The sequence below is a fragment of the Paraburkholderia diazotrophica genome, assembly GCF_038900755.1.
In the GTDB taxonomy this organism is placed as follows: domain Bacteria; phylum Pseudomonadota; class Gammaproteobacteria; order Burkholderiales; family Burkholderiaceae; genus Paraburkholderia; species Paraburkholderia diazotrophica_A.
The window spans coordinates 343,788-458,810 of record NZ_JBBPEN010000004.1; the positions used below are offsets into that span (position 1 = coordinate 343,788).

The following is a 115,023-nucleotide window of genomic DNA, read 5'->3' on the forward strand; positions in this document are numbered from 1 at the left end:
ACGGGGCAGATCTGGTCCGCTTCGCATCCGAATTCGGCCTCGGCTGACGCCACCCGCCCCCGTCACACCCGGCAATTTATCTTCTTGACGGATTGTATGACAGGAATATAATCCGTCAAGAAGCAGACGGTCTGCCTTCCGCCGATCCGAAAGAAGGCCCGCCAGTCGAAGAACGCCAATGTGACGGAGACAGCACCATGCAGATGGATGCCAATATCGGAGCGCGTCTGGACAGACTTCCTCTGTCTGGCTTCCATTGGCGTCTGCTGGGCCTGATCGCGGCCGGCATGTACTTCGATTCGTTCGACATCTATATCGCCGGTACGGTCCTTGCGGCGATGGTCCACAGCGGCGAGTCCACGCTGAGCCTCAACGCGACGTTCGTCTCTGTCACCTTTGTCGGCATGATGGCGGGCGCGTGGCTTTCCGGGCTGCTCGGCGATCGTTTTGGCCGCCGCTTCTGCTATCAGTTCAATCTCGGCATCTACGGCTTCGCGTCGATCGCGGCGGCGCTTGCGCCGTCCATCTACTGGCTGATTTTCTTCCGTCTCGTGATGGGCATCGGCATGGGTGCGGAAATCGTCGTCGGATACGGGACGCTCAGCGAGTTCATTCCCGCCGACTGGCGTGGCCGCTTCGGCACGATCCTCAATCTGATCATCAATACGTCGCTGTTCCTGTCGACGTTTCTCGGCTGGCTGATCGTGCCGCACTACGGCTGGCGATGGATGTTCGCGATTGCGGGATGCGGCGCGCTGATCGTGTGGTTCCTGCGCAAGTCGATGCCCGAATCGCCGCGCTGGCTCGCATCGCGCGGACGTGCCGACGAAGCGCGGCAGATCGTCGAGCGCATCGAGACGGCGTGCGGCAGCACCGCCAGCCGCACCGCGAGTGTCACGGAATCAGCCACCGAGCCGTCGATGCGCGAGTTCTATTCCAGCGACACCGGTGAAGTCAACGATACCGGCCGTCTCGGCGATCTGTTCTCGCGCCGTCTGCTGACGCGCACGATCACGGCCATCACGGTTCTCGTCGCGCTGTTCACGGTCAACTATGCGTTCGTCAGCTGGATACCGACGTTCCTCGTCAAGCAGGGGCACAGCGTATCGAACTCGCTCGGCATCACGGCGCTGATGTTCGCGGGCGGTCCTGTCGGCTCGCTGATTGCATTTGCACTCGCCGAGCACCTTGGCCGGAAGTGGGGCATCGTACTGTTTTCGCTCATCTGCGTGGGCTTCGGCATTGCGTATCCGTTCGCGCAGTCGGCGGTGGCGATCACGGTGCTCGGCTTTGCGATCACGTGCTGCATCTATGTGCTGTCGTCGTTCAGCGTCGCGACGTATGTGCCCGAGCTGTTCCCGACGCAACTGCGGCTGCGCGGCTCGGGCCTTGCGAATACGGCGGGCCGCGCCGTCAGCATCGTCGTGCCGTATGCGGTGGCGAGCGCGTTCATGCGTTTCGGCATCGCGGGCGTGCTGACGCTGATCGTCGGCACGCTGCTGCTTCAGGCGTTGATCGTCGGCGTGCTCGGCGCGGAAACCAAGCAGCGCTCGCTCGAAGCGATCGCCGCCGATGCCGGCGTCACGAGCGCGGAAGCACAGGAGGGACGCGCGGCGGCTGCAATGGAGTGAATGGCCGCGCGCGCATTTGCACACGATTACCCCATGACAAAGGACACGTGAGACATGTCATCGCCCGCTGAGAACTACCGGATCTACGCAGTCAAGTACGCGCATTTCGAACGCCGCTCTGGCGACAACTTCATCGGCGGCGACTCTCATGATGTGCCGATGCCGCTCGATTACTTCGTATGGGCCGTGGTGGGCGAATCGCGCACGTTCATCGTCGATACGGGCTTCGATCAGGCGATGGCCGACAAGCGCGGCCGCACGATCACCAACACGGTCGAGAGCGGGCTCAAGCAGATCGGCATTCGCGCGGACGCTGTCGAAGACGTGATCATCACGCACATGCACTACGACCACGCGGGCAATCACTCGCTGTTTCCGCGCGCGCGTTACCACGTTCAGGACCGCGAGATGGCCTATTGCACGGGCCGCTGCATGTGTCATCACGCGCTGAGTCATCCGTTCGAACCCGAGGACGTGAAGTCGATGGTCGGCCGTCTGTTCGAAGGGCGCGTGCAGTTTCATGAAGGCGCATCGGAGATCGCGCCGGGCTTGAGCGTGCATTGGGTCGGCGGCCATACGAACGGCCTGCAGATCGTGCGCGTGCATACGCAGCGCGGGTGGGTCGTGCTCGCATCCGATGCGTCGCATTTCTACGCGAACATGCAGGAGCATCGGCCGTTTCCCGTCGTCTACAACGTCGGCGACATGATCGAAGGCTATGAAACCGCGCATCGGCTGGCGAGTTCGCCGAACCACGTGATTCCCGGTCACGATCCCGCCGTGCTGACGCGCTATCCGTCGCACGATCGCGAGACGGAAGGCTGGATCGTGCGGCTCGATGCTCAAGAACGATAAGGCGAGACGGCACATGACGTTGAAAGGCAAGGGCGCACTCGTCACGGGTTCGTCGAACGGATTGGGGCTCGCGATGGCGCGCGCGCTCGCGGGCGCTGGCTGTGACATCGTGCTGCATGGCCTCGAAGCGCCGCAGCAGATGACGCGTACGACGGACGAGCTCGCGAACGCTTTCGATGTGAACGTCGGCTATGTGCAAGCCGATCTCGCGACGCCGGCGGGCGTCGATGTGCTGATCGGCGCGGCGCGCGAGCGCGTGAGCTCGCTCGACGTGCTGATCAACAACGCAGTCGTCCGGCATTTCGCGGGCATCGAAGCGTTTGCGCTCGAACACTGGAACAACGCGCTCGCGGTGAATCTGACGGCCGCGTTTCGCGCGATTCAACAGGTGTTGCCCGGCATGCGCGAGCGCGGCTGGGGACGCATCTTCAACATGACGTCGGTGTACGGCACGCGCGCTGTCGTCAATCGCGTCGACTACGTGACGACCAAGACGGCGTTGCTCGGCCTCACGCGCTCGGTGGCAATCGAGACGCTGAATCAGGGCATCACGTGCAACGCAATCTGTCCGGGCTCGGTGCTCACGCCGAACATCGACGGCCGCATCCATGCATTGATGGACGAGCGCGGCCTGAAACGCGGCGACGCCGTGCGCGAATTCCTGAAGGGCAAGCAGCCGACGGGCGAACTCGTCGATGCCGCGCATGTCGGCGATATGGTCGTGTTTCTGTGCGGGCCGTCAGCCAGCCAGATCACGGGCGCGACGATGCCGATAGAAGGAGGCTGGCTTGCAGGCTGATTCCAGCACCATGCGCGACGTGCGCAACGGCGCATTGACCCGCACGCTCGCGCGCTTCGTCGCCGATACGCGGTGGCAAGACCTGCCCGCCGCCGTGCGCGGCGAAGCGAAACGCGCGCTCGTCAATTACTTCGCCGTCGCGCTCGCGGGCTCGCACGACCCGACGCTCGACAAGGCCGTGTCGGTCTATCGCCGCTTTCGCGCCAATGACAATGCGACGATCGTCGGCCGCAGCGAGCGCACCGACATGCTGAACGCGGCCGCGCTCAACGCGATGAGCGCAAACGTATACGACTTCGACGACACACACATCCCGACGATCATTCATCCGACGGCGCCCGTCGCCGCCGCGCTCTTCGCGCTCGCCGAGTCGCATGCGACGAGCGGCGAAGCGCTGCTGCTCGCCTTCGTGCTCGGCGTCGAAGCGGAGTGCCGCATCGGCAATGCCGTATCGCCGGAGCACTATCAGCGCGGCTGGCACATCACGTCGACATGCGGCGTGTTCGGCGCGGCGGCCGCCGTTGCGAAAGCGCGCGGGCTCGATGAAAACGCAATCGCGTGGGCGCTCGGCAATGCATCCGCGCAAACGGGCGGTCTGGTCGAAACGCTCGGCACGATGTCGAAGAGCATCAGCGTCGGCAATGCGGCGCGCAACGGGTTGCTGTCGGCGCTGCTCGCCGAGGACGGCTTCTCCGGGCCCGATGCGCCGCTCGAAGGCGAGCGCGGCTTTCTGCGCGTGAGCGCGTCGAATCCGGACTGTCATGCGCTCACGCAAGCGCTCGGTCGCGAGTGGGCGTTGCTGAGCAACACCTACAAGCCGTATCCGTGCGGCGTCGTGCTCAATCCGGTAATCGACGCATGCCTCGACTTGCGGCGCATCATCGGCAACGACATACGCTGGTCCATCGACGATATCGAGCAGGTCGAGCTGACAGGTCATCCGTTGTTGCGCGAGCGCACCGACCGGCCAGGCGTGCGCACGGGTCGCGAATCGCAGGTCAGCGCGCAGCATGCGGTGGCCGTCGTGCTGTCGCGTGGCAAGGCCGGGCTGGAAGAGTTCAACGATGCCGCCGTCGCCGATCCATCGCTGCGCGCGCTCGCGAACCGTTTGTGTTTCGTCGATGACGCATCGTGGCCCGTGGAATCGGCGCAAGTGACGATCGTGCTGCGCTCGGGCGAACGTCTGTCGCATCGCGTGCATGCCGCGCGCGGCAGTCTTGCCGCGCCGCTCGCGAACGTCGAGCTTGCGGACAAGCTGCATCGCCTCGCGGCATTTGGACGCTCGGGCATCGATGCGCAACCGCTCGTCGATCGCTTATGGAAGTTCGAGCACGAACCCGACGCGGCCGCTGTCGTGCGTCTCACGCGCGCTCGCGGCTCGGATTGACGCAGGTTTTTTTCTTCACGAGGATTGTCATGTCGAGTAGTCAGGCATCAAGTGAGCAACGCGGACCGTTGCTCGGTTTCGTCGGTGTCGGCACGATGGGCCGGCCGATGGCGCGTCGGTTGATCGAAGCGGGTCATGCCGTTGTCGTGTACGACCGTGATGACGCGGCTGTCGCGGAACTCAAGGCGATCGGCGCACAGGCGGCCGCATCGGTGCGCGAAGTTGCCGATAGCGCGCGCATCGTGTTCACGAGTCTGCCGACGCCCGCAATCTTCAGGAACGTCGTGCTCGGCGACGGCGGTCTCATTGAGGGCAGCGCGATCAGGATCCTCGTCGATCTGTCGACGGTCGGCTCGCGCATCGAAAAGGAAGTCGCCGATGGTTTGCTCACAAAGGGAATCGAGACCGTCGACGCGCCTGTGAGCGGCGGCGCAGCGGGCGCGAAGAAAGGGACGCTCGCGATCATGGCAGCGGGCAATCCCGTCGCGCTCGAAGAAGTGCGCGGCCTGTTCGATGTGCTCGGCAAGGTGTTCGTCGTCGGCGACAAGGCCGGGCAGGGGCAGTTGCTGAAGCTGCTGAACAACATGCTGTCGTCGACGGCGTTTGCGATCACGTCCGAGGCCTTCGTCGCGGGCATGCGCGGCGGGCTGGACCCCGAGGTCATGATGTCGGTGATCAACGCGGGCAGCGGCAAGAACGGCGCGACGCTCGACAAGTTTCCGAAGCACGTGTTGCCGCGCACATTCGACTTCGGCTTTCCCGTCGGCAGCGTGTGCAAGGACATCGGGCTTGCCGTCGACGAATGCCAGGCGCTCGGCGTGCCGATGTGGGTGGGCAGCGTCGCGCGCCAGGTATGGAACTACGCCGCGATGCAGGACGGCGCCGCGCGCGACATGACGGAGCTCGTCAAGTACGTCGAACGCTGGTCGTCCGTCGACGGGCTTGCCGACTGAGCGGCTTTTGTTACTGACAATGCGAACGCACACAACCACGGAGAGATCACATGATCGTTGAAATGCGCATCTATCACTGCGCGCCGACGCGCCTGCCGGCCTTGCTCGACCGCTTCACGAACACGACGCTGGGCTTCTTCGAAAAGTACGGCATCCAGCAGATCGGTTTCTGGACCACGCTGATCGGCCCGAGCAATCACGCGCTCACGTACATGCTGAAGTGGGAAAGCCTCGCCGAGCGCGAGCAGAAGTGGAACGCGTTTCAGGCCGACGCCGAATGGATTGCGAAGCGCGCCGCGACGGAAGCGGAGAAGCCTATCGTCGAGCGCATCGAGAATCACTTTCTCACGCCGACCGCGTTCTCCGCGCTGCGCTAGGAGACGGCTCTCATGACTCAGCAACGACCCACGCGCATCGGCTTTATCGGGCTCGGCATGATGGGCGGGCCGATGGTGCAATGCCTCGCCAACGCCGGCTTCGATCTGTACATCGACGATGCCGATGCCGCGCGCGCCGATACGCTCGCCGTGCAGACGGGCGCGCAGCGCTTGCGCAAGGACAACGCCGCGTCGCTCGATGCATTGATCACGATGCTGCCGAATTCGGCGATCGTCGAAAGCGTGCTGCTCGGCGGCGGCGCGGACGGCTGGGCGAGCCTGCTGGCGAAGGGCGCCGTCGTCATCGACATGAGCTCGTCGGAACCGGAGCGCTCGCGCAAGCTCGGCTCGGTGATCGAAGAGCGCGGCCTCGCGTATCTGGATGCACCCGTATCGGGCGGCGTGAAGAAAGCGAAGGAAGGCACGCTGGCGATTCTGGTCGGCGGCCGCGAAGAGGTGCTCGCGCGATGCAAGCCCGTGCTCGAAGCGATGGGCAAGAGCATTTTGCACATCGGCGGCGCAGGCTCGGGGCACGCGGCGAAGGCGCTGAACAACTACGTGTCGGCGGCGGGACTCGCTGCGACGGTCGAGGCGCTGCACATCGCGCAACGCTTCGGCATCGAGCCGGCTGCGATGACGGACGTGCTGAACGCGTCGACGGGCCGCAGCAACACGTCGGAAAACAAGGTCAAGCAGTTCATGCTGAGTGGCACGTTCGCCTCCGGCTTCGCGCTGCAATTGATGAACAAGGATCTGAAGATCGCGCGTGCGCTTGCGCAGTCGGTCGGCTATCCGATGACGCTCGGCGCGACCTGCACGGCGATGTGGGACGAAGCCGCGCAACGTTCGACGCCCACGACCGACCACACCGAAATGTACCGCCTGCTCGATGGCGATAAGCACTGATCTTTCTGCTCCGGAGCCTGCCATGTCACATGCAGCGCAGTTTTATATCGACGGACGCTGGGCCGAGCCCGCGTCCCCACGATGGTTCGATATCGTCGATCCGTCGACCGAAGTGCCGTTCGAGCGGCTCGCGCTCGGCAATGCGCAAGACGTCGATCGCGCGGTTGCCGCCGCGCGCCGTGCGTTTCCTGCATGGTCGGCGACGAGCGTCGCTGAGCGGGTCGCGTTGCTGCGGCGCGTGCGGAGCATCTATGAACGCCGTTACGACGAATTCGCGGAGGCGATGCGCCGCGAGATGGGCGCGCCCATCGCGTTCGCGCGCAACGGCCAGGCGGCACGTGGCCCGGCGCATCTGAACGCGCTGATCGACGTTCTGGAGCGCTTCGCCTTCGAAGAGCAGCGCGGCACCACGCGTGTCGTGCTCGAAGCGATCGGCGTGTGCGGGCTGATTACGCCGTGGAACTGGCCCGTCAACCAGATCGTCGTGAAGATCGCGCCCGCGCTCGCGGCCGGTTGCACGATGGTGCTCAAGCCGAGCGAGTACTCGCCGCTGAGCGCGTTGCTGTTCGCCGAAGTGCTCGACGAAGCCCAAGTGCCCGCCGGCGTGTTCAATCTCGTGAACGGCGATGGTCCGGGCGTCGGCGAGGCGATCGCGAGCCATCCGGATATCGACATGGTGTCGTTCACGGGCTCGACGCGCGCGGGCGTGCTCGTCGCGCAGGCGGCTGCGCCGAGCGTCAAGCGCGTGGCGCAGGAACTGGGCGGCAAGTCCGCGAACATTCTGCTCGACGACGTCGATCTCGACGAAGCCGTGCAGCGCGGCGTCGCCGCATGCTTCACGAACTCGGGCCAGTCGTGCTCGATCCCGACGCGCATGCTGGTGCCGCGCCATCTGATGAACGACGCGGCGCAGATTGCGAAACGCGTCGCGCAAGCGTACCGCATCGGGCCGACCGACGAGCCGTCGACGCAGCTCGGACCGCTCGTGAACCGCAACCAGTTCGAGCGCGTGCAGGCGTTGATCCAGAAGGGCATCGACGAAGGCGCGCGGCTCGTGACGGGCGGCACGGGATTGCCCGCCGGCATCGCGAAGGGCTATTACGCAAAGCCGACCGTGTTCGCCGACGTCACGCCTGACATGACCATCGCGCGCGAGGAAATCTTCGGGCCGGTGCTGTCGATGATCGCGTACGACAGCGAAGACGAAGCGATCGCGATTGCCAACGGCACCGACTACGGTCTCGCCGCCTACGTGCAATCGGGCGACGTCGCGCGCGCCCGCAAGGTGGGCCGTGCGCTGCGCGCGGGCGGCGTGCATCTGAACTATCCGCCCACGGATTTCAACGCGCCGTTCGGCGGCTACAAGCGCTCGGGCAACGGCCGCGAGTGGGGCGAAGCGGGATTGCGCGAGTATCTGGAAACGAAGGCGCTGGTCGGTTACGGCGCGAATTGACGGTCAGCGGTTCGCGACGAGCATCGGGCTGCGAGCCAAAAAATTTTTTGCGCGTCTGGATTGTCGGACAATCATCGCGTCAGGCAGTCTGGATACGCGGAGCAGTTGAACGGGTAGAGCAACAGAGAGGACCTTGAAGATGGATAGCAACGAACGTTTCGATAAGGGTTTCGAAAACCGCAAGGAAGTGCTCGGCGCGGGACATGTGGAGAAGTCGTGGGCGAATGCCGACGACTTCAACCGGCCGATGCAGAAGTACGTCACGGAGTGCTGCTGGGGCGACATCTGGGGCGACAGGACGCTGTCGTTCAAGACGCGCAGCATGCTGAATCTCGGGATGCTTACGGCGATGAGCCAGCATCACGAGCTGTCCGTGCACGTGAAGGGCGCGCTGCGCAACGGCGTGACGAAGGAAGAAATCCGCGCGGTGCTGATGCAGGCGGCCATTTACTGCGGCGTGCCGCTCGCGCTGGCCGCGTTCCGCGTCGCGACGGAAGCGATCAAGGCGTACGAAGCGGAGACTTCGGCGGTCTGAATGCGAATTCGCGCGCTCGCGGATTCGCCCACACGAAAGCACCACGCGGTGCCGACAAAAAATGGAGACATCGATGAAGACCCTCACTGCGGCTGACGTCGTTCAGTCCGAACGCGAGCAGTCGATAGAAACGAAAAGACGCAATGCCATCAAGGGCGCGTTCTTCTCCGAGTACATCGACATGTTCGATATTTACCTGCCCGTCGTCGTGCTGTCGCCGGTGCTGGCGTTCTTTCAGCCGCCGCATCTGTCGAGCGGCATGGAGACGATACTCGCGTCGCTCGTGTTCATCACGACGCTGCTCGGGCGGCCGATCGGCGCGCTGCTGTTCGGGATGATCGCGGATCGCATCGGGCGCCGCAAGGCGTCGATCTGGTCGGTGTCGGGCTTCGGCGTCGTCACGCTGCTGATCGCGCTGCTGCCGGGCTACGAGAGCATCGGCATCGTGTCGTACTGGGCGCTCGTGCTGTTGCGCTTCGTCGACGGCATTTTTCTCGGCGGCGGCTACACGGGCGCAATGCCGCTCGCCATCGAGTATTCGAAGAAGCACCAGCGCGGCTTTGTCGGCGGCTTCATCATCGCGGGTTTTCCGGCCGCGTATGTGTCGATCAATCTCGTCGCGATGCTGATGTTCGCGCTCTTTCCGCTCAACGGCATGCACTCGCCGTACGCGCAATGGGGCTGGCGCATTCCGTTCGTGCTGGGCGCCGTGCTCGCGGGCATTCTGGCGATGTACTACGTGCACAAGGTCGCCGAATCGGAGATCTGGGAAAGCGAAACGGCCGAGAAAGGCCCTCAGCCGGAGAAGCTGCCGCTGACTGATCTTCTGCGCGGCAAGAGCGGACGCAACCTGCTTCAGGTGCTGGTCATGATGACGGGCTTCTGGCTCACGCAAAACATCATCACGATTTTCCTGCCGACGGGGCTGCTCGTGAAGACGCTGCATCTGACGGGCTTCCAGATGACGTCCACGCTGATGATCACGTACTTCGTGCTGTTCTTCAGCTACATCGGCTCGGGGATGATCGCGCAGGTCATCGGGCGGCGGCGCTTCTTTGCAATCGTCGGCCCGCTGATCGCGACAGTCGGCGCAGCGTTGCTGTACGTGCTCGCGAACGTCGACGGGCTGTCGCTCGCGACGATCATCGTGCTGGTCTGCGTGCTGGCCGTGCTCGTCACGTCGCCGTGGGGCGTGATCGTCACGTACATCAACGAACGCTTCGTCACCGATGTGCGCGCAACCGGCTTCGGCGTCGGCTTCAGCCTGTCGGTGATCATCCCGTCGTTCTACGCGTTCTATATGAACTGGCTCGGTGCGTTCATGCCGTTGCGGCTGACGTCGGTGGTGCTGCTGTGCGTCGGCGGGCTGATCGGCGCAATCGGCGCGCTGATGGGGCCGGAAACGAAGGACGTCGACTTCTGACGAAATCACTACCAGTAAGGGAATAGCGGAAATGAACAAGGAACGGATCGGATTCATCGGTCTCGGCAACATGGGCGGCCGCATGACGCGGCGTCTCGTCGATGCGGGCATCGCCGTGCTCGGCTACGACACCGTGCCGGAGCGCGTGAAGGCGGCGGGCGCGCAGGTCGCGGCGAGCATGGCGGACGTGATGAAGTTCGCCGATGTCGTCATGTTGTCGCTGCCGGACAGCAAGGTCGTCGAGGCCGTGGTCGAAGGCGAGGGCGGCGTGCTCGCGAACTGCCGCGCCGGACAGATCGTCGTCGATCTGAGCACAGCGGCCGCGAGTTCGACGATACGGCTCGCGCAGCGCTTCACGCAATACGGCGCGCAGTATGTCGACGCGGGCATCTCGGGCGGCGCGGCAGCCGCCGAGAAGGGCGCGCTGACGCTGATGGTCGGCGGCGACGCGAGCGCCGTCGAAGCGCTCAAGTGGGCGTTCGCGCCGATCGCCGCGAAGGTCGCGCACATGGGCGACAGCGGCGCGGGACACACGACCAAGCTGCTGAACAACTTCCTCAATGCCGTGAGCCTTGCGGCGAGCGCGGAAGTCATGGTGGCGGGCAAGAAGGCGGGGCTCGATCTGCATCTGCTGCTCGACGTGCTCAACAGCAGCAGCGGCGTGAACTTCGCGACGCTGAACCGTTTTCCGAAGATCGTCGACGGCGACTATCTGGAAGGCGGGCTGACGGGCAAGCTGATGACGAAGGACGTCGTGCTCTATGTCGATCGCGCGCGCGAGCTGGGCGTCGTGTCGCTGAACGCGGCGGGGCCGCTCGCGAGCTTCGGGCTGGGCACGGCGCTCGGCTATGGCGATGTGATCAGCAACCGGGTCGTCGATGCGATCGGCGACGTATCGGGCGGCGTGCGGCTGTTCGACGGCGAGCGCAAGGGTTCGTAACCAGGAAAAGCAGAGGAGAAGCAGGCATGAAGGTATTTCACGGCAGGGCGGACGGCAAGATGTCGGAGCAGCGCGGCGAGACGTTTTCGGGCACTGTGTGGGCCGACCCCGTGATGCCGCCGACGGACGGCGTCACGATCAACACGGTGTTCTTCGCGCCGCGCGGGCGCACCTACTGGCATACGCACGAGCATGGCCAGGTGTTGCAGGTGACGGCGGGCAAAGGCTGGATCTGCAAGGAAGGCGAGGCGCCGCAGCAAATCCGCCAGGGCGACATCGTGTTCATCGGGCCGAACGAGCGCCACTGGCACGGCGCGAGCGACGGCAGCTACATGGTGCACATCGCCACGTCGATCGGCAAGGCGACGTGGCAGGAAGAAGTGGCCGAGGCCGATTATCCGAAGGGGCTCGACGCGCGCTGACGCGGAGCGCGGAGTGCGGCGCGTTCCGTGCTTCGCGTTCTGCGCGCGGGCGGGCATTCGATCATCGTCATCATGAGGAACGAGTGAATGGATCAGGTAGCGCAGCCGGCGCGCACGCAACGCGAGCCGCAGCAGATCAAGGACGACTTCGTGCGCGTGCATGGCGTCTGGAACGCCGCATGGGACAGCATGCTTCGTCTCGATGCTGGCTTTGTCGATGCGTATGTGCAGTTTTCCGCGGTGCCGCAGCGTAGAAATCATCTCGACGACAAGGTGCGCGCGTTCATCGCGCTCGCCGCCGATGCGTGCGCAACCCAGTTGTATGGGCCTGGCGTCGCGCATCATCTGGAACGCGCGCTCGCGTTCGGCGCGACGGGCGAGGAACTGATGGAAGTGCTCGAACTGATCAGCACGATCGGCATACACACGAGCAATGTCGGCGTGCCCGTGCTGCTCGAAGTGCTCGAAGAAGAGGGATTGCGTGCGGGGCCCGCGCCGCTCGACGAACGGCGGCGCGCGCTGAAGGAAGCCTTCGAGAAGAATCGCGGCTATTGGCATCCGACGTGGGAAGGCCTGCTCGAACTCGATCCCGATCTGTTCGACGCGTATGTCGCGTTTTCGTCGGTGCCGTGGCGCACGGGCGTGCTGAGCCCGAAGGTCAAGGAGTTCATGTATTGCGCGTTCGACGCGTCATCGACGCATCTGTATGTGCCGGGGCTCAAGCTGCACATGCGCAACGCGCTGCGCTACGGCGCGACAGCAGAAGAACTGATGGAACTGCTGGAGATCGTCAGCACGACGGGCATTCACGGCGCGGAGCTTGGCGCGCCGCTGCTCGAAGCGGCGCTGGCGAAACGGCGCATGGCCGAGAAGGCCTGATATGCCGATGAAACGTCACAGCACGAATCCGCCGCGCGAAATGGCGCGAGACCCGGTGCGAGACCCGGTGCGAGACCCGACGCGCGACCCGGTCCGCGACCCGACGCGCGAGCCCGCGCGGCCGCCAATGACGCTGCGCGCATGCGAGCCCGACTCGACGTTCCGCGCGTTCCAGGCGGCGCCGCTGTCGCGGCTGGCGTCGAACGGCAACGAGCACGCGCACGTCCGCACAGCCGCGATCCTGGGCTACAACAACTAGACGAGGTCGGCATGGCGGATAGCGCAACGCTCGTGGTCTTGCGACACGCCCAGTCGGAATGGAATCGCGCGAACCGCTTCACCGGGTGGATGGACGTCCCGCTATCGGCGCACGGCGTCGAGCAGGCGATGCGCATCGGCGAGCAGATGCGCGCGCTGTCGCTGCGCTTCGATCTGGCTGTGACGTCAGCGCTGAGCCGCGCGGGGCACACGCTCGATCTGATCGTTGGCCGATGCGGCGCGCCGAGGCGGCCCGTCGCACGTTCGTGGCGCCTGAATGACCGCCATTACGGCGCGCTCACGGGCATGGACAAGGACGCAGCCGCCGACTTGTACGGCGCGGCGCAGGTGCGCGCATGGCGGCGCGGTTTCGCCGAAGCGCCGCCACCGCTCGATGCCGCGCGGCAGGAGGCCATCGTCGCGCAATTTGCCGACGCGGCGCTGCCGCATCCCGACGCGTTGCCGCGCACCGAAAGCCTGCGCGATACGCTCGCGCGCGTGCTGCCGCTCTGGGAATCGACCGTGACGCCCGCGTTGCGCAATGGCGAATCGGTGCTGATGGTCGCGCACGGCAACGTGTTGCGCGCGCTGTTCAAGCATCTCGACGGAATCGACGACGCCCGGATCGTCTCGCTCGAAGTCGCGCACGCGGAACCGCTCGTGCTTCGCTTCGACGATGCGCTGCGAATCGTGTCGCGTACCGGCTTCGGTTCGCTGACGCAGGCTCAGCGTGCATCGGCGGGTCCGAATTTATGCTCGCCGGACGTCTGAAACGGGCAGCGGTGAAGTATCATAGCGATTGGGTTTTTGTAGGACGGGAAGACAATAATGTCGACTGATATCGGGTTGGTCCGGCCGGAGACGCTGCGTCACCAGGTCGAAAACGTGCTGCGCCAGGCCATCATGAGCGGGCGCTTTGCGCCGGGCGCGCGTCTGATCGAGCGCGAACTGTGCGAGACGCTGGGCGTGAGCCGGACCTCCGTGCGCGAGGCGTTGCGCAAGCTGGAGGCCGAAAAGCTCGTGCGCAACGTGCCGCACAAGGGGCCCGTGGTCGCGGTGATGTCGCGCGCGGAGGCCGCCGAACTCTACGCGTTGCGCGCGTTGCTCGAAGGCTTCGCGGCGCACGAATTCGCGCGGCTCGCGAGCGACGAAGCCATCGCCCAGTTCGGCGAGGCCGCGAAGATGCTGCGCGTGCAGGCGACCGCGCAGGACCAGAACGGCGTGCTCAAGGCGAAGGCGGCCCTGTACGACGTGCTGCTGGACAACTGCGGCAACCATCTCGTGAAGGAAATCCTGAACAGCCTATACTCGCGCGTGAATCTGCTGCGCGCGACGTCGCTGATGCATCCCGACCGCTTGCCGAGCAGCCTGCGCGAAATCGACAAGCTGCACAAGGCGCTGAAGGCGCGCGACGCGGACGAGGCGCAGGAGCTTGCCCGCCAGCACGTGCTGAACGCGGAGAAGGCGGCGTTTCGGATGCTGGGCGAGCAGGACGAAGGCGACGCTTAGCCGTGACGTATCGAAAGATCGAACGGGCCTGAGCGCGTCACTCGCTCGGCCCATGCCCATGTCCACGCAACGCTTCGACCATGCTCTCCAGCATCGAGACGTCGATGCGCTTGCCGGGCCCCGTTTGCCCGCGCTCGATGAGCGCCGCAAGAATGTTCGTGTGGCCTTACATGCCGGCGGCGATATCCGCAATCGAGCAGCCGGCCTTCGCGGGCGCGCCTTCCGATCCCGTGATGCTCAGGAAGCCCGCTTCGCTCTGGATCGGCAGATCGTAGGCCTTCTTGTCGCGCAGCGGGCCGTCCGCGCCATAACCGGAGATGTCGCACACGATCAGCCGTGGATACCGCTTGCGGAGCGTGTCGTAGTCGAGCCCGAGGCGCTGCGTCGCGCCGGGCGCGAGATTCTGCACGAACACGTCGGCATCGGCGAGCAGCCTGTGCATGACATCGAGCGCTTGCGGCTGCTCTACGTCGAGCGTGATGCTTTCCTTCGAGCGGTTGGTCCAGACGAAATGCGACGCGAATCCCGACACACGCTCGTCGTAGCCGCGCGTGAAGTCCCCGGTGCCGGGGCGTTCGACCTTGATCACGCGCGCCGCGCCCATATCGGCGAGCTGACGCGTGCAGAACGGTGCGGCGATCGCCTGTTCATGCGTGACGACCTTGATGCCGTGCAGCGGACGCATGGCCGGGCTCCTTCAAAACGAGCGCGGCAGACCGAGGATATGCTCGGCCACATACGAAAGAATGAGGTTCGTCGAGATCGGCGCGACCTGATAGAGACGCGTCTCGCGGAACTTGCGCTCGACGTCGTATTCGGCCGCGAAGCCGAAGCCGCCGTGAAATTGCAGGCATGCGTTGGCCGCTTCCCACGATGCGTCGGCGGCGAGCAGCTTCGCCATATTGGCTTGCGCGCCGCAAGACTTGTGCGCGTCGAATAGCGAGCATGCGTTGAAGCGCATCAGGTTCGCCGCTTCGACGTTGACGTACGCGCGCGCGATCGGAAACTGCACGCCCTGGTTCTGCCCGATGGGCCGGCCGAACACGACGCGCTCCTTCACGTACGCGCTGACCTTGTCGATGAACCAGTAGCCGTCGCCGATGCATTCGGCCGCGATCAGCGCGCGTTCGGCGTTCAGGCCGTCGAGGATATACCGGAAGCCCATGCCTTCCTCGCCGATCAGATTCTCTGCGGGGATTTCCAGGTTGTCGAAGAATAGCTCGTTCGTCTCGTGATTCACCATGTTGGGAATCGGCTGAACGGTGAGGCCGCGCCCGATTGCCTCGCGCAAATCGACGATGAAGATCGACATGCCTTCGCTCTTTCGCTTGACGTCGGCGAGCGGCGTCGTGCGCGCGAGCAGGATCATCAGATCGGAGTGTTGCACGCGCGAAATCCACACCTTCTGCCCGTTGATCACATAGCGGTCGCCTTTCTTTTCGGCGGTCGTCTTGATCTTCGTGGTGTCGGTGCCCGTGGTCGGCTCGGTGACGCCCATCGACTGAAGGCGCAATTCGCCGGACGCGATCTTCGGCAGATAGCGCTGCTTCTGCGGGGCGGAGCCGTGGCGCAACAGTGTGCCCATGTTGTACATCTGTCCGTGGCACGCGCCCGAGTTGCCGCCCGAGCGGTTGATCTCCTCCATGATGACGGAGGCTTCCGTCAAGCCGAGGCCCGAGCCGCCGTATTCCTGAGGGATCAGCGCGGCGAGCCAGCCCGCCTTGGTGAGAGCATCGACGAACGCTTCCGGATAACCTCGCGCTTCGTCGATCTTGCGGAAGTATTCGCCCGAGAACTGGCTGCATAAAGCGCGCACGGCTTCCCGGATGTCCTGATATGCGTCGTCGCTGGTGCCCGTCACGTCGATCATGGTTTGCCTGTGTGCCTGTGTGTATGCGTCGTCAGCAGAGCGTGGCGCGAGCGGTCATGCCGAGCGAGCCTTCGTGATCCATCGACCACAGTTCGACCGTCTTGCCGTTCGCCGATGGCTGGCCGCACAAATGCAGCGCGTTGCCCGCAAAGCAGGGGCGCATCGCCCTGTACGAGAAGTCGAGCACGGCGGCATCGGGCCGCTCGCGGCGCAGCAGATCGATCAGCAGCGTGGCGATGAGCGGCCCGTGCACGATGAGGCCCGGGTAGCCCTCGGTCTGCGTGACGTAAGGCGTGTCGTAGTGGATGCGATGCGCGTTGAAGGTCAGCGCCGAGTAACGAAAGAGAAGCGTCTCGTCGGGCGTGAGCGTGCGTTGCCAGGCGGCGTCGGCGGGCGCGGCGGTCGGCGCGGGCGCAGCGGAAGCCGACAGTTCGCGGTAGACGATGTCGTGCTCTTCTTCGATCGCGAGTGCGCCGCGGCACTCGATCCGATGACCGACCGTGACGAAGCCGAGCTTGCCCGTGCGCCCCTGTTTTTCGCGCACGTCGAGGATGCTCGATGCGCGCGTAACGCGCTCGCCGACGATCACGGGCGCGGCAAAGCGCAGCCGGCCGCCCGCCCACATGCGGCGCGGCAGGCCGAGATCGGGGAGAAAGCTGCCTTTGCTGCTTTTGCGCGGGTGGCCGTCTTCCGCGATCAGCGATTGCCTGACGATGGGCCTGAAGAAGATCCAGTGCCAGAGGGGCGGAAGCACGTCGCGCTCGGCGGGCGCGGTGTCGTAGTCGAGCGTGGCCGCGAGCGCCGCTACAGAGGTGGGCGCGACGATGTCGACGGCGTTTTCCGGGCGCTTTTCGTTCGATGCGGATGGGTCGTCCATGTGAAGTCTCCGTCGCCGGCATATGGTGGCATATGTCAGCGTAGCCGGCGTATCTGTTATCGACGGGTAAGTTTAGGGAATGTTCCCGTGCGTCAAGTCGATGCGCAGACTCCAGCTTCCATCCCGTCAGCGTGAAGCCTACACCCCACGCATCATCGCGTCGCGCACGAACGCAGCGAACGTCAGCGCTACCGGCTGTATCGTCGATGGCGCGCGAAGGTTGATTGCGAACGGTGGAAGAGGAGGCAGCCGGCAGCGTCCGGCAGGATGTCCAGGCCTGCGGGCACCGTGGACGCGAGCCACGCCGCGGTCGCAAGTCCTCGTCGAGCTTGCATCGACGAAGCACACAGGCGACGTCGAGCCGCCGCTGACGAAGACCATCGACGAGCAACTCGCGGGCAGAGCACGATCAGAACAACTGATACGAAAACGTTGCGTTCACGCGCGGGCTGCGCGATGCGCTCTCGATCGGCGCATCGCCGACTGCTTTTGCGATCGACAGATCGAGGTTGTAGTGCCGGCTGTCGGTGAGCCGCACGCCGATACCGACCGACGCGAGCCGACCCGGCGATGGCGTGCCGGCGTGCAGATAGACTCGCGCCATGTCGTATGCAAGGTACGGCGTAATCGTCTTCAGGTAGGCATAGCCCGGCGAGAACGCGCGGTTGATCTCAAGCGACATGGCCCAACCCGAATCGCCTGCCGTCTCGCCCGCTTCGTAGCCCAATGCATAGCGTTGCGCGCCGAACGTGATCTGCTCCGACGTCGGCAGCGAGTCTGCGCTGTACTGGCCGGTGAGCGACAGCGACGTGCCGATCCTGAACGGCCAGTCGTCGGTCTGCGTCAGCGTGGCGCCTGTGCGCACGAACGTCAGCGAGACGGGCGTGGGCAGTGCGGTCGTCGCTGCGCCGACGGTGATGTCCTGCGATTTCGACGCGCCGAGAATGTCGAATCCCTTTGCAACGTTGAACGCGAGCTTTTGCACCTGCCCTGTCGAGACGCGCGCATAGTCCAACTGCGCCTGCAGCACGCGGACCTGCGTGCGCGAATCCAGCGTGACGCCCGTGATCTCGTTCCGGTACCGGTTGTCGTCATTCGATGCATAGCCAGAAAGGGTGCCGAGCAGGCTGTGACTGTTGTCCAGCAGCAGCGGATATGAAGCGGACAGACCGAGCTTGTCGTTGGTGACGGTGCGGTGGACGTACGACGGCAGGCCGGGGTTGTCGGTGGGCTCGCTGCGGTACGTGCTGGCATCGAGACGCGTGACGAGCCCGTTGCTGCCGACGGGCAGTGCGCCGCTGAATGCGAAGTAGGTCTGCTTGTCGCGTCCCGGCGGCGCGAGCGCCGAGACGCTCAGTTGTTCACCCAGCGACGTGAGGCCGGTTTCCGTCGCCGTGATGATGCCCTGCACGCCGGGATGATTGAAGTCGATGCCCGCGCTGACGTTGAACGGCTTGCGATCGACGTTCAATTCGAGCGTGGTCGCGCCGTCAGTGGTCTGCGGCGGCGGCACGTTGGCCTTGACCGTGATGCCGGGCAACATGCCGAGCGTGTTGACGTAGCGTTCGAACGTCGCGCGTCTGAGCGGACGGTCAGCGGCGATATGCGCGGCGACCGCGCGAATCTTCCGCTCCATCGCGCCGGGTTTGCCCGTCACCTTCACGCTGCCGACATAACCTTCGACGACGGTTACGCGCACGACCCCGTTGTCGAAGTTCTGAGCGGGGATGAACGCGAACGACAGCGCATAGCCGCGTTCCTGATAGAGCTTCGTTACGCCGTCGGCCGCCTCGATCAATTGACCGATCGTGATGTCCTTGCCTGCAAGCGGCGTGAAGCGGCGGACGATCTCGTCGAAGGGCACCGACTTCACGCCTTCGACCTGAAAGCGCGTCGGCGTCAGATGCCGTGCGAGCAGCTCCTGCAACTGCTGCGCGGGCGGTGCGACCTGAACCGTGACGTTCGGCCCTTGCTTCGGCGCGGCGATTTGCGGCAGGGCATCGAGCGGATTGCCGGCTGAACGTGTCTGCGCATATGCGACATTGCTGGCCGTCGCCGTAGCGAGCAGCAGCATCCCCCCGAGGACTCTCGTTCTCATTGTTCTTCCTTGCAGGCTTTGCTATGGTCTTTCGATGATTGCGTCGGCGCTGCTTGTCGCCGTGCTCATGCATCGACGAGGCGTGCGTGCGGTAGCTGATGGCGTCGTGCGCTGGCCCGGTTCGCTTGCGCGGATCGTGCAAATGGCGCGGCACACGACGTGACGCGATGTCATCACGTGTGATTCGCGCGTGGCCTCACACAAGACCGCGAAGCGGGGTGAAGTGCTTGCGCGCTATGCCGGACGCGTCCGCATTGGCCAGCTTCATATTTTTCATGCTCAGGCATGCGCGCATGCACGACGCGAAGCGGCATGGTCTCCTCCGTCGAGCCCATGCCGCTGTCGGTGAAGAAGCGATGCCTACTTGAGCAAGGCGCCCGCCAACGTCTTCACAGGCGCGAGCAGGCCGCCCGACTGGCTGCTCGTGCTGCTGCCCGAGCTTCCTGACAGCGTAGCCGTCGCGCCCGCATTCAGCGCTGCCGTGAGCGAGGCGGACTGCGTGCCCGAGCCCGTGCCCGTACCTGTTGCCGTCGACAGGAGGTTCGTGACGGGCGCAAGCGGATTCGCGGTGCCCGTGCTTGATCCGCCGAGGAGTGTCGTGCCGGCCGTCGCGACCGTGTTGCCTGTCGCTGCGACGACGTTGCCGACGCCGGTCGTGAGCGGGCTGTTGCCGGTCGACGCGATCGTCTTGCCCGCCGATCCGACCGTGTTGCCGAGTGCCGTCACCAGGTTGGTTGCGGGCGCACCGACGGGCGAGCTGCCGACCGTCTGCGTGAGCGAGCCTACCGTGTTCGTGATCGGCGTGATGAGCGAGCTCGTCGTGCCCGTGATCTGGGCGACGGGACCCGTCGACAGTTGCGTGCCGAGCGCCGCGCCGCCGCTTGCGACGGAATTGCCGAGCGCCGTCACCGTGCTGCCGACAGGCGACGTGATGGGCGCGAGCGGCGAGAGTGCCGAGCCGCTGCCGCCGAGGCTCGTGACGGTGCCGCCCGTGTCGGCGACCGCGTGCCCGAGATCGGTGACGACGTTGCCGGTACTGCTGACCGTTGTGCCGATGGGATTCGACGAATTGCCGATCTGACCGAGACCGGCGTTCGTGCCGGTGCCCAGTGCCGTGACGGCCGCGCCCACATCCTCGACGACGGCGCCGAGCGACTGCGTCGTGCTGTCGCCGACGAGCGGCAGCGATTGACCGGCGACGCTCGATCCGAGCCCCGAAACCGTCGAGCCTGCCGCCGTCACGATGTTGCTCGAAGCAGAGACGGTCTTCGCAACCGCATTCGTCGATGCGCTGCCCGAACCGGTCGAGCCATCGGAGCCCGTCGTGCTGCCCGTGGTATTGCCTGTCGTGTTGCCTGTGGAAGCGCTCGTTTGACCCGAACCGGACGTGTTGCCGCTTGAACCCGTGGAGCCGTCGCCTGCGCCCCCTGTCGTCGCGACTGCTCCGTCTGATCCATTTCCACCGCCGCTCCGGCTTAGCGTGCCGGAACCGCTGCAAGCGGAAAGGGAGAGCACGGCTGCGACACCTGCTGCAAGCAGTGTCGTGCGCAAAGCGGGATGGTTCAGTGTGTTCATGTCTGCCTCGGATTGTTGTGGGTTCTGGCAAGGCATGCCACGCGGATTCGAACGTGACATGCCCCGGTTCAACCGTCGTCGGGCTTTGTTGCCCGTTTAAATCGTTATTCAAATCGTTATTTCGCGCTTTTATTCGCTTTTGCTTCCACAGCTATGACATCTCGAACTGGATCGGTCGAAGAACACGAAAGAGCGATTTAAAACGGCTTTGCCTGAAGCCGATACATTCACTAGCGATATGAAACAGATCTTATGCTTATGGCGTCAGGCATTGCGGAAAGTAGATTAGCCGCATTTATAAAGAAAGATTGTTAAGAATGGTTAGATCCGGGCGCAGTCATTTAGTACGGATTCTCCATTAGCGGAAATATTCAATTTGAATAGAATGATTGCTCGAATTAAATCTGGTAAGGCGCAATTGCAATGATCGGCTTGTGGAGCAACGTGCGCAGCGAGGCGGTCATACCGCTTTCCACGCTGGCGCCAATGTCGTCGGATGGTGCGGCAAGGCCTTCGATTGTTGTCGTCGAGGCAACACGGTGAACGCATTCACGGCGCTACTCGCGCTCGATGGGCAAACCTAGAATTCGTGTCGATGAGAGAGCAAAAGCAATTGCACAAGCGATCGCAAGCAGTTGCATAAGCGATGTCCTCTATGTCGATCACGCTCAGTTATTTCGAACTGTCGTCGACTCCGCAACTTTCTAACGGAAGGTAATGTCATGTCGCAAAAGATCCTGATCGTGGGTGCCGGCTTTGCCGGAGTGTGGGGCGCACTAGGCGCGGCACGCGTGCTCGACGCAGCTGGCGTCACGAGCAGTGACGTCGAAGTCACGTTGATCTCGCCGAAGCCGGAGTTGCAAATCCGTCCTCGGATGTATGAAAGCGAGCCGCACAAGATGGCTGCGCCGCTGCTGCCTCTGCTCGATGCGATTGGCGTGAAGTACGTCGAGGGCAGCGTCGATGAGATCTCCGTAAAAGAGAAGACGGCGAGTGTCGTGTCGGCCAACGGACAAAAGCATCTGCTCGCATACGACCGGCTCCTGCTGACGAGCGGCAGCAAGCTGAACAGGCCGCCGATTCCAGGCCTCGCGGAGCACGCTTTTTCTGTCGATCGTATCGAGGATGCGGTAGCGCTCGATCATCACTTCGCGGAATTGGCGAAGCTGCCGGATTCACCCGCGCGCAATACCGTCGCGGTTGTCGGCTGTGGCTTTACGGGTATCGAGGCGGCGACCGAATTGCCGAAGCGACTGCGCGCATCGTTCGGTGCCGATGCGGCGGTTCGCGTTGTCGTGATCGGCTCGCAGGACACGATTGGTCCTGATCTCGGGCCCAATCCGCGTCCGTTTATCGCTGAAGCGTTTCAAGCGCTGGGCGTCGAAACGGTGCTGGGCTCGGGCGTCGTGTCCGTCGATGCGGACGGCGTTCGCACCGCATCGGGCACGCGCATCGAAGCCAGAACGGTGATCTGGGCGGGCGGCATGCGTGCAAGCTCGTTGGCCGCGCAAGTTTCCTCGCATGTCGATCCGCTCGGGCGCGCCGAAGTGGCGCCGGATCTGCGCGTGCCGGAAGCCCCCGATGTATTCGTCGCCGGCGATGTCGCGCGAGCGCTGACCGACGATGACGGGCACTATGCACTTATGTCGTGTCAGCACGCTATCGTGATGGGCCAATTCGGCGGACACAATGTCGCTGCGGATCTGATCGGCATTCCGACTCTGGAATATCGGCAGCCGTTCTACGCCACTTGCGTCGATCTTGGCGAGTGGGGCGCGATCTATTCGGAAGGCTGGGATCGGCAGATCAAACTCACGCGCGCCGAAGGCAAGGCACGCAAACAGATGATCAACACGAAGTGGATCTATCCGCCGGCGCCGAATCGTGCGGAAGCATTGGCAGCCGGCAACCCGCTAGCGTCTTTCGGCTAGAAGCACTCCGCGCCAGCAACTCCGGCAATTCAGCTGCGGGCAAAAGGCTTCGATTGAGGCCTTTGCGCCCGCATGAACGCGTTCGCGCAATCGACGCTTGTCAATAGAATCGCGTTCGCGATTCCATCGCCCATGCTTTACTTTTGCGGAAAAACTAATCTATAAAGGAGACACTATTGATTCCAGCTCAAATATGAAAGTCACTCTCGACGAACTGCAGACCTTTGCGACAGTAGTCGACACCGGCTCCATCACAGCCGCAGCCGAGCAACTCGATCAGACCGTGTCGGGTGCGAGCCGGACGCTGGGCAGACTCGAGGAAAAGCTGCAAACCACGCTGCTGCGCCGGACCACGCGACGCCTCGAATTGACAGAAGAAGGAAAGGCCTTTCTTCAACATGCACGTGAGATCATCGGCGCGGTGGAAAACGCCGAAGAGCAAGTCGCCGCGCGCCGTGAGCGGCCTTCCGGACGGTTGCGCGTCGATGCTGCCACGCCGTTCATGCTTCACGTGATCGTGCCTCTCCTGGCGGGCTATCGCGCGCGCTATCCGCAAGTCGAGCTGGAACTGAACAGCAACGAAGGCATTATCGATTTGCTCGAACGGCGCACCGATGTCGCGATCCGGATCGGCAGACTCAAAGATTCGACCTTGCACAGCCGCCCCGTCGGCAGCAGCCGGATACGGGTGCTGGCCACGCCCGAATATCTGAAATCACACGGTCTGCCGAAACGCGTGGACGATCTCGCGAAGCACGCGCTGCTCGGATTCACGCAGCCCGAATCGCTCAATGTATGGCCGTTGATCGGACCGGATAACGAGCCTTATCGGATCGAACCGACTATCGCGTCGTCCAGCGGCGAAACGCTGCGGCAACTCGCGCTGGAGAGCGCGGGCATCGTTTGCCTGTCCGACTTCATGACGGGCCGTGACCGTCGTGAAGGCAGGCTTGTCCAGCTTTTCCCACGGCACACGCAAGATGTTCGTCAACCGATCAATGCCGTCTACTATCGCAATACGGCGATATCGGCGCGTATCGCTTCCTTCGTCGATTATCTGGTCGAGGCCGTCAAGGCGACGGAGTTTGCACGCTCGCCTGCGCATTGAACAACGGGCACACGTGCGGAAGCTCGATGACGATTCATAATCGCTTTATCAAGGCCTTCGAACCACCTCGCGCGATGATGAACACCACGCCATTCGTATTCGTCGAGTCCGCTCCAGCCGGGACCGACCCGCTGCAAGATGAAATAAAGCTGCTGGACGTGGCGGCGCAAGGTCGCCGGGTTGCACAGTTGTGGGAAGCGCCCGTGTCGCTGGTGGTGCCGCGCAGCTATCTGCGCTATCCGGGGTTCGAGACGGCACGTGCGACTTTCGCGCAGCGTGGCTGTCCCGTCTGGCTGCGCATGTCGGGCGGCGGGCTGGTTCCGCAGGGACCCGGCATCGTCAACCTGAGCCTCGCGTATGCGGTGACGCGGCCGCCCGGTGCGTTGAGCGAGGCGGTCTATCTGCATCTGTGCGAGGTCATCGGCAGTGCGTTGCGCTCGCTTGGCGTAGCCACTCACTGGCAGTCCGTCGACGGTTCGTTCTGCGACGGCCGCTTCAATCTCGCCTGGGGGCCGGCGGAACAGGCGCGCAAGATCGCGGGCACCGCGCAGTACTGGCGGCGCGCGCCAGCCAGCATGCAAACGGACGACAATCAGCGACACCTTGTTCTTGCACACGCGGTGCTAGTGGTGAGCGCGGATATCGAGGAGATCAATCAGCGGGCCAATGCCTTCGAGAACGAAACCGGCAGCGGCCGTCACTATGACGCGCGCAAGGTGGTCAGCGTGCAGGAAGCGATGAGGGATGTCGCGATTGTCCGCGATGAGTCGCTGATGTCGATGGTTTCGCATGCGCTGAAGGAAAGCCTCGACGGCATCGCGTTGCCGCAATAGCCAAAAGACCGCTACGGAATGGCGCAAAAACGCGGCATCTCACTCTGCCGTTGACTACTTGCTCGCTCCGGGCGTGACGGATATCGCGACCGCTTCGGTGTGCACGACCTCGACCTGATCGCCCCGGCGAATGTTCTTCAACTGCTCGGGGTCCACCAGCACATCCATTGGCCCTTGCGGTCCTCTTATCGTGACGTGATTGCGCGTGGCATCCACGGCAACGACATCGCCCACTACCGTTGTCTCGCGACTGATGATGCCGCCCGGTTTGGTCCCGGACGCGGCCGGCTGCAAGGTCTGCCGCTCGATGGAAGAGCGCGGGCCACTCGTTTTCTTCAGGCTCAGAGACCTCGCCTCCTGGTACTCGGTGGTGACGACATCGCCGACCTTGAGCTGATCGAAGTTGCGCACTTGCTCGCCCGCCGCGAGCTTTTCGACACGGCCGTTCTTGTCCTTCAGCGTGACGGTCCGGGTAGCCGGATCGATGGAGACAACCGTGGCGACTACCGTCGTCGTTCCTGTCACCGTGCTCTTGTCGGGTCCCCGTTTGATCTCCACAGACGGTTGTTGCTGGGCAAATGCCGGGCAGCCCGTCATGGCAATGGCGGTCGCCACGAGGAAATACTGGATCTTCATTGCCGTGCTCCCTGGGATGGCGGTGTGTCGGCACCACTCGATGCGAAAGTAGCATCATCATTGAATCGGCTCCGATTCAACTGGACTTTCTCATATCCCGCCACGGCGTGCATGGGGACATGTCCCTAGCCTGACGCGCTGACCTTCTGGATTACGCAGCGCGCGCACCGGCTCGATCTCGAGAAAGCACGGCGACCGCGGATCCTTATTGCGTGATCCGATGTATCGCGAGTGCGCGCGGCGAAGGACATTCAAGCGTTGCTGGAGCGTGAGACGCAAGCGCTTCAACTTCGTCAATCAGCGAATTGCAGGTGCTCCCACCCGAGATCAGCGAAGCACGGACCTTGAGTCGCTTCGCCGAATTTGATGTCGTTATGTTCGGCGTTCCATTCGAGCACTTTCACGTTCTCATCGGCGTCGACCGTCACGTCCCATCCGATGCAGCAGACGAACGGTACTTTCGCGTGAAGCTCCAGTACCTTCGCGACGCATTCGAAGAATGCGGGAAGCTTGACGCCCTCGAATGCTATTTTCGTGTCCGGATGTGCCCGTACATCCGTCCAGTCGCTCAGATATCCGCGCGAGTCGAGTTCGCCCGTCAGCGGATTGATGGGTACGTTGACCTCGCTCCCTGTCTGCACGTGCGTTTCGCCGGCTCTGCCCAGGCGCAGGAAACACGCGCGAAGCGAGATTCCGCCTGCCGGCTCGACAACCGTCGTGAGGCGCAACGTCGCAACGGGACCGCGCGTGAAAAGGTCGAATAGCTCGTGTTGCCTGATGAATGCCTGAAATACGCCATTTCCGCCCGAGCGGATGGACTGCGGGTCGAACGATTCGCTATCGATGACGTATACGCCTTTCCCCTGGCCCGATTGGTCAAGTTTAAAAGCGATCTTATCTGTTTCGCCGAAAAGCGTATTGCGAACATCCTGATCGGATATGACCGCGCTTTCCATCGTATAGAAAAAGCCATTGGCGAAATATCCGAGATCGGGAAATGCCTTGTCGCGGAATATCAATTGCGAAGCCGATTTCAAGGTCGAAATCTTTCCGTACCAGCCTTTCGTGCGCGGCACGACGACCGCTCCATAATAATTGTCCGGTATCCAGCCTTCCTTGAATGAGCCGCTAACGGCCGCATAGACGCGCAACCACGGCGCGTAGATCGCGTCGCCGAAGACGTCGCGCGCATAGCTGTCGGTTTGCCTGATTACGGCGGGACTGATCTTCCCGTGCAGCTTCTCGATCGTTCGAAGGATCACTCTGGCCTGGATCGCATGGTCCCGATGGAATTTGTATTTCGCCAGCTTTTTCACTGACGTTTTAGCGAACTGTTCGAAATCGACTGGCATTCAGCATGATCCGTCTTATCGATAAGAAGAAGCAGGCGGCTCGCGTGTGCTCAGACATTAAAACGAATCCTATGGACATTCACGCAAGCCAATCGCGGGCCATCGTGCATTCGGCATCACCTAAATGAAAGCTTAGTGATAAATCGTCGATAAAGAAAATTTAGTCCCGAATGGTTGTGGCTTTGACCGATATGGCGGAATTCAGTACGGCTGCCTTTCGATATGAAATCCGTTCGCAGAAGGCTATCGAGCCTACGCGTAGAGGCCGATTGCGGCACTGCAATATGTCGACGTTAAGGGCTGACATATAAGCCACGCGCGTGAAGTTCAGATGACACGCGACGGCCACGAAATACGCGAGTCTGCGCACGTGTGCAGCCCTTCACTAAGCAACGCTTAATCAAGACCAAAGAAGAAATGAATTCCTAACGATTACGCGTCCGCATAACCTTGTTTTTCATGAGGTCAGCCAACGAGGAGCGAGACGATGACCATTCCCGTGGAAAGCAGCGTGATCACCGATGCCAGGCAGCGTTACGCGGCAGGTGTGCTCAAGTACAGGCAGATGGGGTACTGGCAGCCGGATTATCAACCGAAGGATACGGACGTCATCGCACTGTTCCGCATCACGCCGCAGCCGGGCGTGGAGCCCGACGAGGCGGCGGCGGCCGTGGCGGGCGAATCATCGACGGCGACGTGGACGGTCGTCTGGACCGACCGGCTCACGGCCTGCGAGAAGTATCGCGCGAAGGCGTATCGCGTCGATCCTGTGCCTAACACCGGACCGGGCACGCCGACCGAGCAGCAGTACTTCGCGTACATCGCGTACGAGCTCGACCTGTTCGAGGAAGGGTCGATTGCGAATCTGACTGCGTCGGTGATCGGCAACGTGTTCGGCTTCAAACCGCTGAAGGCACTGCGTCTCGAGGACATGCGCATTCCCGTCGCGTATGTGAAAACGTTCAAGGGGCCGCCGACGGGCATCATCGTCGAGCGCGAACGCCTCGACAAATTCGGCCGCGCGCTGCTCGGCGCGACGATGAAGCCGAAGCTCGGCTTGTCCGGAAAGAACTATGGGCGCGTCGTGTACGAAGCACTCAAGGGCGGCCTCGACTTCACGAAAGACGACGAGAACATCAACTCACAGCCTTTCATGCACTGGCGAGACCGCTTTTTGTTCTGCATGGAAGCGGTCAAGCGCGGGGAAGCGTCGAGTGGCGAAATCAAGGGGCACTATCTGAACGTCACGGCCGCGACGATGGAGGACATGTACGAGCGCGCCGAATTCGCGAAGGAACTCGGCTCGTGCATCGTGATGGTCGATCTCGTCATCGGCTGGACCGCGATCCAGTCGATGTCGAACTGGGCGCGCAAGAACGACATGATCCTGCACATGCATCGTGCCGGTCACAGCACCTATACGCGGCAGAAGAATCACGGCGTGTCGTTTCGCGTGATTGCGAAGTGGCTGCGCCTTGCGGGCGTCGATCATGCTCACGCGGGCACTGCTGTCGGCAAGCTCGAAGGCGATCCGCACACGGTGCAGGGCTTCTACAACGTGTGCCGCGAAGCGCGCAACGAGATCGATCTGCAGCGCGGCCTGTTCTTCGAGCAGGACTGGGCCGCGCTGAAGAAGGTGATGCCCGTCGCTTCGGGCGGCATTCACGCGGGCCAGATGCATCAGCTGCTTTCGCTGTTCGGCGATGACGTCGTGCTGCAGTTCGGCGGCGGCACGATCGGGCATCCGATGGGCATTCAGGCCGGCGCGACCGCGAATCGCGTCGCGCTCGAAGCGATGACGAAAGCCCGCAACGAAGGGCACGACATCGCGAGCGAAGGGCCAGCCATTCTCGAAGCGGCCGCGCGTTGGTGCACGCCGCTCAAGCAGGCGCTCGACACGTGGCGCGACGTGACCTTCAACTACACGTCGACCGATACGCCCGACTTCGTGCCGACAGCAACGGCATCGTAAAGATGGAGGACGACATGCGACTCACTCAGGGAACGTTTTCTTTCTTGCCCGATTTGACCGACGATGAGATTCGCGGACAGATCGAATACGCGCTGCGCCAGGGATGGGCCTGTTCCGTCGAATTCACCGACGATCCGCATCCGCGCAATTCGTTCTGGGACATGTGGGGCCTGCCGATGTTCGACCTCAGGGACGCGGCGGGCGTGATGCTCGAAGTCGACGCGTGTCGCAAGGCGAAGCCGCACCACTACGTGAAGGTCAATGCATTCGATTCGACGCCCGGCTTCGAGACGATGCGGCTGTCGTTCATCGTTGCGCGCCCGGAAGACGAGCCAGGCTTCTGCCTCGTGCGCGACGAAGGCGAGGCGCGCACGATCCGCTATCGGCTGCGTCCGTATGCGGACGACCGGCGAGAGGGCGAGCGCTACGAGTAGCGCGTGCGTGGCCCGACCGATCGCCCGCCTAGTCCAACCCGTTGACGAGATTCGACGCCATGAGCACCGAAAACGCCATCGACCTGCAAGCGATAGTGCGCGACGCGCAAATCCACGATGTGCTGGAACGGCTCGATCGCGAGCTGGTTGGGCTCGCGCCCGTCAAGACGCGCATCGGCGAGATTGCCGCGTTCCTCGTCGTCGAACGCGCGCGCAAGGAACTCGGCATGGCGACCGCGGCGCCGTCGCTGCATATGTGCTTTACGGGCAATCCCGGCACCGGCAAGACCACGGTGGCGATGCGCATGGCGGAAATCCTGCATCGGCTCGGCTATGTGCGCAAGGGGCATGTCGTGGCCGTCACGCGCGACGATCTCGTCGGGCAGTACATTGGCCATACGGCTCCGAAGACGAAGGAGGTGATCAAGCGGGCGATGGGCGGCGTGCTCTTCATCGACGAGGCGTATTACCTGTATCGCCCGGAGAACGAGCGCGACTATGGCCAGGAAGCGATCGAGATCCTGCTGCAGATCATGGAGAACCAGCGCGACGATCTCGTCGTGATTCTCGCGGGCTACAAGGACCGGATGGATACGTTCTTCAGGAGCAATCCGGGCATGACGTCGCGCATCGCGCATCACATCGACTTTCCCGACTATACGGACGAGGAGCTGTTCGAGATCGCAGAGCTGATGCTGCGCGACATGCACTACAGGCTCGACGCCGATGCGAAGGTTGCGCTGCGCCAGTACATCGGGCGGCGCAAGAGCCAACCGAACTTCGCGAATGCACGATCGATTCGCAACGCACTCGATCGTGCGCGGCTGCGTCAGGCCAACCGCGTGTTCTCGTCGACAGGCACCGTGACGCGCGACGCGCTGGAGACGATCGTCGACGCCGATATTCGCGCAAGCCGCGTGTTCCGCAATACACCGTAGAAGGAGGCAGACATGCAGCACGGCCGAACGACGCTCTCGAAGTTCATCATCGAAGAGCACCGCCGCCATCCGGCGCAGGACGAGCAGTTGACGGCGCTCATCAACGACATCCAGACCGCTTGCAAGTATATCGGCACGCGCGTCGCGCGCGGCGCGCTAGACGGTGCGATCGGCGCTGCGGGCGCGAAGAACGTGCAGGGCGAGACGCAGCAGAAGCTGGACGTGATTTCGAACGAGATCATGCTGTCGTGCTGCGAGTGGGGCGGGCAACTCGCGGGGATGGTCTCCGAGGAGCTGGAGCACGCGTACGAGATTCCCGCCGGGTATCCGCGCGGACGCTATCTGCTGCTGTTCGACCCGCTCGACGGCTCGTCGAACATCGACGTCAATCTGACCGTCGGCACGATCTTCTCGGTGCTCGAAGCGCCGGCAGGCATCACCGATCCGCGCGTCGACGACTTTTTGCAGCCGGGCAGCGCGCAGGTCTGCGCGGGCTATGCGCTGTTCGGTCCCGCCGACATGATCGTGCTGACGCTCGGGCGCGGCGTGCACGGCTTCACGCTCGATCCGCAGATCGGCGCGTACATCCTGACCCATCCCGATCTGCACATCGGCGAGGACACGCAGGAGTTTGCGATCAACGCGTCGAACCGGCGCTTCTGGGAGCCGCCCGTGCAGCGCTACATCGACGAGTGCGTGAAGGGCCAGGCCGGTCCTCGGCAGAAGGACTTCAACATGCGCTGGATCGCGTCGCTCGTCGCCGAGGTGCATCGCATCCTGATGCGCGGCGGCGTGTTCATGTACCCGAAGGACTACAAGGACCCGGCGAAGCCCGGGCGCTTGCGTCTGCTCTACGAAGCCAACCCGATGGCGATGATCGTCGAGCAGGCGGGCGGGCGTGCATCGACGGGACGTGGGCGCATTCTCGACGTCACTCCTGAAGCGCTGCACCAGCGCGTGCCTGTGATCCTCGGCTCGCGGCGCGAAGTCGAGCGGATCGAGCGTTATCACGTCGAGTATGACAGCGGCACCGACGAGCGCTTCGAGTCGCCGCTGTTCAACACGCGTTCGCTGTTCCGCGCAACGCAGTGACGCGCCTGGCTTCCACGATAACGAGCACGAGGAAGAGACATGTCGACCAAACATCCGATCGTCGCGATAACGGGTTCGTCGGGTGCGGGCACGACGACGATTACGCGTTCGTTTCAGCACATCTTCCGGCGCGAGAAGGTCAAGGCGGCGATCATCGAAGGCGATTCGTTCCATGCGTTCGATCGTCAGCAGATGCGGCAGAAGCTGAAAGAGGCCGAAGAAACGGGCGATCAGCACTTCAGCCACTTCGGGCCGGAAGGGAATCTGTTCGAAGAGCTCGAGCAGTTGTTTTGCACTTACGGCGCGACGGGCACGGGCAAGTGCCGCAAGTATCTGCACGACGAGGCCGAAGGCGCCGAGCACGGCCAGCCGCCCGGCACGTTCACCGCGTGGGCCGACGTGGCCGAAGACACCGATCTGCTGTTCTACGAGGGACTGCATGGCGCGGTCGTCACGAATCGCGTGAACGTCGCGCAGCATGCGGACCTGCTGGTCGGCGTGGTGCCGATCATCAACCTCGAATGGATTCAGAAGCTGCATCGCGACAAGAACATGCGCGGCTATTCGCAAGAGGCCGTCGTCGATACGATCCTGCGCCGGATGCCCGACTACGTGAGCTACATCTGCCCGCAATTCTCGCGCACGCACGTGAATTTCCAGCGCGTGCCTGTCGTCGACACATCGAATCCGTTCACGTCGCGCGATATCCCGTCGCTCGACGAAAGCATGCTCGTGATCCGCTTCGCAAACCCGAAGGGCATCGACTTTCCGTATCTGCTGTCGATGCTGCACGACTCGTACATGTCGCGTCCCAACACGATCGTGTGCCCGGGCGGCAAGATGGGCCTCGCGATCCAGTTGATCTTTACGCCGATGATCCTGCGCCTGATGGGCAACCGCGAGCAGGCAACGATGTGAAGGCGCGTGCCGATGTCATGAAGGAGGACTCTCGCAATGAATCAACTCGCTTACATGCGTCTGGAGGAGACGGCGCCGCAGAGCCGTCGCCGTCTTGCGAACGCGCTTCGCTTTCTCGCAATCGATGCCGTCGAGGCAGCGAAATCGGGCCATCCGGGCATGCCGATGGGCATGGCCGATATTGCAGAAGTGCTGTGGCGCGATCATTTGCGGCACAGTCCGGCCGATCCGTCGTGGCCGGATCGCGACCGCTTCGTCCTGTCGAACGGTCACGGCTCGATGCTGCTTTACGCGGCGCTGCATCTGACGGGCTACGATCTGCCGATCGACGAACTGAAGCGCTTCCGGCAATTGCACGCGAAAACGCCCGGCCATCCCGAAGTCGGACTCACGCCCGGCGTCGAGACGACGACGGGCCCGCTCGGGCAGGGACTCGCGAACGGCGTCGGCATGGCGTTCGCTGAGAAACTGCTCGCCGCGCGCTTCAACCGGCCTGGGTTCCCTATCGTCGATCACCGCACGTATGTGTTTCTCGGCGACGGCTGCCTGATGGAAGGGGTCAGCCACGAGGCCGGCTCGCTCGCGGGCACGCTCGGGCTCGGCAAGCTGATCTGCTTTTATGACGACAACGGCATCTCGATCGACGGTCATGTGAGCAACTGGTTCACCGACGATACGGCGGCGCGCTTTCGTGCGTACGGCTGGAACGTGATCGGACCCATCGACGGCCACGACGCGCACGCCGTCGATGCGGCGATACGCGACGCGCACGAGAACTCGAAAGCAAAAGCGCACGACGCGCGGCCGAGCCTGATCGTGTGCCGCACGACGATCGGCTGGGGCTCGCCGAACAAGGCGGATACGCACGACGTGCACGGCGCGCCGCTCGGCGCGGCTGAAATCGAGGCGACCCGGCGCGCTCTCGACTGGGATCATCCGCCGTTCGAGATTCCCGATGACATTCGCGCGAACTGGAGCCAGCGCGAGCGTGGCGCGGCACGCGTGCGCGAATGGAGCGCGATGCTCGAAGCGTATCGCGTCGAATATCCGCACGAGGCCGCGGAGTTCGAGCGCAGGATGCGCGGGGAACTGCCAGAGGAATGGCCGCGCGTCACGCGGCAGCTTGTCGACGTCGCGCGCGGCGTCACCGGGCCGACCGCAACACGCAAGTCGTCGCAGATCGCGCTGGACGTGCTGGTGCCCGAACTGCCCGAACTGTTCGGCGGCTCTGCCGATCTCACGGGCTCGAACCTGACGGCCGTCAAGGCGTCGCGCCGATTCGTGCCGGGGCAGCCGATCGATCCGCACGCGAACTATCTGTCATACGGCGTGCGCGAGTTCGGGATGATGGCGATCATGAACGGGATGGCGCTGCACGGCGGCTTCATTCCCTACGGCGGCACGTTCCTCGTGTTCTCCGACTACGCGCGCAACGCGATACGTATGAGCGCGCTGATGAAGCAGCGCGTCATCCATGTGCTTACGCACGACTCGATCGGCCTGGGCGAAGACGGTCCGACACATCAGCCGATCGAGCATCTCGCGAGCTTGCGTCTGATTCCGGGCCTCGACGTGTGGCGTCCATGCGATACCGTCGAGACCGCGATCGCGTGGCAGATGGCGATCGAGCGGGCGAACGGCCCGACGTCACTGGTCGCGTCGCGCCAGAACCTGCCGCAAGCGACACGCGACGATACACAGATCGCGCTCGTGCGCAGAGGCGGCTACGTGCTGAGCGAAGCGACGGGCGGCTCGCCTGACGTGGTGATCATTGCGACGGGATCGGAAGTCGCGCTCGCGCTTGCCGCACAACGCCAGCTCGACGAACACGGCGTGCAAGCGCGCGTCGTGTCGATGCCGTCGACTTCCGTGTTCGACCGGCAGGATGCCGCGTATCGCGCTCAAGTGTTGCCACCGGACGTGCGCCGTGTCGCGGTCGAAGCCGCGCACAGCGACTTCTGGCACAAATACGTCGGCCCGGACGGGCGCGTGCTCGGCCTTGCATCGTTCGGCGAATCGGCTCCGGCGGGCGAGTTGTATGCGCACTTCGGCGTGACGGCCGAACGCGTTGTCGAGGCGTGCATGCGATGAAAACGCGGCTTGTCACGTTCGATCTCGACGGAACGCTGATCGACACGGCGCCGGAACTTGCGCTGGCCGTCAATCGTGTACTCGACGGGTACGGCTATCCATTCGTCACACTCGATACCGTCATCGGCCACATCGGCAACGGCACACGTGTGCTGATGCAACAGGTGCTGACGGGCCTCGGCGTCGAAGCGGATATCAGGCTTGACGAGATCATGCCCGTGTTCGACGCGCACTATGACTCGATTGCGGGCACCACTGCGCAGCCGTATCCGCGAGTCCACGATGCGCTCGCGCGGCTGCGGTCCGCCGGTATGCACATGGCCGTCGTGACGAACAAGGACTACCGCTTCGCGCAGCGGTTGTTGCAGCAAGCGGAACTCGCCGCGTATTTCGACGTGGTGCTCGGCGGCGACAGCCTGCCGTACAAGAAGCCTCATCCGCTGCCGATCCGCTATTGCCTCGATCATCTGAAGGTGCCCGTGCGTGCAGCAGCGCATCTCGGCGATTCGCGCACCGATGTGCAATCCGCGCGCCGCGCCGGTGTCGCGGCATGGGCCGTGCCCTACGGCTACAACCACGGAGAGCCGATTGCAAACGCGCGGCCGGACCGCGTATTCGCGACCATCGACGAGATGGCCGATCACGTCGTGTCGGCGCACTGAGCGAATCGACATGAACTCACGATAAAGGAGTCGACATGCCCATCAACGTGGCGATCAACGGTTATGGCCGCATCGGCCGCAATATCCTGCGTGCGCTGTATGAATCGAAGCGGTCGGATGAAATCCGTATTGTCGCGATCAACGATCTCGGCGACGCGCGGATCAACGCGCATCTGACCCGCTTCGATACCGTGCACGGTCCGTTTGTCGGAACGGTCGACGTGGAAGAGGACGCATTGATCGTCAACGGCGACCGTATCAAGGTGCTGTCCGTGCGCAATCCGGCGGAACTGCCGTGGCGCGAGCTGGCCGTCGACGTCGTGCTCGAATGCACGGGTCTCTTTACGAGCAAGGAAAAGGCGTCTGCCCATCTTGCAGCGGGCGCGCGCAAGGTGATGATTTCCGCGCCCGGCGGCAAGGATGTGGACGCGACGATCGTGTACGGCGTCAACGATGGACTGCTGAGACAGTCGTTCACGGTCATCTCGAACGCGTCGTGCACGACCAATTGCCTCGCGCCACTCGTCAAGCCGCTGCATGCGGCGATCGGCATCGATCGCGGTTTAATGACGACGATTCATTCGTACACGAACGATCAGGTGCTGACGGACGTGTATCACACGGATCTGCGCCGCGCGCGTTCCGCCACGCAGTCGATGATTCCGACGAAGACGGGCGCGGCCGCCGCTGTCGGCCTCGTGATTCCCGAACTGAACGGGCGGCTCGACGGTTTCGCGATTCGCGTGCCGACGATCAACGTATCGGTCGTCGATCTGACTTTCACGTCGATGCGTCCGACGAACGTCGACGAAGTCAACGCGATCGTCAAGGAGGCCGCACAAGGCGAACTCAAAGGCGTCGTCGGCTACAACGACGCTCCGCTTGTCTCTGTGGATTTCAATCACGACGCGCGCTCGTCGATCTTCGACGCGACGCAGACGCGTGTGTCGGGCGGCACGCTCGTCAAGGTGCTGAGCTGGTACGACAACGAGTGGGGCTTCAGCAACCGCATGCTGGATACCACGGTCGCGTGGATGAAGGCTGCGCAATGAATGCGCCGCTGCCGAACGATTCGTCGTCGAACACACTTTCGCGCGTGGGCGACTCGCAAGCTATCGCGTCATCATCAGGAGACTTGTCATGGCACTCATCTCGCTGCGCCAACTGCTTGACCATGCCGCCGAGCAAGGCTACGGCGTGCCCGCTTTCAACGTCAACAACCTCGAACAGATTCAGGCGATCATGGAGGCCGCCGAGGACACGCAAAGCCCCGTGATCCTGCAGGCTTCCGCCGGCGCGCGGAAGTACGCGGGCGAGCCTTATCTGCGTCACATGGTGCTCGCCGCGACGGAATCGCATCCCGACATTCCCGTCGTGCTGCATCAGGATCACGGCGGGAGTCCGTCCGTGTGTCAGATGTCGATTCGTTCGGGCTTTTCGAGCGTGATGATGGACGGCTCGCTGGAAGAGGACATGAAAACGCCGTCGAGCTACGAATACAACGTGCGCGTCACGCGCAACGTGTGCGAGATGGCGCATCCCGTCGGCGTGTCCGTCGAGGGAGAGCTCGGCTGTCTGGGTTCGCTGGAAACAGGCGACGCGGGCGAGGAGGACGGCGTCGGCGCGCAGGGCAAGCTGTCACACGACATGCTGCTGACTGACCCTGCGCAAGCGCGCGATTTCGTCGAGCGCACGGGCGTCGATGCGCTGGCGATTGCGATCGGCACGTCACACGGCGCGTACAAATTCACGCGCAAGCCGAGCGGCGACATCCTCGCAATCGACCGCATCGCGCAGATTCACGCGCAGATTCCGGACACCCATCTGGTGATGCACGGATCGTCTTCGGTGCCGCAGGAATGGCTGGAGATCATCCGCAAGTTTGGCGGCGAGATCAAGGAGACGTATGGCGTGCCCGTCGAGGAAATTCAGCGCGGGATTCGCAGCGGCGTGCGCAAGGTCAACATCGACACCGATATCCGCCTCGCGATGACAGGTGCAATGCGGCAAGTGTTCGCGCAGCAGCCGTCGGAGTTCGATCCGCGCAAGGCATTCGCAGCTGCGAGAAAGGCGGCGCGCGGCATGTGCGCCGCGCGCTTCGAAGCGTTCGGCTGCGCAGGGCAGGCGCCGCGGATCAAGCCGGTTCCACTCGAGCAGATGGCCGAGCGTTATGTGGTGACGGCCTGACGTCGGACGGCACCTGGTTGAAGCGAAGCGTGCGCCCGCCCTGCTGCATCCGCAGCGGGGAAGGCGCACTCATCTAACGTGCTGACGCTCAGCCGTGCAACGGCATCAGATCTTCGGCGGCCGCTCGACTTGCACGCCCGTCGTCGGATCGAGGAAGAGCTTGCGTTGATAGCGACCTTCGCCGCGGCGGTTGAAGTCGAACATCCCCATGATGCTGCCCGCCTTCGCATCGAACGATCCGCCGCCGATGCGCTGTCCATCGAGCCAGTTGTCTTCGATGAAGCGCACAACCGACGACTGATCGATCAGCGTGTGGTCGACGAGGTTCTCCTTGGCCCACGGCGAGATTACGACAAACGGGATGCGCGTGCCCGGACCGCAGCGGCCGTTCACGGGTTTGCCGTTCAGGCCATCTTCCGCCGAGCCCGTGCCGCAAATTCCAGCGCCATTCAACTGGTCGGCGACGGAATCGTACGATGCGCTTGTCGGCATCGCATAGGCGTGGTCGTACCAGCCGTCCGAGTCATCCCATGCCACGATGACGGCCGTATCTTTCCAGTCCTTTTGCTGCTGGAGGAAGTTGACGACCTTCGTCACGAACGCCTGCTCGTCGAGCGGATCGGAATAGCCGGCGTGGCCGTCCTGGAAGGCTGGGGCCTTGAGGAAGCTCACTGCCGGGAAATTGCCGGCGTTCACCGCGTTGAAGAAATCGTCGATGTCGTACTGGTGATTGGCGGGGTCCGCGCTGTGGCTACCGTTCTGCATGGTGTGGCCGATCGCCTGGATCGAACTCGGGCGCAGGTGTTTCGGATTGGCCGTCGACGCGTAGTACTGGAACCAGTTGTGATGGGGAATATAGTCGGCCGTCGCGGAGCCGACGACCGTCGACAGCGTGCTGCGCTTGCATCCCGTCGTGCCATTGCTGTTGATCGCCGCGAGGTTGAAGCCGCCCATGAAGCCGCCCCACGTGATGTTGCGCGCGTTCAGCAGGTCGCCGATATTCTTGCCGGTCATCAACGCGGTATCGGTCGTGCTCGAGCAGCTGTCGTAGGCCGGGTCGACGTCATTGATCATCGTGAACCCGCCTTGCCCGTCGTTCACATAGTATGAACCCGAGGCGGAAGGCTGCTTCGTCGTCAGCACAACCTTCATGCCGTTGGTCTGCCCGGATACTACTTCGAGCGCGCCCGGCGTCGACGGCCCGTAGGTCGACGTATAGGCGTTGTCGCTCATCGCGAATCGTTGCGCGTAGTTCCATAGAGCCGTGACCGTATTGCCGTCGAAATAGCCCATCACCTGGCCGTTCGTGCCGAACGCGCCGGCACCGCCGCTCGAACCTTTACCTGTGTACTTCGGAAAGAGATCGGCAGCACCGTTGTCATACGCTTGCTGCTCGGCCGTATAGGCGTGGTTCTGGTCGGCCGTGGACGCTTGCGTGCGGTCAAGACGGAACGGATTGGCCGCGCCTGTCCCATTGGCCGTATTCGTGAAGTTCGGGTTGTTCGTGAGCAAGGCGCCCGAGAGACCGTTCACTTGAGGCGTACCCGGCAGTGCGCGGAATTCCGGCTCGCCAGACGGATTGGTCGCATGCGGATAGGTCGCGAAGTAGTGATCGAACGAAACGTTCTCGCCGTAGATCACGACCAGATGCTTGATCGGAGTAGCCGTATGAACTTCGTCCGGCCGGTTTTTGTCATGTTCGTCGGAGGCGCTCCACGCTACTGTCGATGCGAATGCTGCTGCTGTAAGCGAACCAAGTGCTATCTGACGCCATTGCATATCAGGCTCCTGTTTGGATTCGTATTGGCGGGGATGACCGCGGCGCCCGGGCGCAGAGAGATTCAGATACGCATTACATCGCTGACGCCGTTCGGATGGGAGAGGCTACGCGGCAGTGGGGTACAGGAAAGCGAAATCATTAAAGCATCGACGTATGAATGCTGAGCGTCAGAGTCCTTACGGAATATTTTCGCTGCAAGAAATCAGGCGTCAGATTGCGAGTGCTCTTTGAGAGAGCATCGCAAAAGAAGGGCTATGAGTAGTTCTTTGGCGCCATGCGATGGCGGAGTGAGACGAATGAATAGATGCCTGGGACAATCACTTATGCGAAGGGGTGAGTAACGGGCGTCAATTGCGCGAGTACTTCTGAATGGACGAAGGCGATCCGCTATACCGCTTTATATACATCGCGTAGTTTGCTGGCGTCGTTTCGATCAGTTGCATCGTCAATTGCCTTAGCGGCGAATGGTCATAGGTCTCCACTCGGTCTTATCCTTTGGCGGAGCCCAGGTGCGTCGGCGGAGTCGGGGATGGGCTGATACGCGCCGTTGACTGTCCGTTCGATAAAGCGGCACCAGTTTTCGGGCATGTCGGGCGTCCTGATCCAGAACGAAATTCGCACGCCCGCAAAGGACGACCGATCGCGCCGCAAAGCACCACTTCGAACCGATACGCGCTCCCGGCCGGGATGGAATGCACGCGATTGTGCCAGTTGACCCACGTCAACGACGGCAGTCCGCGTCACGCGATGATGCGATGAAGGCGTGCGTGTTTCGCAAACCGCGGCCAACATCGACATCGAACGGAGACGAAGATGGGCATTGGTATGCAGATCGTCTACCTCGGCTTCTGCGGGACGAAGCAGCTGGAATCGGAAGCAGCCGCACAGCTGGTGAGGCTCGATCGCTATAGCGCGCTCGTGTCGAACTGTCATCTGGCAATCGAAGCGATACGCTCGCGAACCGGAAAGCCGACCTACGACGTTCGGCTCGACCTCATCACGCCCGCGCACGATCTCAAACCCATCGCGCACTACTCGGGCGAGAACGCGGAAGAAGCGATTCGCTGTGCCTTCGACGTCGCAGAGAGGGAACTCCATACGGCCGCCGACGCGGCAGCACTACGACGGCATTGATGTCGCGCGAATATGCAGGCGATTGATCTGCATCAGACGAGCCACCTTGTTGCGGACGGAAGCTTTACTCATGGTGCCTCGTGCCGCGATTCGCTTCGAAAAGATCGCGCAGGCGATGCAGCGGCACGCCGAACGCGAAGTCAAACATATCAGTATCCATGTCAAGGAAGGCATGGTGACGTTGACGGGCAAAGCGGGTTCTTACGCGGAACGCGCCGTTGCGAGAGGGGCTGCGTGGAGCGCGCGCGGCGTGCATGCCGTCGTGGACGATCTCGTTGTCGAGTGATATGTAGCGCTGTCGCGGCGTTATGCGAAGATCGAACTCGATATGAAATCCGAAGCGATAGCGGAGGAATCGACTGGCGCGAGGTCGCCTCGCTGCTACTGGCGACGGCTTCACGCCGATGTATCGGCAGTCGGCTAGCGCGGTCGCAGGATTTGCCGCGCTCGCGCTATCGGCGCTGTTGACCGTTCCTCCGGTCGCGAAGCTATTCGGCATGCGTGCCGTTATGGCCGGATTGATGTAAGTGTTCGCGGTGACGGACGAGCAGCACGGGCGTATCGGCGAGCCGCACCGTGCGCGCGGCGACGCTGCCGAGAAACCATCGCGCAAGGCCGCGTCTTCCATGCGTACCGAGAACGAGCAGATCGCCGTGCCACCGCGCGAAGTCTCGCATGATCGTGTGCGGAACATCGTCGCGGGTTTCGTGCGTCTCGATCATCGCTGTCTCTGCATAGCGGCCCTGATCGGCGCAGATGCGCGCCGCGTGTTCCAGGGTTGTGCAACCCTCGTCGAGAAATGCGCGCTCCAGTTGATCGTTGGGCGCGCTGTCCGTGAGATGCACGGCGCGATCCACGACGTAGATCGCGCGCAGTCGGGTCTCGGGCGTCGAGATTTGAAGACCTGTCCGCAGTGCAAAGAGCGAGCAGGCGCTGCCATCCACTGCAAAGGCGATACGCTCGGGCGGCGTGTTCGTAGGGACGCGGCTCGTCTCGGGCACGACCAGCAACGAGCAGTCTGCGCGTCGCGCGGCGGGCTCCGATACGGTGCCTTCGATCCAGCGCAGCAGCCCATGATGATGCCGGGCGCCCATCACGATCAGGTCCGGCCGCCAGTGCGATGCCGCGTCGAGCAACGCATCGACGGTATTTCCGTTGTGGACGGAAAGATCGACGAGCCCGGATTCGACCTCGGTCCCGGGAAACATGGCCTCGATCTTGCCGAGCACCGCGCGGGCATCGCCGACGATCTCTTCTCTCGCTGCGGCCAGATAGCCCTGGGTCGTCGCACCGAGCCGAAACAGGGTGCGCGGGTTTTGCGCAACGGTCACGATCCGGATCTTCGCGCGATCGCCGAACAAGGCTCTTGCATACTCGGCCGCGCGTATCGTCGCATCGGAATCGTCGACGGCCAACATGACACGCGTGAACGCGCTAATGGCCGCGCGCGTGACATTCGATGCTTGCACCATGATGGTCCTCCGCTTCGAGGGACAGTTTGATGTGTTCATTTTCCCTGCGAAGAGAGGTGCTTTCGATTGACCGTAGTCAACGTCCGGTGCAACGTGTCGATGCGCTTGCCCGGCACGGCTCGCGCGACCGATAAGCGGACGGCCGCGCGAACCCGCCTGATTGCATCATCGCGCTAATGTGTCATTGCGTCCGCGTGCCGGGCACGAGATGAATGCGCTTTTCCGTCGCCTTCTCGACGGCGGCGCGAGTATAGAGCAACGGAAAATAGTCACCGTTCAGCCACATCTGCGCGAGGTCGCGATAATGCGGACTGTCCGGGTCTCCCGATTCTCCCGGCAGATTCACTGCACGCGAGTTGTCCCAGTTGCCCACGTCGACGATCACGCGGAACGACGGCCCGTTGGTCTGCCGGAAGTCGATCGCGCGATACGTCGACTGGTTCGGCGTGTACGCGCTGCCGCCTTTGCCGATGGGGCCGACGTTGAGTTTCGCGCGCATGTCGCTGTCGACGATATCGGCGAACGGATGCGCATTGAGGTTGGTTTGCAGCTTGCCCCATTGCCATGCGCTCGCATCCGCGCCTTGCAGACGCACCATTTCGCCATACGCATCGTGCAGGCTCGCGAGCAGCACGGCGTCACGCTTTGCCGGCGCGTTATCGCCGAGGCGCGTCTCGGGATGCTCTAGCGTATCGAGCATGACGGCCGTATCGGGCGCGCCGAACGAATCGGCGGCTTCCTTCGGCAATACTGCCTGCTTGAACGCGCGTCCGAGATGATGGCTCAGCCACACTTCTTCGAGCGCCGCCTGCGGGGAATCGGCTCGCATCTGCGCATCCCAGCCCTTGAGCATCGAGAGCGCGGCGCGCGTATCGGCGTCGTCGCTCGAAAGCGGGGCGAGCAGCGCGACGAGCCGGCGCGCGGGAATCGACACGTCGTCGTTCTGCAAGCGCTCGCTGTCTTCGATCGATACCTTCGTCAACCCCTTCAGCACTTCGTCAATGCGCTGATGCCGCGACCCGTTGGTCCATTCGAAACCGAGCTTGCGCTCCTTGTACGGATAGTCGGCGGGCAGGTTCATCTCGTTGGACGTCGTGAAGTAGCCGTCGCGCGGATCGAAAGCGGACGGCATGTCGTCGCGCGGCCAGAATCCCGCCCACTCGTAGCGGCCATCGCCGGGCACGGGCATCAGACCGTCCCAGTTCGGACGCTTTGGAGAAAGACCGCTGGGCACCCAGCCGATGTCGCCATGCGTGTCCGCATAGACCTGGTTGACGGTCGGCGCGCCCCATGTCGAAAGATCGCTCTTGAATTGCGTGAAGTTCTTCGCGCGCATGTAGCGCATCGAATCGAAGTACGGCGACATGCCGGGTGCGAGCCATGCCGTGCGCACGGCAAACGCGCGATGCTTCGCGTCCTCGGTGTAAATCACGGGGCCGTGCCGCGTGAAGGCCAGGTCCGCCTTGACGGGCGGGCCGCCGCGCACGGCGATCGTCTCGTGCACGATGCGCATCGGCTCCCAGCGGCCCTTGTAGCGATACTCATGCGGGTTCGCCGGATTCAGCTCGTAGACGTACAGGTCTTCCTGATCGATGTTGAAGATCGTGAGGCCGAATGCGATCGTGCCGTTGTGTCCGATCGACACGCCGGGCGCCGACGGCTCGCCGCCGCCGATGATATCGAGCGTCGGCGCGCTGACCTGCTGGATGTAACGCAGGCTCGGAGCCGCGTACGCGCGATGCGGATCGTTGGCCATGATCGCGCGGCCCGTCGCCGATTTGCCCGGCGCGATCACCCAGTTGTTGCTGCCTTCCGTCACCTCTTCGGGATTGTCGGCGGCGGCGATAATCGTCGTGGATGCCTCCGCGCTCTTGAGCGAATCGGGTGTCACGTGCACGCTTTGCGTGGCGAGCGTGAAGACCTTGAGCACGTCGTCGGGCAGACACGGATCGAGTCCTTCGGGCATCTGCGGCTGCCACGGCGGCTGCAAACCGAAGCGCACCGAATCGGCGGCAAGCGAGCTCTTGCACGCGACCTTTGCGCGCGCCACTTCGCTGGTCAGATTGCGCGTGAGACCGTGGCTGCGAATGCGCACGACGTCATCGGCAGACCACTTCGCGGGCCAGTAGCCGACCTTGCGGAACTCGTAGGGCAAGCGGTCCGGATGTGCGGCGAGCCAGTCGATATACGCGTTCACGCCCGCAGCGAAACGCGTGGCGACGGGCTTCGCGTCGGGACCATAGCGTTTCCATTCCGTCGACATGTCGCCGCGATAGAGAAAGAGTCGCGTCGCCTTGTCCTGCTCCACATAGGCAGGGCCGAATACTTCGGCCAGTTGTCCAAGGCCGCGACGACGCCACAAGTCGATCTGAAACATGCGGTCGCGCGCTGCGTTAAAGCCCTGCACGAAGAACGCGTCGTGCTCGTTATCCGCGAAGATATGCGGCACGCCCCATTTGTCGATGAGGATGTCTGTCGGATGCGTCAGCCCTTCGACCGTGATCGTTTCTTCCGGCGCAGTGTCGGCGCGCACATGCTGCGACGAGAGCGCGCCAAGCGCCGCGCAAGTAAAAACGACTGCGAGAGTGTGTCTTGCCTTCACTTGTTTCCTCCTTATGGTTGGAATGCAATGTCTACTCGAGCGTATCGAATGTACCGGAGTGTTCGTGTTTGCGCTAATGGCGTTTTGCGCATGCGCGACGGGTTCGTTTGCGGGCGCAACTTCTGCGCGAGTGGAGGGGCTGGCGGCAGGAAGTCGATAGAAATCAAACGGACGCGATCAACGCTTCACCAGCCGCAAGCCGATTGGCACCTTCGACAAGCGCTTCGCCGTCACGGTGCGCAAGCGTCGACAGGAGCACTACGCCCGCGTGCATTTGCACGGCGGCATCTTCGACGCCCATGTTCAGCGCGATCAACAGTCGTTGATTGTGATGGCGCCGTTCATAAGTCAGCACATCGCCATATGCGGCGACATTATCGATAGTGCCCTGCACGAGCGCGGCGTTGTTGCGCCGCAAGGTCAGCAGACGGCGATACAGCGACAACATGCTCGACGCGTCGCTCTCCTGATCCCGCACGCTCGTGGTCATGGCAATGGGGAGCCACGGCTTGCCGTTTGTAAAGGCCGCATTCGGCAGAGAGCTATCCCACTGCATCGGCGTGCGCTCGGGGTCGCGTCCCTGGCCGATGCCGGGTTGCCGGCGCTCGGCCGGGTCCTGAATCTCATCGGATGCAATCGCGCCGTCCGTCATGCCGATTTCGTCGCCATAGTAGAGCGTCGGGGTGCCGCGCAGTGTCAACAGCAGCACGGCGGCCACGCGCGCCTGCGCTATGCCCACGCGCGACGCGACGCGCGGATTGTCGTGATTGCCGAGCACCCAGTTGGGCCACGCGTGTTCGGGCAACGCGCTGTCGTAATCGCGGATCATGCCGGCGATCACGCTCGCGTTCCAGGTCGCGCTCAGCAACTGGAAATTGAACGGCATGTCCGCGCCATCGCCGTTCGTGCCGTAGTACCTGATCAGTTGCGGGACGGGCAAGTAGATCTCGCCGATCAGCACGCGCTCGCCGTACTCACCGAGCGTCGCGCGCATCGAGCGCACGATTTCATGCACTTCCGGCTGATCCTCGGTGTAAGTCTGCAATAGCCGGTGATGGTCGGGCGCACCAGGCCCATACGCGGGATTCGGCGGGTTGTCGCGAAACCGCGCGTCCTTGATCAGCAGCCACAGCACGTCGACGCGGAATCCGTCCACGCCGCGGTCCAGCCAGAAACGCAGCACGTCGTCCATCGCGCGGCGCACTTGCTGGTTGCGCCAGTTCAGGTCGGGTTGTTCACGCAGGAACGCGTGATAGTAGTACTGACGCGTACGCTCGTCCCACTCCCACGCGGAGCCGCCCATGCGGCTCAGCCAGTTGTTCGGCGGGCCGCCATCGGGCGCAGGGTCGCGCCACAAGTACCAGTCGCGCTTCGGATTGTCGCGTGAGGAGCGGCTTTCCTCGAACCACGGATGCCGGTCGGATGAATGATTCGGCACGAAGTCGAGCAGCACCTTGAGCCCGAATCGATGCGCGTGGTCCACCAATTGCTTGAAGTCGGCGAGGGTGCCGAACATCGGGTCGATGTTGCAGTAGTCCGCGACGTCGTAGCCGAAGTCGGCCATGGGCGACGGGTAGATCGGCGAGATCCAGACTGCATCGACGCCCAGCGAGACGAGGTATTCCAGGCGTGCGTCGATGCCGCGCAGATCGCCGATGCCGTCGCCGTTGCTGTCCTGAAACGAGCGCGGATAGATCTGGTAGATCACACCGCGTTGCCACCACGCCAGCTTCGACATTGCAATTCCTCTCAACGATTGACTGTTCTGGCGACACGCGCAAAAGCACATGCTCAACGACCTCTGGTACAAGAACGCGATCGTCTATTGCCTGTCGGTAGGCACGTTCATGGACGCGAACGGCGACGGCGTCGGCGACTTTCAGGGTCTCATGCGCCGGCTCGACTATTTGCAGGGGCTGGGCGTGACGACGATCTGGCTGATGCCGTTTCAGCCGTCGCCGGGGCGCGATAACGGCTACGACGTGTCCGACTACTACAACGTCGATCCGAAATACGGCACGCTCGGCGACTTCGCCGAATTCACGCACGCGTGCGCCGAGCGGGGGTTGCGCGTCATCATCGATCTCGTGGTGAATCACACGTCCGACCAGCATCCGTGGTTCAAGGAAGCACGTAGCGATCCCGGTTCGAAATATCGCGACTGGTACGTCTGGTCCGACAGTCAACCGTCAAGTGCGAAAAGCGGGGTGGTGTTTCCGGGCGTGCAAAAGTCGACGTGGAGTTTCGACAAGCGGGCAAAGCGCTGGTATTTCCATCGCTTCTATAATTTTCAACCGGACCTGAACACGTCCAACCCTCGCGTGCAGGCCGAATTGCTGAAGATCATGGGCTTCTGGATCCAGCTCGGCGTGTCGGGGTTTCGCATGGACGCGGTGCCGTTCGTGATTGCGACGAAAGGCCCGAAGGTGCGCCGGCCCGTCGAGCAATACGACATGCTGCGCACCTTTCGCGAGTTCTTGCAGTGGCGCGAGGGCGACGCAATCATTCTCGCGGAAGCCAATGTGATGCCCGACACGGACCTCGACTATTTCGGCGACGAAGGCGAGCGCCTGCCGATGATGTTCAACTTCCAGCTCAACCAGAACACGTTCTACACGCTCGCGACGGGCGACACGAAGCCGTTGAAGAAAGCGCTGCTCGCGACCAGGCCACGCCCGCCGACCGCGCAATGGGGTGTGTTCCTGCGCAATCACGACGAACTCGATCTGGGGCGCCTGACGCCCGATCAACGCGCCGCTGTATTCGCCGCGTTAGCTCCGGAGCCCGACATGCAGCTCTATCGGCGTGGCATTCGCCGCAGGCTTGCGCCGATGCTGGCGGGCGACAGACGACGCCTCGAACTCGCGTACAGCTTGATGCTGACTTTGCCGGGCACGCCCGTGTTCCGTTACGGCGATGAGATCGGCATGGGCGACGACCTGCGCCGGCGAGAACGCGAAAGCACGCGCACGCCGATGCAGTGGTCGACGGAACCGCAGGGCGGCTTCACGAAGCATCCGAGGCCGCCCGTCCGCGTGATTTCAGGCGGCGCGTATGGCTTCGAGCGCGTCAACGTGGCGAGCCAGCGGCGCGATCCGAATTCGCTTCTGAACTGGATGGAGCGAATGATCCGCATGCGCCGCGAAGTGCCCGAAATCAGTTGGGGCGATTTCGACGTGCTGCGCGCGTCGCGAAACGATGTGCTTGCACTGCGTTACGACTGGCGCAACAACTCGGTGCTGTGCTTGCATAACTTCGGTGACGAGGCGTGCACCGTCAGATTCCGCTCCGGCTACAACGAAACGGGTGACGACAGGCTGATCAATCTGCTGTCCGACGACCACAGCCACGCGGACGATGACGGACGTCATGCCGTCGTGCTCGAGCCTTATGGATACAGGTGGTATCGCGTCGGCGGCCTCGATTATCTGTTGAGGCGCACCGAGGTCTAGACACGCGAGCCGCGATCTGCCCGCGATCGGGCACTCGAATACATCCGCGCAGAGGAGAGGCAACCATGCAATCGGGTTATGCAGCCGCCGCCGTCGCGTCTGCTCTGGTCGTCATCTATGTTCATTCAACCATCCCGCGCTATACGCTGAGCGGATCGAAAAGGGTGATCGCCCATTTGTCGCTGGCGGTCGTCGGCATTCTTTTCGGCGTGGTCAGCGCGATGGTATTCGGGTCGGTCGCTTCGCCGTGGCTGGTGCTCGTCGTCGGATTCGGCGTGGTTCATGTCCCGGCGGCGTGCGTATTGGCGATTAAACATCTACGCCATTCAGGCAAAAGCTGAGCGCTACGGCCGCGGAAGAGTCTGCCGATCGATGATTGCGCACGCGAGCGCACGTCGTCCGTAGCCGTGAAAATGAAAAATTCCACATTGCCGCCTATGATACGAAGGTCCGACGCGGCCGGGTGCATCGCCAGATCCGTCATCGAGCGGTGGCCATGTTGCGCACGCGGAAACCACGACTATGGAGATGCTCGAAATGGACGATGTTCTCCTCGATGCCACCCCGTTGAGCGCCGACGAATTGCACAACATGAACCGGTACTGGCAGGCGTGCAACTACCTGTCGGCCGGCATGATTTACCTGCGCGCCAATCCGCTGTTGCGCGAGCCGCTTGCGAAAGAGCACATCAAAAGACGATTGCTCGGCCACTGGGGTTCCGATCCGGGGCAAAGCTTCGTGCTCGTGCATCTGAACAGGGCAATTACGCGGCAGGACCTGAATGTCATTTTTATTTCCGGGCCGGGCCACGGCGCGCCGGCGACGTTGGCGCACAGCTACCTCGAAGGGCGCTACTCGGAGATCTATCCGGACCGTGCCGAAACAGAAGACGGCATGGCGCGCTTTTTCCGCCTGTTTTCGTTTCCGGGCGGCATCGGGTCCCACTGCACGCCCGAAACGCCGGGTTCGATTCACGAAGGCGGCGAACTGGGCTACAGCCTTTCGCATGCTTACGGTGCCGCGTTCGATAACCCCGATCTGCTCGTTGCGGCGATGATCGGCGACGGCGAAGCGGAAACGGGGCCGCTCGCCACTTCATGGCATTCGAACAAATTCCTCAATCCCGTCCGCGACGGCGCCGTACTGCCTATTCTTCATCTGAACGGCTACAAGATCGCCAATCCGACTATTCTCGCTCGCATTCCGCACGAAGAACTCGCCGCGTTGATGACGGGTTATGGTCACAAACCGTATTTCGTCGAAGGTGACGATCCGCAGACGATGCATCAGAAGATGGCTGCGACGATCGATCGGTGCGTCGAAGAAATTCGGGCGATCCAGACGCGCGCACGTACCGATGGCGATCTCAGCCGTCCGCGCTGGCCGATGATCGTTCTGCGCACGCCGAAAGGATGGACGGGCCCGCGCGAAGTCGGCGGGCACAAGGTGGAGGGTTCATGGCGTGCGCACCAGGTCCCCATTGCGGACCCTGAGAGCAACCCGGAGAGCCTCAAGCTCATCGAAGAATGGCTGCGCACGTATAAACCGGAGCAACTGTTCGACGAGTCGGGCAAGCTGGTCGAAGAATTGCGCGCGCTCGCGCCGCGAGGCGATCGCCGGATCAGCGCGAATCCGCATGCGAACGGCGGCGCGTTGTGCAAGGCGCTCGATCTGCCGCCCTTCGAAGATCATGCCGTCGACGTGAAGGTTCCGGCCGCAACTTATCTGTCACCGACGGGTGCGCTCGCGAAATACCTGTGCGACGTGATGCGCCGGAACATGACGAGCTTCCGCGTATTCGGACCGGACGAAACCTCGAGCAACAAGCTCTCGGCGATCTACGAGGCGTCGAAGAAGACGTGGCTTGCGCTCACGGAAGGAAGCGATAGCGACGGCGGGGAGCTGGCCGCCGACGGGCGCGTAATGGAAATGCTCAGCGAGCACACGCTGGAAGGCTGGCTCGAAGGCTATACGCTGACGGGCCGCCACGGACTCTTTGCGACTTACGAAGCATTCGTGCATGTGATCGATTCGATGTTCAATCAGCACGCGAAGTGGCTCGAAAAAGCGAAGCGCGAATTGCGCTGGCGGCAACCCGTGCCGTCGCTGAACCTGCTGATCACGTCACTCGTATGGCGCCAGGATCACAACGGCTTTACGCACCAGGACCCCGGCTTTCTCGATGTCGTGACCAATAAAAGCCCGGACGTCGTGCGCATTTATCTGCCGCCCGATGCGAACTGCCTGCTGAGCGTCGCCGATCACTGCTTGCGTTCCCGCGATTACGTGAACGTGATCGTCGCTGACAAGCAGCCGCATTTGCAGTATCTCGACATGAAGGCTGCAATCACGCATTGCACGAAGGGCGTCGGTATCTGGGACTGGGCGTCGACCGATCAGGGCCAGGAACCGGATGTCGTGATTGCGAGCGCGGGCGATATCGCGACGATGGAAGCGCTCGCTGCCGTCGAAATACTCAAAGGGCTGTTCCCGGATCTGAAGATGCGCTTCGTGAATGTGGTCGATCTGTTTCGGTTAATGCCGGACACCGATCATCCGCACGGGCTGTCATCGCGCGATTTCGATTCGCTGTTCACGACGAACAAGCCGGTGATATTCAATTTTCACTCGTATGCATCGCTCGTTCACAAGCTCACGTATCGCCGCGCGAACCACGTGAACATTCACGTGCATGGCTATGCGGAGAAGGGCAACATCAACACGCCGCTCGAACTGGCGATCATCAACGGCATCGATCGCTTCACACTGGCCATCGACGTGATCGACCGTGTGGCGGCGCTGCGCGGCGTGGGCGACCATGCGAAAGAGCGCTTGCGCGATCAGCGGATCGAACACATCACGTATGCGCACGCCGAAGGAATCGATCGAGAGGAAATTCGCAACTGGACGTGGAAAGGCGACGAGGTGGTTAAACCGGTGTGAATGTCGAGCATTGCGCGCTCGCCATTTCGGCGAAATTCATCGCCGCTTTTTTCGGTTCTTCTTCGCGCGTTCTTCCAGACGTTCGTTGCACTCGACAAGGGTTTCGATCGCCTTTTCGGCGCTCGGCGATAAGGTGCGATGCGCGAGACTCACAATCGCGAATCGCGTCGTCAGTTCCTTCGCGTCTTCGAAGTCAATGGTTTGGAGTGCGCCGCTGTCGAGTTCTCGCCGTACCGCCGAGAAAGGACCGTATATCACCATATCGGAGTCCGTTGCCAACTCCTTTAGCGTGTGAAAGCTGTTGCATTCGACCGCGAACTTCGGCTGTTCAAAGGGCTTGTATTGCATCAGCTTGCGCAAGGTCTCCAGCGTGTGTTTCGGGGCTGGCACGGAAGCCACCCGAAGTTCTCTCAGCATCGAAATTTTGCACCGGCTCCTGGCAAAAACAGGGTGTTCCGGCCTCGCGAACCATCCGCATTGGCAGGACGGTAACGACCTGATCGCCAGTTCCGGTGACGTTGGCACGGTGGATTCGACGGTGATCATGAAATCAATGGTCTCTGCGTGGAGCCGTTCGAGGAGCGCGCTCCAGTCGTCCACACTGACATGCACGGAAAGACGCGGGTGAGACCGCGCGAGCACAGCGATCGTGTCGCTCAATAGCGCCGCAGCGGGAATGGGACCCGCGCCGATCATGACTTCCCCAAGCTCATGATTATTGAAGAGCTTCACGTCGCGATCGAGCGCCCGGATTTCAAACAGCGCTCGCCGCGCCCGCTCGACAACCAGCTTTCCGCCAGGCGTCAGGACGATTCCGCGAGGATGACGATCGCATAGCCGCATGCCGAGTTCGTCTTCCAGCGATTGAATGCTTCGCGTGAGCGCAGATTGTGTCAGGTGTACTTTTTCGGCGGCTCTTGCGAATGCGCCTTCGTCTGCAAGGGCAACAAGGTGTTCGAACTGGCGCAGGTTCACTATGAGTTTCGCTCAACAATGGCATTCGTAATTTGCAATGGAAGTATAGACCGGTCTCGTCTAGATTTGGAGGCTGCGAAATATGGGACGTCCGCGACGTACCTGGGCGATGCTTGCCGCGATGCACAAGAGCGCAGGAATTCGCCCGCCCGCAGACACAGCTGAGACACATGCATGTACTGACCGTACTTGCCCATAACGAAATTGCAGGAGACAACGTGAAACGGAAGATGATCCCAGTGTGGTTTATCGCTGCACTCTGGGGAGCGATTTGGGCAACCCAGGCGGTCGCTGCGTCAACGATTACCGAGCCAACGAGAGTCGCCGGCCAGCCCGGCTACAACCAGCCCAATCAGTACCTCACTGCCCAGACGGTCAAACTGGCGGATAACATGGAGCCGGTCATCAGCAATCCGGACCAGGCCGCCGAAGCCGGGCAGAAGCTGGCAGCGTTGCAGAAGCGGACCGGCAAGCGTCCGAATGTCGTGATCTTTCTGCTCGACGATGTCGGCTACAGCGACTTTGGCTTTAACGGTGGCGGGCCGGCTGTCGGCAACGATACGCCGGATGTCGACCGCATCGCGAGCCAGAGCCTGATTCTGAGTTCCGCCTACTCGCAGCCGAGCTGCTCGCCCACGCGCGCGACGATCATGACGGGCGAGAACATGGCGCACCACGGCATCCAGATTCCTGTCATGTACGGTCAGCCGGGGGGCCTCGCCGGAATGACCACGCTTGCCGGGCTCATGTCGCGGCAAGGCTATACGACGCAGGCGGTCGGCAAATGGCACATGGGCGAAAATACCGCGTCACTGCCGCAGAACGTCGGCTTCGACGATTTCCGTGGCTTTCTCTCCGTGTCCGACATGTACACGGAGTGGCGCGACCCGCAGTACAACCCCGAAGTGGCGCTGAGCCCGCAACGCTATAACTACATCCTCAATCTCCCGTTCAACAAGAGCGACGTGCATGCCGTCAAGGGCGGCCAGCTCGAGAATCTGTATGAGATCAACCCGGACAGCATCAAGGATCTCGACCAGAAGTGGCTCGACTACACCGTTGGTTTCCTGAACCGGCAGAAGGACGCCACGAAGCCATTCTTTCTGTACTACGCACCGCGTGCGTGTCACTTCGACAATTACCCGAACGACTATTACCGGGGAAGGTCCGCGGCGCATACGAACTACGGCGACTGCATGGTCGAGGTGAACGACATGTTCAGGAAGCTGATCGATACGCTGAAAGCGAACGGCGAGCTGGATAACACCATTATTTTCTTCGGCTCCGACAATGGCCCGGAGCAGGAAATCCAGCCGGCTGCGAAAACGATGTTTCGCGGCGGCAAGGGCTCGACATGGGAAGGCGGTGTACGCAGCCCGTTCTTCGTGTACTGGAAAGGCATGATCGCGCCGCGCAGATCGGACGGCCTCTTCGACTTCGCCGATATGTTCAACACGTCGCTGTCCCTCGCGGGGCTGCCCGGCGCGGAACTGGCGAAATCCGTGTCGCCGACGACCTATATCGACGGCATCGACCAGACGTCATTCCTGCTCGCCGACAAGGGCGTGTCGAACCGCAAGAGCGTCTTCTACTTCTGGAACGACGAAGTCTCGGCCGTGCGCGTGGACGAGTTCAAGATGATGTTCAAGGCGCAGCTGCCTGATTCGGCTACCCGCATGGGCTACAACGGAGGCTTCGCGGGCACGATGGGACAGACGTGGACTGCCCTTGTGTTCAATCTGTATGCAGATCCTATGGAACAGGAGTCGGTCCTTGCGCGGCACATCCCGCTTGAAGTGCCGCTGCTCAGAGAATATCAGCGCTACCTTGCCGTGCTGAAGAAGTACCCGCCGCGGCACCAGTTGTCCATCAAGTAGGCATGCGTTGGCGCCGTCGCGGGAGTCGGCGCCAGCTTGCAAGGATTTCGAATGAACCTGGTAAATAGCAGAAGGCGCTTGTGGGGCGCACTGGCGTTGGCTGTTGTCATGTGCGGAGCCGGTCTCGCCGGCTACGGGTGGAGCCTGATGCCAGCCGCTTTGACAGTCGGCGACGGCACGACCGGCCCGAAGGACATGGTCTGGATTCCGGGCGGCAAGTTCACGATGGGAAGCGAACATCCTCATGCACTGCCGAACGAACGTCCTGCTCACCGCGTCAAGTTGAGTGGATTCTGGGTCGACCGCCACGACGTGACGAACGCGCAGTTCGCGCATTTCGTCGCGGCGACGGGCTACGTCACCACGGCGGAGAAAAAGCCGAAGTGGGAGGACCTCAGCATTCAATTGCCGCCAGGCACCCCCAAGCCTGATGACAGCGTCCTTCAGCCCGGTGGCCTGGTATTCACCGGGACGGACGCGCCCGTTCCGCTCGACGACTACAGCCGCTGGTGGAAGTTCGTGCCCGGCGCGAACTGGCGACATCCCACTGGTCCGGGCAGTTCGATCGCCGGAAAGGATAATCACCCGGTCGTGCAGGTTTCGTATGAGGATGCGCAGGCCTACGCGAAGTGGGCTCATAAACGCCTGCTCACCGAAGCGGAGTGGGAATACGCGGCACGGGGCGGACTCGAGCAGGCCGATTACGCGTGGGGCGCCGAGTTCTCGCCTGGCGGAAAGAAGATGGCCAACACATGGGAAGACAGCGCGCGACCGTTCCCCGTGACGGCGGTACGTAACTCGAGCGAAAAGGTTCAAGTGGGCACGTCGGCGGTCGGTACGTATGCCCCTAACGGCTACGGTCTCTACGATATGGCAGGCAACGTGTGGCAATGGGTGGGAGACTGGTATCGCGCGGACGCATTTCGTATCGAGGCAGCAAGCGGGCGAATGATCACCGATCCGGCGGGTCCAGCGAACAGTTTCGATCCCGATCGGGGCGAGCTTGCGCACGCGCCTGCCCGGGTTACACGAGGCGGTTCGTTCTTGTGTAGCGAGACGTATTGCGTGAGCTATCGGACCAGCGCGCGGCGTGGTACCGATCCGATGAACAGCATGTCGCACCTCGGATTTCGCCTTGCAATGGATGAAAGCGAATGGCAGCGCGAATCGGGCCGATTCTTCGGCGAATAGCGCACGGCTGCCGGGTCCGTTTCGATCCGCGTCCCTAATGCGAAACGCTGCGATGAGGTCGCCACCTAAAAGCGATCGACGCGAAACGGAAACGGGTCCGCAACCGGTTCGGCGCCGACCATCATCTCCGCGAGCAAACGTCCTGTAACGGGACCGAGCGTCAATCCGTGGTGGGCGTGGCCGAACGCGAACCACAATTCCTTGTGACGTTTCGCCGGCCCGATGATCGGCATCATGTCGGGCGTGCAGGGGCGCCTGCCGAGCCAGGGACGCTCGTCGAGTCTCGCGCCGAGCGGAAAGGTATTCCGCGCAATGGGTTCGATTGCGTCCAGTTGCACGGGCGTTGCAGGCGCATCGCACATGGCCAGCTCGGCGCCCGTCGTCAGGCGGATGCCGCGCGCCATCGGCGTGATCATGTAGCCGATCTCCGTGTCGAGCACCGGCTGGTTCAAGCGAGCGCCATCGACTGTCGAGTAATGCATGTGATACCCGCGCTTGACGGCGAGCGGCAGACGATAGCCGAGCCGCGCACTGACCGTATCCGACCACGGACCCAACGCGACAACGGCTGAATGCGCGTCGATGCGGCCAGCTTCCGTGTTCACGCTCCAATGCGGTTCGAGCGTCATCGCATCGCCGATGAAGATGCGGCCGCCCAGTTGCTCGAAGTAGCGCGCGTAAGCGGTGACGAGCGCGTTGGGATCGCTGACGGAATCGGCATCCGTGTAACGCAGCGCGCCGAGCAATGCGTGACTCAACGACGGCTCTTCGCGTCGCAGCCGGGCTGCATCGAGTGCCTCGAATGCGACGCCATATTCTGCGTTCCATCGCTCGACCTTGCGCATCTCCGTGTCCTGCGTGCGCGCGCTGCGGAACACTTTCAGCCAGCCTCCCGTGCGCAGCAAGTCCTGCGCACCCGACGCCGCGATCAGCGCGCGGTGCTCGCTGACGCAATGCTCGATCAGCGTCGAGTACGAACGCGCGATTGCCGCGTGCCGGTCCGCGCGCGAGTGATACCAGTAGCGGTACAGAAACGGCAGGAGCTTCGGCATCGCGCGCGGGTGGTAGCGCACGTCGAGCGAACGGTTGCGCGCATAGCGCAGCAGCGTCGCCGGATCGCGAGGGAACGCGTACGGATACACGCCTTCGCGCTGGATCAGTCCCGCGTTGCCGAACGACGTCTCGTTGCCGGGCGCCTTGCGGTCGACGAGCGCAACGGACAGTCCACGCTGTTGCAGATGCGCGGCCACCGACACGCCCACCATGCCCGCGCCGAGTACCACGGTATCGAACTTCATCGCGGTGCTTTCCTTACCGGTGCCGTCATGCTTTTGATTTCACTGGACATGATGTTCTTGCGAGTGAGTTACATCGATGACATGCTGGCATCGCCTTCGCCGGTAGAGTTGAAGATGGGCGGCGCGGTGACGATCGATTTCAGCGCCGCATTCGGCTGCGTGAGACGCGACAGATCGGGGCGCGGACGGCGCAGTGCGGGCTCGCTGTCGAAAGCCTGCTCCATCGCGCGCGCAACGGCCAGCGTATTCAGATCGCCATGATACGGCCCGACGATCTGCAAACCGAACGGCATGCCCGCATGATCGACGCCGCACGGCAGCGACAGCGCCGGATGCGTCGTCAGCGTGACGATGTAGGTCAGCGCGAGCCATCGATAGTAGTTCTCCTGCGCGCGTCCGTTGATCTGCGCCGCGTACAGGTCGCGCCACGGAAACGGCGAAACGGGCGTAGTCGGCGACACGATCACGTCGTAGCGCTCGAACGCGGACTGAAAGCGCCTGAAGATGCGCGTCTGCTCCCCGTGAGCCCATGCGCTGTCGGCGAGCGTCATCGACGCGCCCATTTCGTAGTTCGCGCGCGTGTTCGGTCCCAGCGCGCCCGGGTCGCGCGCATACACATCGCGCAGCCCCGCGACGAAGCTTTCCGCGCGGATCACGTCGAACGACCGGTGCACGTCGCCGAGATCGAAGCTGATGGGCTCGCAAGCGCGAACCATCTTTGCGAGCGCGGCCATGCGCGAGCGGAACAGCGCGCGAATGTTGTCGTCGACGTCGCACGAGCCGAAGTCTTCCGTGTAGCCGATGCGCAGCGTGGCGAGATCGAGCGAGGGCAGCGCCGCGAAGCCGCGCGAATCGGTTTCGTAGCTGAGCGGATCGCTAACGGATAAGCCCGCTGTCGCCGCGAGTTGCAGTGCCGTCTCTTCGACGTCGCGGCCCATCGGACCGACGACCGAAATCGGCGTCCAGCCGAGCAGACGACGCGAGTTCGGCACGAGTCCGGGAGACGGGCGAAAGCCGACCACGCCGCACTTCGACGCCGGAATGCGCAGCGAGCCGCCCGTATCCGAGCCGGTGCAGACGGGCAGCATGTCGCACGCGAGGGCCGCAGCCGAGCCGCCCGACGATCCACCCGCGTTCAGTTCGGTGTCGAACGGATTGCCCGTCGCGCCCCATACCGGGTTGCGCGTATTTGCGCCGGCGCCGAGCTCCGGTACGTTCGTCTTGCCGACGAGAATCGCGCCCGCCGCGCGCAGCCGTTCGACCAGCGTGACATCGCGCGAAGGCACATGGCCGCGCGACATCGGCGAGCCGTAAGTGGTGAGCAGTCCCGCCGTATCTTCGAGATCCTTTACGCCGAGCGGCAAGCCATGCAGCAGTCCGAGCGGCTCGCCCGCGAGCACCTTGCGCTCGGCCGCTTGCGCGGCTTCGCGCGCATCGTCGTAACAGGTTGCCGTAATCGCGTTGACGGCCGGGTTGATGGCTTCGATCCGTTCGATGCAGGCATCGAGCAGTTCGACAGGCGAAATCTCTTTCGCGCCGATCATCCGGCGCAGTTCGACGGCATTGCGGCTGACGAGATCGTCGTGAGCAGACATGATTCGAAATCCTCGAGTCGAAGAATGGTCAGTTGAGCGCTTCGCCGTTGCGATCGCGCAGCCAGATCACGGGGACGAGCGTACGGCGCACGCGGCCGCCGCACAACGAAGCGCTCAGGGCACAGGTTAGCGCGATACGCGTCGCGCGTACGTGCCACGAACATGCTAACGGCTAACGGCCTCAGACGTTCGCCTTCGACGAACGCTCCTGCCCGGGGGTGATGGAAAACGCCTTGCGATAGCACCGTCCGAGATGCGAGGCGCTTGTGAATCCGCACTGCAAGGCGATATCGAAGATGGACGAGGTCGATTCGTGCAGCAGTTTTTGCGCGGCCTTCAGGCGCACGTCGAGATAGAACTGCGACGGCCCCATGCCGAAGTGCTTGAGCCACATGCGTTCGATCTGACGCGGCGAAATGCCCACCAGCGAAGCGATGGTCTGCACGGGCACGGGCCGTTCGATGTTCTGTTCCATCAATGTGATCGCATTGACGATGCGCCGGTCCTCGATGCCGTAGCGCCACTGGATCGCCATTTTCTGGCTTTCCTGCGAGGCGCGAATGCGCGTGTGCAGGAACTGGTCGGCGACGTCGGCGGCGAGCCGGCGGCTATGCGCGCGCGCAATCATGTCGAGCATCAGATCGATCGCGGACGTGCCGCCGCCGCACGTGAGCCGGTCGCCGTCGATGCAATAGAGGTCGCGTGTCACCGTCAATGACGGAAACTCGTCGGCGAGCGCTTTCAACGCCTCCCAATGGATCGTGCAGCGGCGCTTGTCGAGCAGCCCCGCGCGCGCGAGGATCATCGTGCCGAGACTGACGCCGCCCAGCGGCCGGCCACTCGCCGCATAGCGGCGCAGAAAATCGAACACCGACGCGTTGCGGTAGTTCTCGACATCGATGCTTGCCACCACGAATAGCTGATCGACGGCAATCGACGACGTCATCGCCGATTCCGGCAGCAGCGAAAAACCCGAACTCGACGACACGGGTTCGCCGTCGGCGCTGATCAGATGCCAGCTATAGAGCGGCTTGCCGCTCATCCGGTTGGCGGCACGCAGAGGCTCGGTTGCCGAGCTGAGCGCCATCATCGAGAAGTTCGGCACCAGAAAAAAACCGATGCGTTGCGTGACGACGGGACGCTCAAGCGTGCCGCGCGCGATGCCGGCCGCGCCCACGTCCGCGTCCGCCGTCCGCCGTTCCAGTTGCAGCGCCGCAGCCAGCTTCGGCGCCTCGTTGCTCTTCGTGCGCATGTTCATGGTGGAGGAGCCAGGATAAGGAGACTGTCGCATATCGCGATGCGCGGGTCCATCGCGTCATGCGTGTCTTGAAGCGCTCAGGCCGGCGCCGGCATCATTCGCCCGTGTAGTCGGGTGCGCGCTTCTCGAAGGTCGCGGCGATGGCCTCGCGATGATCCGCCGTGCGATGCACGATGCCCTGAAACGCCGCCGACAGTTCCAGCAGACTCGGCAGATCCATACGCTGACCTTCGCGGATCAGGCGCTTGCTCATGCGCAGCACGTTGGGCGGATTGCTCGCGATCCGTTGCGCCAGTTCGTGTGCGGTGGGCAGCAACTGCGCATCGGGCACGACGCGCGACACGAGACCCCATTCGAGCGCGCATTGCGCGTCGATGGGCGTGCCCGTGAAAATCATTTCGGCGGCGCGCGACAGGCCGATCGCACGCGGCAGCAGCCATGCGCCGCCGTCGCCGGGAATGATGCCGACTTTCGCGAAGCTTTCCGCGAACAGCGCGCTTTGCGCTGCGAGGCGGATATCGCACATCAGCGCGAGATCGCAGCCCGCGCCATGCGCCGGGCCGTTGACGGCGGCAATGCAGGGCACGTCCAGTTCATGAAACGCACGCGGGATGCGCTGGATGCCGCGCCGATAGTTCTCCCGTATCTGCGCCGAGTTGCCGCCGAAGGTGCCGACCTCGTCGCGCATGTGCTTGATGTTGCCGCCCGACGAAAATGCCGGGCCCGCTCCCGTCAGCACGATCGCGCGCACGGACAGATCGGCTTGCGCGCGCTCCAGGCTCGCGACGAGCGCATCGACCACTTCCATCTCCGTCAACGCATTGCGCGTTTCCGGACGGTTCAGCGTGATGGTCGCCACGCCGCCGTCGAATTCGTACCGTACCGGTTCATTCATGATTACGTTCCCGTTTGCAAGAGGTCCTGGGCCACGGAAGCCGCGAGCTCGCGCCGAAGCACCTTGCCGCTCGGATTCAGCGGCAGCCTGTCGACGAACAGCACTTTCTTCGGCCGCTTGTACGGCGCGAGGTCGTCGCTGGCCTTGCAGAATGCGATGATCGCTTCCTCCGTCAACTGAGTGTCGCTGCGCACGACGAATGCCGTCACGGCCTGCCCCCACTTCTCATCGGGCGTGCCGATCACAGCGGCCTCCTGCACGCCCGGGCAGTGATACAGCACTTCCTCGACTTCGCGCGGATAGATGTTTTCGCCGCCTGAGACGATCATGTCGTCGGCGCGGCCGTGGAAGTGGAAATAGCCGCCCGCGTCGACGCTGAAAAGATCGCCCGTATAGAGCCAGCCGTCGCGAAACTTCTTCGCCGTCTCGACGGGGTTGTTCCAGTATGCGCGCGCCAGTTGCGGGCCGCGCACGATCAACTGGCCGACTTTGCCCGCTTCGACGCATTCGGTCGGCGGCACTGCGCGCTCCGGGTCGTGCGTCACGATGCGGCATGTGCTGATCAACGTCGGCTTGCCGCACGAGCCGAGGCGCGACAGCGCATCGCGCGGATGAAGCAGCAACGTGAGGCTCGCTTCCGTCATCCCGTAACCGTTATAGATGTTCGGACAGAACTCGTCGATCACGCGCTGCATGGTCGCGGCGGGAATGGCCGCTCCTCCCGTCGTGATCATGCGCAGGCTGCGGTGATCCGTCTGCGCGAACGTGGGATGAAACAACATGTCCTGAATCTGCGTCGGCACCGCGAAGAGCGTGGTGATGCGATGCCGGGCGATCGCGGCCAGCGTGCGCAGCGGATCGTAGCGGGGCAGCACGATGTTCGCCGCGCCCACCATCAGATGCGGCATGAAATACGCCTGCATGCCGCCGACGTGATAGAGCGGGGCGATATGCAACGCGGCATCGGTGCTCGTCAGGCTGTACTCCATCACGCAGTTCGTGGCGATCGCGACGTCGTTGCCGTGCGTGTGAATCGCGCCTTTCGGGCGGCCCGTCGTGCCCGACGTGTAGACGAGCGCCGAGATGTCGTCAGGCGCGAGCGTGGGCAGCGGCGCGTCGCGATGGCGCGTGCTGTCGATCAGCGCGTCGAAGTTGTGATGATGCAGCGGCGCATACGCATCGGCGGCTTCTTCGCCGTGTCCTGTCACGCAGATATAGATGCGCAGATCGGGGAGCGCCTGCTCGATCTTGGCGATGACGGGCAGCATCGACTCGTCGTAGATCAGCGCGCGTGCGCCCGCATCGCGAATGATGAACGCCGCTTCGTTCGCGGACAAACGATAGTTCATCGGCACGGCAATCGCGCCGAGCAACTGGCACGCAAAATAGGCGGTTGCCGTTGCGTCAGACGTCTTCTGGAAAATCGCGACGCGATCCGTCTGCCGCACGCCGAGATCGAACAGCGCCTGCGCGAATCCGCGCACGCGCACGTCCCATTGCGCGTAGGTGAGGCGCGTGTCGCCGCAGACGAGCGCGAGACGCTCCGGGTACTTCGCGACCGTATTGTCGAACAGCGAGGTAATAGTCAGCATGATGGAAATGGAATACGGTCAAAGGTTGATCTTGAGTTCCGGCAGATCGCGCGAGGCGATCAGGTACTTCACCATTTCCGATGTGCCGCCGACGATCGTCAGCGCGCGCGCGTCGCGATAGAGCTGTTCGGCGCGGCCGTATTCTTTCGTCAGGCCGTCGCCGCCCAGAATCTGCACCGTTTCGTTCGCGCAGAAATTCGCGGTCTCGGTCGCGACGAGCTTGGCCATCGCCGCTTCCTTCATTAGCGCCTTGCCGTCCGTGCTCGCGTCGTACATCTTCGTTGCGCGATAGGTGATGAGTTCGGCTGCGTCGATGCGCCAGCTCATTTGCGCGATCTTGTCCCAGATGAGCTGCTTGCAGCCGAGCAGCTGGCCGAACGTCTTGCGGCTCTGCGCATGCTCGCGCGCGATCTCGAACGCGCTGCGCGCGACGCCGAGACCGGAGCCGCCGAGAATCGCGCGCTCGAAGTTGAACATGCCGCGCATGATCGCAAAGCCGTCGCCTTCATTGCCCAGCAGATGGTCGGCGCTGACGCGGCAATCGTCGAACTTCACTTCGCCGACGATGCAGCCGCGCCGTCCCATGAACGTGTAGTTGCGCGGAAAGCTGATGCCGGGCGCGTCTTTCGGCACAGCGACGGCGGTGACGCGCGGCTTCGCGCTGTCATCGCGCGGCGTGATGCCGTAGACGATATACACGTCCGCGACCGAGGCGTTCGAGATGTAGCGCTTGAACCCGTTGATCACCCATTCGTCGGTGCGCGCATCGTATTCGACGCGCGTCTGCATGTCCGCCGAATCGCTGCCCGTGCCAGGTTCCGTCACGCAGATCGCGCCGATGGCATTACCGTCGAGTATCGGTTCGAGGTACGCGTCGCGCAGCCGTGCGCTCGCATGGCGATGCAACGGATACGCGCAGCTCAATGCCGTCGCAATGGTCGTTTCGAACGCGTAGTTGATCGCCGATGCTTCTTCGGAAAGGATCGTCGCGTGCGTGAGGCCCGGCTTTTTCAGCGAGCCTCGATAGAGATCCGCAAACATCAGCCGCAAGTAGCCGGCTTCGCCCAGCGCGCGCACGACATGTTTGACGGCATTCCAGTCCTGATGGTCTTCGATATCGACGGCGCGCGGCGCAAGCTCGCGTTGCAGGAAGGCGCGCACTTCGCCGCGAAACGCGCGGTCTTCTTCGGTGAGGAGAAAGTCTTGCATGGCTGGCGACGCTTCAGTTCGTGGCGGGTTGACGTGTGGCGCGAATGCCGCGCCCGGCGAATACGCGCGAATCGCGTACCGTCGGCAGCAGAAAGCGTGCCTCGCGTAGCGATGCGTAGTCGAGTTCGCCGACGACCAGTTCCTCTTCGGTGGTCGAGCCCATCGCGACCGTGCTGCCGAACGGATCGAGAATGCGTGAGCCGCCCCAGAAGCCGAGCATGCCTTCCGTGCCGATGCGGTTCGCCATCACGACGGCGACGCCATAGGTCACTGCGTAAAAGCGCAGGTTCAGTTCCCATGACGACGGATTGTCGAACCCGCCGCCCACGGCCTCGCGCGCCGAGCTGATGGGCGCCGCGAGCAGCGTGACACCGTCGCACATCAGGTCGTGGACGAGGCCGGGATTCCACAGGTCGTTGCAGATCGGCGTGGCGACGCACCAGCGGCTGTCGATGTCGAATGCGCTGAGCTCCGCGCCCGGCGCGTAATAGAGGCCGTCGCGCAGCTTGCCGTAGGTCGCGAGCTGCACCTTGCGATGCACGTGCACGATCCGTCCGCGCGTCACGGTTGCCTGGCTGTTGTAGAACTGTCCGCCGGGCGCTTCTTCGATAAAGCCGAACGACGTGTGCAGATCGACGCTCGCTTCGGCAAGCGCGGCGAGCGCGGGGTGGTCGAGCCGCATCGCGAGCCGCAATGCGTCTTTTCCGGCGCTATGGCCGCATAGCGACAGCTCGGGGAACAGCAGCATCGACACGCCGCGCTTGCGCGCCTCGTCGATCATGCGCAGATGCTTCGTGAGATTCGCATCGAGATCGCCGTATGAACTGTCGATCTGCGCGGCGGCAACCGTCAGCGTGCCGCCGCGCGCCGTATCAAAGGAAGGGTAAGGCATGTTGTTGTCTCTCAGGTTTGCATGTTCTTGATGCGTTAGAGCAGACCTGCTTCCTTCAGGAAGTCATGCGAGACCTCGCTGAACGACTTCTTTTGCACGTCGACGGATGCGTTCAGGCGTGCCATCGTCGGTGCGTCGAGCTTCGCCGACAGCGCGTTCAGGATCGGGCCGAGCTTCGGATTGGCGTCGAGCGTCGCCTTGCGGATCACGGGCGTCAGCGCATACGACGGGAAAAAGCCCTTGTCGTCCTTGAGAATCACGAAGTTGAACGCGGGCACACGGCCATCCGTGGCGAATACCAGAGCGATGTCCACCTGACGGTCCTTGAGCGCCTGATACGTGAGGCCCGAATCCATCCGCTTGATTTCGTCCTGCGAGAAGTCGAAGCCATAGAGCTTTTGCAGCGGACGCAGACCGTCCGGGCGCGCATAGAACTCGGAGTTGCACGCGAACGTGAGCGTCTTGCCGGCCTTGATCGCTTTCGCGAGATCGCTGAGCGTCGCGATGCCGAGCTTCTTCGCTTCGTCCTGATTCATCGCGAACGAGTAGGTGTTATTCGCGCGCGACGGATCGAGCCAAACGAGACCTTTCGCGGCGTCGAGCTCCTTCACCTTCTTGTAGGTGTCTTCGGGCGAAAGGCGATCATTGATCTTGTTGTACGTGATCAGCGACGTGCCCGTGTATTCCCAGTACACGTCGACCTGTCCGTTTTCCTGTGCCTGGCGCAGCACGGCGCTGCCCATGCCGTCTTTTTTCGTGACGTCGAAGCCCTTGGCCTGCAAAAGCTCGGTCGTCATCTCGGCGAGGAGTTGCTGTTCTGTGAAGTTCTTGCCGCCGACGACGACATTCGCCGCCGCGCACGTGATGGCCCAGGAAGAGGCAAAAGAGAGGGCGACGAGCGCACAGGCTCGCTTGAAAAAGGCAGTCTTCATGATGTCCTCGAGGAAACGCGTTAGCGTGTGTGTGGTTGAACTAGCGTTGCGGATTGACGCCTTTCGACACGAGATGCGCCTGCATCTGGCCGATGAGCAAGTCAGTGAGAATCGCGAGCAGCGCAGTGGGAATCGCGCCCGCCAACAGCATCGAAAAATCGTTCATGTCGATGCCGGTGAAGATCAGCTCGCCGAGCCCGCCGCCGCCGACGAGAAAGGCGAGCGGCGCCGTCCCGACCGTGATCGCGAGCGCCGTGCGGATGCCCGCGAAGATCACATACAGCGCGTTCGGCAATTCGACGCGCAGCAGGATCTGCCTGGGCGTCATGCCCATTCCCGTCGCCGCTTCGATCAGCGCAGGGGGCACGGCGCGCAAGCCTTCGAGCGTGTTCAGCACGATCGGCAGCAACGTCGCGACCCAGAGCCCGAAGACCGACGGCCAGCGGCCGATGCCGAGCACGCTCATCGCGAGCGCGAGCAACGCGAGCTTCGGCACCGCCTGGCCCATGTTGACCGTCTGCAGGACGGCTTGCGCGACGCGTGCCTGCTTGCCCGTTGCGCGGCTCAGATAGATGCCGAGCGGCACGGCGACGATAATCGCCAGGCCGCCTGCAATCGCAACCATCGTCATCTGCTGGATCGACTGATAGATGATGTCATTGCGATACTGGCCGATCGACGCCAGCATGTTGTCCGCGTGTGCGAGCGCGGGTGCGGTGCATGCCGCGAGCGCGACGCAGCGTGACAAGAGCGCTTTCATGCGGGAGTTCATGCGCGTGTCTCCGAGGGCAGCCGCAGCATGTCGACGATATGCGCCTGATTCACATAACCGACAAAGCGGCCGTCGTCGTCGACAGTAGGCAGCCACGACTGGCCGAGCGCGAACATCGACGAAATCACGCTGCGCAGATCGTCGCTGTGACGCGCGAAGCCCTGCACGGGACTCGCGTGCGCGGCCATCAGCTTGCCGTCGATCGCGCGCAGCTCGGCGGCGCTCAGATAGCCTTGCGGCTTGTCGGTGGCGTCGAGCAGGATGATCTGCTCGATGCCGTGCTGTTCGAGCAATGCACGCGCGCGATCGCTGCTTTCGCCGACACGCGCCGCGCAGTCGCACGCCGACAACGCGTCCTTTGCACGCACGAGGCGCAGCCGCTTCAACGCGCGATCCGCGCCGACGAAGCCCGCAATGAACTGGCTCGCGGGCCGCGCGAGGATCGTGTCCGGCGTATCGAACTGTTCGAGCCTGCCGCTGCTAAAGATCGCGATGCGGTCGGCCATCTTCACCGCTTCGTCGATGTCGTGGCTCACGAACATGATCGTTTTCTTCACCTGTTGCTGGATGCGCAGGAACTCGTCCTGGATCAGCTCACGGTTGATCGGGTCGATCGCGCCGAACGGTTCGTCCATCAGCATGACAGGCGGATCGGTTGCCAGGGCGCGCGCCACGCCGATGCGTTGCTGCTGGCCGCCCGACAGGTCCTTCGGATAGCGCGACAGATAGATCGACGGATCGAGCGCGACGATTTCCAGCAATTCGGCTGCGCGGCGCTTCGTCTTCGCCTTGTCCCAGCCGAGCAGACGCGGCACGACGCCGATGTTCTCCTCGACCGTCATGTTCGGAAAGAGACCGATCTGCTGGATCACATAGCCGATCTGGCGACGCAGTTCGACGACGTCGAACTCGTCGGTATCGCGGCCGTCGATGAAGATCTTGCCCGAGGTCGGCTGGATCAGACGGTTGATCATTTTCAGCGTCGTGGTCTTGCCGCAGCCGGAAGGGCCGAGCAGCACGCAGATTTCGCCCGCGCCGACTTCCATGTCGATGCCGTCGACCACCGGGGCGCTCGCGCCTTCATAGCGCTTCGTGATGTTGGAGAGCTTGATCATGGTTATTGCGCGTGACGAGGAGATTTACGGAAGGAAGCCCATGCGCCGAGACGCAGCGCGAGCGTGGCGGTGCGCGACGGCCCGCGCAGGCCTTTCGGCGTCAGCAGGCGTTGCACCCAGGCGAGGCCGTAGTCGGCGGCGATGGCGAGCACGCTGACGAGAATCGCGCCGGCAATCAGCTGGCGCGGGTCCGATTGCGAAATGCCGCGGCTGATCAGCTTGCCGAGCCCGCCCGCGCCGATGTACGCGGCGACGGCTGCAATGCCGACGTTGATCACGACGGCCATCCGCACGCCCGCCATGATGATGGGCAGCGCGATCGGAATCTCGACTTTCCACAGACGCTCGCGCGTCGTCATGCCGATGCCGCGCGCGGCCTCGCGCAACGCGGGATCGATGTTCGTGATCGCCGTGTACGTGTTGCGCACGATGGGCAGTTGCGAATACAGAAAGAGCGCGATGACTGTCGGTAGAAAGCCGATGCCCTGGCCGATTACGGAAAGAATCGGGATCATCACGCCGAACAGCGCGACGGATGGAATCGTCATCACGATGGCGGCCGTGTACAGCACGATCTTCGCGGCGCGCGGACTGGCCGTGATCGCGATGCCTAGCGGCACGCCAGTCAGGATCGCGAAGCCGACACCGACGCCGACGATCTCGATGTGCTCGACGGTGAGCCGGACGATCGACGCGAAGTTGTCGACGATGAAAGCAAGCGTTTCCACGTTGTCTCCTATGTGGACGGAAGTGAGTGCTTTAGCGCTCATTCCGGCCCGATGCCCTGCGATGTATTCAGGTGCGGTTTGCTTCGTTTGCGTTGAGCAAAAGATAGCCGGACAAAATCGGCAGCTTCTCATCTGTAGTCGACCTTCTTTGTCACAAATGCGACATCACGAATTTGCTGCGGTGCAATTCCTTTACCGGGCAAGGGATGGCAGACCAGATGATTGCGGGTTATCCCTTGCCTGGAAGCGACAGGCCGTTCAACGTTTGCATCCGGGGTTGCCGAAGGGCGTTTCTTTGTCCCGCAAGCGCTCTTTCAATTGCCAGGCGGCAAAACCCGATAATCCGTTTTTTCAGATCGCACGCTTGTCGCGCCGCGCTTGTTCGGCCAGTAACGGATGGCAATGACGAAGATGCGGGCGGCGAACAGGGTAGAACATCGAATGAAAATCGCAGAGATCATGACCCGTCGCGTCGTGACGGTTGGTTTTGACGACACGCTGGCGACCGTCAAGGAGATCTTCGGCTCAGTCGCGTTTCACCATTTGCTGGTGGTGGAAGACGGGCAATTGCAAGGCGTCGTGTCGGATCGGGACTTGTTGCGCGCGGTGAGCCCGTTCATCGATAGCGTCGTCGAGTCGCCGCGCGACATCGCGACGCTCAACAAGCGGGTGCATCAGATCATGAGCCGCAAGCCCGCCACGCTCACGCCCGACGCGAAGGTTTCAGCGGCGATCAGTCTGTTCCTCGACAATCGGATCTCGTGCATTCCCATCGTCGATGGCGACTTCAGGCCGGTCGGGATCGTCAGTTGGCGGGATATTTTCAAGGCGTGGCCGGCGGCAGATACGAGCGAGGCCGGGGAGGGGGAATAAAGCGGCCGACGACGGGCTGTCGATGTTCCCACAGCCGGCGCTTGCAGTCGAGGCCGTCGATGCACATGCAAGCAAGCGTTGCGGGGCAGCGGCCGAAGCATCCGGCCGCCGACCCGTTCCACACTATCGTTATCCTGCGGCGACGGCCCCCGCGTCTTCGCACGCGTAGCTCAATGCCGTCGCAACCTCCGGGCACGTCACGTTGCCGAAGGCCACGTTGAGGCCACGGCGCAAATGCTCGTCGTCGGTGAGCGCCTTGCGCCAGCCCTTGTCCGCGATCTGGAGGACAAAGGGCAGCGTCGCGTTGTTCAGCGCGTACGTGGACGTGCGCGGCACGCCGCCGGGCATATTGGCGACGCAGTAGTGAACCACTTCGCCGACCTTGTACGTCGGTTCAGCGTGGGTCGTGGCTTTTGCTGTCTCGCAGCAACCGCCCTGGTCGATCGCGACGTCGACGATGGCCGAGCCCGGACGCATCGCCTCGACCATCTTGCGCGTCACGAGCCTGGGCGCGGCCGCGCCGGGCACCAGTACGCCGCCGATCACAAGATCGGCGTCGAGCACGTGTTGCTCGATGTTGTCCTGGTTCGAATACACCGTGACGACGCGCGCGCCGAGCAGCCGGTCCATGCGGCGCAACACGTCGACGTTCCGGTCGATCACGACGACCTGCGCGCCCGTGCCGACGGCGATCTGCGCGGCATTGGAGCCGACCACGCCGCCGCCGAGGATCACGATCTTCGCGGACGGAACGCCCGCCACGCCGCCGAGCAGAATGCCCTTGCCACCGTGCGCGCGCTCCAGGCAAAAGGCGCCAGCCTGAATCGACATGCGTCCCGCGACCTCCGACATCGGCGCGAGCAGCGGCAGTCCGCCGCCCGACTGCGTGACCGTCTCGTAGGCGATACAGACGGCGTTGCTCGCCACGAGATCGGCGCATTGCTGCGGATCGGGCGCGAGATGCAGGTAGGTGAAGAGAATCTGCCCTTCGCGCAGCATCGCGCGCTCGCGCGCTTGCGGCTCCTTCACCTTGACGATCATGTCGGCTGCCGAAAATATCGCCTCGGCATCGGGCGCCACGTGCGCGCCGGCTGCCCGGTAGGCGTCGTCGGATGCGCCGATGCCTGCGCCCGCGGCTGTTTCGACGCTCACCGTGTGTCCGTGCGCAACGATCTCGCGCACGGACGACGGCGTGAGGCCGACGCGATATTCGTGGTTCTTGATTTCCTTCGGAACGCCTATCTGCATATAGCCTCCTGTATGGAACTTCACACTGGCCGCAAAGCCATCTGATTCGTCAGATGTTCACCACGGCAGCGAATAGGTCTTGGTATTGGTGAAGCTCTTCATCGCCTCCTGCACGCCTTCCTTATAGCCTAATCCCGAATCCTTCACGCCGCCGAACGGCGTGAGTTCGAGGCGGTATCCCGGCACTTCGCGCACGTTGACGCTGCCTACTTCCAGTTCCGAAATGAAGCGTGTGATGTAGTCGAAGCGGTTCGTGCACACGGACGACGACAGCGCATAGTCCGTACTATTTGACATCCGAATCGCCTCGTCGATTGTGCGGAAACGCATGATCGGCGATACGGGACCGAACGTTTCATATTTGACGAGCGGCATATCCGGCGTGATGCCGTCGACGACGGTCGGCGAATAGAGCGCGCCGTCGCGCTGATTGCCCACGAGCAGACGCGCGCCGCGCGCGATCGCATCGTCGACCTGGCGCTCGCAGAAGCGCGCAGCGGCTTCGTCGATCACAGTGCCCATGTCGACCGACGGGTCGGCGGGATTCCCGTATTTCCACGCTCGCGTCTTGTCGACGACGAGATCGGTGAAGCGGTCGGCGACGGCTTCGTGCACCAGCATCCGCTTGATTGCGGTGCAGCGTTGTCCCGAGTTTTTGTACGATCCCGAGACGGCGAGTGTGCTGGCTTCGTCGAGATCGGCGTCTTCCATCACGATGATGGGATCGTTGCCCCCCAGTTCGAGCACTGCGCGCCGATAGCCCATGCGCGACGCGATCGACTTGCCGATCGATACGCCGCCCGTGAACGTGATCAGATCGATCGCGCGGTTCGTGATGAGTTCATCGGCGATCACAGAAGGGTCGCCCGTGATCACTTGCAGCATCTGAACGGGCAGGCCGGCTTCGTACAGGATGTCGGCGAACAGGTAGCACGACAGCGGCACTTTCTCAGAAGGCTTCACGACGATCCGGTTGTTCGTCGCGATGGACGGCACGATCTTGTGCGCGACCTGGTTCATCGGGTGATTGAACGGCGTGATGGCCGAAATCACGCCGAGCAGCGGATCGCGCTGCGTGTACACGCGACGCTTCTTGCCGTGAGGCGTGAGATCGCACGAGAAGATCTGCCCGTCGTCCTTCAGCACCTCGCCCGCGCCGAACACGAGCACGTCCGCGACGCGGCCCGCTTCGTATGTCGAGTCCTTGATGCACAAGCCGGCTTCCGCCGTGATCAGCGCGGCAATTTCATGCGTGCGCGCGCGCACGGCATCGGCTGCGCGCCGCAGGATCGCCGAGCGCTCGTAGCGCGTGAGCGTCGGGCGATACGCGCGCGCGACCTCGAACGCGCGGCGCACGTCGTCGAGCGTCGCCTTCGGCACCGTGCCGACGAGCGTGCCGTCATACGGATTGCGCACCTCGATCACGTCGTCGCGATAGATTTTTTCGCCGTCGATGCGCAGCGCCTCGTGGCGAACCTGCGATTGTCCTTTCGTCGTGTCTGCAATGGCGTTCATGAGCGTGTCCTCGTTACTGAAGATGATTGAGCGCGATGTCGATGATGTCGAAGTTGCGCAGCCGTTCGCGTTGCGCCGCCGACTTCGCGACGGGCTGGCTGAAGATCAGCGGAACGGTCTGCTCGGCAAGGCCGCCGTGCGAACGCAGCGGCGCGTCGAGTCCCGAAAGATCGTGTTTGATGCGCCGCGTGCCGAGCACGACGTCGCGCTTCGAGATCACGATCAGATCGCCCATTCGCGCGGGCGGCAACTCGAAGCGCGCGCATCCTTCCGCGCCCGTGACGACGAGTTCGATGCCGGGCTCTGCGGCGAGCTTACGGCGCAGCGCATCGACATCGTCGGAGGCGAGGGTGGGCAAATAGACGGTCGCGAACGATCCGAGCGCGCCGTGATGCACGACATACGGATCGGTGATCGGCAGGATCACGCGAGCCTTGTCCTCGCCGAGCCATTCGTCGAAGCGCTCCTGCAGATAGATCACGTTGGGTTCGCCGTCTTCGTTGTGCTTCGCGTTCATGCCGTGATCGGCCGTGATCGCGACGATGGCGCCCAGTTCGTCCAGCCGCTGCAGATAGCCGTCCATCATCTGGTAGAAGGCGTTCGCGCCGGGCGTGCCGGGCGCGCATTTGTGCTGCACGTAGTCGGTGGTCGACAGGTACATCAGGTCGATGTCGCGCGTCTCCAGCAGGCGCACGCCCGCTGCAAACACGAACTCAGACAGCTCCGCGCTGTACACGCTCGGCACCGGCTTGCCGACCAGTTCGATCACATCGTCGATGCCGTTCTCGTCGAGCGTGGCCTCGTCCGCTTTCTCCGACGAAAAGCAGATGCCCTTCAGGCCTTTGCCGAGCAGGCGGCGCAGCTTGTCCTTGGCCGTGACGACGGCGACTTTCGCGCCGGCGTCCGCGAAACGCGCGAGCACCGTGGGAGCGACCAGGTACTTCGGATCGTTCATCAACACTTCCTTGCCGCTCTCGCGATCGAAGAAGTAGTTGCCGCTGATGCCGTGCACGGCAGGCGGCACGCCCGTCACGATCGACAGGTTGTTCGGGTTCGTGAAGCTCGGCACGACGCAGTCGCCCTTGAGGGCGGTCGCCGGCTTCAACAGCTTCTCGATGAAGGGCGCGACGCCCGCCGCGGCGGCCATCTCCAGATATTCGTACGCGCAACCGTCGACGCAGACCACGACGACAGGTCGGCGCATCCAGTTGTAGCGACGGCCGTTCACTTCGATGGAAACAGGGGATTCGCTCATGGTGCTTCTCCTTTTGACCAGGGTAATCCGGGAATCGTGGATGAGGCGTTGTGTGGCAAAGTGTGGCAATACTTGACATTAAAATTGAGCTTTTGTAGATTGTCAACAACAGACAACAACGAAGCAGTCGACGAGGGTTGCAGCATCGAGCCGCGGCAGACCGCTGCGGCAGTACCGCGGTGAAACCACATACAGCAGCACTGGCCGTTTTCGTCGCTGGCCGCGACGCCATTTATCAAGGGGTCTGGAGATGAAGGAACAAGCGGGATTCAACGGTTGCAAGGGTCTTTGGGGTGTTGCCGCGCGCTGTGTCGTGGCGGCGTCGCTGGCGTTCGGCGCGGTGCAACTGGCGCACGCGAAGACGCAATTGCTGGTCTACACGGCGCTCGAAGATGAAGCGATGAAGCCGTACAAGGACGCATTCGAGAAAGCGAACCCGGACATCGAGATCCGCTGGGTGCGCGACTCGACGGGCGCTGTCACGGCGAAGCTGCTTGCCGAAAAGAACAATCCGCGCGCCGACGTCGTGCTCGGCCTGGCGGCATCGAGCCTCACGCTGCTGGACCTGCAAGGCATGCTGATGCCGTATGCGCCGAAGGGCTTCGATAGCCTCACGCGCAAGTACAGCGACAGCAACAACCCGCCGCATTGGGTGGGCATGGACGTATGGGGCGCGACCATCTGCTACAACCGCGTCGAGGCGGAGAAGCGCCATTTGCCGAAGCCGACTTCGTGGGAAGACCTCGCGAAGCCCGTCTACAAAGGGATGATCGTGATGCCGAGTCCGGTCTCGTCGGGCACGGGCTATCTGGACGTCACCTCGTGGCTGCAGACCTTCGGCGACGAGAAGGGCTGGCAGTACATGGATGCGCTCGACAAGAACGTCGCGCAATACGTGCATTCGGGTTCGAAGCCTTGCACGCTGGCGGGCACTGGCGAATTCCCGATCGGCATTTCATTCGAGTTCCGCGGACACGAGTTGCAGGCACAGGGCGCGCCCATCGATCTGATCTTCCCGAAAGAAGGGCTCGGCTGGGACATGGAAGCGACGGGCGTGATGAAGACGACCAAACACCCCGACGAAGCGAAGAAGCTCGCGGACTTCATGGCTAGCAAGCAGGCGAATGAAATCACCGCGCAATGGTGGGCGATCGTCGCGTATCCGGGCGTCGCGAAGAAGCTCTCCGGCATTCCCGACAACTATTCGGAAATGCTCGTGAAAAACGACTTCGTGTGGTCCGCGAAGAACCGCCAGGCCATTCTCGGCGACTGGCAAAAGCGCTACGGCAGCAAGGAGCAGAAGTAGCACCGGGTCTCGCGTGACGCGCGTGAACCGTGAGTGATTCACGCGCTTCGACCGACGCAGCGGCGCGTGCCGCTGCGATGCAGGCAGAAGAAGCGAAGGCGGAGGAACAGATGACAGCCTATTTGAGCGTGCAGCAGGTTTCCAAGCGGTTCAACGACACGCCCGTTCTGACGGACATCGATCTTGGCGTGAAGAAGGGCGAGATGCTTTGTTTTCTTGGACCATCGGGATGCGGCAAGACGACGTTGCTGCGCATCATCGCGGGACTGGAGACGCAGAGCACCGGCCGCATCATGCAGGACGGCCGCGACATTTCACGTCTGCCGCCGCAGCTTCGCGACTACGGCATCGTGTTCCAGTCGTACGCGTTGTTTCCGAACCTCACGATATTCGACAACGTCGCCTACGGCCTCGTGAATCGCAAGATGAAGCGCGCGGCGATTGTCGAGCGCGTGCATGAACTGCTCGCGCTGGTCGGCTTGCCCGACGCGCATCGCAAGCATCCGAACCAGTTGTCGGGCGGTCAGCAGCAGCGCATTGCGCTCGCGCGTGCGCTTGCAACGTCGCCGGGACTGCTGCTGCTCGACGAGCCGCTGTCCGCGCTCGATGCGCGCGTGCGCGTGCGTCTGCGCCAGGAGATTCGCCAGTTGCAGCAGCGCCTCGGCGTCACGACGATCATGGTCACGCACGACCAGGAAGAGGCACTGTCGATGGCCGATCGCATCGTCGTGATGAATCATGGCGTGATCGAGCAGATCGGCACGCCGCATGAAATCTATCGCGAGCCCGCATCGCCTTTCGTCGCGGATTTCATCGGCAAGGTCAACATGATTCCCGCCGAAGTGATGCACGACGGCACGCTGAAGGCGGGAGAAGTCGGCCTGCACTATGGATGCGGCACGGCGCAGCCCGCGCCGGGTTCGAAGGTTTCCGCGTTCGTTCGCCCCGAAGACATTCACATCCGCATGCCCGGCGGCGTGCCTGACAACCTGCTGGCCGCTCGCGTCGAAAAGCTCGAATTCCTGGGTGCGTTCTGCCGTGTCAGCTTCAAGGTCGACGGGCTGGGCGGGCAGGAGATTGTCGCGGACCTGTCGTTTCATGAGATGCGCCGCACGGGTCTGGAAACGGGCGCGCGTTTCGATCTCGCCATCAACCGCGAAAACGTGTGCGTATTCACGGCCGCGAAGGAGCGTCTGCAATGAGCGCCGTTCTGATCGAACGCCGTGGCGGCGAAGAAACGCACGCCGAAGTGCGGCAAATCACGCATTGGCATGACCGGATCGGGCAGCTCGCGCTTCTGCTGATGTGCGCGCTGCTGGCCATGTTCCTTCTGTTGCCGCTTGCGCTTGTGATCGGCAAGTGTTTCGTCGATGCGGACGGGCGCTTCATCGGGCTTGCGAACTTCAGCGGCTATCTGACGAACAGTGCCGTGTGGACGTCGGCCGTCCACTCGGTCGCCGTCGCCTGCACGGTCACATCGATCGTCATTCCGATGGCGTTCACCTTTGCCTATGCGCTCACGCGCTCGTGCATGCCGATGAAAAACGCGGTGCGCACGGTCGCGTTGCTGCCGTTGCTCGCGCCGACGTTGTTGTCCGCCGTGTCCTTCATCTACTGGTTCGGCAATTCGGGCATCCTGAAGCCGCTGTTGCACGGACACTCGATTTACGGGTTTTCGGGCATCGTATGCAGTCTCATCTACGCGGCGTTTCCACACGTGCTGATGATTCTCGTGACGGCGCTGTCGTTATCGGACGGACGCCTGTATGAAGCCGCCGACGCGATGGGCACGCGCCGTCTGCGCAAGTTCATGACGATCACGCTGCCGGGCGCGAAGTACGGCCTGATCAGCGCGACGATGGTGTCGTTCACGATCTGCATCAACGACTTCGGCGTTCCCGTCGTGATCGGCGGGCCGTACACGGTTCTCTCGACGGATATCTACAAGCTCATCATCGGCTTGCAGGATTTCAATCGCAGCGCAGTGGTCAGCCTGCTGTTGCTGTGTCCCGCGCTGGTTGCATTCGCTGTCGACTTCTTTATTCGCCGCAAGCAGCAGTCGCAACTCGGCGCGCGCTCGACGCCGTTCCAGCCCAAGCCGTCGCACGGCTTCGACATGGCGATGCTCGCATATTGCGCTGTCGTGTGCCTGTTGATGATGGCCGTGGTGTGCATTTCGGTGTTCGCATCGTTCGTCAAGTTCTGGCCGTACCAGATGAGCCTCGGCTTGCAGCACTACAAGATGGGCCTGATCGCCGCCGGCATTTTCGACGCGTACAAGAACAGCCTGAAGATGGCCGCGTGCGTGGCGATCGGCGGCACGGCGATCGTGTTCGGCGGCGCCTATCTGGTCGAGAAGACGCGTGGCCCGCGCTGGCTGCGCGGCTTCATCAATCTCTGCGCGATTCTGCCGATGGGCGTGCCGGGGCTTGTGCTCGGCATCAGCTACATCTTTCTGTTCAACTCGCCAGCGAATCCGCTCAATGGTCTCTATGGGACGCTCGCGCTGCTCGCGATCGTGACGGTCGTGCACTACTACTCGTCGAGTCATCTGACGGCCGTGACTGCGTTGCGGCAAATCGATAACGAGTTCGAAGCCGTTTCCGCATCGCTGAAAGTGCCTTTCTACAAGACGTTCTGGCGCGTCACGGTGCCCGTCTGCCTGCCGTCGATTTTGCAGATCGCGCGCTATCTGTTCGTCAACGGCATGACGACGGTGTCGGCCGTCGCGTTTCTCTATTCGCCGGACACGCAGCCCGCATCCGTCGCCATCCTGAATCTTGACGACGCCGGCCAGATCGGACCGGCCGCCGCGATGGCGACGCTCGTGCTCGTGACGGCTTCGTTTGCATGTCTGCTGTTCGCCGGCGTGTCGCACGGCGTGTTGCGTAGAACCCAGGCATGGCGCACTGCGCGCCATGGCTGAATCGTACTTTCACCGCGTCTATCAAGGAGCTCATGTGAACCTGTCCAGCCAACCGATTCTGCTTACTCCCGGTCCGCTCACGACGTCCGACCGCACGCGCGAGGCGATGCTGCGCGATTGGGGATCGTGGGATGGCGACTTCAACGAAATCACCGCGCGCATTCGCCGCGAGACGCTGAGCATCGTGCACGGCGAAGCGACGCACGAGTGCGTGCCGTTGCAGGGCAGCGGCACGTTCTCCGTCGAAGCGGCGATCGGCACGATCGTTCCGCGCAACGGTCATGTGCTGGTGCCGAACAACGGCGCGTATTGCCAGCGCATTGCGAAGATCTGCCGAGCGCTGGGGCGTCGTCATCAGACCATCGACTATCCGGAAGACACGCAGATCAAGCCCGCCGACATCGATCGCGCGCTCGCCGCCGATCCGGGCATCACGCACGTTGCGCTGGTTCACTGCGAAACAGGCGCGGGCGTGCTCAACCCGCTGCACGAGATCGCGATGGTGGTCGCGAAGCACGGTCGTAGTCTGATCGTCGACGCGATGAGTTCATTCGGCGCGATCGAAATCGACGCGCGGCAAACGCCGTTCGATGCCGTCGTCGCGGCGTCGGGCAAATGCCTGGAAGGCGTGCCCGGCATGGGCTTCGTGATCGTGAGGCGCAGCACGCTGGAGCGCTGCGAAGGCAATAGCCACTCGCTCGCGATGGACCTGTACGATCAATGGGTCTACATGAATCGCACGACGCAATGGCGCTTCACGCCGCCGACGCATGTCGTCGCCGCGCTCGATCAGGCCATCGCGCAGTACAACGAGGAGGGCGGTCTCGAAGCGAGAGGAGCGCGTTACGCGGGCAACTGTCGCGCGCTGATCGAAGGCATGGGCAAGCTGGGTTTCCGGCCATTTCTCGATCAGTCGATCCAGGCGCCCATCATCGTGACGTTCCATGCACCCGACGATCCCGCCTACGACTTCAAGACCTTCTATCAGGAGGTGAAGAAGCGCGGCTACATCCTCTATCCGGGCAAGCTGACGCAGATCGAAACGTTCCGCGTCGGGTGCATCGGGCACTTCGGCAAGACGGGCATTCCCGGCGCGGTCGCTGCTATCGCCGATACGCTGAAGGCAATGGGCATCACGCAGGTGTCGCCGAAAGCGCTTGCGTAGTACAGGCGGTCACGCTCGAAGATTTCGCGCGCGTGATGGAGCGGAGTCTTCGAGGCGTCTTTCGACGTTGCATCGTTCGGGCGTGCATTCGTGCCGCCAATTCCGTGGCCGCACATAAGATGGCACATAAGATGGCTATCAAGACCCCGCAACGGACGCGCGATCCTGCCCGGCAGTCTCGGCCCAGCGCTCATGCGCGCGCTGCATCCTCGCAAGACCGTGCGCGACGTGTTCGCGCACGAGCGCGACCGCGTGTTCTTCTTCGCCCCGAGCCAGCGCATTGACGATCTTCTCGTGCTCGACGACGGATTCGCTGAGCGCGCCTTGATCCGTTTCGATCGCCGCCTGCCGCAACAGGCCGAGCTGTCGCACGAGATGCCGATAAGTCGAAATCAGATGCTGATTGCCGACGCCCGTGACCATCGCATCGTGCAACTGGATGTTCAGTTCGGTATAGCGCGCAAGATCGCGCGTTTTCTTCGCGGCCTTCATTGCCGCGATGATGCCTTTCAGCGTGTCGAGCGTTTCGGGCGTCATGTGATTCGCGAGCCAGCGCGCGACGGATTCGTCGAGCATTGCGCGGACTTCGTAAATCTCTTGCGCTTCGCGCAGCGAAACGACCCGCACCGTCACGCCACGGTTCTTTTCCGTTTTGAGCAGGCCTGCCTGTTCGAGCGCGCGAAACGCTTCGCGCACGGGCCCTCGCGATACATTCAGCCGCGTGGCGATTTCCACTTCATTGAGCTTTTCGCCGGGCGCAAGCTCACCCGAAAGAATGCTGTGCTCGAGACTCTCCTGCACGAGCATCGCGAGCGAATGTCGTTGCAAGAGTTCAAATGCGCTGGGCAGGTTGGAACTGGTCATGGCAATCGATGGAAGCGAAGAGCGATGGATGGACGTCTGACCTGTCAAACACTAACGTACGCGTTTGTTTATTGTCAACAACACCGAACGCTGGATTTAACCGACGTCGCCTTGCGCGCTTGGTCGTGTCGTGCGGTCAAATGTGGGGCACCTCTCATACCTCCCATACTCCCGGATCGTGCGCGCCGGGACATCGCGCGGTCGCCAGGCAGGTGCACGCGTTCGTGCTGGACACGCGGCGGATTGCTGCGGCAAGCATCGCCTAGCCAGTCCATTTGCCGTCGCAACGCGTCGATGCCGCACAATGCGTCCGGATCGTACAGCGTCATGAACACGGTGGCACCCCAACCCTCGGCAGGGTCGGCGCGGCCGAAGCCGGCGAGTCCGCCCGTGAGCGCTTCGATCGGCAACGCAAGACCGAATCCCTTGTGACCCGCCGACAGTCCGCCAAGCGGCATGATCGTGCCGGGGGGATCGGCGAACAGCACGCCGGGATCGCGTGTCGCCTCGCCGTGTGCATCGAGCATCCAGGCTTCGTCGAACAGTTGGCCGCTTTGGTGACGGCGCGCGCACATGCTGTTCGTCGTTACGGATGACGAAATATCGTTCAGCATGGACGCGGTCGAAGTCGACACGCCGAGCGCAATTGGATTCGGCGTAAACAACGGGCGCGTGCCGCCGAAGGGCGTAACGCTCTGCACGCTCGGATCGGAGCTCGCCAGCATCATCACCAGATTCGAATCGGAAGAAGAGCAAGGCGATCCTGGCGTACCTCGCGTTGTCGCCGGGCATGCTGCGTTCGCGCGAGCAACTGGCAAGCGTGTTCTGGGAACGCAGCGCCGAGGAGCAGGCGAGAGCGAGCTTGCGCCAGACGCTGTCGAGCCTGCGCCGGATGTTGTCGCGCGCCGCGCCGCTGTTGAAGACGGAGCCGGGCGCGGTCTGGCTCGACGCCCATCTTGTCGACGTCGACGCGTTGCAGTTCACGCATTTCTCGGGCGAGCGGTCTGCGGGGTCGCTGGCAAAGGCTGTCGCGCTCTATCGAGGCGCGCTGCTCGATGGCTTCGGTCTGCGTGAAGAACCGTTCGAACAGTGGATGACCGTCGAGCGCCGCTGGTTTCACGAGCGCGCAGTGGAAGTGTTCGCCGCACTCGTCAGCCTTTACGAGCAATCCGGCGCATCCAGTCACGCAATAGAGGCGGCAAGCAGGATTCTGGCATTGGACCCGTTGCTGGAGTGGGCGCATGCGGCGCTCATGAGGCTGTATGCGAGAGCGGGGCGCCGGGATGCTGCCATGCGTCAATATCAGGAATGCGTCCGCGTGCTCAATGCCGAACTCGGCATGGTTCCGACGGAAGGCACTCAACGTCTCGCTGCCGATATCCAGCAGGACGGGTACACCGTGCCCGGCGCGTCAGGCACGGGAGATCGCGGTGTGCGAGGAATACGCGTTGCCGTTGCTGTTGTCACAAGGGACATTTCAATTCGGCTGGGCAATGGCGCAGTCCGGCGACCTCGACGAAGGCATCGAACGGATGCGTGAGGGCATCGCTGCAATCAGCACAACAGGCGCGGAAATGGGCTTGCCGTACTTCAACGCGCTGCTCGGCGAAGCGCTTGGCCGAGCCGGCAGAGAGGAGGAGGGGCTTGTCGAAATCGACCGGGCGCTCGCGGCTGTCGATGAGCACGGCGGGCGTTTGCAGCTCTCCGAGATGCTGCGGCTCAAAGGCGAATTGCTCGCAGCGCAGCGAAGCGCGCGATGCGAAGAAGGGCTTGCGTTGATTCGCGAAGCAGTCGTGGTGGCACAAAGGCAGGGCGCGTGCTTTCCGGGTCTTCGTGCTGCGATCAGCCTTGCACGGCAGTTGGCATCGACGGGCGACTTCCACAGTGCCTGCGCCGTGCTGCAGCCCGCCTGCGAAGCGATCAGTGAAGGAAGCGGACTGACCGATGCGCGTGTGGCGCGGGCACTGCTCGCCGAACTCAGGAACCGGTGACGAGGCGACCGCATGCGTGAAAGCGGCAAGCGGCGCGAGCCGGAACGACCGCTCGAATACCCGACCGCTCGATTCGAACGACAGACACCCCGATCATTTGCGGTAGGGCTGCCTGTGAAGGTCGATTGCAAGAAAAAATCTTAAGCAGTGACGGAACAACCGCTCATTGATTGCATTAGTGAGTTGAGTCGTACTGTACGTCTCGCGGTTCGCGCGCCTTGCTGTTGCGGGTCGCGTCTCCCAGCGCTCCGACCAACCCCATCAACCTCACGATGGCCGGGATCACGCCGACGAAGCCTCGCGAGAGCCTTCACGTGACGAAGCTGGGCCAGCATCGCGCGGCTTGGCTCAGCCTTGTCGGAGTTCCCAAACGCCGGCCGGCGGCGTGTTGCGCCAGATGACACGCCGCCAGCGCCACGTGAGGCTCGTCGGGACATCGAATGGAGTTCGAGGCTGATAGGTGAATTGCACAAGGCTGCGCGCGACATTCTGCATGAGAAACTTTGCCAGAATCATAGTCGTCGGGCGAATAACTTCCTTGGGCAGCGAGCGAAACGGCAGCGCGGAAACGATCAGGGCGCGCTCGGGCAATGAATCCAGAATCTGAGCCCGTTCGTGAAAGCAGCCAGCGACAACTTCGATGCCGGGATGTCGCGCGGCAAGCTTGCCGGCCAGCGCCGGGTCCAGTTCGAAGGCTATCAGCCTTGCCGAAGGGTTGCGCTCGATAAGCGCATCGGTAATGACGCCTGTGCCGGCGCCAAGTTCGATAATCGTATCGAACTGGTCGGCAGGCTGAGCCATTGCGCGCGCCAGGTACGGGGAAGATGGCGCGATCGCGCCCACGGCGGCGGGGTTTTTCAGCCAGTGTTTGATGAAGTGGATGTTCACAAGATCAGAGACTACACGTCTACGCAGGACAAGACAGGAGCAGTGTCCAGATCTGGACACTGCGGCACGAGGGCGCAATGTTCGTGCCTGGTATGTCTGATTTGATGACATCGAAGGGATGAGCGCGCCTCGTTCGGCGGACAGCTTGGTGGCCTTTCGCGTCGCCAGGCGTTTTTCGGTGTGTCGGTTCTCGCGCGAATGCTGGCGTAAGTTGACATAATGTAAATTATCAACCATCTGTCTGTAGGTCCTAAATAGAAATGTCGGGTTTCCGCTAAATAGAAATGTCGTGTTCCGGGTAGTTTGAGCGCCGGACAGCCATCTGGGAGCGCCGGCGATGAACGCGACTGGGACGATCACGATGACGATGCGCGAGGTAGACCGGTTCAAGGTGATTCAGGCGGTGACCGAGGCCCGGCTCAAAGCGCTATCGATCGATGACTTGCTCGCGACACCGGTGGACGGCCGTCGTTCATCCCGTCCACCGCACAACTCCAATGCTCAGTGACCGAGACCACTGCCAGCAATCTGCTGCTCGACGAACTGCGCGAAAAGCGCATGCAGACGCGTGGTCGGATGGAGGTCGTCCGCAAACATGTACGTCTGATCCGCATCGGGTGTGACGTATGTAGCACGCGAACAGAGCAACGCCGTGTCATCGGGTGTCTTCGTCGGGTCGCAGGCCTGGCCTGTGTTAGACACCGCAAAGCCGTTGGCCTTGAAGTTCGCGATGATCTGGTTCACCCAGCTGTAAGAATCGATCTGGATAACCTTTCCCTGCAGGCCGTTGCTCTGCAGGGCCGCATTCAACGTTGTGTTGAAGAGTTGCGACAACTGGGTCAGGTTCGCACCACCGTCGGACGAGGCGATCCCTTTCGGCGACAGACCGACGTCCGGAACGTTGATCATGACGACATGCGTCGCGCCGTTCTGCACGATTTGCCCGACGATCTGGGCGAGAGCGTTTGCCGCCGCTTGCACGGTCGTCACGGCGGCTGGCGGCGAGCCTGCGCGAAGCACGTCGTTCGCGCCCGCCCAGACCAGAACCAGTTGACCGGAATTGAAGCTTCCATGAGCGGCGAGATAGCTCGACACCTGCTGGTTGACGGGCATTTCAACGTTGCCGATCACGTCGACAAGAAAATCATTCAGATTGGCTGGCGTCGAAACCGTGGCGCCGCCCTCTGCGTAGCCGAAGCCGCCATGCGCGCTCAATTTGTGATCGACGCCGATCGTGAAGGCCGCATTCAATGTGTCGCCATAATATTGCGCCACATCCTGAGCCCAAACCTGCCCCGGGTTGGTCGTGAAACGGCCCCCGCCCACCGCGCTGGCGATCGGCGCAAAGGTCCCGACGTCCGACAGGCTGTCGCCAAAAGAGACAACTTGCAGATGAACGCCGCCGGGCGGACTACTCGCGCTACCGCCGCCTCCCCCGCCCCCACCGCATGCGCCAAGCAGCGCGATCAGTGCAATTAGCGCGACAAGCGACGTCATGTATGCCCAACGACCGTTCCATCTCATCAGAGTTCTCCAAGCTATTGCAATAAACGCCCTGTGGATGCTGTGAGGAGCGCATGGAAAGCGGCGTCGCCGCAAAGCAGCAGTTGGAGTGCTATACGAACGCCGGACATTTCGGAACTGCTCCTTAATGCTATTGAAAAGCAGGCTGCGCGGGATAGATCAGCGTTCCGTCGAGCTGCGGTTGCGCTCCGGGTGTCATCGTCGCTGGCTCCACGCGACCCGCGGTCATGATATGCAGCACGGTCTCGCCGCGCTGCAGCAGGTAATCCGTGATGATGCGGCGATGGCATCGCCACCACACGGCTTCGGAACACATGATCACGCACCTTTGCCGACGACCGAGTTCGAGCAATTGCGCGAAGGCGTCGCGAAATGCGGCGCTCATCGCGTAGTCGGCATAGTTGCGAAAGGCGGGGTGCGTCCAGTAGTCATTGGGCGACGGAGCATCGCCCTTCGATCGGCTACGCCGGCCACCGAGTCCCGCAAGGTGGATGTAACCCATCTGCTCCCGGCCCAACGCGTCAGGCAACGTCTCACGATTGAACTGCGGATTCGTGCGAGAACGCGGAATGCTGCGCACATCGACTACTGTCTCGATCTCTGCACCCGTCAGCAGGTCGATGAACTCGCCCAGTGGATGAGTCGAATGGCCTACCGTGAAAAACGCATTTGACATCGATGTCTCGCGCAAGTGATCGCGACGATGCGTTCAGTGTACAGAATTCTTTCCAAAGCATTTGCCGTTCGACGAGTTGATGCGCATGCCGTTCGCACCTGCATGTCGCCTGCACGCATCCAGTCGTCGGCGTTGACTGTCCATCGCACGACATGCGCTATTCGCGCTCATGCCTGCGCATCCGGAATTGTCTGGACGATCAGAGAAAACAACCGCTGGAAATCCTCGTCGAGCTTTGCGCCTTCAAACGGGTCGCGGTTTGCGCCAAATGCGTCATCCAGTTCTACCCAGTCTTCTGTCGTAAGCAATCGTTGCGCGGCGGGAAGAATTACTTCTTCTTCGAGCCGCATGTGGTTTCTGTAAAACGCGGCGTACTCGTCCACCATTGCGCGCAATTTCGGAAAAGCGGACTCGCCCGTCAGTTCGTAACGGGTCAGCGCATGTTCGATGTTTTCTATTCGCGTTTCGCCCTCCACGTGCTGCGCTTCCAGTTCGGCAATCACCTTGTCGAGTTCTCGCGTGCGATGCCACAAGCGCGCAAACAGATATTGATCCTCCTTCGGATGATGTATCCGTTCAGGGTACTCACGGATGTAGTACAACATCGCCCGGAAGACCATCAGCCCGGGCGTCTTCACGCCAACGCCAAGCAATTCGACGAAACGCTGCATGCCTGCGATTACGACCGAAAGCTGTTGATGCTCTCGCATGATGACTTGAACAGCGCTTCTTGCAGACGGTGTTTGCATGTCACGCCTCCATCGATGTACCACTGCCTCGCCGTTACGACCCGAAGTACCGGCATCGCTCTTCGTGAACGAGACGTCGCGCATTCAGGACATCATCGGACGTCTCAGGCTCGACAGGTTGATACCGATCAACGTGAGCGACGAACAGGCAGAAGCGAGCACCAAGAGTCCGAGCGCCCGCTGACGGAGTCTCCTGCGATTTACGGCCTCAGCATTTCATGAAAGACTCGTCGAAAACGGCTTCCACCCGTTGGCGCATCTGGCTCATGAAGAAGAATGCGACGAACGGCACGTTGTCCAGATCGCGCGCGGATGGCCGTATCCACTGCATACCGGTGGAACCATTCAGTGAATGAATCGCGATTCAGTGAACAGGAATCGCTGCGTTGAAAATCAGCACCATGATCAAGCCCACCACAGCCACGATCGATTGAACCACCGAGATGGTTTGAGTGGCTTCGCCCATGGTCATGCCGAAGGATTCCTTGACCATCCAGAAGCCTGCGTGGTTGGCATAGTTGAAAAACAACGAGCCGCAGCCAATGGACAAGGCCAGCAAAGGCAGGTTGAGGCCGGGATCGGCGCTGGCCAGCGGCGCGAGCAAGCCAGCCGCGCCTACGATACCTACGGTGGCCGAGCCGGTGGAGACGGACAGCAGCATGGCGATCAGCCAGCCCAGAATCAGCGGGGGAAAGGCAAGCTGCTGCGTCAGGTGCACGATGGCATCGCCGACCTTGGCACTGGTCAGCATCTGTTGAAAGGCGCCGCCTCCCGCGATGATCATGATGATCGAGGCAATGGGCTTGAGACTCTTGCCCAGCGCGTCGCGTAGTTTGTCCGCATCGCCTCCTCGCGCGATGACCAGCGCCGCGATGGCGAACAGCACACCCACCAGCATGGCGATCAACGGATCGCCCAAAAAGGCGGCCACGTGCATGACGGGAGTGCCCTTCGGCAGCACCATTTCGGCGACGGCATGAACCAGCATCAGGATGGCCGGTAGCAAGGCTGCGAGCACGCCAAGCCCGACGCCGGGCCGCTGGCCACCGCCGGCCTTCTCGGTGACGGTGAACTGGTCCAGCAAGGCCTGGTCGGGCTTGGTGCTCATGCGCGGCGAAATGAATGCGCCGTAGAGCGGGCCGCCCAATATCATGGCCGGAATGGCCGCCAGAAAGCCATACAGCATGGTCGGGCCCACCGAGGTTTTGAGCGCTGCGATGGCTGTCAACGGGCCAGGATGGGGCGGCACCATGCCATGCATGGCGGCGAGAGCCGAGATCACGGGAACGCCGACGTACACGTAAGCCGAGCCTTTGAAGCGAGAGTGGCTTTCCAGCTTGCGCGCCACGCTGAATATCAGCGGCAGCATGACCACCAGACCCACTTCGAAAAACATCGGGATGCCCACCACAAAGGCCACCAGCGTCATGGCCCAAGGGATCATCCGGTCCGAGGCGCGCCTCAGAATGGCTTCGGCGATTTGCTCCGTGATGCCGGCATCGGCGAGGATCTTGCCCAGCATCGCGCCCAGCGCGATCACGACCCCCACCGCGCCCAATGTTTTGCCCGCGCCGTTGACCAGGTGCTTGACGATGCTCCCCGGCTCCATGCCGGTTGCAAAGCCCACACCAACGGAAACGAGGAGCAAGGCTAGAAGCGGGTGCATTTTGATGCGCGACACGATGAGCGCGACCAGCGCCAACACGCTGACCAACGCGGTGAGCAACAGCTGTATATCTAGATGGGTCATGAATGACTCTTGGTTTTGACCGGCTTTCCCGACGCGTCCTCCGCATTCGACCATGCGTCAATGCCCAAATGAAGAAGGCATGCACGCTCCAGCTGCAGGCTGTTGCCGTTGCCGTTGCCGTTGCCGCGAAGCAAGATCGCTGGGAAAAGCGCTGTTTTTAAAGGCGCCAGCTATGTTGTGAGGTGACTCGATTCGAAACAACGGAAGTTTTGACTGTCCCGCCTTGATGCATGGTCATTGCGTTCGAGAAAAAATTCCGCGGACCTGAGACTATCGTGGAACGCCCGGTGATACAAGCATCGTATGCCAGCAGAAGTGCCCATCGACTTGAAGTTTCCGGGCCTGCTCCGAAATGGATCGGGTTCTGCCAAGGTTCGCTGGCCCTTTACAGATTTCGCGTTCAGGCCGTTTCAGCGCTTTATCGATTTGTGCACGGAGAAGCGCGATCAGGCCATCGTGTAGACGCTGATCGCGGGCAGGCGCGATCGCCAATGGAATTTAAAAAGAAGCCCGGCACATTGTCCGGGCCCGGGAAGAATGGTCACTGCCGGCACCTTCACGACGTCGCCATGCTCGACCGGCGCTTGACCATCCGCGTGGACGTACCCCTCCATCGCTACTATCGATTCGGAGCTTAGCGTTCAATGCTTAACGGTTACTTAGCTGGGTCGTTCGACATGCCGAGTGGTTGCCGGAACATCTGTCGTTCATGTGGCTTGTCGAGCGCCCGTCGATGAAAGCGCCTCGCAGCTCGTCACCGCGCGACTATCATGCAGACGGCCGACGCCGTCGCCACGAGCCTGTCGTCCTGCCACAGTTCGCCATTTGCATTGCAGACGCCGCGCCCCCGCCGTACCAGCGTCGCGCGGCCCAGTAGCCGGCCGGTGCTCGCCGGTCGAAGGAACGTCGTGTTCAGGCTGAGGGTCGCGCAGCGTTCGCCTTCCGCCAGCGTCGACGTGACGAGCGTCGCCGTGACGTCGTCGAGCATCGCGGACAGCATGCCGCCCTGCACGTGTCCCGCCGGATTCAGGAACGCCGTCGTGCCAGCGTAAGCGATTTCGATCGCGTTATCCGCAAGCGACATGAACTCGCCGCCCAGCGTCGTCTTGATGGGCGGCGTCTGTCCGTTGCTGCCATAAATCCGCTTGCCGATTTCGGCATCGTCGATTTTCATGATTCGGTCACCTTGTTGTCAGGCACGAGGCGAATCGATCATAGCGATCGGAGCCATCGTGCCTCATCGGTCTACTCACCGCGAAACACCGGCTTGCGCTTTTCCTTTCGCGCGAGCACGGCTTCTCGCAGATCGCGCGAAGCATCCGCCCGTGCGACGTCGCGCGCAAACTCGTCTCCGTCAAGCGTCCCTTGCGCAATCCGGTTCAGATGTTTTTTCATGCCGAGCAGTGCAAGCGGCGCCATTTCCGCCAGCTCGCCGCTCAGACGGTCGACTTCGTCGCGCAACGCTGCAGGCGCCACGACCGTATCGAGGAAACCGCACGCCTGCATCTGCGCGGCATCGAGCGTCGCAGCCGTGAGCAGCAGCTTTTTCGCCATGTTCAGACCGAGCCGCGACACATAGCGCTGCAAGCCGCCGCGATAGAACAGCAGACCAAGGCGCGCGGCCGGCACGAACATCTGGCTCGCTTTCGTGCCGATGCGAAAATCGCAGGCGAGCGCGAGATCGGTTGCGCCACCGTACACGCCGCCGTTGATCGCCGCGATCGTCACCGGGCGCGCGTACTCCAGTTCGTTCGCGAGCGCCTCGAAGTTCGCGCCCGCGTTGCCGTCCGCGAGCCGGCCGATGTTGAAGCCCGCGCAAAAGTTCGGACCTTCGCCGCATAGCCGCAGCACGAGCACGTCAGAGCGCGCGTTGACCTCGCGGATGAAGCCGCGCAATGTCGCGAGGTCTTCGGGGTCGAGCCGGTTCGCCATCTCGGGGCGGCGCAGCGTGATCGTCGCGATCGGACCGGCGACGGCGAGTTCCGGCGCGAGGCCGGACGAACGAGTGGAGGGCTGGTCGGACTTCCCGGTCATGGTCGGCTCAGTGGAAGTTGTAGATCTGCATGGTCGTCTCGCCGGCCTCAATGCGCCTGCAGATCGCGGCTTCGTCGGCCTCGCGCTTCGCCGCCCTCTCGACGACGTCGGCTGCCCGCGCGCGCGGAACGGCGACGACGCCGTCACGGTCCCCGACGATCAGATCGCCGGCGTTCACCGTCACGTTGCCGATCATCACCGGCTCGTTGATCCAGCCGATCGCGCCGTAATCCTTGCTCGTGCCGCGAATCGACAGCCCGCGCGAGAACACCGGGAAGCCGATCGATTCGAGCAGGTCCGCATCGCGCACGGCGCCGTCGATCACGAGGCCCGCGAGCCCGCGCACCTTCGCGGCCGTCGTCATCACTTCGCCCCAGTAGCCATGCTCGTACACGCCGCTCGCGTAGACCACCAGCACGTCGTCCGGCTGCGCAAGCGCGATCGCGCGATGCAGCCAGAGGTTGTCGCCGCCCGGCGAATGCACGGTCACGGCCGTGCCGCAAATCCTGAAGCCCGGCGCGACCGGCTTGATCGCCGAGGGCAGCGCGCCGATCTTGCCGCCCGCTTCGTGCAGTGTCGCCGCGGGCAGCGCGCGTGCCGTCTCGACCACGCTTGCGTCGACGCGCTTTATCGCCGTGCGGATCGTCGCTGCCGAATCGTGTTCTTTCATGGTTATTTCCCCCGCGTCTGCAACTGGTGATACTTGAACTGCTTGCGCGCCTCGTCCAGACGCATGCCGTCGCGGCAGGCTTCGCGTATCGCGTCCTCCGCATGATGGATGGCCTCCGCTGCGTCGAGGACCGCCTCTTCGTGTTCGCGCGGAATCACGATCACGCCGTCGGCGTCGCCGCGCAGGATGTCGCCGGGCTGCACGCGCGCGTCGCCGATGTTGACGGAAATGTTCGTCGCCTCGACCTGCACGCGGTCCTTGCCGGTGCGCATCCAGTGATCGCGGCTGAAGATCGGGTAGCCGAGCTTCAGGCACAACGCGACATCGCGGCAGATGCCGTTGATCACGGTGCCCGCGAGTCCGCGCCGGTGCGCGATCTCGGTCAGAATGTCGCCCCAGACGGTCGCGTCCTCGCGCCCGCCGTTGTCGAGCACGATGACCGCGCCGGGCGGCACGTCGTCGATGTAGTCGCCCACGGTGCCGGGCGGATTCGCGGCCGGACCGTACTTGAGCGTCCAGGCCCGGCCCGCGAGCCGGAAGTCCGTGCTGCGCGCCTTGATCCTGTAGCACTGGCCGTTGATGCCGAGCTTGTCGAGCGCATCGGAGAGCGTCGCCGTGTCGAGCCTGGCGGCGCGCTCGACGTTGCGCTTGTCGTCGCGATAGTCGTTTGCAGTCATGGTGTCGGTTGTTCCGTGAGTTGCGATTGCGCTCATGCGAGCATGTGTTCGTAGTTGCCGCCCATCACCTGGCCCACGGGCGTGCCGGAAAGAATTGCCTTGGCCATCGCGGCTTCCTTCGCGCCGATGATCTCGGCGGCTTCGAGCACGCGCTCGATATCGCCGGCGCGGATGAAGATCACGGCGCTGTTGTCGGCCACGACGTAATCGCCCGCTTCCACCCGAACGTCGCCGATCTGCACGGCCACATTCGTACCCTGCTCGACGACTCGGCCACGCGCCGTGCGCGCCGTGGTCGCGCGGCTGAACACGGGCAGTTCGTACGCGACGGCTTCGTCGATATCGCGCACCGGCCCGTCGGCGACCACGCCCGCGACGCCACGCACTTTCGCGGCCAGCGACAGCAGGCCGCCCCAGCAGCCCGCTTCGACGCCGCTGCGCTGCTCGACGACGATCACGTCGTCGTCGCCCGCCTGTTCGATCGCCGTGCAGCCGAGATGCACGGGCGGTCCGGGCGGCGGCTCGCCCGTACCGAGCTTCACAGTAATCACGCGGCCCGCGATGCGACCCGTGCCGGAGCGCTGCGGCAGTCCGCTCACGACGCCGGACAGCTTGAGTTTGTCGAGCGCATCCGACACGGCGCAGCAATCGAGCCGTCGCAGCCGCTGTACGTTTTGGTCAGCCATGGGGTTCTCCTCCATCTGTTTTGTAGCAGGCCAGATCACGCCAGCGTGCGCCACGCGGCAAAGCACAGCCCGGTGCCCGTCAGCGCGGGGCTGCGATAGCCCGGCGTGTATGACACCCATTCGAGGTCGAGCGCCTTCACCGCTTCGACGGCGATGATCCAGTTGCGTATCTCCGAGCTGCCTGCCTGAAGCTGCTTCGGATCGAGCGCGGCGAGCCATGCGCTGTCCTTGCGGCGAATCGCGTCGATGATGCCGTGGTCGAGTTCCTCATCCACCACGAAGTGCGAGAGCCCACCCGATGCGAGCACGCCCACGCGCAGGTCTTCCGGATAGGCGTCGATCAGTTCGCGCAGCGCGGCGCCGAGCTGAATGCAGCGGCGCGGCGTGGGCTGGTTCGGCGGATCGAAGGTGTTCACGATCACCGGGATGACGGGCAAATCGAGCCCTTGCAGATAGCGTCGATGAATGAACGAGAACGCATGGCCCTCGTACTGGCCGCGCTCGAGGCCGTCCATCGCGGCGATGTCGAAGTCGCGCTCGCACAGCTCGCGTATCATCCAGCGCGCCATCGCGGACTCGACGGGATAGTGCACGTCGCCATCGGGCTCCTGACGCATCGTGCGCGCGCGTGCGTACCAGCTGTCGTTCGGACTCGTTTCGCGCTTCGCGTTGCGGATCGTCTCGCCGTAGTAGATCGCGAACGTCGGGTTATTCGTGGTACGGAACAGCTCCGTCTGATCGTCGCCGACAACCATCAGCACGTCGAGCCTCGCGGCCCGGATGCGCTCGCGCAATTCGTCCATTGCCGCTTCGGCCTGATCGAAGCGTTCGCCCATGCGCTCCGGCGTGACCAGCGCGTCCGCGTCGGCGGGCGCGCGTTCGAGCAGGTCGCCGTAGGTGACGTGATTGCCCGCCTTGTCGAAGTAATGCGGGTTCTTCGGGTCCACCGCGCGAAAACCGTGCTGCCAGTCTTCGCGCTGCGACACCAGCATGATGCTGTGCGACGAGCCGAATGCGGCTACGAGGCGTGCCATTTCGTCTCCTTTCGTTGTGCGTTGTGCGTTGTATGTGTGTGTTGCGCCGCGTTCAGACGACGAACGCCGCGCGCCATTGTTCGATTTGCTGGTCCGCGTAGCCGAGTTCCCGCAGAATGGCTTGCGTATGCTCGCCCTGCTCGGGCGCAAGACGCGGCGACGCCGCGCGCGGATAGCGCGACAGCCGGAACGGCTGACCGACGAACGCGCCCTCTCCACGGCCCGGCAAATCGACGGGCCAGGCCATGCCGAGATGCTTGACCTGCGGGTCCTCGAAAACCTCGTCGATACGATGAATCGGGCCGCAAGGCACGCCTGCCTTGAGCAGGATGGCTGTCCATTCCTTCGTCGTGCGGGTCTTGAAGACTTCGCTGACCGCGCGATTCACGGCGTCGCGATTCGCCACGCGCGCGGGATCGGAGTCGAAGCCCGGCGCGCGCGCAAGATGATCGAGCCCGAGCGCATCGCACAAACGCGTCCACATCGTCTGGCCGATGGCGGCGAGATTGAGGTAGCCGTCCTGGGTCGCGAAGACACCTGTCGGTACGGTAAGCGGATGCTCGTTGCCCACCTGCTGCGGGACCTGCTTGTCGACGAGCCATTGCGCGGCCTGAAAGTCGAGCATCGCGATCTGTGCTTCGAGCAGCGAGGTCTGCACCCATTGGCCTTCGCCCGATGCTTCACGTTCGAGCAGTGCCGTCAGGATCGCCATTGCGCAGAAGTGCCCCGCGCACAGGTCCGCGATCGGAATGCCGACGCGCATCGGGCCTTCGCCTGGTTTGCCCGTCACGCTCATGAGGCCGCCCATGCCTTGCGCGATCGAGTCGAAGCCGGGCCAGCTCGCATACGGACCGTCCTGGCCGAAGCCCGAAATGCTCGCGTAGACCAGACGCGGATTGATCGCGCGCAGCGTATCGGGACCGATGCCGAGGCGGCCCTTGACGTCGGGCCGAAAGTTTTCGATGAACACATCGGCGCGGCGGACCAGATCGAAAAGAATCGCGCGGCCCGCGGGATCTTTCATGTTGAGCGTGAGGCTTTCCTTGTTGCGATGCAGGTTTTCATAGTCGGCGCGATTGTGGTCGCGCCCGCCGATCATGTCGTCGCCGCCCGGCGCACCGCGCGGAATCTCGAGCTTGATGACGCGCGCGCCCATATCGGCGAAAAGACGCATCGCGGTCGGACCCGCGCGCACACGCGACGCATCGATGATCGTAAAGCGCGACAGCGCGCCTTTGCGCTCGGCGGCAGCACGCTGGGAATCGCGTCGGGAATCGCGTTGGGAATCGCGTTGGGAATCGCGTTGGGAATCGCGTTGGGAATCGCGTTGGGAATCGCGTTGGGAATCGCGTTGGGAATCGCGTTGGGAATCGCGTTGGGAATCGTGCCGGGTATCGCGCGGTGCATCGTTGTATTCGGCGTTCATGAGCGCCCTCCCTCAGGCCGGAGTGAACATGGGAACGGGATAGCCGCCGTCGCTCGGCTTGAACACGACCCGCACGCGATGGCCGATCGCGAGCGTGGCCGGATCGCAATCGACGAGATTGGTCAGCATCGTCACGCCCTCGTCGAGGGTCACGTAGGCGAGCGTATAACGCGCTTCGTCCTTGCCCATCGTGCTGTACGAGTGGATTTCGCCCTTGCCCATCGATTCGACCCACGTGGTGTTCGCGCTCAGGCAGTGCGGGCAGATGTCGCGCGGGTAGTAGTGCGTCTCGCCGCAATCCGTGCAGCGCTTCACGAGCAGACGCCCTTCCTTTGCCGCTTCCCAGAACGGCAATGCCTCGGGCAGTGCGCGCGGCGCTGAAATGCGGCGCGGACCTGCGGGCTTCGCGGGCTTGTCCGGTGGCGGAGTGACAGCATGATTTGCGGCCAGGCTTGCAACCTGATTCGGCGCCGTGTTCGCGGTTTTATCCGCCGCTGTATTCTGATTAGTCATACTCATCGTCAAACCCGTTCCAAAATGAGCGTCGCGGCCGTATGACGCGACGCAAGCGCGCCGCCGATGCCGCTCGCGAGCGCGAGGTCGCAGTTCGGCACCTGCACGGCGGAATGCGCATCTCCGCGCAACTGGCGCACTGCCTCGATGACTTTAGTGACGCCGCCCCGGTTGGCGGGATGGTTGTTGCATAGTCCGCCGCCGTCGGTGTTGAACGGCAGTTTGCCGACGCCCGAAATCAGGCCGCCGTCCTGCACGAACCGACCGCCCTCGCCTTTCTTGCAGAAGCCAAGATCCTCGAGCTGCATCAGCACCGTAATCGTGAAGCTGTCGTATAGCGACGCGTACTTGATATCGCCCGGCGTGACGCCCGCCTCTGCGAACGCCGCCGCGCCCGACCACTTCGCGGCCGACCAGGTCAGATCGATCTTGCCGCCCGCCGCGTGCTTCGGCGCTTCGCCGCTGCCGCGCACCTTGACGAGCGGCCGCTTGAGCTGCTTCGCAATCTCGGGACGCGCGACGATTAGCGCGCCGCCGCCGTCGCTCATCACGCAGCAATCGAGACGATGCAGCGGATCCGCAACCATCGGCGAATTCACCACATCCTCGACGGTCACGACGTTGCGCAGCATCGCGTGCGGATTGTGCTGCGCGTGATGCGAAGCCGCGACCTTGATCCACGCGAGCTGTTCGCTCGTGGTCCCATATTCGTGCATGTGACGCTTCGCGACCATGCCGTACAGATTTTGCGTCGACGGGCCGAATGGAAGCTCGAACTGCACGTCGGGCGCGTCGGGGTCGGGCGCCTTCAGCGAGAGCGCAGCGCCCGCCGCGCGCGGACGTCCCGCGAGCGTGATCAGCGCGACGTTGCAGCGGCCCGCCGCAATCGCCTCGGCTGCGTGCGCCACATGCAGGATTGGCGCGGACCCGCCGCATTCCGTCGAATCGACGTGCCGCAGTTTCAGCCCGAGATATTCGGCAACAGTCGTGGTGCCGAGGCCCGGCGCATCGCCCGCGCAGAAATAGCCGTCGATATCGGCCTTCGTCAGGCCGGCATCGTCGAGCGCGCCCTTTGCGACATCGGCATGCAGGCGCGCGACGGAGAGATCATCGGCCTTGCGCGTCGGATGCTCGAATGCGCCGACGATATACGCTTGTCCGTTCAGGCTCATGCCGCCTCCTTCGCGAGACGCTGCGCTGTGAATCGGTTCAGATGCCAGCTTGCATCGCCGTAGGTCATGTTGATCGCGAACATCCGTTTCGCGTAGTGGCCCGCGCGGCACTCTTCCGTCATGCCCATCGCGCCGTGCAACTGGATCGCCCATTCGCCCGCGCTCTTGCAGGTCTCGCCGATGAAGGCCTTCACGGCCGACACGAACCGGCTGCGACGCGCCGCATCGTTTGCGTCGACAGCCATCGCGGCGGCGCACGCCATCGAGCGGGCCTGTTCGAGCGCGATCAGCATGTCGGCGATCCGATGTTGGAGCGCCTGAAACTTCGCGAGCGGTGCGCCGAATTGCGTGCGCGTCTTCAAATGCTCGGTCGTCAGTTCCAGCAGCGCCTCCAGCGCGCCGACGGATTCCGCGCACAACGCGGCGTTCGCGCGGTCGAGCGCCGCATCGATCAACGTGTGCGCCGCGCCCACGTCGCCGATCAGATCGGCCTTGCTCACGGCGACGTTCGTGAAACTCACGTGCGCGGCTTCACGCGCGTCGATGGTCGCGAAGCTGCGCAACGCAATCCCTTCCGCTTTCGCGTCGACGAGAAAGAGCGACAGGCCATGCGCGTCGCCGCGTTCGCCCGACGTGCGCACGGCGACCACGAACGCATCCGCGATCGCGCCATCGAACACGAGCGTCTTCGTGCCGTCGATGCGCCAGCCGTCGCCCGTTTCTTTCGCGCGCATCGCGAGGCGGGTGATGTCATAACGCGCGTCCGCTTCGCCGATCGCAACCGCGAGCACCTTCTCGCCCGCAGCGACGGTTTCCAGCCATTGCGCGCGCTGCTGCGCACTGCCAGCCGCGCCGATCAGCGCGGCAGCGGGCAGCCCGCTTGCGAGCCATCCTGCGCCGCCCAGCGCGCGGCCCAGTTGTTGCGCGACGAGCATCGTCTCGACCGCGCCGCAGCCGCTGCCGCCCTGCTCCGTATCGATGACGAGCCCGGTCACGCCGAGTTCGGCGAGCGCCTGGCGACGTCGCGCGGCGAGAGCCCGGTCTTCTGCATTGCCGCGCTGGTGCGCGGGATATTCGCCGTCGCAGAAGCGGCGTACCGCGTCCTGCAGCGCGACGTGATCTTCGGTGAGAGAAAAATCCATAGTGGTTCGTGTCCCGCTTCAGGCGTTGAAGAACGCGCGGCTGATGAGATTGCGCTGCACTTCGTTCGTGCCGCCGTAGATCGACAGCTTGCGTGCGTCGAAGTAATTGGTCGCGACGGCGATCAGCTCCTCGGGACTCGGCGGCTCGTGTCCTGCCTGATCGAGCAGTGCGGCTTCGTCGAATGGAATGCCGTCGGGCCCGGCGATCTCGGCGAGCAGCGCGTAGATCGCCTGACGCAATTCGGTGCCGCGCACCTTCAGCATCGACGCCTCGACGGCAGGCACGCGGCTCTGCTGATTCGCGCTCAACATGCGCAAGCCAGTGAATTCGAGCGCCATCAGTTCGATTTCGAGGCGGCTCACGCGCGATTCCAAAAGCGCGTCGCCGGCGAGTCCCTGCTGCTTCGCGAGCGTCTTGACGCGCGCGAGTTGCTGCTTGCACGAACCGACGCCCGCGATGCCCGTGCGTTCATGGCCGAGTAGATACTTGCCATACGACCAGCCCTTGTTGATCTCGCCGACGAGGTTCTCGACGGGGACGCGCACGTTGTCCAGATAGACCTCGTTGAGGTCGGTGCCGCCTTCGAGCATGCGGATCGGCCGCAACTCGACGCCCGGCGACTTCATGTCAATGAGCAGAAACGAAATGCCCTCCTGCGGCTTCGCATGCGGATCGGTGCGCACGAGCGCGAACATCATCTCGCACCAGTGCGCGTACGACGTCCACACCTTGTGACCGTTGACGACGAAGTGATCGCCGTCTTTGTTCTTCGTCAGCACCGCCGTGGTCCGCACGCTCGCGAGGTCCGAGCCCGCGCCCGGCTCCGAGAAGCCCTGCGCCCACCAGGTCTCGCTGCGGCGGATCGCGGGCAGGTAGCGCTCTTTCTGCTCGGGTGTGCCGAACGCATGCAGCACGGGACCGAGCATGTTGATGCCGCTCGCGATGATGCGCGGCGCGCCGCCCACCAGCGTTTCTTCATCGAAGATGTAGCGTTGCAGCGGTGTCCAGCCCGGGCCGCCCGCCTCTTTCGGCCATGACGGCGTGATCCAGCCGCGCTCATGGAGCCGCGTGTACCACTCGACATAGTCGGCGCGCTCCAGCCGCAAGCCCAGCTCGACCTTGCGCTTGAGCTCGGGCGACAGGTTCTGCCTGACGAACTCGCGCACTTCGGTGCGAAACGCCTCGTCCTCTGCGGAAAATTCCAGTCTCATGGGTTCATTGTCCTTATGACGAGTGCGCGCCATCGCGCGCGCCGCACACGACAAGCGCATCGAGCGCGAGCACGCGATCGGGATACGCGACGAGCGGGTTCACGTCGATTTCGGTGATCTGTGGATTCGCGCGCATCTGCGCGCCGATCGCGGCCACCGCCTTTGCGATAGCCGTCACGTCGACGCCGGCCGCGCCGCGCACGCCGTCGAGCAGCGCCGAGGCCTTCAGGCGCCGCAACTCGGTGACGATGTCGGCTTCGGCCATGTCGGCGGCAATCAGGCGCACGTCCTTGAGCGCTTCGATCCAGATGCCGCCAAGGCCGACGAGCACGACGGGGCCCCACTCCGGGTCGCGCTTCGCGCCGACGACGAGTTCGAGGCCACGCGGCCCCATCGCCTCGACGAGCGCGCCGTCGAGTTGCAAATCAGGCCGATGCGACGCGACGCTCGTATGCAGCAGGTCCCATCCGGTGCGCAGCGCGTTCGCATCCGCGAGTCCGACGATCACGCCGCCCACATCGCTCTTGTGCGGCAGCTCGCTCGCCTGAGCCTTGAGCACAATGGGATAACCGATTTCATCAGCGATCCTGAGCGCTTCGTTGAGCGTCGTCGCGAGGCGCCCCGGCGGGACGGGCAGACCAGCGGCGGCGAGCCACTGCTTGCCCTGATACTCGGCGAAGATGCCGTTGGCGGGCACTGGACCGGGCAGCGCAATCGCTTCGGGCTGCGCGGTCGATGCGCGACTCGCGCGCTGCAACGATTCGCCGTATGCGGCGACGCGCGCGCAGGCCCGCAGCGCGCGATCCGGCGAGCGGAAGAACGGCACGCCGCTCGCGGCAATCGCCTCGACGAAGAACGGCTCGAGTGCATTGTTGTCGCCCATCACGGCGAGCACGGCCGGCTTGGTCGCGCGCGCGAGCGCGGGCACGAGGTGATCGGCCTTGTCGCGCTGCGCGATCGGCGGGCCGCCCATGATCGACAGCACGAGGCTGCCGACGTTGGGATCGGCGAGCATCGTGTCGATGAGTTCGCCGATCAGCCCCGGATTGCGCACGCCGATCGTCGTGTAGTCGAGCGGATTGTCGGCCACCGCGAAGTCGGGCAGCAGCGCGGTCAGTTTCTGGAGTGTCGGTGCCGTCAGCGGCGGCAGCGTCAGGCCGATGTCGTCCGCGAAGTCGAGCGTGATGTTCTTCACCGCGCCCGATGCCGTCATCACGGCCGTGCCCGCTGCGGGCGGCACGGGGAAACGCGCGAGGATCGTCGTCGTATCGAACAGTTCGTCCAGCGAATCGACCACCACCACGCCTTCGCGCGCGAGCAGGACGCTCGCCGTCGCGTGATCGCCCGCCAGCGCGCCCGTATGCGACTGCGCCGCTTCGCGCGCCCGCGCGCTCTTGCCGGGCATCAGCATCACGATCGGCTTGCCGGCCGTGCGCGCTTCGCGCGCCAGTGCGAGGAAGGTCTGCGGGCGGCGCACCTGCTCGGCGTAGACGGCAATCGCGCTCGTCTGCGGATCGGCGATGAACCACGCGAGGTAGTCCTCGATGCCGAGCACGGCTTCGTTGCCCGTCGAAACCGCTGCCGTGATCGGTTGCCCGCGGCCCATGAACGCATCGCGCAGATTTGCGGCCATCGCGCCGCTTTGCGCGACCACGCCGACGCCCTTGCGCCCCGAGCACGGATACGGCGCGATCGCCTCGAAGGTGACGGGCACGCCCGCCTCGAAGTTCGTGAAGCCCATGCAGTTCGGGCCGACCAGCAGCATGCCCGTGGCGTCGGCGGCTTGCGTGAGCGCCTGCTGTCTGGCGCGGCCTTCGTCGCCTGCTTCCGCGTAGCCCGACGCGAAGATCACCGCTGCGCCTGTGCGCCGCGCGCCGAGCGTGCGCACGGCGTCGAGCACGCCCGCTTCCGGAATGGCGAGCACGGCGAGATCGATGCCTTCGGGCAGCGCATCGACGCTTTCCACGCACGCGCGGCCGTTGATTTCCTTGCTGCTGCGCGAAACCAGATGAATCTCGCCCACATAGCCGAAACGCTCGAGGTTCTGCAGCACGAAATTGCCGAACGCGCGAGGGTCGGCGGACGCGCCGACGATCGCTATCGAGCGCGGCTTGAGCACGCGTTCGACAGGCAATACGCCAGCCGCATCGGAGAGTGACTTGTTCATCAGGTCATGCCTCTTCTTGATGGAGACCCCGGACTTCGCACACCAGGATCAGTTCAGATGCTGACCATTCTGGCATACACAAAACCCGTTCTCAATACACCAGAGGCATTTTTCTTATGCTGGTGTTTTCCCCTATCTTCGCAGTGAAATTCCTTGAGCGAATCGCCAACTACTTGATTTGACGTCGATTTTTAGCCTCGCCCGAGAGAATTCAGACAGCCCAACGCAGGCATAAGTCAAATACCTTCTTGAATGCCACGCAAACGTGTTGGTATATTCTACGCATTCGAACATCATCATGGCCGTCATGAAATCCGTAGCCGACCCTTCCGTCGAGCATGAAAGAGCAACGCACGAACCGCAGCCGGCCGCGCCGCGCACGCGGGCCAATCTCGCGAACGACATTCGCGAGGCGCTGCAGGCCGAGATCGAGACGGGCCTGCTCGCGCCCGGCACGCCGATCGACGAGCGCGCGCTTGCGGCACGCTTCAACGTATCCCGCACGCCCGTGCGCGAGGCGCTTCAGCATCTCGCTGCGCGCGAACTCGTCGTGATCTCGCCGCGCCAGGGCATTGCCGTCGCGCGGCTGTCGATCGCACAGGTGCGCTCGATGCTCGAATACATCGGCGAACTGGAGGCGCTGTGCGCGCGCTTCTGCGCAAGGCGCGCGAGCGATGCGCAGCGCGAAGCACTCGACCGCGCGCTGATGGCCTGCCAGCAGGCCGCCGTCGAAGGCGATGCGAGCGAGTACGCGCGCGCCAACGCGGCGTTCCACGACGCGATCTACGAAGGCAGCCGCAACGAGTGCCTTGCAGGGCAGATTCGCGCGGCGCGGCGTCAGTCGGAGCGCTATCGCGTGGCGGATCTGAGCAACCGACGCCAGATCAGCCGCTCGCTACAGGAGCACTTCGAGATCGCCCGCGCGATCCAGGCCGGCGACGAGGCGAAAGCCGCCGACGTGATGCGGCGCCACGTGCCCGCCGGCACGACCGGCTTCTCGGAGTTTCTCGCCGCCGTGCCGCGCCATTTTTTCGACTTCGGCGCGGAGTAGCAGGCCGGGCCGTCCACAACACATTAACGGAGACAACATGCCCCGCTCGATCGATGTCCCCGGTCTCGCGCACAACGCGCCGATTCCCGTCGGCGCGCGCGTGGCCAACGTGCTGTGCTCGTCGGCGATCGCCGGCAAGGACCCGGCGACGGGCAAGCTGGCCGCCCATCCCGCCGACCAGGCACGGCTCGCGTTCGACAACCTCCGGCGCTTTCTCGACGCGGGCGGCGCGACGCCCGCCGACGTCGTGAAGGTCACCGTCTATGTGAAAGACGACTCCGTGCGCGAGCACATCAACGCGCACTGGTTCGCGCTCTGGCCGGACCCGGCGCAGCGCCCCGCGCGCCATATCGTCGTTCACGGTCTGCAGCACGGCATGGCGCTGCAACTCGAAATCCTCGCCGTCGCGTCCTGAGCGCCCGGCGGTTCCTTCCAACGCAACGCATCCGCTTACCACAGAGGTTCCAACGTGATCATCGATTCCCACGCCCATGTCGTCATGCCGCCCGAGAGCTTCCGCTACATGGCCGAGCTGATCGGCGGGCGCGCCAATCCGTCGACGAAACCCAACGTGCCGGACGCCTCCGTGCGCAAGGTGGCCGAAGAACTCGTGCGCGGCATGGACGCCGTCGGCACCGACGTGCAGTTCATCTCGCCGCGTCCTTACTTGCAGATGCATTCCGTCAAGCCCGCGCGCGTGACCGAGCTCTGGTCGCGCCACTGCAACGATCTGGTTGCGCGCTTCGTCGAGATGTTTCCGGACCGCTTTCGCGGCGTAGCGGGCCTGCCGCAGTTCATGAACGAATCGCCCGCCGTGCGCGCCGTCGCGGAACTGCAGCGCTGCGTGAAGGAACTGGGCTTCGTCGGCTGCCTGCTGAACCCGGACCCGACCGAATCCGAAGGGCCGACGCCGCCGGGTCTCGGCGATCCGTTCTGGTATCCGCTCTACGACGCGATGACGGCGCTCGACGTCCCTGCGCTTGTCCACTCGGCAGGAAGTTGCAGCCCGCGCGAGTCGTACACGCTCAAGTTCATCAACGAGGAAAACATCGCGGTCATTTCGCTGCTGGAGTCGGATGTGTTCGAGAAGTATCCGGGCCTGAAGATCGTGGTCGGCCACGGCGGCGGCGCGATTCCATACCAGATGGGCCGCTTTCGTGCGTGGGCGGTGCGCCGCAACCATCCGCAGAGCTTCGACGAGCAGTTGCGCAAGCTCTACTTCGACACCTGCAACTACTCGAAGGAATCGATCGAATTGCTGCTCAAGGTGGCGGGCACGGACAACGTGCTGTTCGGCACCGAAAAGCCGGGCACGGGCAGCGCGCGCGATCCTCTGTCGGGCCGCGATTTCGACGACATGAAGCCGGTGATCGACAGCATCGAATGGCTCACCGACGAGCAGCGGCGGAACGTGTTCGAGTGCAACTGCGCGCGCGTCTATCCGCGTGCATTCCGCCATTACCAGGAGGCCTGATCATGGCGATGACCGTCGAAGAGAATGACCTGCTCACGCGCGTCGAACGCGGCGCGCCGATGGGCGAGATGATCCGTCAGCATTACTGGATTCCCGCCGTGCCGTCGGCGAGGCTCGAAGCGGACGGCGCGCCCGTGCTCGTGCGCCTGCTCGGCTCGGACTACGTGGCGTTTCGCACGACGGATGGCCGCGCGGGACTGATCGACGAGCGCTGCCCGCATCGCAAGACATCGATGATGATGGCGCGCAACGAGCACAACGGCCTGCGCTGCATCTTCCACGGCTGGAAGGTGGACGTCGAGGGCAACGTCGTCGAAGCGCCGAACCAGGTCGGCGATCAGGCGCAGTTTTGCAAGCGCGTGAAGACGAGCCAGTACGGCGTCGAGGAACGCGGCGGCATCGTCTGGGTGTGGCTCGGCAAGGGCGATACGCCGCCGCGCTTTCCCGACCTGCCCTTTACGCATCTGCCCGCCGACCAGCGCTCGGTGACGAGCGTCGAGGTGCCGACCAACTGGGTGCAGGGCGTGGAGGCGTCGATGGATTCGTCGCACGTCGGCGTGCTCCACGAATCGACCACGCAGATCACGGCGGGCGGCGGCAACGAGCGCATGCACATGACGAAGGCGCTCGCGCCGCGTCTGGAATTCGAGGAGCGGCCGTACGGCTATCGCTACGCGGCGTTGCGCGATCTCCCCGACGACAAGGTCTATGCGCGCGTCAACAACTTCGTGATGCCGTGGTACGGCATCATCTGCGCGCCGGATGCGAACGGGCCGAGCACAGTGTTCTTCTCGACGCCCGTCGATGACGTCACGCATCGCGCGTGGTTCGTGCACTTCAACCCGACGCGCAAGCTCGGCATGACCGTGATGTCCGCGACGCCGGACGTCTGGAATTTTCCGCCGCTGCCTCCCGGCACGCGCGAAACGGCTTTCGGCCAGAACCGCGATCTCATGAAGCGCGGACACGCGACGGGCTTTCATCAGCATCTCGGCACGGAAGACTTCGCGATGTTCCTCGGCCAAGGTCCGATTGCGGACCGCACGAACGAGCAGCTGTGCTCCGCCGACGGCGCCGTGCTGCGCGTGCGCGCGCTGCTGCTCAAGTCGGCGCGCGAGTTCATCGCGGGCAAGACGCCGACGCTCGCCGACAACCCCGAGCTCGACTACTCGCGCGCGATCTCGGTCGGCGGCGTGCTGCCGGCGGGCACGGACTGGCGCGTGCTCGCCGAAACCGCTTAACCCGGAATGACTTCGACGCTGGAATGACTCCGATGCTCGCCCCTATGTTGCTCACGCTGCGCGTCGCCGCGATCGACGCGGCCACTCCGCTGATCAAGACGTTCACGCTCGAAGCCGCGGACGGTGCGTTGCTGCCCGGCTTCGAGCCGGGCGCGCACCTGCAGGTCGAAATTCCGTCCGCGACGGGCGGCGCGCCGCAATGGCGCTCGTACTCGCTGATCCACACGGACACGGGCGCCCATCCGCGCGACGGCGTGCGCGCGTACCGGCTCGGCGTCCGGCGCGAGGACGAAGGCCGCGGCGGCTCGCGCCACATGCACGCGCTCGAAGCGGGCGCGATGGTCAACGTGCGCGCGCCCGTCAATCACTTTCCGCTCGCCGCGCCGCCGCGCGTGCTGCTGATCGCGGGCGGCATCGGCATCACGCCGATCGTCTCGATGGCAGCCGCGCTCGTCGCGCAGCAACGCGATTTCGAATTGCATTTCAGCGGCCGCACACGCGACGCGTTGCCGTTCGTCGACGAGTTGCGCGCGCTCGCGGGTGAACGGCTCGTGCTGCACGCCGACGACGATCCCGCGACGCGCCTGTCCGTCGACGCGCTGCTCGGCGACGCGCAGGTGAATCAGCCGATCTACGTATGCGGGCCGGCCGGCATGATCGACGCGGTGCTCGACGCGGCGCGCAAGCGTGGCTGGCACGAGTGCGACCTGCACTACGAGCTGTTTACGGAAGCGGCGCCGCAGGAAGGCGACGCCGCTTTCGAAGTCGAGCTGCGCTCGTCGGGCGAGCGGCTCACGGTGCCCGCCGACAAGTCGCTGCTGGACACCCTCATCGAACACGGCGCGGACGTCATGTACGACTGCCGCTCGGGCTACTGCGGTTTGTGCTCGACACGCGTGTGCAGCGGCGACATCGAGCACCGGGACACGTATCTGTCCGACGCGGACAAGGCGGGCGGCGAGGTCATGCAAGTCTGCGTATCGCGCTGCAAGGGCGGCCGCCTCGTGCTCGACATCTAGGGTCTGTTTGCATATGAAACTTACATGCGAACGCCCGATCCGGGCTGGGCAAGAAGGAAGGAGTGCCGTTTGGCCCCGCCAGACAAGCGACGATCGACGCCGGCATGCGGCCCGGATCGGACGTTCCCCACAATTGAATTCAGATCAGGGTTGCCCCCGCGAAGGGCCGCCCGCCGCGTCGTGCTCCTTGCAAATATGTCCCGCAGGAAATCCCCTTGGGGGACGTCGAGTATTTGCTGCGTCGCGATCCTTGCGGCCGGCCCTTCGCGGCGGCAACGCATGCACGTTTCATATGCAAACAGCCCCTCATTCAACGGAACTCCCATGAGCGAAACCCTCGTTACCTACGAACTCGATGGCCCGGTCGCCCTGATCGGCCTCAACCGCCCCGACAAGCGCAACGCGATCAACGAAGACCTGATCGCGCAGCTGCGCGAAGCCGTCGTGCGCGCCGGCGAAGAGGCGGATGTCGGCGTGCTGTTCGGGCACGGCGGCAACTTCAGCGCGGGCCTCGACCTGCGCGAGGCACTTGCGCGCGCCACCGGCCAGAGCGCGCCGCCGCGCAAGCGCCGCCGCCACTCGTGGCATGAAGTATTCGACATCATCGCGCGCGGCCCGATTCCGTTCGTCGCGGCATTGCACGGCGCGGTGGTCGGCGGCGGGCTCGAGCTTGCGACGGCCGCGCATGTGCGCGTCGGCGACGAATCGGCGTTCTTCGGGCTGCCCGAAGGCCAGCGCGGCATCTTCGTGGGCGGCGGCGGCACTGTGCGCATCCAGCGCGTGATCGGCTACAGCCTGATGGCGGACCTGATGCTCACGGGACGTCTGCTGTCCGCCGAAGAAGGCCTGCGCGAGCACGTCATCACGTATCTGACGCCCGCTGGCGCCGCGCTCGGCAAGGCGAAAGAACTGGCCGCGAAGATCGCGCAGAACGCGCCCGACACCAACTGGCGCATCACGAACCTGCTGCCGCGCGTGAACGATCTGTCGCACGAGGACGGTCTCTTCCTCGAATACATGAGCTCGAACATGGCGCGCTCGCCGGAGTCTGCGAAACGCCTGCAGGAATTCGTCGATGGCAAGGCAAAGCCGCTCGGGCGTCCCGATTCTCACAAGACCACGGCGTGAGCCGCGATGAGGCGCAACGAACGATGAACAAGGCAAACGAACTGAATCCGCAGGAAGCCGCCGCGCGTGAAGCGGCGCTCGCGCACGTGAAGGCAGCGGAACAAGCCGCCGCGCAGATTCCCGTCGGCGATGCCGCGCCGCGTCCGATCGCGCAAGCCGCCGTGATCGGCGCGGGCACGATGGGCGGCGGCATCGCGATGGCGCTCGCCGCTGCGGGCATCCCCGTCACGCTTATCGATGCCAGCGACGAAGGCCTCGCGCGCGGCCTCGCCCGCATCCGCGACAACTACGACGGCAGTGTGAAGCGCGGCAAGCTCGACGCCGCCGTGCGCGATGAGCGCATCGCGCGCATCGCGGGCTCGCTCGCGATCGCGGACGTAAAGAACGCCGATATCGTGATCGAAGCGGTATTCGAGGATCTCACGCTCAAGCAGGACATCTTCCGCGAACTCGACCATCACGCGAAGGCGGGCGCCGTGCTCGCGACCAACACCTCCGGTCTCGACATCGACGAGATCGCCGCCGTCACGCAGCGCCCCGCCGACGTGGTCGGCGCGCACTTCTTCAGCCCCGCGCACGTGATGCGCCTGCTCGAAGTGGTACGCGCGACGCATACCGCCGACGACGTCATCGCCACGCTGATGGATCTCGGGCGCCGGATGGGCAAGGTATCGGTGCTGGCGCGCATCTATCCGGGCTTCATCGGCAATGCGCTCTTTCGCAACTACAACCGCGAAGCGCATTTTCTCGTCGAGGACGGCGCGCAGCCGCATGAAGTGGACGCGGCGCTCAAGGACTTCGGCTACGCAATGGGTATCTTCGCCGTGCACGACATGGCGGGTAACGACGTGGGCTATCAGACGCGCAAGGCGCAAATGGCGACGCGGCCAACCGACCGTCGCTGGAACGATCTGATCATGAAGCTTGTGGAGATGGGCCGCCTCGGACAGAAGAGCGGCAAGGGCTGGTACCGCTATGAGCCGGGCAGCCGCGAGCCGCTGCGCGATGCGGAACTCGAGCGCTTCATCGTCGAGGAATCGGGCCGCCTCGGCATTGCGCGGCGCCCGATTTCCGCCGACGAGATCGTCAAGCGCTGCGTGTACGGCATGATCAACGAAGGCGCAAAGCTGCTGGAACACGGCATCGCCTTGCGCGCGAGCGACATCGACGTGGTCTATGTGACGGGCTACGGCTTTCCTGCGCATCGCGGCGGCCCGATGTACTACGCGGACCAGATCGGCGTTGCCAACGTCTATCGCGACGTCAAGCGCTTCTACGACGAATATGGCTACTGGTGGAAGCCAGCGCCGCTGCTCGAAAAGCTCGCGGCGAGCAATGGGCGCTTCGCCGATCTTTGATCGTTAGTCGCCGGGTGTCTGAATCAGGCAGGATGCGGGGCTGTGTGCCCCGCTTTTCATGTGCGCTTTTCATGCGCGCGTTTAACATGCGCTTTCCACATCGTCACGCGCACCTGTTGCCTCCAGCGCGGAGTCGGCGCTGCGCTTACTGCTGCCGTTACTCGTCGCCGTGCGCGTCGTCTTCGGCATCGGCTCCCGCTGCCGCCGCTTCGCGCGGCATGCCCGGCGGCGCGTCATTGAAGAACTCGGCCGGCAACGTCGCGAGAAATTCGGAAAAGCCCGCGTCGCCACCCGGCGAATGCTGCGCCATCACTTCTTCTGCCGTCACCTCGTCGCCCGAGAGCAAGGCCTGCGCAAGCCGCTTGTGATCCGCAATGACTTTCTCGCGCCGGCTGGGCGCGAGGAACAGCTTGGGCCGGTAGCGCGAGACCAGGCGGCGAATCGAACGGATCTGGTCGGCCAGATAGTCGTTATGGCAAGCCTGGCAGATCACTTCGTGAAATTCCGCGTTGGCGCGCGCGAAACGGCGCGCGTCGCTCTGGTCCAGCGCTTCGACGCCCTCGTCGATCGCGCGCTGCAGTTCGACCCGCTGCGCGTCGTTCATGCGCCGCGCGGCCAGTCGCGCCGACACGGATTCGAGTTCATGCAGCAGTTCGAGCATGTCGCGCAACTGCGGGATGGTCATCTTCGTGACGAACACCCCCTGGCGCGGCACGATCTGCACGTACTGCTGCGCGGCAAGCTGCTGCAACGCCTCGCGAATCGGCGTGCGGGACACGTTGAAGCGCGCGGCCAGCGCGCGCTCGTCGAGCGCCGCACCGGGGACAAGCTCGCCTCGCTCGATTTCCGATTCGAGGAGCGCCTTGATTTCGACCGAACGGCTCAGTTTGGGAGGCTGACTCATTGAATGACAGACAGTGGGTTCTGGAAGGCCTTCACTGGCGGCGAAAGCCAGCGAAGGCGTTTGAAATTCATATGATACCTTCAGGTATACCAAAAGCCCGACTTTGTGTCACATGCTTTGTCTCGATCAAAGGAAAACGCCCCTGCCCCGGCTCTTGCGGCCGGGCGCAGGGGCGTCACGCCGGCGCGGCAGAATCAGAAGAGATGGCGGATGCCGAGCTGCGCGGCTACCTGGTTGGACGTGGTGGAAGCGAGATTGCCGAACAGCGAGCCGCCCGGGCCTGGCACCGAGTACGGCGTCGAGACCAGGAAGTTGTCGGCGAACTTCTGGCCGGCGAACGCGTGCTGCCAGACGCCGAACAGATACACATCGGTGCGCTTCGAGAGGCGGTAGTCGATGCCGGCCGTGTACAGGTCGTACTTGCCGAGCTTGTGCTGATCGACGTAAGTAAAGCCGCCGCCGACCGTGAGAAAAGGCGAGAACCTGTAGCTCGTGCCCACCTCGTACGCGCCGACCGTGACCACGCCTCGCGGGGTCTGCGAAGCATTCGTGTACGTGTACACGCCATTGATCGACCACGCGTCGGTCACGTTCACCATGCCGCCGACTGCGACCGTATAGATCGATTTCGCGTTCAGCGCGACCTGCGCCATCGTCCCGACGCCGCGTGCCGCGTTGCCGCCATCCGTCTTCGTGAAGGTGGCGGCCATCGAATAAGGCGCGTTGAACGAGCCCGTCGGACTGAACTTCATGCCCGCGCTGATCACGCGCGGGTTGCCCGTCGGCGTGCCCGCAAAGCCGTTCGGGATATTCGTGAAGCCGTACATCACACCCGCGCCGAAGCCGTGCCAGTTCGGCGTTTCGTAGCGCACCATGTTGCTGACCGGCTCGCCCGCAAGACGGTCGATGTCGTACGCGCCGTGAAACGCGTATGAAGGCGCGAACTGCGCGACGTTCGTGTAGTAGGACACGTAGTCGTAGATGAAATCGTAGTCATAGCCGGCGAGCAAGGTGCCGAACGTGTCGCTCGAAATGCCGACATAGGCCCGGCGTCCGAACAGCGCGCCGCCGTGGCTCGCCGTGCCCGTGTTCAGCGAAAAGCCGTTCTCCAGCGTAAAGATCGCTTTCAGGCCGCCGCCGAGATCTTCGGTGCCTTTCAGGCCCCAGCGCGATGCCTGGTTGATGCCGTCATCGAGTTTCCACAGCGAATGGCCGCCTGCGTTGCTCACATAGGTGATGCCATTGTCGATGATCCCGTACAGCGTCACGCTGCTCTGCGCGTGCGCCGATCCTGCCAATGCGGCTGCCAGCGCGCTCACCACTAACTTCTTCTTCACTTGACGATCTCCTCCATGTATTGCGGGCTACACCGCCCGCTTTATTGCCGCGTTGGTGCCATCGGCTGCTGCCGGCTTCGAACTGCTGTTGCGAGACAGGTGACGCGAGGCAAGGAAGTAATGCACGGACGACCACACGAGCGCGATGCTGACGGCGAGCATCGCGTAGCGCACGCCGTCAGCCGATGCGTGATGGCAGGCGTCCGCGAACGGCCCCTGAACCGCCGCAGCGGTCCCATGTGCGCCATGTGCGCCGCCCGACGCGCAGACGAGGTTGAACTGGCCCTGCGTGAAAAGACGTGCTGCGACACGGTCGCTGAGCAGGCCGACGGTGGCCGGCCCGAGTCCCTGGCCGACCAGATTCATGACAAGGAATACGCAAGCCGATGCCGTGGCACGCATGCGCGGCTCGACGATGCTGTGCACGACCGCGAAGGTCGGGCCGTTCCACATGCTCAGCATCACCGTGGCGACGAAGATCAGCGCCACCGCGACGGGCCACTGCCCCAACGTGAAGGCGCTCGCGACGAGCGGGAAACCGATCGCCGTGCCGAGCGCGGGTATCCACGCATACCAGCGGCGGTTCTTCGCCCCCGCCCAGTCGGCGGCCACGCCGCCCAGCGTGTTGCCGAGAATGCCGCCCACGCCGATCACGAGGCCGAAGATCAGGCCCGCCTGCGCATAGCCGAGTCCGAAGACGCGCGTCAGATAGACGGGGATGAACAGGTTGATCCCGTACTGCCCGAACGCGCCGATCACGGTGCCGAGCAGCATCTGCACGAACGCGCGGCTCCCGAACAGGACGGCGAGCACTTCGCGCAGCGATGGGACATCGGCGGCCAGTTGCGCGCTGCCCTCTTCTGCGCCGCCGCGCCGCGGCTCGCGCAGCGTGAGCCAGGCGAGCAGGCCGAATACGAGTCCCGGCAGGCCGACCACGTAGAACACGGGACGCCAGCCGATGTGCTGCACCATCCAGCCGCCGCCGAGCGCGCCGACGAGCACGCCGAGCGGCGGGCCCAGCGCGTAGATCGACAGCGCGCTTGCACGGCGGCGCGCGCCGAACTGGTCGGAGATCAGCGAATGCGCGGTGGGCGTGCTGCCCGCCTCGCCGATGCCGACGCCGAGCCGGTAGATCAGCAGTTGCCAGTACGCGCCCGCCGTGCCGCACAGCGTCGTCATCACCGACCACGCGCCGATCGACAGCGCGATCAGCACGACGCGATTGAAGCGCTCCGCGAGACGCGCAATCGGCAGACCGAGCAGCGAATAGAAAATCGAAAACGCCAATCCGTTCAGCAAGCCGAGCTGCAGATCGCTGAGGTTCATTTCGACCTTCATCGCCTGCCCGACGACGGCGACGATGATCCGGTCGATGAAGCTCGATGCGTAGATCAGGACCAGTACCAGCAAAAACCAGCGGCGATACCAGCCGGCTGCCGGCTTGGCGTCCACGTTCTGGGCTGTCAGTTCCTTCATTCGTGGTGTCTCCGGGATGAGCTTCGAGTAGCGAACGATTCGCTATTTGTATGCCACGAAGCGCGTTGTGGAATTTTTTAATGATTCTCTAGCATAATTTTGGGGCGTGCAAGGACAACGCATGGCAAACGCATCATCGTTTTCACCTAAGCGAACTGGCACGGGAAATCAGGCGGGATTCGGTGAACGAAACAACGCCGCGATGACGCCGGTCGCGCACAAAAGGCCGCGTGAATAGCGTTTGCGAGTGGGAGGCGGGAGGCGGGAACGGCAGCAGCGAAAAGGTCTCGCAGCATGTCTCTTGTACAGACACGTGCATGCGCTTCAGTGCGGCCGCGTTGCGTGAGCGGTGAGCGCGAGCGCCGTCCTGCACGCGCAGAACGGGCGATGTGTGGCCGGAGGCTGAACGACCTCCGGCGAGTTGATGGTTGCTATGGTCGCGTTTGCGTCGTCGCTTGTTGCTGCTTGTTTTGCCGCGTATTGCCGTAGCAGCAGAAGTCAATGCAACGCCTGTTCTGCGCCCAACGCTACGTCTCGTGCGTCAGTGCTGAAGGAAGTCCAGCACCATGCGATTGAACTTCTCCGCATGTTCCCACTGCACCCAATGGCCGCAGCGGTTGAAGACATGAAACTCTGCGTTCTGCAGACCCCAGACCAGACGCAGCCCGACATCGAACGGGACGAAGCGATCGTCGCGGCCCCAGATGATGAGCGTCGGCGCCGCAATTTCGCCGAGACGCGGACCGTAGTCGGTGAACTGCTTCGGATTGGCAGCGAGGCTCCTGACCCAGTTATCGAGGTGGTCGCGCCGGGCCAGGATATTGGCAAGCCGGGTATTCATCAGGTCTTCGGTCAGCGAGCTCGGGTCGTACACGAACACGTCGAGCATGCGCTTGAGGTTCTCCAGCGTCGGTTCGCGATAGACCAGGTTCAGCAGCTTGATGCCTTCCGTCGGCATGGGCACGAACTGGCTCGGCCCGCCTGTGCCGCCGCCCATCAGGATCAGCTTGCCGACGCGCTCCGGATACGACAGCGCAAACGCAACGGCGCTATGTCCGCCCATCGAGTTGCCGACGATATGCACGCGCCCGATCCCGAGCACGTCGAGCACGCACTTCAGGACGCGCCCGTTCAGATCCGAACGCGAGCCTGTATTGAGCACCGTGTCGCTTTTGCCGAAACCGGGGCAGTCCAGCAGGATCACGCGATAGCCGGCCGCCACGAACGGCTCGACGTTGCCGCTGAAGTTTGCCCAGCCGCTCGCGCCCGGACCCGAGCCGTGCAGCATCACGACGGTTTCCTTGCCCTCGCCGATGTCGTTGTAGTGCAGACGCAGCTCCGTGCCGTCTTCCATCACGCTCACGAACTTGCTGGTCGCGGCTTCGCTTTGTACTTGCGTCGTAGTCATATCGGATTCCTTCGATTCAGAATGATTCGGTACTCACAGCGCGAGACGCAACGAGCATCTCGCGCGGAAACTTCGCGACGACCACGAGCGCGCCGAACGCCGCGATCGCGATCAACGGAATGCTCGCGGTAACGAGCATCGACGGGCTTTGTCCGATCGCGAACAGTTGCCCTGCGATCAGCGGACCGACGATCGAGCCCAGACGTCCCACGGCGACGGCGGCGCCCACCCCCGTGCCGCGTACCTGCGTCGGATACGCGTGGCCGGCGAGCGCATACAGCACCGACTGTCCGCCGACGAGGAAAAGCCCGGCGAGCAGCCCGCCGCATGCCATCGACACGCTGCCCGCCGCCCCCGCGAGCGCCGCCAGCGCAGCCGCGATGCCGACGTACATGCCCATCACGGTCGGCTTCTTGCCGATGCGGTCCATCAGCCCCGCGATCACGATTGCGCCGATGCCGCCGCCGATGTTGAACATCATCTGCACGACACCCGCCTGGACTCGCGTGAGGCCACGAGCGATCACCATCGACGGCAGCCAGTTGATCAGGAAGTACAGCACGATCAGCGTGCCGAGATAGCTGATCCACAGCGCGAACGTCGTGCTCGCGCGGCCCTCTTTCCACAGCGCCTGCGCGACGCTCGACGACGCCGCGCGATTCGCATTCTGGCCGAGCGCGACGAAGTGCGTCGACTCCTTCATGAAGCACGCGAGCAGCGGCAACGTCAGCAACGGCCCGACGCCACCGGCATAGAAGATGTGCCGCCAGCTATCGTCGCCGGGACTGACGATGCCGATCACGGCCGCGAGCGCCGCGCCGAACGGCATGCCGCAGTACATCGCGCCGACGGCCGAGCTGCGATGATCGGGATGCGCTGCTTCGGCGCACAGCGCGATCAGATTCGGCATCGCCGCGCCGAGCCCCAGGCCTGTGAGAAAGCGCGCGGCAAGCAGGCTGTCCAGGTCCCAGACTTGCGTCGTCGCAATCGAAAAAACGCCGAACAGCGCAACCGACAGCATCAACACGCGCTTGCGCCCGATACGATCCGCGAGCCTTCCGCCGATGGCCGCGCCCGGCAGCAGCCCGAGCGCGCCGATGCTGAACGCCCAGCCAAGCTGCGCGACGGCGAGATGGAATTCGCGCGCCATGCGCGGCGCGGCAATGCCCGTCGATTGCAGGTCGAGCCCTTCCAGCAGCGCGACCGCGAGGCAGAGGCCGATCGTGAGCGCGCCGCTCGCGCGCGTGGTCAGATTCGTTGACGCTTTCATCCATGTCTCCAATGTGTGTCGAGCGGCGTTCGTGGTGACGCCTTGCTTCGCAGCGTTCGCGTGAAAAAAGCGCTCAGGGTTGGGCTTCGGGTTCGCGCTTCTTCAGATCGAGCGCGACGTCGACGATCATGTCCTCCTGGCCGCCGACCATGCGACGCTTGCCCAGTTCGACGAGAATGTCGACGGTCTTCAGCCCATACTTTTTTGCGGCGATTTCAGAGTGGCGCAGGAAGCTCGAATAGACGCCCGCATAGCCGAGCGCGAGCGTTTCGCGATCCACGCGCACAGGACGGTCCTGCAACGGACGCACGATATCGTCGGCGGCATCCATCAGCGTGTAAAGATCGGTGCCGTGGTTCCAGCCAAGACGCTCGGCCGCCGCGATGAACACTTCGAGTGGCGCGTTGCCCGCGCCCGCGCCCATGCCCGCGAGACTCGCATCGATGCGGTCGCATCCTTCCTCGACGGCGACGATCGAATTCGCGACGCCCAGGCTCAGGTTGTGATGCGCGTGCATACCCGTTTGTGTCTCCGGTTGCAGCGCACCCTTGATCGCGCGAAAACGGTCGCGCACGTCGCTCATGTTCAGTGCGCCGCCCGAATCGACCACATACACGCAGTTCGCGCCGTAGCTTTCCATCTTCTTCGCTTCGATCGCAAGATTCTCCGGCGTGGTCATGTGGCTCATCATCAGGAAGCCGACGGTATCCATGCCGAGTTCGCGCGCGTATTCGATGTGCTGCTTCGAGATGTCGGCTTCCGTGCAGTGCGTCGCGATGCGCACGACGCGCGCGCCGGCGTCATACGCGGCCTTCAGATCGTGAATCGTGCCGATGCCGGGCAGCAGCAGCGTCGCGATCCGTGCGTGCTTCACGACATCGGCGACGGCCTCGATCCATTCGAGGTCGCTGTGCGCGCCAAAGCCGTAGTTGAAGCTCGATCCTTGCAGGCCGTCGCCGTGCGAGACCTCGATGCTGTCGACCTTCGCATCGTCCAGCGCGCGAGCGATCCGCTGCACGTCCTCGATCGAATACTGATGACGGATCGCGTGCATGCCGTCGCGCAGCGTCACGTCGGAGATATAGAGTTTCTTGCTCATGCGTAGGTGGTCCTCACGCTTCTGCATTCACGAGCGCGGCGGAACTCATCGCCATGCGCTCGGCCGTCGCGAGCGCGGCGGAAGTCATGATGTCGAGATTGCCCGCATAGGCGGGGAGGTAATGCGCGGCGCCTTCCACTTCGATGAAGATCGACGTCTTCAGGCCGCTGAAACGTCCAAGGCCCGGAAGGTTGAGCGGCGCATCGGCGGGAATGTCGTCGAACTGCACTTTCTGCTTCAGGCGATAGCCCGGCACATACGCGTTCACGGCAGCCGCCATCTGCTCGACGGACGCTTCGATCCGCGCGCAGTCCGCCGCATCCGACAGCACGTAGACGGTGTCGCGCATCATCAGCGGCGGCTCGGCGGGATTCAGCACGATGATCGCCTTGCCCTTGCCCGCGCCGCCCACAGCTTCGATCGCCTTCGAGGTGGTCTCCGTGAACTCGTCGATATTCGCGCGCGTGCCCGGCCCCGCCGACTTGCTGCTGATCGATGCGACGATTTCCGCGTAATGCACCTTCGCGACGCGTGATACAGCCGCGACCATCGGAATCGTCGCCTGGCCGCCGCACGTGACCATGTTCACGTTCGGCGCATCGAGATGCGCGTCGAGATTGACGACGGGCACGCAGTACGGACCGATCGCGGCGGGCGTCAGATCGATCATGCGGATGCCGGGCTTCAGCTTGCGCAGGAACGCATCGTTTTTCACGTGCGCGCCCGCCGATGTCGCGTCGAACACGAAGTCGATCTCGTCGAAAACGGGCAGCCGCGCCAGCCCTTCGACGCCTTCATGCGTGGTCGCGACGCCCAGGCGCGCGGCGCGCGCGAGGCCATCGGATGCGGGATCGATGCCGACCATCGCCGCCATCTCGAGATGCTTCGCATGACGCATGATCTTGATCATCAGGTCCGTGCCGATGTTGCCCGAGCCGATGATCGCGGCCTTGCGTCTGGATTTGTCGATTGCCATCTGGGTCTCCGTATGAATCAGGCGAACGCGGCGCGCACGCTGCCGAGTCCTTCGATCTGCACTGTGTACGTGCCCGGCTGCCTCACGGCCACCATGGGCCCGAGCGCGCCCGTGAGCACGACGTCGCCCGCGCGCAGCGGCGTGCCGAGTTGCACCAGGCGGTCCGCGAGCCACGCCGCCGCGTTGAGCGGATTGCCGAGACACGCCGAGCCGTTGCCGCGCGACAGCACTTCGCCGTCTTGCGCAAGCGTCATCGCGCAGGCCGTCAAGTCGACGTCGCGCAACGGCACAGGCCGGCTGCCGAGCACGAAAAGCGCACTCGATGCGTTGTCCGCGACGGTATCGACGAAGCGGATGTCCCAGTTCTGCACGCGGCTGTCGACCACTTCGATCGCGGCGAGCGCATAAGCCGTCGCGCCGATCAGGTCCGCGAACGTGTGCCTGTCCGCCGTCAGATCGCGTTCGAGCACAAGCGCGATTTCCGCTTCCACTTTCGGCTGGATGAGCGTCGAGAGCGGCATCGGCTGGTTATCGCCGTAAGCCATCGACGCGAACAGCGTGCCGAAGTCCGGCTGACCGACGCCCAGCTGCTGTTGCACGGCCAGCGACGTCAGCCCGATCTTTCTGCCGACGATGCGCTCGCCGTTCGCGCAACGCAGATCGACATTCGCTTGCTGGACTGCATACGCGAACGCGGCATCGTCGGCTGCGATTTCGGTGCGCACGGGCGCGACGGGCTGGCGCGAAGCTTCCGCTTCACGCAAACGCGCAGCGATCGACTGAGCAGCTTGTTGATTCACCATGAAAAGTCTCCTGTTGTCTGTTGTCATGCAATCGCGCGCGTCGTGGCGATCGACACGCGAAGCGCCGCGTGCTGATCGTCGAGCACGCGCGCATGCATCGCGCCAAAGCCCGCTATCCACTCGGGAATCGCGCGGTAGTAATCGAGCGATGCCTCATACGGTCCGCACGCCGCGAGCGCGCCGAATGCGGCGACCCACGTGCGGATCTCGTGCGCGGACTTGCCGCCTTCGCATGTGATCGCATCGTTGGTGAAGCCGTCGGTCGCCGCGACTTCGCCGCTCTTGAGCAGATCGAGGAACGCGCGGTCCCACGCGGGATTGAGGGGATGCAGATGGCTGTCGCCCGCCGCGAATGACCTGGCGGCAGCGACCGTGCGAGCCTGGCGTGCATCGCGCGATTCAC

At 63.4% G+C, this 115,023-nt stretch carries 102 protein-coding genes and 3 pseudogenes (2 of these 105 running past the window's edge); 51 read left to right on the plus strand and 54 right to left on the minus strand.

The features are described from left to right. The 17 genes from AABE10_RS15505 to AABE10_RS15585 all read left to right on the plus strand — a co-directional run. A protein-coding gene (locus AABE10_RS15505; protein ID WP_342934427.1) for a response regulator transcription factor crosses the window boundary here: on the plus strand, window positions 1–47 show its 3' portion. The gene continues 295 nt to the left of window position 1, outside the view; the window shows 47 of its 342 coding nt (coding positions 296–342); its start codon lies off the left edge, out of view; it ends in the stop codon at window positions 45–47. Between the two features lie 150 nt (window positions 48–197). Then, entirely contained in the window at window positions 198–1,631 is a 1,434-nt protein-coding gene (locus tag AABE10_RS15510) for an MFS transporter (RefSeq protein ID WP_342934156.1), read from the plus strand. Between the two features lie 54 nt (window positions 1,632–1,685). Then, on the plus strand, window positions 1,686–2,486 hold the full coding sequence (locus AABE10_RS15515) for an N-acyl homoserine lactonase family protein (protein ID WP_342934157.1): 801 nt from the start codon (window positions 1,686–1,688) through the stop codon (window positions 2,484–2,486). Between the two features lie 13 nt (window positions 2,487–2,499). Continuing rightward, window positions 2,500–3,285, plus strand: coding sequence for an SDR family oxidoreductase (locus AABE10_RS15520; protein ID WP_342934428.1), 786 nt, complete (start codon window positions 2,500–2,502; stop codon window positions 3,283–3,285). Then, window positions 3,275–4,672: an MmgE/PrpD family protein gene (locus tag AABE10_RS15525; protein ID WP_342934158.1), complete on the plus strand. Its 1,398-nt coding sequence runs from the start codon at window positions 3,275–3,277 to the stop codon at window positions 4,670–4,672. The genes AABE10_RS15520 and AABE10_RS15525 overlap by 11 nt, the downstream gene beginning before the upstream one ends. 29 nt (window positions 4,673–4,701) lie before the next feature. After that, window positions 4,702–5,625, plus strand: coding sequence for an NAD(P)-dependent oxidoreductase (locus AABE10_RS15530; RefSeq protein WP_342934159.1), 924 nt, complete (start codon window positions 4,702–4,704; stop codon window positions 5,623–5,625). Window positions 5,626–5,675: 50 nt separating this feature from the next. Next, window positions 5,676–6,002, plus strand: coding sequence for an NIPSNAP family protein (locus tag AABE10_RS15535; protein ID WP_090866626.1), 327 nt, complete (start codon window positions 5,676–5,678; stop codon window positions 6,000–6,002). A gap of 12 nt (window positions 6,003–6,014) precedes the next feature. Then, complete coding sequence (locus AABE10_RS15540; protein WP_342934160.1) at window positions 6,015–6,908, plus strand: NAD(P)-dependent oxidoreductase; 894 nt, start codon at window positions 6,015–6,017, stop codon at window positions 6,906–6,908. 22 nt (window positions 6,909–6,930) lie between these two features. Then, the gene (locus AABE10_RS15545; protein WP_342934161.1) at window positions 6,931–8,361 is read left to right on the plus strand and encodes an aldehyde dehydrogenase family protein; all 1,431 of its coding nucleotides are present in this window, start codon (window positions 6,931–6,933) and stop codon (window positions 8,359–8,361) included. Window positions 8,362–8,500: 139 nt separating this feature from the next. Beyond that, entirely contained in the window at window positions 8,501–8,896 is a 396-nt protein-coding gene (locus AABE10_RS15550) for a carboxymuconolactone decarboxylase family protein (protein WP_342934162.1), read from the plus strand. A gap of 73 nt (window positions 8,897–8,969) precedes the next feature. Next, complete coding sequence (locus tag AABE10_RS15555) at window positions 8,970–10,319, plus strand: MFS transporter (protein WP_342934163.1); 1,350 nt, start codon at window positions 8,970–8,972, stop codon at window positions 10,317–10,319. A gap of 22 nt (window positions 10,320–10,341) precedes the next feature. After that, on the plus strand, window positions 10,342–11,259 hold the full coding sequence (locus tag AABE10_RS15560; RefSeq protein WP_342934429.1) for an NAD(P)-dependent oxidoreductase: 918 nt from the start codon (window positions 10,342–10,344) through the stop codon (window positions 11,257–11,259). A 26-nt stretch (window positions 11,260–11,285) separates the two neighbouring features. Next, complete coding sequence (locus tag AABE10_RS15565) at window positions 11,286–11,681, plus strand: cupin domain-containing protein (protein ID WP_342934164.1); 396 nt, start codon at window positions 11,286–11,288, stop codon at window positions 11,679–11,681. A gap of 87 nt (window positions 11,682–11,768) precedes the next feature. Beyond that, window positions 11,769–12,560 (plus strand): carboxymuconolactone decarboxylase family protein, encoded by a 792-nt coding sequence (locus tag AABE10_RS15570; protein WP_342934165.1) that lies wholly within the window; start codon window positions 11,769–11,771, stop codon window positions 12,558–12,560. A gap of 7 nt (window positions 12,561–12,567) precedes the next feature. Then, window positions 12,568–12,819: a hypothetical protein gene (locus tag AABE10_RS15575; RefSeq protein WP_342934166.1), complete on the plus strand. Its 252-nt coding sequence runs from the start codon at window positions 12,568–12,570 to the stop codon at window positions 12,817–12,819. Between the two features lie 11 nt (window positions 12,820–12,830). Continuing rightward, window positions 12,831–13,589: a 2,3-bisphosphoglycerate-dependent phosphoglycerate mutase gene (locus AABE10_RS15580; RefSeq protein ID WP_342934167.1), complete on the plus strand. Its 759-nt coding sequence runs from the start codon at window positions 12,831–12,833 to the stop codon at window positions 13,587–13,589. A gap of 57 nt (window positions 13,590–13,646) precedes the next feature. Continuing rightward, on the plus strand, window positions 13,647–14,327 hold the full coding sequence (locus AABE10_RS15585; protein WP_342934168.1) for a GntR family transcriptional regulator: 681 nt from the start codon (window positions 13,647–13,649) through the stop codon (window positions 14,325–14,327). 73 nt (window positions 14,328–14,400) lie between these two features. Here AABE10_RS15585 and AABE10_RS15590 read toward each other — a convergent pair. The 5 genes and pseudogenes from AABE10_RS15590 to AABE10_RS15610 form a co-directional block, all read right to left on the minus strand. After that, a pseudogene (locus tag AABE10_RS15590) lies at window positions 14,401–15,012 on the minus strand (CaiB/BaiF CoA transferase family protein); the annotation flags it as partial. Between the two features lie 12 nt (window positions 15,013–15,024). Beyond that, a complete protein-coding gene (locus AABE10_RS15595; protein WP_342934169.1) occupies window positions 15,025–16,197 on the minus strand; it encodes an acyl-CoA dehydrogenase family protein in 1,173 nt (390 codons plus the stop codon). A 31-nt stretch (window positions 16,198–16,228) separates the two neighbouring features. Further along, window positions 16,229–17,074 carry an FAS1-like dehydratase domain-containing protein gene (locus AABE10_RS15600; RefSeq protein ID WP_342934170.1) on the minus strand — a complete coding sequence of 282 codons (846 nt, stop codon included), beginning with the start codon at window positions 17,072–17,074 and terminating at the stop codon, window positions 16,229–16,231. 409 nt (window positions 17,075–17,483) lie between these two features. Further along, window positions 17,484–19,148, minus strand: a complete 1,665-nt coding sequence (locus tag AABE10_RS15605; RefSeq protein ID WP_428983339.1) for a ShlB/FhaC/HecB family hemolysin secretion/activation protein — start codon at window positions 19,146–19,148, stop codon at window positions 17,484–17,486. 384 nt (window positions 19,149–19,532) lie between these two features. Further along, window positions 19,533–20,747: a collagen-like triple helix repeat-containing protein gene (locus tag AABE10_RS15610; RefSeq protein ID WP_342934172.1), complete on the minus strand. Its 1,215-nt coding sequence runs from the start codon at window positions 20,745–20,747 to the stop codon at window positions 19,533–19,535. A gap of 722 nt (window positions 20,748–21,469) precedes the next feature. Here AABE10_RS15610 and AABE10_RS15615 point away from each other — a divergent pair. The 3 genes from AABE10_RS15615 to AABE10_RS15625 all read left to right on the plus strand — a co-directional run bounded on the left by AABE10_RS15615 (window position 21,470) and on the right by AABE10_RS15625 (window position 24,619). Continuing rightward, on the plus strand, window positions 21,470–22,678 hold the full coding sequence (locus AABE10_RS15615; RefSeq protein WP_342934173.1) for an NAD(P)/FAD-dependent oxidoreductase: 1,209 nt from the start codon (window positions 21,470–21,472) through the stop codon (window positions 22,676–22,678). 193 nt (window positions 22,679–22,871) lie between these two features. Continuing rightward, window positions 22,872–23,786, plus strand: coding sequence for a LysR family transcriptional regulator (locus AABE10_RS15620; protein WP_342934174.1), 915 nt, complete (start codon window positions 22,872–22,874; stop codon window positions 23,784–23,786). 77 nt (window positions 23,787–23,863) lie between these two features. Next, window positions 23,864–24,619 carry a lipoyl protein ligase domain-containing protein gene (locus tag AABE10_RS15625; RefSeq protein ID WP_342934430.1) on the plus strand — a complete coding sequence of 252 codons (756 nt, stop codon included), beginning with the start codon at window positions 23,864–23,866 and terminating at the stop codon, window positions 24,617–24,619. Window positions 24,620–24,673: 54 nt separating this feature from the next. Here AABE10_RS15625 and AABE10_RS15630 read toward each other — a convergent pair whose 3' ends face one another. Both AABE10_RS15630 and AABE10_RS15635 read right to left on the minus strand, forming a co-directional pair. Continuing rightward, complete coding sequence (locus tag AABE10_RS15630; RefSeq protein WP_342934175.1) at window positions 24,674–25,255, minus strand: hypothetical protein; 582 nt, start codon at window positions 25,253–25,255, stop codon at window positions 24,674–24,676. A gap of 293 nt (window positions 25,256–25,548) precedes the next feature. Beyond that, window positions 25,549–26,607 carry a sugar-transfer associated ATP-grasp domain-containing protein gene (locus AABE10_RS15635; RefSeq protein ID WP_342934176.1) on the minus strand — a complete coding sequence of 353 codons (1,059 nt, stop codon included), beginning with the start codon at window positions 26,605–26,607 and terminating at the stop codon, window positions 25,549–25,551. A 487-nt stretch (window positions 26,608–27,094) separates the two neighbouring features. On the opposite strand from AABE10_RS15635, the gene AABE10_RS15640 reads away from it, so the two are divergent. The 9 genes from AABE10_RS15640 to fba all read left to right on the plus strand — a co-directional run bounded on the left by AABE10_RS15640 (window position 27,095) and on the right by fba (window position 36,901). Further along, the gene (locus AABE10_RS15640; protein WP_342934177.1) at window positions 27,095–28,579 is read left to right on the plus strand and encodes a form I ribulose bisphosphate carboxylase large subunit; all 1,485 of its coding nucleotides are present in this window, start codon (window positions 27,095–27,097) and stop codon (window positions 28,577–28,579) included. A gap of 14 nt (window positions 28,580–28,593) precedes the next feature. Continuing rightward, on the plus strand, window positions 28,594–29,013 hold the full coding sequence (locus AABE10_RS15645) for a ribulose bisphosphate carboxylase small subunit (RefSeq protein ID WP_342934178.1): 420 nt from the start codon (window positions 28,594–28,596) through the stop codon (window positions 29,011–29,013). Window positions 29,014–29,072: 59 nt separating this feature from the next. Continuing rightward, window positions 29,073–29,951 carry a CbbX protein gene (gene cbbX, locus AABE10_RS15650; RefSeq protein ID WP_342934179.1) on the plus strand — a complete coding sequence of 293 codons (879 nt, stop codon included), beginning with the start codon at window positions 29,073–29,075 and terminating at the stop codon, window positions 29,949–29,951. A 12-nt stretch (window positions 29,952–29,963) separates the two neighbouring features. Then, window positions 29,964–31,043: a class 1 fructose-bisphosphatase gene (locus tag AABE10_RS15655; RefSeq protein ID WP_342934180.1), complete on the plus strand. Its 1,080-nt coding sequence runs from the start codon at window positions 29,964–29,966 to the stop codon at window positions 31,041–31,043. 39 nt (window positions 31,044–31,082) lie between these two features. Beyond that, window positions 31,083–31,961, plus strand: a complete 879-nt coding sequence (locus tag AABE10_RS15660) for a phosphoribulokinase (RefSeq protein WP_342934181.1) — start codon at window positions 31,083–31,085, stop codon at window positions 31,959–31,961. 36 nt (window positions 31,962–31,997) lie between these two features. Beyond that, window positions 31,998–34,052: a transketolase gene (gene tkt / locus AABE10_RS15665; RefSeq protein ID WP_342934182.1), complete on the plus strand. Its 2,055-nt coding sequence runs from the start codon at window positions 31,998–32,000 to the stop codon at window positions 34,050–34,052. Further along, on the plus strand, window positions 34,049–34,714 hold the full coding sequence (gph, locus tag AABE10_RS15670; RefSeq protein WP_342934183.1) for a phosphoglycolate phosphatase: 666 nt from the start codon (window positions 34,049–34,051) through the stop codon (window positions 34,712–34,714). The genes tkt and gph overlap by 4 nt, the downstream gene beginning before the upstream one ends. A 35-nt stretch (window positions 34,715–34,749) precedes the next feature. Further along, a complete protein-coding gene (gene gap / locus AABE10_RS15675; RefSeq protein ID WP_342934184.1) occupies window positions 34,750–35,766 on the plus strand; it encodes a type I glyceraldehyde-3-phosphate dehydrogenase in 1,017 nt (338 codons plus the stop codon). 88 nt (window positions 35,767–35,854) lie between these two features. Continuing rightward, window positions 35,855–36,901: a class II fructose-bisphosphate aldolase gene (fba, locus tag AABE10_RS15680; RefSeq protein WP_342934185.1), complete on the plus strand. Its 1,047-nt coding sequence runs from the start codon at window positions 35,855–35,857 to the stop codon at window positions 36,899–36,901. 105 nt (window positions 36,902–37,006) lie between these two features. On the opposite strand, the gene AABE10_RS15685 is transcribed toward fba, so the two are convergent. Next, entirely contained in the window at window positions 37,007–38,680 is a 1,674-nt protein-coding gene (locus AABE10_RS15685) for a phospholipase C (protein ID WP_428983325.1), read from the minus strand. A gap of 814 nt (window positions 38,681–39,494) precedes the next feature. Here AABE10_RS15685 and AABE10_RS15690 point away from each other — a divergent pair. Both AABE10_RS15690 and AABE10_RS15695 read left to right on the plus strand, forming a co-directional pair. Next, a complete protein-coding gene (locus tag AABE10_RS15690; RefSeq protein ID WP_342934186.1) occupies window positions 39,495–39,815 on the plus strand; it encodes an HPF/RaiA family ribosome-associated protein in 321 nt (106 codons plus the stop codon). A gap of 103 nt (window positions 39,816–39,918) precedes the next feature. Beyond that, window positions 39,919–40,101, plus strand: a pseudogene (locus AABE10_RS15695) (BON domain-containing protein); the annotation flags it as partial. A 202-nt stretch (window positions 40,102–40,303) separates the two neighbouring features. On the opposite strand, the gene AABE10_RS15700 reads toward AABE10_RS15695, so the two are convergent. The 3 genes from AABE10_RS15700 to AABE10_RS15710 all read right to left on the minus strand — a co-directional run bounded on the left by AABE10_RS15700 (window position 40,304) and on the right by AABE10_RS15710 (window position 45,627). Continuing rightward, the gene (locus AABE10_RS15700) at window positions 40,304–41,287 is read right to left on the minus strand and encodes a universal stress protein (RefSeq protein WP_342934187.1); all 984 of its coding nucleotides are present in this window, start codon (window positions 41,285–41,287) and stop codon (window positions 40,304–40,306) included. A 181-nt stretch (window positions 41,288–41,468) separates the two neighbouring features. Next, the gene (locus tag AABE10_RS15705) at window positions 41,469–43,889 is read right to left on the minus strand and encodes a penicillin acylase family protein (RefSeq protein ID WP_342934188.1); all 2,421 of its coding nucleotides are present in this window, start codon (window positions 43,887–43,889) and stop codon (window positions 41,469–41,471) included. Window positions 43,890–44,052: 163 nt separating this feature from the next. After that, complete coding sequence (locus AABE10_RS15710) at window positions 44,053–45,627, minus strand: alpha-amylase family glycosyl hydrolase (RefSeq protein ID WP_342934189.1); 1,575 nt, start codon at window positions 45,625–45,627, stop codon at window positions 44,053–44,055. Between the two features lie 49 nt (window positions 45,628–45,676). Here AABE10_RS15710 and AABE10_RS15715 point away from each other — a divergent pair, with 49 nt between their 5' ends. From AABE10_RS15715 to AABE10_RS15725, 3 genes are all read left to right on the plus strand, one after another. After that, complete coding sequence (locus AABE10_RS15715) at window positions 45,677–47,341, plus strand: alpha-amylase family protein (protein WP_342934190.1); 1,665 nt, start codon at window positions 45,677–45,679, stop codon at window positions 47,339–47,341. A gap of 65 nt (window positions 47,342–47,406) precedes the next feature. Beyond that, entirely contained in the window at window positions 47,407–47,682 is a 276-nt protein-coding gene (locus tag AABE10_RS15720; protein ID WP_342934191.1) for a hypothetical protein, read from the plus strand. 196 nt (window positions 47,683–47,878) lie between these two features. Beyond that, complete coding sequence (locus AABE10_RS15725; RefSeq protein WP_342934192.1) at window positions 47,879–50,284, plus strand: phosphoketolase family protein; 2,406 nt, start codon at window positions 47,879–47,881, stop codon at window positions 50,282–50,284. A 36-nt stretch (window positions 50,285–50,320) separates the two neighbouring features. Here AABE10_RS15725 and AABE10_RS15730 read toward each other — a convergent pair whose 3' ends face one another. Continuing rightward, entirely contained in the window at window positions 50,321–51,259 is a 939-nt protein-coding gene (locus AABE10_RS15730) for a LysR family transcriptional regulator (RefSeq protein ID WP_342934193.1), read from the minus strand. Window positions 51,260–51,651: 392 nt separating this feature from the next. On the opposite strand from AABE10_RS15730, the gene AABE10_RS15735 reads away from it, so the two are divergent. Both AABE10_RS15735 and AABE10_RS15740 read left to right on the plus strand, forming a co-directional pair. After that, window positions 51,652–53,136: a sulfatase-like hydrolase/transferase gene (locus AABE10_RS15735; protein ID WP_342934194.1), complete on the plus strand. Its 1,485-nt coding sequence runs from the start codon at window positions 51,652–51,654 to the stop codon at window positions 53,134–53,136. Window positions 53,137–53,187: 51 nt separating this feature from the next. Next, complete coding sequence (locus AABE10_RS15740; RefSeq protein WP_428983328.1) at window positions 53,188–54,327, plus strand: formylglycine-generating enzyme family protein; 1,140 nt, start codon at window positions 53,188–53,190, stop codon at window positions 54,325–54,327. 65 nt (window positions 54,328–54,392) lie between these two features. On the opposite strand, the gene AABE10_RS15745 is transcribed toward AABE10_RS15740, so the two are convergent. The 11 genes from AABE10_RS15745 to AABE10_RS15795 form a co-directional block, all read right to left on the minus strand. Further along, complete coding sequence (locus AABE10_RS15745; RefSeq protein ID WP_342934195.1) at window positions 54,393–55,625, minus strand: FAD-binding oxidoreductase; 1,233 nt, start codon at window positions 55,623–55,625, stop codon at window positions 54,393–54,395. A gap of 68 nt (window positions 55,626–55,693) precedes the next feature. Next, a complete protein-coding gene (locus tag AABE10_RS15750) occupies window positions 55,694–57,220 on the minus strand; it encodes an amidase (protein ID WP_342934196.1) in 1,527 nt (508 codons plus the stop codon). 181 nt (window positions 57,221–57,401) lie between these two features. Further along, window positions 57,402–58,478 (minus strand): GlxA family transcriptional regulator, encoded by a 1,077-nt coding sequence (locus AABE10_RS15755; RefSeq protein WP_342934197.1) that lies wholly within the window; start codon window positions 58,476–58,478, stop codon window positions 57,402–57,404. Window positions 58,479–58,572: 94 nt separating this feature from the next. Continuing rightward, window positions 58,573–59,373, minus strand: coding sequence for a crotonase/enoyl-CoA hydratase family protein (locus tag AABE10_RS15760; RefSeq protein WP_342934198.1), 801 nt, complete (start codon window positions 59,371–59,373; stop codon window positions 58,573–58,575). Between the two features lie 2 nt (window positions 59,374–59,375). After that, window positions 59,376–60,965, minus strand: a complete 1,590-nt coding sequence (locus AABE10_RS15765; RefSeq protein WP_342934199.1) for a long-chain-fatty-acid--CoA ligase — start codon at window positions 60,963–60,965, stop codon at window positions 59,376–59,378. Between the two features lie 18 nt (window positions 60,966–60,983). Then, window positions 60,984–62,174 carry an acyl-CoA dehydrogenase gene (locus AABE10_RS15770; RefSeq protein WP_342934200.1) on the minus strand — a complete coding sequence of 397 codons (1,191 nt, stop codon included), beginning with the start codon at window positions 62,172–62,174 and terminating at the stop codon, window positions 60,984–60,986. Between the two features lie 13 nt (window positions 62,175–62,187). Next, window positions 62,188–63,066 carry a nitrilase-related carbon-nitrogen hydrolase gene (locus tag AABE10_RS15775; RefSeq protein WP_342934201.1) on the minus strand — a complete coding sequence of 293 codons (879 nt, stop codon included), beginning with the start codon at window positions 63,064–63,066 and terminating at the stop codon, window positions 62,188–62,190. A 35-nt stretch (window positions 63,067–63,101) separates the two neighbouring features. Then, the gene (locus AABE10_RS15780; protein WP_342934202.1) at window positions 63,102–63,998 is read right to left on the minus strand and encodes a glycine betaine ABC transporter substrate-binding protein; all 897 of its coding nucleotides are present in this window, start codon (window positions 63,996–63,998) and stop codon (window positions 63,102–63,104) included. A gap of 40 nt (window positions 63,999–64,038) precedes the next feature. After that, window positions 64,039–64,758, minus strand: a complete 720-nt coding sequence (locus AABE10_RS15785; RefSeq protein WP_342934203.1) for an ABC transporter permease — start codon at window positions 64,756–64,758, stop codon at window positions 64,039–64,041. Window positions 64,759–64,766: 8 nt separating this feature from the next. After that, complete coding sequence (locus AABE10_RS15790; protein WP_342934204.1) at window positions 64,767–65,885, minus strand: ABC transporter ATP-binding protein; 1,119 nt, start codon at window positions 65,883–65,885, stop codon at window positions 64,767–64,769. 2 nt (window positions 65,886–65,887) lie between these two features. Further along, the gene (locus tag AABE10_RS15795) at window positions 65,888–66,613 is read right to left on the minus strand and encodes an ABC transporter permease (RefSeq protein WP_342934205.1); all 726 of its coding nucleotides are present in this window, start codon (window positions 66,611–66,613) and stop codon (window positions 65,888–65,890) included. Between the two features lie 441 nt (window positions 66,614–67,054). On the opposite strand from AABE10_RS15795, the gene AABE10_RS15800 reads away from it, so the two are divergent. Then, window positions 67,055–67,486, plus strand: a complete 432-nt coding sequence (locus AABE10_RS15800) for a CBS domain-containing protein (protein ID WP_342934432.1) — start codon at window positions 67,055–67,057, stop codon at window positions 67,484–67,486. 129 nt (window positions 67,487–67,615) lie between these two features. Here the strand turns inward: AABE10_RS15800 and ald are convergent, their stop codons facing one another. The 3 genes from ald to phnA are packed head-to-tail and all read right to left on the minus strand — an operon-like array spanning window position 67,616 to window position 71,504. Beyond that, entirely contained in the window at window positions 67,616–68,734 is a 1,119-nt protein-coding gene (ald, locus tag AABE10_RS15805) for an alanine dehydrogenase (RefSeq protein ID WP_342934206.1), read from the minus strand. A gap of 57 nt (window positions 68,735–68,791) precedes the next feature. Continuing rightward, on the minus strand, window positions 68,792–70,249 hold the full coding sequence (gene phnY / locus AABE10_RS15810) for a phosphonoacetaldehyde dehydrogenase (RefSeq protein WP_342934207.1): 1,458 nt from the start codon (window positions 70,247–70,249) through the stop codon (window positions 68,792–68,794). Between the two features lie 13 nt (window positions 70,250–70,262). Beyond that, window positions 70,263–71,504, minus strand: coding sequence for a phosphonoacetate hydrolase (phnA, locus tag AABE10_RS15815; RefSeq protein ID WP_342934208.1), 1,242 nt, complete (start codon window positions 71,502–71,504; stop codon window positions 70,263–70,265). A 250-nt stretch (window positions 71,505–71,754) separates the two neighbouring features. Here phnA and AABE10_RS15820 point away from each other — a divergent pair, with 250 nt between their 5' ends. The 4 genes from AABE10_RS15820 (at window position 71,755) to AABE10_RS15835 (ending at window position 76,901) form a co-directional block, all read left to right on the plus strand. Continuing rightward, window positions 71,755–72,810, plus strand: coding sequence for a putative 2-aminoethylphosphonate ABC transporter substrate-binding protein (locus AABE10_RS15820; protein WP_342934209.1), 1,056 nt, complete (start codon window positions 71,755–71,757; stop codon window positions 72,808–72,810). Between the two features lie 110 nt (window positions 72,811–72,920). After that, a complete protein-coding gene (locus tag AABE10_RS15825) occupies window positions 72,921–74,012 on the plus strand; it encodes a putative 2-aminoethylphosphonate ABC transporter ATP-binding protein (RefSeq protein WP_342934210.1) in 1,092 nt (363 codons plus the stop codon). Next, window positions 74,009–75,736 (plus strand): putative 2-aminoethylphosphonate ABC transporter permease subunit, encoded by a 1,728-nt coding sequence (locus AABE10_RS15830; protein ID WP_342934211.1) that lies wholly within the window; start codon window positions 74,009–74,011, stop codon window positions 75,734–75,736. Before AABE10_RS15825 ends, AABE10_RS15830 begins: the two co-directional genes overlap by 4 nt. Window positions 75,737–75,770: 34 nt before the next feature. Then, entirely contained in the window at window positions 75,771–76,901 is a 1,131-nt protein-coding gene (locus AABE10_RS15835; protein WP_342934212.1) for a 2-aminoethylphosphonate--pyruvate transaminase, read from the plus strand. 138 nt (window positions 76,902–77,039) lie between these two features. Here AABE10_RS15835 and AABE10_RS15840 read toward each other — a convergent pair whose 3' ends face one another. Together AABE10_RS15840 and AABE10_RS15845 are read right to left on the minus strand one after the other, a co-directional pair. Further along, on the minus strand, window positions 77,040–77,765 hold the full coding sequence (locus AABE10_RS15840) for a phosphonate utilization associated transcriptional regulator (protein WP_342934213.1): 726 nt from the start codon (window positions 77,763–77,765) through the stop codon (window positions 77,040–77,042). Between the two features lie 74 nt (window positions 77,766–77,839). Continuing rightward, window positions 77,840–78,514: pseudogene (locus tag AABE10_RS15845) on the minus strand (Ldh family oxidoreductase); the annotation flags it as partial. A 41-nt stretch (window positions 78,515–78,555) separates the two neighbouring features. On the opposite strand from AABE10_RS15845, the gene AABE10_RS15850 reads away from it, so the two are divergent. Together AABE10_RS15850 and AABE10_RS15855 are read left to right on the plus strand one after the other, a co-directional pair. Next, window positions 78,556–79,305, plus strand: a complete 750-nt coding sequence (locus AABE10_RS15850; protein ID WP_342934214.1) for an AfsR/SARP family transcriptional regulator — start codon at window positions 78,556–78,558, stop codon at window positions 79,303–79,305. Next, a complete protein-coding gene (locus AABE10_RS15855; protein WP_342934215.1) occupies window positions 79,259–79,756 on the plus strand; it encodes a hypothetical protein in 498 nt (165 codons plus the stop codon). Before AABE10_RS15850 ends, AABE10_RS15855 begins: the two co-directional genes overlap by 47 nt. Before the next feature lie 348 nt (window positions 79,757–80,104). Here AABE10_RS15855 and AABE10_RS15860 read toward each other — a convergent pair whose 3' ends face one another. Continuing rightward, the gene (locus AABE10_RS15860; RefSeq protein ID WP_342934216.1) at window positions 80,105–80,644 is read right to left on the minus strand and encodes a hypothetical protein; all 540 of its coding nucleotides are present in this window, start codon (window positions 80,642–80,644) and stop codon (window positions 80,105–80,107) included. A 337-nt stretch (window positions 80,645–80,981) separates the two neighbouring features. Between AABE10_RS15860 and AABE10_RS15865 the strand changes: the two genes are divergently transcribed. Next, complete coding sequence (locus AABE10_RS15865) at window positions 80,982–81,152, plus strand: hypothetical protein (protein WP_342934217.1); 171 nt, start codon at window positions 80,982–80,984, stop codon at window positions 81,150–81,152. Here the strand turns inward: AABE10_RS15865 and AABE10_RS15870 are convergent. From AABE10_RS15870 to AABE10_RS15945, 16 genes are all read right to left on the minus strand, one after another. After that, window positions 81,146–82,141 (minus strand): SGNH/GDSL hydrolase family protein, encoded by a 996-nt coding sequence (locus tag AABE10_RS15870; RefSeq protein ID WP_342934433.1) that lies wholly within the window; start codon window positions 82,139–82,141, stop codon window positions 81,146–81,148. The two genes, AABE10_RS15865 and AABE10_RS15870, sit on opposite strands and share 7 nt — an antisense overlap. Before the next feature lie 157 nt (window positions 82,142–82,298). Next, window positions 82,299–82,844, minus strand: a complete 546-nt coding sequence (locus AABE10_RS15875) for a DUF488 domain-containing protein (RefSeq protein ID WP_342934218.1) — start codon at window positions 82,842–82,844, stop codon at window positions 82,299–82,301. A 167-nt stretch (window positions 82,845–83,011) separates the two neighbouring features. After that, window positions 83,012–83,593, minus strand: coding sequence for a hemerythrin domain-containing protein (locus tag AABE10_RS15880; protein ID WP_342934219.1), 582 nt, complete (start codon window positions 83,591–83,593; stop codon window positions 83,012–83,014). A 364-nt stretch (window positions 83,594–83,957) separates the two neighbouring features. Continuing rightward, complete coding sequence (locus AABE10_RS15885) at window positions 83,958–85,343, minus strand: gluconate:H+ symporter (protein ID WP_342934220.1); 1,386 nt, start codon at window positions 85,341–85,343, stop codon at window positions 83,958–83,960. Window positions 85,344–86,097: 754 nt separating this feature from the next. Beyond that, a complete protein-coding gene (locus AABE10_RS15890; RefSeq protein WP_342934221.1) occupies window positions 86,098–86,517 on the minus strand; it encodes a PaaI family thioesterase in 420 nt (139 codons plus the stop codon). A gap of 71 nt (window positions 86,518–86,588) precedes the next feature. Beyond that, window positions 86,589–87,377 (minus strand): enoyl-CoA hydratase/isomerase family protein, encoded by a 789-nt coding sequence (locus tag AABE10_RS15895; protein ID WP_342934222.1) that lies wholly within the window; start codon window positions 87,375–87,377, stop codon window positions 86,589–86,591. Between the two features lie 7 nt (window positions 87,378–87,384). Further along, the gene (locus AABE10_RS15900; RefSeq protein WP_342934223.1) at window positions 87,385–88,047 is read right to left on the minus strand and encodes a 4-carboxy-4-hydroxy-2-oxoadipate aldolase/oxaloacetate decarboxylase; all 663 of its coding nucleotides are present in this window, start codon (window positions 88,045–88,047) and stop codon (window positions 87,385–87,387) included. A 2-nt stretch (window positions 88,048–88,049) separates the two neighbouring features. Next, window positions 88,050–88,724 (minus strand): RraA family protein, encoded by a 675-nt coding sequence (locus tag AABE10_RS15905; protein ID WP_342934224.1) that lies wholly within the window; start codon window positions 88,722–88,724, stop codon window positions 88,050–88,052. Window positions 88,725–88,756: 32 nt separating this feature from the next. After that, window positions 88,757–89,410: an RraA family protein gene (locus AABE10_RS15910; protein WP_342934225.1), complete on the minus strand. Its 654-nt coding sequence runs from the start codon at window positions 89,408–89,410 to the stop codon at window positions 88,757–88,759. Between the two features lie 35 nt (window positions 89,411–89,445). Next, window positions 89,446–90,444, minus strand: coding sequence for a protocatechuate 3,4-dioxygenase (locus tag AABE10_RS15915; protein WP_342934226.1), 999 nt, complete (start codon window positions 90,442–90,444; stop codon window positions 89,446–89,448). A gap of 52 nt (window positions 90,445–90,496) precedes the next feature. Beyond that, window positions 90,497–91,870, minus strand: a complete 1,374-nt coding sequence (locus tag AABE10_RS15920) for a CaiB/BaiF CoA transferase family protein (protein ID WP_342934227.1) — start codon at window positions 91,868–91,870, stop codon at window positions 90,497–90,499. Between the two features lie 12 nt (window positions 91,871–91,882). Then, window positions 91,883–92,383 (minus strand): Zn-ribbon domain-containing OB-fold protein, encoded by a 501-nt coding sequence (locus AABE10_RS15925; RefSeq protein WP_342934228.1) that lies wholly within the window; start codon window positions 92,381–92,383, stop codon window positions 91,883–91,885. Window positions 92,384–92,391: 8 nt separating this feature from the next. Beyond that, a complete protein-coding gene (locus AABE10_RS15930) occupies window positions 92,392–93,555 on the minus strand; it encodes a thiolase domain-containing protein (RefSeq protein WP_342934229.1) in 1,164 nt (387 codons plus the stop codon). After that, window positions 93,552–94,697, minus strand: coding sequence for an acyl-CoA dehydrogenase family protein (locus tag AABE10_RS15935; RefSeq protein WP_342934230.1), 1,146 nt, complete (start codon window positions 94,695–94,697; stop codon window positions 93,552–93,554). Before AABE10_RS15935 ends, AABE10_RS15930 begins: the two co-directional genes overlap by 4 nt. Before the next feature lie 18 nt (window positions 94,698–94,715). Next, complete coding sequence (locus AABE10_RS15940; RefSeq protein WP_342934231.1) at window positions 94,716–95,909, minus strand: acyl-CoA dehydrogenase family protein; 1,194 nt, start codon at window positions 95,907–95,909, stop codon at window positions 94,716–94,718. A 13-nt stretch (window positions 95,910–95,922) separates the two neighbouring features. Next, the gene (locus tag AABE10_RS15945; protein WP_342934232.1) at window positions 95,923–98,076 is read right to left on the minus strand and encodes an acetate--CoA ligase family protein; all 2,154 of its coding nucleotides are present in this window, start codon (window positions 98,074–98,076) and stop codon (window positions 95,923–95,925) included. Window positions 98,077–98,383: 307 nt separating this feature from the next. Between AABE10_RS15945 and AABE10_RS15950 the strand changes: the two genes are divergently transcribed. The 7 genes from AABE10_RS15950 to AABE10_RS15980 all read left to right on the plus strand — a co-directional run bounded on the left by AABE10_RS15950 (window position 98,384) and on the right by AABE10_RS15980 (window position 105,347). Further along, window positions 98,384–99,127, plus strand: a complete 744-nt coding sequence (locus AABE10_RS15950) for a GntR family transcriptional regulator (RefSeq protein ID WP_342934233.1) — start codon at window positions 98,384–98,386, stop codon at window positions 99,125–99,127. Between the two features lie 37 nt (window positions 99,128–99,164). Further along, window positions 99,165–99,542, plus strand: coding sequence for a RidA family protein (locus AABE10_RS15955; RefSeq protein WP_342934234.1), 378 nt, complete (start codon window positions 99,165–99,167; stop codon window positions 99,540–99,542). 54 nt (window positions 99,543–99,596) lie between these two features. Further along, on the plus strand, window positions 99,597–100,601 hold the full coding sequence (locus AABE10_RS15960) for an amidohydrolase family protein (protein ID WP_342934235.1): 1,005 nt from the start codon (window positions 99,597–99,599) through the stop codon (window positions 100,599–100,601). A 2-nt stretch (window positions 100,602–100,603) separates the two neighbouring features. Then, complete coding sequence (locus AABE10_RS15965; protein ID WP_342934236.1) at window positions 100,604–101,842, plus strand: aromatic ring-hydroxylating dioxygenase subunit alpha; 1,239 nt, start codon at window positions 100,604–100,606, stop codon at window positions 101,840–101,842. Between the two features lie 32 nt (window positions 101,843–101,874). After that, window positions 101,875–102,861 (plus strand): PDR/VanB family oxidoreductase, encoded by a 987-nt coding sequence (locus tag AABE10_RS15970; protein ID WP_342934237.1) that lies wholly within the window; start codon window positions 101,875–101,877, stop codon window positions 102,859–102,861. 324 nt (window positions 102,862–103,185) lie between these two features. Further along, on the plus strand, window positions 103,186–103,989 hold the full coding sequence (locus tag AABE10_RS15975; RefSeq protein WP_342934238.1) for a crotonase/enoyl-CoA hydratase family protein: 804 nt from the start codon (window positions 103,186–103,188) through the stop codon (window positions 103,987–103,989). Window positions 103,990–104,012: 23 nt separating this feature from the next. Then, on the plus strand, window positions 104,013–105,347 hold the full coding sequence (locus tag AABE10_RS15980) for a 3-hydroxyacyl-CoA dehydrogenase (protein WP_342934239.1): 1,335 nt from the start codon (window positions 104,013–104,015) through the stop codon (window positions 105,345–105,347). 157 nt (window positions 105,348–105,504) lie between these two features. On the opposite strand, the gene AABE10_RS15985 is transcribed toward AABE10_RS15980, so the two are convergent. The 9 genes from AABE10_RS15985 to AABE10_RS16025 form a co-directional block, all read right to left on the minus strand. Then, entirely contained in the window at window positions 105,505–106,251 is a 747-nt protein-coding gene (locus tag AABE10_RS15985) for a GntR family transcriptional regulator (RefSeq protein ID WP_342934240.1), read from the minus strand. Window positions 106,252–106,445: 194 nt separating this feature from the next. Then, the gene (locus AABE10_RS15990) at window positions 106,446–107,588 is read right to left on the minus strand and encodes a porin (protein WP_342934241.1); all 1,143 of its coding nucleotides are present in this window, start codon (window positions 107,586–107,588) and stop codon (window positions 106,446–106,448) included. 27 nt (window positions 107,589–107,615) lie between these two features. Then, the gene (locus AABE10_RS15995) at window positions 107,616–109,064 is read right to left on the minus strand and encodes an MFS transporter (protein ID WP_342934242.1); all 1,449 of its coding nucleotides are present in this window, start codon (window positions 109,062–109,064) and stop codon (window positions 107,616–107,618) included. A gap of 541 nt (window positions 109,065–109,605) precedes the next feature. Beyond that, complete coding sequence (locus AABE10_RS16000; RefSeq protein WP_342934243.1) at window positions 109,606–110,472, minus strand: alpha/beta fold hydrolase; 867 nt, start codon at window positions 110,470–110,472, stop codon at window positions 109,606–109,608. A 16-nt stretch (window positions 110,473–110,488) separates the two neighbouring features. Continuing rightward, window positions 110,489–111,742: a 3-(3-hydroxy-phenyl)propionate transporter MhpT gene (gene mhpT, locus AABE10_RS16005; protein WP_342934244.1), complete on the minus strand. Its 1,254-nt coding sequence runs from the start codon at window positions 111,740–111,742 to the stop codon at window positions 110,489–110,491. 73 nt (window positions 111,743–111,815) lie between these two features. After that, complete coding sequence (gene dmpG, locus AABE10_RS16010; protein ID WP_342934245.1) at window positions 111,816–112,841, minus strand: 4-hydroxy-2-oxovalerate aldolase; 1,026 nt, start codon at window positions 112,839–112,841, stop codon at window positions 111,816–111,818. A 13-nt stretch (window positions 112,842–112,854) separates the two neighbouring features. Continuing rightward, window positions 112,855–113,817 (minus strand): acetaldehyde dehydrogenase (acetylating), encoded by a 963-nt coding sequence (locus AABE10_RS16015; protein WP_342934246.1) that lies wholly within the window; start codon window positions 113,815–113,817, stop codon window positions 112,855–112,857. Between the two features lie 17 nt (window positions 113,818–113,834). Next, window positions 113,835–114,620, minus strand: coding sequence for a 2-keto-4-pentenoate hydratase (gene mhpD, locus AABE10_RS16020; protein WP_342934247.1), 786 nt, complete (start codon window positions 114,618–114,620; stop codon window positions 113,835–113,837). Between the two features lie 23 nt (window positions 114,621–114,643). Next, window positions 114,644–115,023, minus strand: the end of a protein-coding gene (locus tag AABE10_RS16025) for a 3-carboxyethylcatechol 2,3-dioxygenase (RefSeq protein WP_342934248.1). Its footprint extends 616 nt past the window's final position; the window shows 380 of its 996 coding nt (coding positions 617–996); its start codon lies beyond the right edge, outside the window; the stop codon is at window positions 114,644–114,646.

What these genes read in the sequence shown, in the direction of transcription:
- AABE10_RS15510 (WP_342934156.1), top strand. Translation starts at nt 198, where the DNA reads ATGCAGATGGATGCCAATATCGGAGCGCGTCTGGACAGACTTCCTCTG.
- AABE10_RS15515 (WP_342934157.1), top strand. Translation starts at nt 1,686, where the DNA reads ATGTCATCGCCCGCTGAGAACTACCGGATCTACGCAGTCAAGTACGCG.
- AABE10_RS15520 (WP_342934428.1), top strand. Translation starts at nt 2,500, where the DNA reads ATGACGTTGAAAGGCAAGGGCGCACTCGTCACGGGTTCGTCGAACGGA.
- AABE10_RS15530 (WP_342934159.1), top strand. Translation starts at nt 4,702, where the DNA reads ATGTCGAGTAGTCAGGCATCAAGTGAGCAACGCGGACCGTTGCTCGGT.
- AABE10_RS15535 (WP_090866626.1), top strand. Translation starts at nt 5,676, where the DNA reads ATGATCGTTGAAATGCGCATCTATCACTGCGCGCCGACGCGCCTGCCG.
- AABE10_RS15540 (WP_342934160.1), top strand. Translation starts at nt 6,015, where the DNA reads ATGACTCAGCAACGACCCACGCGCATCGGCTTTATCGGGCTCGGCATG.
- AABE10_RS15545 (WP_342934161.1), top strand. Translation starts at nt 6,931, where the DNA reads ATGTCACATGCAGCGCAGTTTTATATCGACGGACGCTGGGCCGAGCCC.
- AABE10_RS15550 (WP_342934162.1), top strand. Translation starts at nt 8,501, where the DNA reads ATGGATAGCAACGAACGTTTCGATAAGGGTTTCGAAAACCGCAAGGAA.
- AABE10_RS15555 (WP_342934163.1), top strand. Translation starts at nt 8,970, where the DNA reads ATGAAGACCCTCACTGCGGCTGACGTCGTTCAGTCCGAACGCGAGCAG.
- AABE10_RS15565 (WP_342934164.1), top strand. Translation starts at nt 11,286, where the DNA reads ATGAAGGTATTTCACGGCAGGGCGGACGGCAAGATGTCGGAGCAGCGC.
- AABE10_RS15570 (WP_342934165.1), top strand. Translation starts at nt 11,769, where the DNA reads ATGGATCAGGTAGCGCAGCCGGCGCGCACGCAACGCGAGCCGCAGCAG.
- AABE10_RS15575 (WP_342934166.1), top strand. Translation starts at nt 12,568, where the DNA reads ATGAAACGTCACAGCACGAATCCGCCGCGCGAAATGGCGCGAGACCCG.
- AABE10_RS15580 (WP_342934167.1), top strand. Translation starts at nt 12,831, where the DNA reads ATGGCGGATAGCGCAACGCTCGTGGTCTTGCGACACGCCCAGTCGGAA.
- AABE10_RS15585 (WP_342934168.1), top strand. Translation starts at nt 13,647, where the DNA reads ATGTCGACTGATATCGGGTTGGTCCGGCCGGAGACGCTGCGTCACCAG.
- AABE10_RS15595 (WP_342934169.1), bottom strand. Translation starts at nt 16,197, where the DNA reads ATGATCGACGTGACGGGCACCAGCGACGACGCATATCAGGACATCCGG.
- AABE10_RS15600 (WP_342934170.1), bottom strand. Translation starts at nt 17,074, where the DNA reads ATGGACGACCCATCCGCATCGAACGAAAAGCGCCCGGAAAACGCCGTC.
- AABE10_RS15605 (WP_428983339.1), bottom strand. Translation starts at nt 19,148, where the DNA reads ATGCTGCTGCTCGCTACGGCGACGGCCAGCAATGTCGCATATGCGCAG.
- AABE10_RS15610 (WP_342934172.1), bottom strand. Translation starts at nt 20,747, where the DNA reads ATGAACACACTGAACCATCCCGCTTTGCGCACGACACTGCTTGCAGCA.
- AABE10_RS15615 (WP_342934173.1), top strand. Translation starts at nt 21,470, where the DNA reads ATGTCGCAAAAGATCCTGATCGTGGGTGCCGGCTTTGCCGGAGTGTGG.
- AABE10_RS15620 (WP_342934174.1), top strand. Translation starts at nt 22,872, where the DNA reads ATGAAAGTCACTCTCGACGAACTGCAGACCTTTGCGACAGTAGTCGAC.
- AABE10_RS15625 (WP_342934430.1), top strand. Translation starts at nt 23,864, where the DNA reads ATGAACACCACGCCATTCGTATTCGTCGAGTCCGCTCCAGCCGGGACC.
- AABE10_RS15630 (WP_342934175.1), bottom strand. Translation starts at nt 25,255, where the DNA reads ATGAAGATCCAGTATTTCCTCGTGGCGACCGCCATTGCCATGACGGGC.
- AABE10_RS15635 (WP_342934176.1), bottom strand. Translation starts at nt 26,607, where the DNA reads ATGCCAGTCGATTTCGAACAGTTCGCTAAAACGTCAGTGAAAAAGCTG.
- AABE10_RS15640 (WP_342934177.1), top strand. Translation starts at nt 27,095, where the DNA reads ATGACCATTCCCGTGGAAAGCAGCGTGATCACCGATGCCAGGCAGCGT.
- AABE10_RS15645 (WP_342934178.1), top strand. Translation starts at nt 28,594, where the DNA reads ATGCGACTCACTCAGGGAACGTTTTCTTTCTTGCCCGATTTGACCGAC.
- cbbX (WP_342934179.1), top strand. Translation starts at nt 29,073, where the DNA reads ATGAGCACCGAAAACGCCATCGACCTGCAAGCGATAGTGCGCGACGCG.
- AABE10_RS15655 (WP_342934180.1), top strand. Translation starts at nt 29,964, where the DNA reads ATGCAGCACGGCCGAACGACGCTCTCGAAGTTCATCATCGAAGAGCAC.
- AABE10_RS15660 (WP_342934181.1), top strand. Translation starts at nt 31,083, where the DNA reads ATGTCGACCAAACATCCGATCGTCGCGATAACGGGTTCGTCGGGTGCG.
- tkt (WP_342934182.1), top strand. Translation starts at nt 31,998, where the DNA reads ATGAATCAACTCGCTTACATGCGTCTGGAGGAGACGGCGCCGCAGAGC.
- gph (WP_342934183.1), top strand. Translation starts at nt 34,049, where the DNA reads ATGAAAACGCGGCTTGTCACGTTCGATCTCGACGGAACGCTGATCGAC.
- gap (WP_342934184.1), top strand. Translation starts at nt 34,750, where the DNA reads ATGCCCATCAACGTGGCGATCAACGGTTATGGCCGCATCGGCCGCAAT.
- fba (WP_342934185.1), top strand. Translation starts at nt 35,855, where the DNA reads ATGGCACTCATCTCGCTGCGCCAACTGCTTGACCATGCCGCCGAGCAA.
- AABE10_RS15685 (WP_428983325.1), bottom strand. Translation starts at nt 38,680, where the DNA reads ATGCAATGGCGTCAGATAGCACTTGGTTCGCTTACAGCAGCAGCATTC.
- AABE10_RS15690 (WP_342934186.1), top strand. Translation starts at nt 39,495, where the DNA reads ATGGGCATTGGTATGCAGATCGTCTACCTCGGCTTCTGCGGGACGAAG.
- AABE10_RS15700 (WP_342934187.1), bottom strand. Translation starts at nt 41,287, where the DNA reads ATGGTGCAAGCATCGAATGTCACGCGCGCGGCCATTAGCGCGTTCACG.
- AABE10_RS15710 (WP_342934189.1), bottom strand. Translation starts at nt 45,627, where the DNA reads ATGTCGAAGCTGGCGTGGTGGCAACGCGGTGTGATCTACCAGATCTAT.
- AABE10_RS15715 (WP_342934190.1), top strand. Translation starts at nt 45,677, where the DNA reads ATGCTCAACGACCTCTGGTACAAGAACGCGATCGTCTATTGCCTGTCG.
- AABE10_RS15720 (WP_342934191.1), top strand. Translation starts at nt 47,407, where the DNA reads ATGCAATCGGGTTATGCAGCCGCCGCCGTCGCGTCTGCTCTGGTCGTC.
- AABE10_RS15725 (WP_342934192.1), top strand. Translation starts at nt 47,879, where the DNA reads ATGGACGATGTTCTCCTCGATGCCACCCCGTTGAGCGCCGACGAATTG.
- AABE10_RS15735 (WP_342934194.1), top strand. Translation starts at nt 51,652, where the DNA reads ATGGAGCCGGTCATCAGCAATCCGGACCAGGCCGCCGAAGCCGGGCAG.
- AABE10_RS15740 (WP_428983328.1), top strand. Translation starts at nt 53,188, where the DNA reads ATGAACCTGGTAAATAGCAGAAGGCGCTTGTGGGGCGCACTGGCGTTG.
- AABE10_RS15745 (WP_342934195.1), bottom strand. Translation starts at nt 55,625, where the DNA reads ATGAAGTTCGATACCGTGGTACTCGGCGCGGGCATGGTGGGCGTGTCG.
- AABE10_RS15750 (WP_342934196.1), bottom strand. Translation starts at nt 57,220, where the DNA reads ATGTCTGCTCACGACGATCTCGTCAGCCGCAATGCCGTCGAACTGCGC.
- AABE10_RS15755 (WP_342934197.1), bottom strand. Translation starts at nt 58,478, where the DNA reads ATGAACATGCGCACGAAGAGCAACGAGGCGCCGAAGCTGGCTGCGGCG.
- AABE10_RS15760 (WP_342934198.1), bottom strand. Translation starts at nt 59,373, where the DNA reads ATGAATGAACCGGTACGGTACGAATTCGACGGCGGCGTGGCGACCATC.
- AABE10_RS15765 (WP_342934199.1), bottom strand. Translation starts at nt 60,965, where the DNA reads ATGCTGACTATTACCTCGCTGTTCGACAATACGGTCGCGAAGTACCCG.
- AABE10_RS15770 (WP_342934200.1), bottom strand. Translation starts at nt 62,174, where the DNA reads ATGCAAGACTTTCTCCTCACCGAAGAAGACCGCGCGTTTCGCGGCGAA.
- AABE10_RS15775 (WP_342934201.1), bottom strand. Translation starts at nt 63,066, where the DNA reads ATGCCTTACCCTTCCTTTGATACGGCGCGCGGCGGCACGCTGACGGTT.
- AABE10_RS15780 (WP_342934202.1), bottom strand. Translation starts at nt 63,998, where the DNA reads ATGAAGACTGCCTTTTTCAAGCGAGCCTGTGCGCTCGTCGCCCTCTCT.
- AABE10_RS15785 (WP_342934203.1), bottom strand. Translation starts at nt 64,758, where the DNA reads ATGAAAGCGCTCTTGTCACGCTGCGTCGCGCTCGCGGCATGCACCGCA.
- AABE10_RS15790 (WP_342934204.1), bottom strand. Translation starts at nt 65,885, where the DNA reads ATGATCAAGCTCTCCAACATCACGAAGCGCTATGAAGGCGCGAGCGCC.
- AABE10_RS15800 (WP_342934432.1), top strand. Translation starts at nt 67,055, where the DNA reads ATGAAAATCGCAGAGATCATGACCCGTCGCGTCGTGACGGTTGGTTTT.
- ald (WP_342934206.1), bottom strand. Translation starts at nt 68,734, where the DNA reads ATGCAGATAGGCGTTCCGAAGGAAATCAAGAACCACGAATATCGCGTC.
- phnY (WP_342934207.1), bottom strand. Translation starts at nt 70,249, where the DNA reads ATGAACGCCATTGCAGACACGACGAAAGGACAATCGCAGGTTCGCCAC.
- phnA (WP_342934208.1), bottom strand. Translation starts at nt 71,504, where the DNA reads ATGAGCGAATCCCCTGTTTCCATCGAAGTGAACGGCCGTCGCTACAAC.
- AABE10_RS15820 (WP_342934209.1), top strand. Translation starts at nt 71,755, where the DNA reads ATGAAGGAACAAGCGGGATTCAACGGTTGCAAGGGTCTTTGGGGTGTT.
- AABE10_RS15825 (WP_342934210.1), top strand. Translation starts at nt 72,921, where the DNA reads ATGACAGCCTATTTGAGCGTGCAGCAGGTTTCCAAGCGGTTCAACGAC.
- AABE10_RS15830 (WP_342934211.1), top strand. Translation starts at nt 74,009, where the DNA reads ATGAGCGCCGTTCTGATCGAACGCCGTGGCGGCGAAGAAACGCACGCC.
- AABE10_RS15840 (WP_342934213.1), bottom strand. Translation starts at nt 77,765, where the DNA reads ATGACCAGTTCCAACCTGCCCAGCGCATTTGAACTCTTGCAACGACAT.
- AABE10_RS15850 (WP_342934214.1), top strand. Translation starts at nt 78,556, where the DNA reads ATGCTGCGTTCGCGCGAGCAACTGGCAAGCGTGTTCTGGGAACGCAGC.
- AABE10_RS15855 (WP_342934215.1), top strand. Translation starts at nt 79,259, where the DNA reads ATGGCGCAGTCCGGCGACCTCGACGAAGGCATCGAACGGATGCGTGAG.
- AABE10_RS15865 (WP_342934217.1), top strand. Translation starts at nt 80,982, where the DNA reads ATGAACGCGACTGGGACGATCACGATGACGATGCGCGAGGTAGACCGG.
- AABE10_RS15870 (WP_342934433.1), bottom strand. Translation starts at nt 82,141, where the DNA reads ATGACGTCGCTTGTCGCGCTAATTGCACTGATCGCGCTGCTTGGCGCA.
- AABE10_RS15875 (WP_342934218.1), bottom strand. Translation starts at nt 82,844, where the DNA reads ATGTCAAATGCGTTTTTCACGGTAGGCCATTCGACTCATCCACTGGGC.
- AABE10_RS15880 (WP_342934219.1), bottom strand. Translation starts at nt 83,593, where the DNA reads ATGCAAACACCGTCTGCAAGAAGCGCTGTTCAAGTCATCATGCGAGAG.
- AABE10_RS15885 (WP_342934220.1), bottom strand. Translation starts at nt 85,343, where the DNA reads ATGACCCATCTAGATATACAGCTGTTGCTCACCGCGTTGGTCAGCGTG.
- AABE10_RS15890 (WP_342934221.1), bottom strand. Translation starts at nt 86,517, where the DNA reads ATGAAAATCGACGATGCCGAAATCGGCAAGCGGATTTATGGCAGCAAC.
- AABE10_RS15895 (WP_342934222.1), bottom strand. Translation starts at nt 87,377, where the DNA reads ATGACCGGGAAGTCCGACCAGCCCTCCACTCGTTCGTCCGGCCTCGCG.
- AABE10_RS15900 (WP_342934223.1), bottom strand. Translation starts at nt 88,047, where the DNA reads ATGAAAGAACACGATTCGGCAGCGACGATCCGCACGGCGATAAAGCGC.
- AABE10_RS15905 (WP_342934224.1), bottom strand. Translation starts at nt 88,724, where the DNA reads ATGACTGCAAACGACTATCGCGACGACAAGCGCAACGTCGAGCGCGCC.
- AABE10_RS15910 (WP_342934225.1), bottom strand. Translation starts at nt 89,410, where the DNA reads ATGGCTGACCAAAACGTACAGCGGCTGCGACGGCTCGATTGCTGCGCC.
- AABE10_RS15915 (WP_342934226.1), bottom strand. Translation starts at nt 90,444, where the DNA reads ATGGCACGCCTCGTAGCCGCATTCGGCTCGTCGCACAGCATCATGCTG.
- AABE10_RS15920 (WP_342934227.1), bottom strand. Translation starts at nt 91,870, where the DNA reads ATGAACGCCGAATACAACGATGCACCGCGCGATACCCGGCACGATTCC.
- AABE10_RS15925 (WP_342934228.1), bottom strand. Translation starts at nt 92,383, where the DNA reads ATGACTAATCAGAATACAGCGGCGGATAAAACCGCGAACACGGCGCCG.
- AABE10_RS15930 (WP_342934229.1), bottom strand. Translation starts at nt 93,555, where the DNA reads ATGAGCCTGAACGGACAAGCGTATATCGTCGGCGCATTCGAGCATCCG.
- AABE10_RS15935 (WP_342934230.1), bottom strand. Translation starts at nt 94,697, where the DNA reads ATGGATTTTTCTCTCACCGAAGATCACGTCGCGCTGCAGGACGCGGTA.
- AABE10_RS15940 (WP_342934231.1), bottom strand. Translation starts at nt 95,909, where the DNA reads ATGAGACTGGAATTTTCCGCAGAGGACGAGGCGTTTCGCACCGAAGTG.
- AABE10_RS15945 (WP_342934232.1), bottom strand. Translation starts at nt 98,076, where the DNA reads ATGAACAAGTCACTCTCCGATGCGGCTGGCGTATTGCCTGTCGAACGC.
- AABE10_RS15950 (WP_342934233.1), top strand. Translation starts at nt 98,384, where the DNA reads ATGAAATCCGTAGCCGACCCTTCCGTCGAGCATGAAAGAGCAACGCAC.
- AABE10_RS15955 (WP_342934234.1), top strand. Translation starts at nt 99,165, where the DNA reads ATGCCCCGCTCGATCGATGTCCCCGGTCTCGCGCACAACGCGCCGATT.
- AABE10_RS15965 (WP_342934236.1), top strand. Translation starts at nt 100,604, where the DNA reads ATGGCGATGACCGTCGAAGAGAATGACCTGCTCACGCGCGTCGAACGC.
- AABE10_RS15970 (WP_342934237.1), top strand. Translation starts at nt 101,875, where the DNA reads ATGCTCGCCCCTATGTTGCTCACGCTGCGCGTCGCCGCGATCGACGCG.
- AABE10_RS15975 (WP_342934238.1), top strand. Translation starts at nt 103,186, where the DNA reads ATGAGCGAAACCCTCGTTACCTACGAACTCGATGGCCCGGTCGCCCTG.
- AABE10_RS15980 (WP_342934239.1), top strand. Translation starts at nt 104,013, where the DNA reads ATGAACAAGGCAAACGAACTGAATCCGCAGGAAGCCGCCGCGCGTGAA.
- AABE10_RS15985 (WP_342934240.1), bottom strand. Translation starts at nt 106,251, where the DNA reads ATGAGTCAGCCTCCCAAACTGAGCCGTTCGGTCGAAATCAAGGCGCTC.
- AABE10_RS15995 (WP_342934242.1), bottom strand. Translation starts at nt 109,064, where the DNA reads ATGAAGGAACTGACAGCCCAGAACGTGGACGCCAAGCCGGCAGCCGGC.
- AABE10_RS16000 (WP_342934243.1), bottom strand. Translation starts at nt 110,472, where the DNA reads ATGACTACGACGCAAGTACAAAGCGAAGCCGCGACCAGCAAGTTCGTG.
- mhpT (WP_342934244.1), bottom strand. Translation starts at nt 111,742, where the DNA reads ATGAAAGCGTCAACGAATCTGACCACGCGCGCGAGCGGCGCGCTCACG.
- dmpG (WP_342934245.1), bottom strand. Translation starts at nt 112,841, where the DNA reads ATGAGCAAGAAACTCTATATCTCCGACGTGACGCTGCGCGACGGCATG.
- AABE10_RS16015 (WP_342934246.1), bottom strand. Translation starts at nt 113,817, where the DNA reads ATGGCAATCGACAAATCCAGACGCAAGGCCGCGATCATCGGCTCGGGC.
- mhpD (WP_342934247.1), bottom strand. Translation starts at nt 114,620, where the DNA reads ATGGTGAATCAACAAGCTGCTCAGTCGATCGCTGCGCGTTTGCGTGAA.